At 69.9% G+C, this 115,343-nt stretch carries 99 protein-coding genes and 4 pseudogenes (2 of these 103 only partly in view); 51 read left to right on the top strand and 52 right to left on the bottom strand.

Features of this window, described 5'->3' with window-relative positions; translation table 11 throughout:
• Positions 1-383, top strand: partial view of an alpha/beta hydrolase gene (locus OG943_RS10350; RefSeq protein ID WP_328609502.1) — the 3' portion only. 955 nt of this gene lie to the left of the window's left edge; only the last 383 of its 1,338 coding nucleotides appear in the window; the start codon falls outside the window, past its left edge; it ends in the stop codon at positions 381-383.
• A gap of 416 nt (positions 384-799) precedes the next feature.
• On the opposite strand, the gene OG943_RS10355 is transcribed toward OG943_RS10350, so the two are convergent.
• Entirely contained in the window at positions 800-2,056 is a 1,257-nt protein-coding gene (locus tag OG943_RS10355) for an alpha/beta hydrolase family protein (protein ID WP_328609503.1), read from the bottom strand.
• A gap of 346 nt (positions 2,057-2,402) precedes the next feature.
• On the opposite strand from OG943_RS10355, the gene OG943_RS10360 reads away from it, so the two are divergent.
• The gene (locus OG943_RS10360; protein WP_328609504.1) at positions 2,403-5,039 is read left to right on the top strand and encodes a LuxR C-terminal-related transcriptional regulator; all 2,637 of its coding nucleotides are present in this window, start codon (positions 2,403-2,405) and stop codon (positions 5,037-5,039) included.
• On the opposite strand, the gene OG943_RS10365 is transcribed toward OG943_RS10360, so the two are convergent.
• The 5 genes from OG943_RS10365 to OG943_RS10385 all read right to left on the bottom strand — a co-directional run bounded on the left by OG943_RS10365 (position 4,963) and on the right by OG943_RS10385 (position 8,994).
• Positions 4,963-5,205 (bottom strand): MmyB family transcriptional regulator, encoded by a 243-nt coding sequence (locus OG943_RS10365; protein ID WP_328612041.1) that lies wholly within the window; start codon positions 5,203-5,205, stop codon positions 4,963-4,965. The two genes, OG943_RS10360 and OG943_RS10365, sit on opposite strands and share 77 nt — an antisense overlap.
• Positions 5,206-6,366, bottom strand: coding sequence for a hypothetical protein (locus tag OG943_RS10370; RefSeq protein WP_328609505.1), 1,161 nt, complete (start codon positions 6,364-6,366; stop codon positions 5,206-5,208).
• Positions 6,367-6,375: 9 nt separating this feature from the next.
• A complete protein-coding gene (locus tag OG943_RS10375; protein ID WP_328609506.1) occupies positions 6,376-7,845 on the bottom strand; it encodes an FAD-dependent monooxygenase in 1,470 nt (489 codons plus the stop codon).
• A gap of 6 nt (positions 7,846-7,851) precedes the next feature.
• Positions 7,852-8,340, bottom strand: coding sequence for a hypothetical protein (locus tag OG943_RS10380; RefSeq protein WP_328609507.1), 489 nt, complete (start codon positions 8,338-8,340; stop codon positions 7,852-7,854).
• Positions 8,341-8,508: 168 nt separating this feature from the next.
• The gene (locus tag OG943_RS10385; protein WP_328609508.1) at positions 8,509-8,994 is read right to left on the bottom strand and encodes a hypothetical protein; all 486 of its coding nucleotides are present in this window, start codon (positions 8,992-8,994) and stop codon (positions 8,509-8,511) included.
• Positions 8,995-9,362: 368 nt separating this feature from the next.
• Here OG943_RS10385 and OG943_RS10390 point away from each other — a divergent pair, with 368 nt between their 5' ends.
• The gene (locus OG943_RS10390; RefSeq protein ID WP_328609509.1) at positions 9,363-9,716 is read left to right on the top strand and encodes an antibiotic biosynthesis monooxygenase; all 354 of its coding nucleotides are present in this window, start codon (positions 9,363-9,365) and stop codon (positions 9,714-9,716) included.
• Between the two features lie 42 nt (positions 9,717-9,758).
• Here OG943_RS10390 and OG943_RS10395 read toward each other — a convergent pair whose 3' ends face one another.
• From OG943_RS10395 to OG943_RS10415, 5 genes are all read right to left on the bottom strand, one after another.
• Positions 9,759-12,428 (bottom strand): LuxR C-terminal-related transcriptional regulator, encoded by a 2,670-nt coding sequence (locus tag OG943_RS10395; RefSeq protein ID WP_328609510.1) that lies wholly within the window; start codon positions 12,426-12,428, stop codon positions 9,759-9,761.
• A gap of 89 nt (positions 12,429-12,517) precedes the next feature.
• Positions 12,518-12,733 (bottom strand): hypothetical protein, encoded by a 216-nt coding sequence (locus OG943_RS10400; protein WP_328609511.1) that lies wholly within the window; start codon positions 12,731-12,733, stop codon positions 12,518-12,520.
• 155 nt (positions 12,734-12,888) lie between these two features.
• Positions 12,889-13,701 carry a trimeric intracellular cation channel family protein gene (locus tag OG943_RS10405; RefSeq protein WP_328609512.1) on the bottom strand — a complete coding sequence of 271 codons (813 nt, stop codon included), beginning with the start codon at positions 13,699-13,701 and terminating at the stop codon, positions 12,889-12,891.
• Between the two features lie 101 nt (positions 13,702-13,802).
• Positions 13,803-15,404, bottom strand: a complete 1,602-nt coding sequence (locus OG943_RS10410) for a GMC family oxidoreductase (RefSeq protein WP_328609513.1) — start codon at positions 15,402-15,404, stop codon at positions 13,803-13,805.
• A gap of 160 nt (positions 15,405-15,564) precedes the next feature.
• The gene (locus OG943_RS10415; protein WP_328609514.1) at positions 15,565-17,157 is read right to left on the bottom strand and encodes a GMC family oxidoreductase; all 1,593 of its coding nucleotides are present in this window, start codon (positions 17,155-17,157) and stop codon (positions 15,565-15,567) included.
• Between the two features lie 324 nt (positions 17,158-17,481).
• Here OG943_RS10415 and OG943_RS10420 point away from each other — a divergent pair, with 324 nt between their 5' ends.
• Entirely contained in the window at positions 17,482-17,931 is a 450-nt protein-coding gene (locus OG943_RS10420) for an SRPBCC family protein (RefSeq protein ID WP_328609515.1), read from the top strand.
• Positions 17,932-18,013: 82 nt separating this feature from the next.
• Here the strand turns inward: OG943_RS10420 and OG943_RS10425 are convergent, their stop codons facing one another.
• Entirely contained in the window at positions 18,014-18,991 is a 978-nt protein-coding gene (locus OG943_RS10425; RefSeq protein ID WP_328609516.1) for a M64 family metallopeptidase, read from the bottom strand.
• Between the two features lie 92 nt (positions 18,992-19,083).
• On the opposite strand from OG943_RS10425, the gene OG943_RS10430 reads away from it, so the two are divergent.
• The 3 genes from OG943_RS10430 to OG943_RS10440 all read left to right on the top strand — a co-directional run bounded on the left by OG943_RS10430 (position 19,084) and on the right by OG943_RS10440 (position 21,651).
• A complete protein-coding gene (locus tag OG943_RS10430) occupies positions 19,084-20,043 on the top strand; it encodes a LysR family transcriptional regulator (protein ID WP_328609517.1) in 960 nt (319 codons plus the stop codon).
• A gap of 139 nt (positions 20,044-20,182) precedes the next feature.
• On the top strand, positions 20,183-21,004 hold the full coding sequence (locus tag OG943_RS10435; RefSeq protein ID WP_328609518.1) for a helix-turn-helix domain-containing protein: 822 nt from the start codon (positions 20,183-20,185) through the stop codon (positions 21,002-21,004).
• Positions 21,005-21,069: 65 nt separating this feature from the next.
• Positions 21,070-21,651 (top strand): dihydrofolate reductase family protein, encoded by a 582-nt coding sequence (locus OG943_RS10440; protein ID WP_328609519.1) that lies wholly within the window; start codon positions 21,070-21,072, stop codon positions 21,649-21,651.
• A 579-nt stretch (positions 21,652-22,230) separates the two neighbouring features.
• On the opposite strand, the gene OG943_RS10445 is transcribed toward OG943_RS10440, so the two are convergent.
• Positions 22,231-22,452, bottom strand: coding sequence for a transposase (locus OG943_RS10445; protein ID WP_328609520.1), 222 nt, complete (start codon positions 22,450-22,452; stop codon positions 22,231-22,233).
• 30 nt (positions 22,453-22,482) lie between these two features.
• Positions 22,483-23,115 (bottom strand): TetR/AcrR family transcriptional regulator, encoded by a 633-nt coding sequence (locus OG943_RS10450; protein ID WP_328609521.1) that lies wholly within the window; start codon positions 23,113-23,115, stop codon positions 22,483-22,485.
• A 96-nt stretch (positions 23,116-23,211) separates the two neighbouring features.
• Here OG943_RS10450 and OG943_RS10455 point away from each other — a divergent pair, with 96 nt between their 5' ends.
• The gene (locus tag OG943_RS10455; protein WP_328609522.1) at positions 23,212-24,177 is read left to right on the top strand and encodes an amidohydrolase family protein; all 966 of its coding nucleotides are present in this window, start codon (positions 23,212-23,214) and stop codon (positions 24,175-24,177) included.
• 768 nt (positions 24,178-24,945) lie between these two features.
• Here the strand turns inward: OG943_RS10455 and OG943_RS10460 are convergent.
• Positions 24,946-25,524 carry a TetR/AcrR family transcriptional regulator gene (locus tag OG943_RS10460; protein ID WP_328609523.1) on the bottom strand — a complete coding sequence of 193 codons (579 nt, stop codon included), beginning with the start codon at positions 25,522-25,524 and terminating at the stop codon, positions 24,946-24,948.
• A 139-nt stretch (positions 25,525-25,663) separates the two neighbouring features.
• Here OG943_RS10460 and OG943_RS10465 point away from each other — a divergent pair, with 139 nt between their 5' ends.
• The 4 genes from OG943_RS10465 to OG943_RS10480 all read left to right on the top strand — a co-directional run bounded on the left by OG943_RS10465 (position 25,664) and on the right by OG943_RS10480 (position 28,373).
• Positions 25,664-26,461 (top strand): crotonase/enoyl-CoA hydratase family protein, encoded by a 798-nt coding sequence (locus tag OG943_RS10465; protein WP_328609524.1) that lies wholly within the window; start codon positions 25,664-25,666, stop codon positions 26,459-26,461.
• Positions 26,462-26,489: 28 nt separating this feature from the next.
• Entirely contained in the window at positions 26,490-26,900 is a 411-nt protein-coding gene (locus OG943_RS10470) for a winged helix-turn-helix transcriptional regulator (RefSeq protein ID WP_328609525.1), read from the top strand.
• Positions 26,901-27,000: 100 nt separating this feature from the next.
• Positions 27,001-27,924 (top strand): NADP-dependent oxidoreductase, encoded by a 924-nt coding sequence (locus OG943_RS10475; protein ID WP_328609526.1) that lies wholly within the window; start codon positions 27,001-27,003, stop codon positions 27,922-27,924.
• Entirely contained in the window at positions 27,921-28,373 is a 453-nt protein-coding gene (locus OG943_RS10480; protein ID WP_328609527.1) for an SRPBCC domain-containing protein, read from the top strand. Before OG943_RS10475 ends, OG943_RS10480 begins: the two co-directional genes overlap by 4 nt.
• Before the next feature lie 59 nt (positions 28,374-28,432).
• Here OG943_RS10480 and OG943_RS10485 read toward each other — a convergent pair whose 3' ends face one another.
• Genes OG943_RS10485 through OG943_RS10495 form a run of 3 tightly spaced genes read right to left on the bottom strand, consistent with a single transcriptional unit; the run spans position 28,433 to position 32,297 of the window.
• On the bottom strand, positions 28,433-29,212 hold the full coding sequence (locus OG943_RS10485; protein WP_328612042.1) for an SDR family oxidoreductase: 780 nt from the start codon (positions 29,210-29,212) through the stop codon (positions 28,433-28,435).
• A 44-nt stretch (positions 29,213-29,256) separates the two neighbouring features.
• Positions 29,257-29,916 (bottom strand): GDSL-type esterase/lipase family protein, encoded by a 660-nt coding sequence (locus OG943_RS10490; protein ID WP_328609528.1) that lies wholly within the window; start codon positions 29,914-29,916, stop codon positions 29,257-29,259.
• 44 nt (positions 29,917-29,960) lie between these two features.
• Positions 29,961-32,297: a glycoside hydrolase family 2 TIM barrel-domain containing protein gene (locus OG943_RS10495; RefSeq protein ID WP_328609529.1), complete on the bottom strand. Its 2,337-nt coding sequence runs from the start codon at positions 32,295-32,297 to the stop codon at positions 29,961-29,963.
• Between the two features lie 295 nt (positions 32,298-32,592).
• On the opposite strand from OG943_RS10495, the gene OG943_RS10500 reads away from it, so the two are divergent.
• The 4 genes from OG943_RS10500 to OG943_RS10515 all read left to right on the top strand — a co-directional run bounded on the left by OG943_RS10500 (position 32,593) and on the right by OG943_RS10515 (position 37,348).
• Positions 32,593-33,579, top strand: a complete 987-nt coding sequence (locus OG943_RS10500) for a LacI family DNA-binding transcriptional regulator (RefSeq protein WP_328609530.1) — start codon at positions 32,593-32,595, stop codon at positions 33,577-33,579.
• Between the two features lie 87 nt (positions 33,580-33,666).
• On the top strand, positions 33,667-34,623 hold the full coding sequence (locus OG943_RS10505; RefSeq protein ID WP_328609531.1) for a Gfo/Idh/MocA family protein: 957 nt from the start codon (positions 33,667-33,669) through the stop codon (positions 34,621-34,623).
• 27 nt (positions 34,624-34,650) lie between these two features.
• Positions 34,651-35,334 carry a GDSL-type esterase/lipase family protein gene (locus tag OG943_RS10510; RefSeq protein ID WP_328609532.1) on the top strand — a complete coding sequence of 228 codons (684 nt, stop codon included), beginning with the start codon at positions 34,651-34,653 and terminating at the stop codon, positions 35,332-35,334.
• Positions 35,335-35,344: 10 nt separating this feature from the next.
• Positions 35,345-37,348 (top strand): MDR family MFS transporter, encoded by a 2,004-nt coding sequence (locus OG943_RS10515; protein ID WP_328609533.1) that lies wholly within the window; start codon positions 35,345-35,347, stop codon positions 37,346-37,348.
• Between the two features lie 251 nt (positions 37,349-37,599).
• Here OG943_RS10515 and OG943_RS10520 read toward each other — a convergent pair whose 3' ends face one another.
• The 3 genes from OG943_RS10520 to OG943_RS10530 all read right to left on the bottom strand — a co-directional run bounded on the left by OG943_RS10520 (position 37,600) and on the right by OG943_RS10530 (position 41,750).
• Positions 37,600-38,388: a M15 family metallopeptidase gene (locus tag OG943_RS10520; RefSeq protein ID WP_328609534.1), complete on the bottom strand. Its 789-nt coding sequence runs from the start codon at positions 38,386-38,388 to the stop codon at positions 37,600-37,602.
• A 193-nt stretch (positions 38,389-38,581) separates the two neighbouring features.
• Positions 38,582-39,982: a DHA2 family efflux MFS transporter permease subunit gene (locus OG943_RS10525; RefSeq protein ID WP_328609535.1), complete on the bottom strand. Its 1,401-nt coding sequence runs from the start codon at positions 39,980-39,982 to the stop codon at positions 38,582-38,584.
• Between the two features lie 484 nt (positions 39,983-40,466).
• Positions 40,467-41,750: a glycosyltransferase gene (locus OG943_RS10530; RefSeq protein ID WP_328609536.1), complete on the bottom strand. Its 1,284-nt coding sequence runs from the start codon at positions 41,748-41,750 to the stop codon at positions 40,467-40,469.
• A 518-nt stretch (positions 41,751-42,268) separates the two neighbouring features.
• Between OG943_RS10530 and OG943_RS10535 the strand changes: the two genes are divergently transcribed.
• Positions 42,269-44,944, top strand: coding sequence for an NACHT domain-containing protein (locus OG943_RS10535; protein ID WP_328609537.1), 2,676 nt, complete (start codon positions 42,269-42,271; stop codon positions 44,942-44,944).
• 45 nt (positions 44,945-44,989) lie between these two features.
• On the opposite strand, the gene OG943_RS10540 is transcribed toward OG943_RS10535, so the two are convergent.
• The 3 genes from OG943_RS10540 to OG943_RS10545 form a co-directional block, all read right to left on the bottom strand.
• Positions 44,990-45,256: a hypothetical protein gene (locus OG943_RS10540; protein ID WP_328609538.1), complete on the bottom strand. Its 267-nt coding sequence runs from the start codon at positions 45,254-45,256 to the stop codon at positions 44,990-44,992.
• Positions 45,257-45,422: 166 nt separating this feature from the next.
• Positions 45,423-45,602 carry a LuxR C-terminal-related transcriptional regulator gene (locus OG943_RS48310; RefSeq protein ID WP_442874780.1) on the bottom strand — a complete coding sequence of 60 codons (180 nt, stop codon included), beginning with the start codon at positions 45,600-45,602 and terminating at the stop codon, positions 45,423-45,425.
• Between the two features lie 458 nt (positions 45,603-46,060).
• On the bottom strand, positions 46,061-47,443 hold the full coding sequence (locus OG943_RS10545) for a UDP-glucose dehydrogenase family protein (RefSeq protein WP_328609539.1): 1,383 nt from the start codon (positions 47,441-47,443) through the stop codon (positions 46,061-46,063).
• A gap of 351 nt (positions 47,444-47,794) precedes the next feature.
• Between OG943_RS10545 and OG943_RS10550 the strand changes: the two genes are divergently transcribed.
• The 11 genes from OG943_RS10550 (at position 47,795) to OG943_RS10600 (ending at position 62,475) form a co-directional block, all read left to right on the top strand.
• Entirely contained in the window at positions 47,795-49,399 is a 1,605-nt protein-coding gene (locus tag OG943_RS10550; protein ID WP_328609540.1) for a hypothetical protein, read from the top strand.
• Positions 49,392-50,483, top strand: a complete 1,092-nt coding sequence (locus tag OG943_RS10555) for a Gfo/Idh/MocA family oxidoreductase (protein ID WP_328609541.1) — start codon at positions 49,392-49,394, stop codon at positions 50,481-50,483. The genes OG943_RS10550 and OG943_RS10555 overlap by 8 nt, the downstream gene beginning before the upstream one ends.
• A 31-nt stretch (positions 50,484-50,514) precedes the next feature.
• Complete coding sequence (locus OG943_RS10560) at positions 50,515-51,807, top strand: B12-binding domain-containing radical SAM protein (protein WP_328609542.1); 1,293 nt, start codon at positions 50,515-50,517, stop codon at positions 51,805-51,807.
• A gap of 10 nt (positions 51,808-51,817) precedes the next feature.
• On the top strand, positions 51,818-53,740 hold the full coding sequence (locus OG943_RS10565; protein WP_328609543.1) for a Gfo/Idh/MocA family protein: 1,923 nt from the start codon (positions 51,818-51,820) through the stop codon (positions 53,738-53,740).
• 2 nt (positions 53,741-53,742) lie between these two features.
• Entirely contained in the window at positions 53,743-55,326 is a 1,584-nt protein-coding gene (locus OG943_RS10570) for a serine hydrolase domain-containing protein (RefSeq protein ID WP_328609544.1), read from the top strand.
• 265 nt (positions 55,327-55,591) lie between these two features.
• Positions 55,592-56,872, top strand: a complete 1,281-nt coding sequence (locus tag OG943_RS10575; RefSeq protein ID WP_328609545.1) for an MFS transporter — start codon at positions 55,592-55,594, stop codon at positions 56,870-56,872.
• Complete coding sequence (locus OG943_RS10580) at positions 56,872-58,515, top strand: HAD-IC family P-type ATPase (RefSeq protein WP_328609546.1); 1,644 nt, start codon at positions 56,872-56,874, stop codon at positions 58,513-58,515. Before OG943_RS10575 ends, OG943_RS10580 begins: the two co-directional genes overlap by 1 nt.
• Positions 58,500-59,693, top strand: a complete 1,194-nt coding sequence (locus OG943_RS10585) for a cytochrome P450 (protein WP_328609547.1) — start codon at positions 58,500-58,502, stop codon at positions 59,691-59,693. Before OG943_RS10580 ends, OG943_RS10585 begins: the two co-directional genes overlap by 16 nt.
• A 346-nt stretch (positions 59,694-60,039) precedes the next feature.
• A complete protein-coding gene (locus OG943_RS10590; protein WP_328609548.1) occupies positions 60,040-60,939 on the top strand; it encodes an ABC transporter ATP-binding protein in 900 nt (299 codons plus the stop codon).
• Positions 60,936-61,703 (top strand): ABC transporter permease, encoded by a 768-nt coding sequence (locus tag OG943_RS10595; protein WP_328609549.1) that lies wholly within the window; start codon positions 60,936-60,938, stop codon positions 61,701-61,703. Before OG943_RS10590 ends, OG943_RS10595 begins: the two co-directional genes overlap by 4 nt.
• Entirely contained in the window at positions 61,690-62,475 is a 786-nt protein-coding gene (locus tag OG943_RS10600) for an ABC transporter permease (protein WP_328609550.1), read from the top strand. Before OG943_RS10595 ends, OG943_RS10600 begins: the two co-directional genes overlap by 14 nt.
• A gap of 4 nt (positions 62,476-62,479) precedes the next feature.
• On the opposite strand, the gene OG943_RS10605 is transcribed toward OG943_RS10600, so the two are convergent.
• A complete protein-coding gene (locus OG943_RS10605) occupies positions 62,480-63,829 on the bottom strand; it encodes a hypothetical protein (protein WP_328609551.1) in 1,350 nt (449 codons plus the stop codon).
• A 196-nt stretch (positions 63,830-64,025) separates the two neighbouring features.
• Here OG943_RS10605 and OG943_RS10610 point away from each other — a divergent pair, with 196 nt between their 5' ends.
• From OG943_RS10610 to OG943_RS10625, 4 genes are all read left to right on the top strand, one after another.
• The gene (locus OG943_RS10610; RefSeq protein ID WP_328609552.1) at positions 64,026-65,189 is read left to right on the top strand and encodes a cytochrome P450; all 1,164 of its coding nucleotides are present in this window, start codon (positions 64,026-64,028) and stop codon (positions 65,187-65,189) included.
• A gap of 83 nt (positions 65,190-65,272) precedes the next feature.
• Complete coding sequence (locus OG943_RS10615; RefSeq protein ID WP_328609553.1) at positions 65,273-66,340, top strand: methyltransferase; 1,068 nt, start codon at positions 65,273-65,275, stop codon at positions 66,338-66,340.
• A 2-nt stretch (positions 66,341-66,342) separates the two neighbouring features.
• The gene (locus tag OG943_RS10620; protein ID WP_328609554.1) at positions 66,343-67,107 is read left to right on the top strand and encodes a tyrosine-protein phosphatase; all 765 of its coding nucleotides are present in this window, start codon (positions 66,343-66,345) and stop codon (positions 67,105-67,107) included.
• Complete coding sequence (locus tag OG943_RS10625) at positions 67,091-67,843, top strand: SDR family oxidoreductase (protein WP_328609555.1); 753 nt, start codon at positions 67,091-67,093, stop codon at positions 67,841-67,843. Before OG943_RS10620 ends, OG943_RS10625 begins: the two co-directional genes overlap by 17 nt.
• 125 nt (positions 67,844-67,968) lie before the next feature.
• Here the strand turns inward: OG943_RS10625 and OG943_RS10630 are convergent, their stop codons facing one another.
• The 3 genes from OG943_RS10630 to OG943_RS10640 form a co-directional block, all read right to left on the bottom strand.
• Entirely contained in the window at positions 67,969-68,898 is a 930-nt protein-coding gene (locus OG943_RS10630) for a DMT family transporter (protein ID WP_328609556.1), read from the bottom strand.
• A 662-nt stretch (positions 68,899-69,560) separates the two neighbouring features.
• Entirely contained in the window at positions 69,561-70,901 is a 1,341-nt protein-coding gene (locus OG943_RS10635; protein WP_328609557.1) for a serine hydrolase, read from the bottom strand.
• A gap of 19 nt (positions 70,902-70,920) precedes the next feature.
• Positions 70,921-73,203, bottom strand: a complete 2,283-nt coding sequence (locus OG943_RS10640) for a S9 family peptidase (protein WP_328609558.1) — start codon at positions 73,201-73,203, stop codon at positions 70,921-70,923.
• 88 nt (positions 73,204-73,291) lie between these two features.
• Here OG943_RS10640 and OG943_RS10645 point away from each other — a divergent pair, with 88 nt between their 5' ends.
• Positions 73,292-73,966, top strand: a complete 675-nt coding sequence (locus OG943_RS10645; RefSeq protein WP_328609559.1) for a TetR/AcrR family transcriptional regulator — start codon at positions 73,292-73,294, stop codon at positions 73,964-73,966.
• Between the two features lie 276 nt (positions 73,967-74,242).
• Here OG943_RS10645 and OG943_RS10650 read toward each other — a convergent pair whose 3' ends face one another.
• On the bottom strand, positions 74,243-74,845 hold the full coding sequence (locus tag OG943_RS10650) for a TetR/AcrR family transcriptional regulator (protein WP_328609560.1): 603 nt from the start codon (positions 74,843-74,845) through the stop codon (positions 74,243-74,245).
• Positions 74,846-74,925: 80 nt separating this feature from the next.
• Between OG943_RS10650 and OG943_RS10655 the strand changes: the two genes are divergently transcribed.
• From OG943_RS10655 to OG943_RS10670, 4 genes are all read left to right on the top strand, one after another.
• Positions 74,926-76,152: an alpha/beta fold hydrolase gene (locus tag OG943_RS10655; protein WP_328609561.1), complete on the top strand. Its 1,227-nt coding sequence runs from the start codon at positions 74,926-74,928 to the stop codon at positions 76,150-76,152.
• Positions 76,153-76,392: 240 nt separating this feature from the next.
• On the top strand, positions 76,393-78,012 hold the full coding sequence (locus tag OG943_RS10660; RefSeq protein WP_328609562.1) for a dihydroxy-acid dehydratase domain-containing protein: 1,620 nt from the start codon (positions 76,393-76,395) through the stop codon (positions 78,010-78,012).
• A gap of 726 nt (positions 78,013-78,738) precedes the next feature.
• Positions 78,739-80,085, top strand: a complete 1,347-nt coding sequence (locus OG943_RS10665; RefSeq protein ID WP_328609563.1) for an eCIS core domain-containing protein — start codon at positions 78,739-78,741, stop codon at positions 80,083-80,085.
• The gene (locus OG943_RS10670; protein ID WP_328609564.1) at positions 80,082-80,225 is read left to right on the top strand and encodes a hypothetical protein; all 144 of its coding nucleotides are present in this window, start codon (positions 80,082-80,084) and stop codon (positions 80,223-80,225) included. The genes OG943_RS10665 and OG943_RS10670 overlap by 4 nt, the downstream gene beginning before the upstream one ends.
• Positions 80,226-80,515: 290 nt before the next feature.
• Here the strand turns inward: OG943_RS10670 and OG943_RS10675 are convergent, their stop codons facing one another.
• Entirely contained in the window at positions 80,516-81,418 is a 903-nt protein-coding gene (locus OG943_RS10675; protein WP_328609565.1) for a LysR family transcriptional regulator, read from the bottom strand.
• Positions 81,419-81,548: 130 nt separating this feature from the next.
• Between OG943_RS10675 and OG943_RS10680 the strand changes: the two genes are divergently transcribed.
• From OG943_RS10680 to OG943_RS10700, 5 genes are all read left to right on the top strand, one after another.
• A complete protein-coding gene (locus OG943_RS10680) occupies positions 81,549-83,222 on the top strand; it encodes a bifunctional 3-(3-hydroxy-phenyl)propionate/3-hydroxycinnamic acid hydroxylase (RefSeq protein WP_328609566.1) in 1,674 nt (557 codons plus the stop codon).
• Between the two features lie 69 nt (positions 83,223-83,291).
• Complete coding sequence (locus tag OG943_RS10685; protein ID WP_328609567.1) at positions 83,292-84,269, top strand: amidohydrolase family protein; 978 nt, start codon at positions 83,292-83,294, stop codon at positions 84,267-84,269.
• Positions 84,266-84,856, top strand: coding sequence for a nuclear transport factor 2 family protein (locus OG943_RS10690; RefSeq protein WP_328609568.1), 591 nt, complete (start codon positions 84,266-84,268; stop codon positions 84,854-84,856). The genes OG943_RS10685 and OG943_RS10690 overlap by 4 nt, the downstream gene beginning before the upstream one ends.
• A 35-nt stretch (positions 84,857-84,891) precedes the next feature.
• Positions 84,892-85,779: a cyclase family protein gene (locus OG943_RS10695; RefSeq protein WP_328609569.1), complete on the top strand. Its 888-nt coding sequence runs from the start codon at positions 84,892-84,894 to the stop codon at positions 85,777-85,779.
• Between the two features lie 13 nt (positions 85,780-85,792).
• Positions 85,793-86,731, top strand: a complete 939-nt coding sequence (locus OG943_RS10700; RefSeq protein WP_328609570.1) for an amidohydrolase family protein — start codon at positions 85,793-85,795, stop codon at positions 86,729-86,731.
• Here OG943_RS10700 and OG943_RS10705 read toward each other — a convergent pair.
• The 5 genes and pseudogenes from OG943_RS10705 to OG943_RS10725 form a co-directional block, all read right to left on the bottom strand.
• A pseudogene (locus OG943_RS10705) lies at positions 86,728-87,431 on the bottom strand (integrase core domain-containing protein). The gene OG943_RS10700 and the pseudogene OG943_RS10705 overlap by 4 nt on opposite strands.
• Before the next feature lie 166 nt (positions 87,432-87,597).
• On the bottom strand, positions 87,598-88,959 hold the full coding sequence (locus OG943_RS10710; protein WP_328609571.1) for an MFS transporter: 1,362 nt from the start codon (positions 88,957-88,959) through the stop codon (positions 87,598-87,600).
• Positions 88,960-89,272: 313 nt separating this feature from the next.
• Positions 89,273-89,983 (bottom strand): GntR family transcriptional regulator, encoded by a 711-nt coding sequence (locus tag OG943_RS10715; RefSeq protein WP_328609572.1) that lies wholly within the window; start codon positions 89,981-89,983, stop codon positions 89,273-89,275.
• A gap of 46 nt (positions 89,984-90,029) precedes the next feature.
• Complete coding sequence (locus tag OG943_RS10720; protein ID WP_328609573.1) at positions 90,030-90,410, bottom strand: hypothetical protein; 381 nt, start codon at positions 90,408-90,410, stop codon at positions 90,030-90,032.
• Between the two features lies 1 nt (position 90,411).
• A complete protein-coding gene (locus tag OG943_RS10725) occupies positions 90,412-90,942 on the bottom strand; it encodes a hypothetical protein (protein ID WP_328609574.1) in 531 nt (176 codons plus the stop codon).
• On the opposite strand from OG943_RS10725, the pseudogene OG943_RS48315 reads away from it, so the two are divergent.
• The 6 genes and pseudogenes from OG943_RS48315 to OG943_RS10750 all read left to right on the top strand — a co-directional run.
• Positions 90,935-91,219 (top strand): annotated as a pseudogene (locus OG943_RS48315) (AMP-binding protein); the annotation flags it as partial. The gene OG943_RS10725 and the pseudogene OG943_RS48315 overlap by 8 nt on opposite strands.
• A 115-nt stretch (positions 91,220-91,334) precedes the next feature.
• On the top strand, positions 91,335-91,580 hold the full coding sequence (locus OG943_RS10730) for an AMP-binding enzyme (RefSeq protein ID WP_328609575.1): 246 nt from the start codon (positions 91,335-91,337) through the stop codon (positions 91,578-91,580).
• Between the two features lie 822 nt (positions 91,581-92,402).
• Entirely contained in the window at positions 92,403-93,032 is a 630-nt protein-coding gene (locus tag OG943_RS10735) for a DUF4360 domain-containing protein (RefSeq protein ID WP_328609576.1), read from the top strand.
• Between the two features lie 686 nt (positions 93,033-93,718).
• Positions 93,719-94,012 carry a hypothetical protein gene (locus tag OG943_RS10740; protein WP_328609577.1) on the top strand — a complete coding sequence of 98 codons (294 nt, stop codon included), beginning with the start codon at positions 93,719-93,721 and terminating at the stop codon, positions 94,010-94,012.
• A 284-nt stretch (positions 94,013-94,296) separates the two neighbouring features.
• Positions 94,297-95,337, top strand: a complete 1,041-nt coding sequence (locus tag OG943_RS10745) for an amidohydrolase family protein (protein WP_328609578.1) — start codon at positions 94,297-94,299, stop codon at positions 95,335-95,337.
• Between the two features lie 40 nt (positions 95,338-95,377).
• Positions 95,378-98,626, top strand: coding sequence for an AfsR/SARP family transcriptional regulator (locus OG943_RS10750; RefSeq protein WP_328609579.1), 3,249 nt, complete (start codon positions 95,378-95,380; stop codon positions 98,624-98,626).
• A gap of 3 nt (positions 98,627-98,629) precedes the next feature.
• On the opposite strand, the gene OG943_RS10755 is transcribed toward OG943_RS10750, so the two are convergent.
• The 12 genes and pseudogenes from OG943_RS10755 to OG943_RS10810 form a co-directional block, all read right to left on the bottom strand.
• Positions 98,630-99,772 carry a YcaO-like family protein gene (locus tag OG943_RS10755; RefSeq protein ID WP_328609580.1) on the bottom strand — a complete coding sequence of 381 codons (1,143 nt, stop codon included), beginning with the start codon at positions 99,770-99,772 and terminating at the stop codon, positions 98,630-98,632.
• Positions 99,769-101,085: a TfuA-like protein gene (locus OG943_RS10760; protein WP_328609581.1), complete on the bottom strand. Its 1,317-nt coding sequence runs from the start codon at positions 101,083-101,085 to the stop codon at positions 99,769-99,771. Before OG943_RS10760 ends, OG943_RS10755 begins: the two co-directional genes overlap by 4 nt.
• A gap of 901 nt (positions 101,086-101,986) precedes the next feature.
• Complete coding sequence (locus tag OG943_RS10765) at positions 101,987-102,511, bottom strand: FBP domain-containing protein (protein ID WP_328609582.1); 525 nt, start codon at positions 102,509-102,511, stop codon at positions 101,987-101,989.
• A 46-nt stretch (positions 102,512-102,557) separates the two neighbouring features.
• Complete coding sequence (locus OG943_RS10770; RefSeq protein WP_328609583.1) at positions 102,558-103,952, bottom strand: M1 family metallopeptidase; 1,395 nt, start codon at positions 103,950-103,952, stop codon at positions 102,558-102,560.
• 23 nt (positions 103,953-103,975) lie between these two features.
• Complete coding sequence (locus OG943_RS10775) at positions 103,976-105,364, bottom strand: M1 family metallopeptidase (RefSeq protein WP_328609584.1); 1,389 nt, start codon at positions 105,362-105,364, stop codon at positions 103,976-103,978.
• Positions 105,365-105,715: 351 nt separating this feature from the next.
• Positions 105,716-106,111: pseudogene (locus OG943_RS10780) on the bottom strand (transposase); the annotation flags it as partial.
• Positions 106,112-106,241: 130 nt separating this feature from the next.
• Complete coding sequence (locus OG943_RS10785) at positions 106,242-106,406, bottom strand: hypothetical protein (protein WP_328609585.1); 165 nt, start codon at positions 106,404-106,406, stop codon at positions 106,242-106,244.
• 369 nt (positions 106,407-106,775) lie between these two features.
• The gene (locus tag OG943_RS10790; protein WP_328609586.1) at positions 106,776-107,033 is read right to left on the bottom strand and encodes a hypothetical protein; all 258 of its coding nucleotides are present in this window, start codon (positions 107,031-107,033) and stop codon (positions 106,776-106,778) included.
• A gap of 10 nt (positions 107,034-107,043) precedes the next feature.
• On the bottom strand, positions 107,044-107,856 hold the full coding sequence (locus OG943_RS10795) for a prenyltransferase (protein ID WP_328609587.1): 813 nt from the start codon (positions 107,854-107,856) through the stop codon (positions 107,044-107,046).
• Entirely contained in the window at positions 107,853-108,914 is a 1,062-nt protein-coding gene (locus OG943_RS10800) for a methyltransferase (RefSeq protein WP_328609588.1), read from the bottom strand. Before OG943_RS10800 ends, OG943_RS10795 begins: the two co-directional genes overlap by 4 nt.
• Before the next feature lie 554 nt (positions 108,915-109,468).
• Positions 109,469-109,789: pseudogene (locus tag OG943_RS10805) on the bottom strand (transposase); the annotation flags it as partial.
• A gap of 28 nt (positions 109,790-109,817) precedes the next feature.
• Positions 109,818-111,074, bottom strand: a complete 1,257-nt coding sequence (locus OG943_RS10810) for an IS701 family transposase (protein WP_328609589.1) — start codon at positions 111,072-111,074, stop codon at positions 109,818-109,820.
• A gap of 234 nt (positions 111,075-111,308) precedes the next feature.
• Between OG943_RS10810 and OG943_RS10815 the strand changes: the two genes are divergently transcribed.
• A complete protein-coding gene (locus OG943_RS10815) occupies positions 111,309-111,617 on the top strand; it encodes a hypothetical protein (protein WP_328609590.1) in 309 nt (102 codons plus the stop codon).
• A gap of 136 nt (positions 111,618-111,753) precedes the next feature.
• Here OG943_RS10815 and OG943_RS10820 read toward each other — a convergent pair whose 3' ends face one another.
• The 4 genes from OG943_RS10820 to OG943_RS10835 all read right to left on the bottom strand — a co-directional run bounded on the left by OG943_RS10820 (position 111,754) and on the right by OG943_RS10835 (position 114,236).
• Entirely contained in the window at positions 111,754-113,037 is a 1,284-nt protein-coding gene (locus tag OG943_RS10820) for an IS4 family transposase (RefSeq protein WP_442874781.1), read from the bottom strand.
• Between the two features lie 154 nt (positions 113,038-113,191).
• Positions 113,192-113,491 carry a helix-turn-helix domain-containing protein gene (locus OG943_RS10825; protein ID WP_328609591.1) on the bottom strand — a complete coding sequence of 100 codons (300 nt, stop codon included), beginning with the start codon at positions 113,489-113,491 and terminating at the stop codon, positions 113,192-113,194.
• A gap of 306 nt (positions 113,492-113,797) precedes the next feature.
• Positions 113,798-114,007: a hypothetical protein gene (locus tag OG943_RS10830; protein ID WP_328609592.1), complete on the bottom strand. Its 210-nt coding sequence runs from the start codon at positions 114,005-114,007 to the stop codon at positions 113,798-113,800.
• Positions 113,997-114,236 carry a hypothetical protein gene (locus OG943_RS10835; RefSeq protein WP_328609593.1) on the bottom strand — a complete coding sequence of 80 codons (240 nt, stop codon included), beginning with the start codon at positions 114,234-114,236 and terminating at the stop codon, positions 113,997-113,999. The genes OG943_RS10830 and OG943_RS10835 overlap by 11 nt, the downstream gene beginning before the upstream one ends.
• 407 nt (positions 114,237-114,643) lie before the next feature.
• Here OG943_RS10835 and OG943_RS10840 point away from each other — a divergent pair, with 407 nt between their 5' ends.
• Positions 114,644-114,817, top strand: coding sequence for a hypothetical protein (locus OG943_RS10840; RefSeq protein WP_328612379.1), 174 nt, complete (start codon positions 114,644-114,646; stop codon positions 114,815-114,817).
• Positions 114,818-114,843: 26 nt separating this feature from the next.
• On the top strand, positions 114,844-115,050 hold the full coding sequence (locus OG943_RS10845) for a hypothetical protein (protein ID WP_328612043.1): 207 nt from the start codon (positions 114,844-114,846) through the stop codon (positions 115,048-115,050).
• A 213-nt stretch (positions 115,051-115,263) separates the two neighbouring features.
• Here OG943_RS10845 and OG943_RS10850 read toward each other — a convergent pair whose 3' ends face one another.
• Positions 115,264-115,343 carry the end of a hypothetical protein gene (locus OG943_RS10850; protein ID WP_328609594.1) on the bottom strand. Its footprint extends 247 nt past the window's final position, so 80 of the gene's 327 nt are visible here — the last part of the coding sequence; the start codon falls outside the window, past its right edge — the gene reads right to left on this strand; the stop codon is at positions 115,264-115,266.

Genomic DNA, 115,343 nt, shown 5'->3' on the forward strand with positions numbered 1-115,343 from the left:
GGCAGCAGATCGTCCCGCATCTGGACGACGTCACCCGCTACAACCTCGCCAAGCGCACCGAGCCCTACGGCACGCAGTTCCTGAAGGCCGCCCGGGCCGGGCAGGTCCTGACCGACCTCTACGACCTGGGCACCACCCTGATGGAGTTCACCGTCGCGAAGGTCGTCGACAAGATCACCTCACCGACGCTGGTGACCATCTACGACAACGATGATCTGGTGAAGCCGCCCGCGCTGCAGGGTCAACTGGCCTACCAGCAGTTGCGGTGCGCCAAGCAGACACACACGTTCACCGCCGCGGAAGGAGCGGATCAGCACTGCGCGCCAATGGCACCGCACATCCGCAACCAGGTCGTCTACGACTGGCTGGACGGCGTCCTGTAACCGCGGAACTCCGCGAGCCCGGCAGGCGTGCGCGCTGGCCGGCCGCCCTCGAACGCAACCGCATCTTCGAGGGCGGCCGACGCCGCGGCCGATTTTCCGTTCGCACAAGGCGTTTCCGTGGCCGACTGGATCACCACCGCCATCGAGCCCTGGCTGCTGCGCGGAGCGAGCGACCGGCGATCCCGCCGACGTGGTGTCCGGCAAACTGACCGTGATCCGAAAGGCGTTGTCCCACACCGTCTCCCGCCGGGCCGCCACGGATCCGAACCTCCAGTACCTCGACGGCCGCACCCTTTATGGCGAGTCCGACCACACCGAGCTCACATCGCCCGCGACGCCGTCGGGCCGGGCGCCGCAGGGGAGGGCTCCACCAGGTCATCCAGTGAGGTCTCCATGGCGGGCAGGTGCCCGTGAGATCACTCGTTCTCGGCGAACACCTCGTCGAGGAAGTCGAATTCGATCTGGTTGGCCAGGCTGCGGTTGTTCACCGCACAGTGCGCCTCGCCGCCTTCGGACTCCTGGATGAACCGTTCGGCCTTCCGGCCGCGCAGGCGCTCGTAGAACCGGTGGCCGTCGCCGGACAGGTCGCCCTCTCCGGCGCCGCCGATGTTCAGCAGCGGACAGGTGATCTCGTCCTCCAAGCCCCAGAGATCGAATTCGCCCAGATAGTCGAGGTAGTCCTTGATCGGGCGGTCGAGCATGCCGAATCGCTCTCGCACATCGCCCAGGAGCAGCCGGGCCATGGGCGAGGACGCGTTGACCCGTGACTCGAGATCCGCGATCTCGCTGTACGGCTCATCGCCGTCGAGCCCGATCAGGCTGAGAATCGACGGCAGGAACGACGGTGTGAGCGAGCTGGTCACCGCCGCCTTGATCCGCTTCTCGAAGGCAACGGCTCGGGGGACGAACAGCCCACCCATGCTGTATCCGGTCAGGGAAAGGCGTTCCGGGTCGACATCGGCCCGGTTCAGGACATAGTCGACGACGTAGCGCAACTGAACGTGGGTGTCGGGCCGGAACGTCAGGTCAGGGTCGGAGTAGTACGCCCCGCGTTGCCCTGGGAGCTCGACGAGCAACGCGTTGTAGCCGCGTTGGACAGCCGCGGCGCCGGTGAAGAAGTACAGCTCTTCGGCGGTCATATCGCCGCCGCCGATGATGATCGCCGTGGCTCGCGGCTCCACCGCGGTGCTCGGCCTGAGGAAATAACCCGGGAGGGACTTGTGGTTCTCGTAGGGAACTTCGACGGTCTCGCACAGGATCCCGGACAGCTCCATCCCGCTCCGGAAACAGTGACGGTTCCTGTGCCACGCCGGTATCCGGGTCTCGTCGGCTCGTTCCAGGAAGAAGCCGGCCGAGCGCCAGTACGTCGAAGCGCGCAGGAATGCCTCGCTCGCGCTGACCCGGTGCCCGCCGGCGAGGCACTCCGTGGCGATTCCCTCCACCCGCCGAGCGGTTTCCGCCCACGCGTTGTACCACCCCTGGAGGTCACCGTCTTCGATCTTCGAGATCGTGCTGAAGCACTCGCCTACGGCCGAACCGCCGTTGTCCGCCGATCCCAGGGCCAAGGCCAGCTGGAAGTCGAAGTTCGACCGGAACCGGCCCGGCATTCCTGCCGTCGACATGAACACCGTCGTTTCCTGCTGGAACGTCGGCGTCGGGCTTTCTGTGGTCATCTTGAATCCTTTGGCCGTGAGCTGAAGGGCGGGCGGGTGAGCAGGTCACCGTGGCCGGCTGGGTGCGATGCGGCTCGATTGTCACCGGCGCCGGGGTGGCTCGTGATCACACGATTGGTGTGATCACACAACTCCAGGAGCTGCCGGGCGGTCGGGAATTCGCCGCATTTCGTCCGCGGAAATCCGCTGTCCGACCGGGATGACAGGATGCGAACCCGCGAAGGTGTGAACTCAAGGGCCGGAAGTCTGCACGGGGTGCTCACCCCGGTTGTTCCAGCTCACTGCTGTGTCGCGGCTTGTGGAAGTATTCCGGACTGTGGATCTTGGTGAAAGTGCGGGCGGCGGCGTGAGACGGGCCGCCTCCGGGCCCGGCGCGAGCGGTGTCGTCGTCCGTCCGGGGCTGTTCGCCCGGCTGGGCGGCCCGGCGCAGGTGGTGGTGATTTCCGCGCCGGCCGGCAGCGGCAAGACGGTGCTGCTGCGGTCCTGGATCGACGAAGCCGGCCTGGCCGAGCGCGCCGGGTGTGTGACGGTCGGGCCCGACGAGCGGGATCCGCGGCAGTTCTGGCTCGCCGTCGTGGGCGCGCTGCGGCGGACGGTCCCGGGTGCGGCCCTCCTGCAGCCGGTGACGGCGGCCCCGGACCTGGACGACGGGGCGATCGTGGAGCGGTTGCTGACGGATCTGGCAGCGCTGCGGGAGCCGGTCTGGCTGGTGCTTGACGACGTGCATGAGCTGGGTTCCGAGGCCTTGCCGCAGCTGGAGCTCCTGTTGATGCGCGCGCCGCGGGAGTTGCGGTTCGTGCTGGCCACTCGGCACGACCTGCGGCTGGGTCTGCATCGGCTGCGGTTGGAGGGCGAGCTGGCCGAGGTCCGCCCGGCCGATCTGCGGTTCAGCCCGGCCGAGGCCCGTGAGTTGTTCGACGCGGCCGGGGTGAAGCTGGCGGAGCCGGCCCTGGAGCTGCTCTACCAGCGGACCGAGGGCTGGGCGGCGGGGTTGCGGCTGGCGGCTTTGTCGGTGGTCGGGCACCCGGATCCGGAGCGGTTCGCGGCGGAGTTCTCCGGGAGCGAGCGGACGGTCGCCGAGTACCTGCTGGCCGAGGTGCTGGACCGGCAGGACGAGAAGGTGCGCCGGATGCTGCTGCGCACCAGCGTGTTGCAGCGGGTGAACGGGGCGCTGGCGGATCTGCTGACCGGGGACGGGGCCGGCGAGCGGGTGCTGCAGGACCTGGAGGAGGCCAACGCCTTCGTGGTGTCGATGGACGCGACCCGGTCGTGGTTTCGCTACCACCAGATGTTCGCCGGGCTGCTGGCGCTGGAGCTGCGGCGTACGGCGCCCGGCGAAGTCGCCGGCCTGCACCGGGCCGCCAGCGCCTGGTTCGCCCGGCACGGCCATACGGTGGAAGCGATCCGGCACGCCCAGGCGGCCGGGGACTGGGACCTCGCGGTCAGGTTGCTCGCCGATCACTGGCCCACCCTGCACCTGGACGGGCAGGACAGTGTCATCCACGAACTGCTGGCGGGGTTTCCCAGCGAGGTCAGCGCTGTCGACGCCCGGCTCTCGGTGCTGAACGCAGCGGACGAGCTGGCGCAGGGCTCGCTGGAGACAGCGGAACGATACCTGGGCCTCGCCGACCGGGAATCGATATCGGTGCCGGTCGACCAGGCCGGGCGGAACGAGTTGCTGCTCGGCGTCGTGCGGCTGCAGGCAGCCCATCAGCGCGGAGACCTGCCGGCCGTGGCTGAGCAGGTCCAGCGGCTGGAGGCGGCGGCCGCGGGCGGTGATCCCGCCGAACCGAGGTTCGGGCAGGTGCTGCGATCGCTGGCGCTGATCAGACTCGGCGGCACCGAGGTCTGGGCCGGCCGGCACCGTGAGGCGGTGCGGCATCTGGAGCAGGGCGTCGCACTGGCGCGCCGGATCCAGCGGCCGTTCCTGGAGTTCAGCGGCTTGGCCTCCCAGGCGGCGGCCGAGTCCTTCCAGTCGCTCGCGTTGGCGATCGACCGCGGCAAGCAGGCGATCGAGCTGGCCGAAGGACACGGCTGGAGCGACGAGCCGTCGGCCGGCACCGCCTCCCTGATCCTCGGCGTGGCGCTGACCTACCAGGGCCGCCTCGATGAGGCAGAACCGTGGATCCAGCGCGCCGAACGGACCATCCGGTCCGCGACCGATCCCGTGACCGGGCTGGTGGTCCAGCATGTCCGGGGGCTTCTCGAGCTGGGGCGCGGCCGGACGCGCGAGGCACTGGCCGCCTTCCGGGCCGCCGAGCAACCGGCCGGGCGCCTGGCCGGACCACACCTGCTCACGACCCGGCGCCGGGCGCTGGTGCCGGACGCACTCGTGCGCCTCGGCGAGATCGGGCGCGCCGAGCTGGCGATCGCCGAGTTCAGCGACGAAGAACGCGACAGCGGGGAAATTCGCATCACCACCGCGATGCTGCGGCTCGCGCAGGCGGACCCGAACGGGGCGATCGCGGTCCTTCCTCCGGTCCTGGACGGATCCGCGCCGCTGACCTGGCCGCACTGGTTGATTCAAGCGTTCCTGCTGGAGGCGCTGGCCCGGGATGCGCTCGGTGCCGGGAATGCCGCCGAACAGGCGCTGGAACATGCGCTGGACCTGGCCGAGCCCGACTTCGTGTTGTTGCCGTTCCTGCTGCACCCGGTCTCGGACCTGCTCGAGCGCCACGTCCCGCACCGTACCGCGCATGCGGCCCTGATCGCGGAGATCCAGAGCCTGCTCTCCGGACGCGAGTCCGTACCGGCTTCGGCCGGCCCGAGGCCGCTGCTCGAACCGCTGAGTGACAGCGAACGGCGCGTGCTTCGCTACCTGGCAACCAATCTGACCGCACCGGCGATTGCCGGCGAACTGTCGGTCTCGCACAACACCGTCAAAACCCACATGCGCAACCTCTACGTCAAGCTGGGTGCCCATCGCAGGTCCGAGGCGGTGGCTCAGGCCCGCGGTCTGGGCCTCCTCGCACCCGGACGCTGAACAGACGGCCCACCCTCGGGTGCCGCAGGGTTTCGCGGTCGGCGCGGCGGACCGCGACGTCGTGCTCCGCCCAGAGCCGGCGGAACTCGGCGCTCGCGGTCCGGCGAAGGAACGGCCGAGCGATCTTCGCGGGTGCCTGATGGAGATCGTGGCCTGGCCGGCCGATTCAGCTGTCGAGGTCGAGCAGCACGCGCCCGTATCGCTCACGGCTGGTGTCGGGTGTCAGGAGTTGATGTGTGCACGTGATTTCGACGTCCCGCCAGATGCGTTGCAGCGGGTTGCCCGTGGCGAATGCGCGCATACCGCTGACGTCCAAGGCCAGTCCGACAGCTGTGCGTACGCTGGTCGATATCACCCCGGCGTCCATCGCGATTCTCGACAGGGCGGCGGAGTCCGGGATTCTGCGGGCGCGCATCGCCGCGGTCACATCTCCTACGGCGCGGTCGGCGTGCAACCAGGCGCTGTCGACGAGGCTTGCGGCCGTCGCGATCTTCATCCGCGTCGCCGGCGAGCCTGCCGCCCGCGGGTCACCGGTTCCCGCGATGGCGCCACGTTCTCGGACGGTGTCCACGGCCTGCGCCACCGCGGCCTCGGCCATTCCCAAGAGGGGAGCGAACACTGTCGTGGCGCACAACGCCTCGACCGGTATGGCCGCGAACGGCTCATCCGGGCGCTGGGCGGTGTATCCGCCCACGGCGGCCTTGGCCATCGACACGATCCTGTCCTCGGCGACGAACACGTCGTCGACCTCGACGGTCTCACTTCCGGTTCCCCGCAACCCACTCACGGACCACGTCGGAACGATCCGTACGTCACGGACCGGGATCAAGGCGAGGGCCCGATCCGCTTCGAGCGGCACACCGAGCAGAACCCACTTCGCGTGCCGAATGCCCGACGCGGGCTGCCAGCGCCCGGACACGCGCCAACCGCCCCGGACCCGCCGGCTGGTGCCGTTCGCGCTGATGACGCTCGCGACCGCCGCCTTCGGATCACTGTCCCAGATCTGCGCTCGGACTTCGTCGCCCAGCAGCGACGCGATCGCCCCGCCGACGGACAGGATCATCGCCACCCAGGCGCTCGCACCGCAGCCGCGGCCCAGCGCGGCGAACACCGCGACCGAGGTAGCCAGCCCCCGGTCCGCGCCCGTCAGCCCGCCGGGTGCGAACAGGCTGAACATGCCCGCGTCGACCAGTGCGGCGAGGCTGCGCGGATCGAGGTCTCCGGCGCGTTCGGTGTCCGCGGCGCAGGTCGCGAGCAGCGGCGCCAGCTCCCGCGCGCGCCGGAGAACCGGCGGCACGGCCGGGTCAGGTCCGGCGGCGGACATCATGGACCCCCATCAGAACCTGACCCGTGCGTCCGCGATCGCGGCGGCGGCTTTCGCGTCGAGGCCGGCGCCGCGGTCACCGGCCCACCAGACATGGCCGTCGGGGCGCAGCATGATCGCGCCGACCTCGCTCCACCCATCGGCTGCCGGCGGTGCGGCGTGCTGGAGACGGACACCGGATGCGGCAGCTCGCCGCGCGGTCTCGGCCAGCGGCCGGTCGCCGAAGTTCAGCAACGCCGCGCGGCCGTCGTAGAGGTACTCGGCCATATCCGGAAACCGGGCTCCGGTCAGTGGATGCGCGCCGGGCGAGGCGGGCGGGTAGGCGACGTCCAGCGCGGTCAGCCTGACGGCCAGGGCACGGGAGAACGCGGGTTGCCGCGCGATCGTGTCCGACAGCCAGGCCCGCAGGGCCATGCCCTCGGCCGAGGTGGTGGTGATCAGCTCGGTCTGGGCGAGGGTGAGTTCCGACAGCGCCGTCCCGACCGGATGCCGCTCGAGGTGGTAGCTGTCCAACAGGTCATCCCCGGCGCGGCCCTGGAGGCAGGCCGCGAGCTTCCAGCCCAGGTTCATCGCGTCCTGGATGCCGACGTTCAGTCCCACGCCGCCGGCGGGGAAATGCATGTGCGCCGCGTCGCCGGCCACCAGGACACGGCCGGCGCGATACGTCGAAGCGACCCGCGTGGCGTTGCCGAAACGGGACAGCCACACCGGGTCCCGCATACCGAAATCGGTGCCGGTGACGCGCTCGGTGACCGCGCGCAGCTCCGCCATCGTCAGCTCGGCATCGGGCTCCTGATGAGCCGGGTCGAATCCGGTGACCCGGAACCGCCCGCCCGGTATCGGCGCGACGACCAGGGCGCCCTGCTCGGTGTGGTACGTGGTTCCGGGCTGGGCCGGTGGCCGGTCGAGGGTCACATCGCCGAGGAAGCCGTGATAATGGGCGTCGGAGCCGGGAAAGTCGATGCCCGAAGCCTTGCGCACGGTGCTTCCCGCGCCGTCGCAGCCGACCACGTAGGACGCGGTGTCGAGGTACGTGCCATCCGGTCCGTGGACCTCCAGCGTCACCGCCTCGCTGTTCTGGGACAGCGCCGTCACGGTGTGCCCGCGGTGGATCTCGACACCGAGGCCGGCCGCCCGCTGACTGAGCAGCGCCTCGGTGCGCGTCTGCGGAATGGCCAGCATGAACGGAAACGCGGTGTCCAGAGCCCGGAAGTCCAACCGGTGGGGCAGCATGCCGAAATGCCACGCGGGTACGCGCATGCCCTCGGCGAGGAACGGTTCTTCCGCGCCACGCATGGCCAGCACCTCGACGGTGCGCGGATGGAGGCCCAGCGCCTTGGAATGCCGGGTCGGCGTCCGGTTGCCCTCCAGCACTACTGCCGGGGTTCCGGCCAGCCGCAGCTCGCACGCCAGCCACAACCCCACCGGGCCGGCGCCGACGATGACGACCCGCCCGTTGTCCTGCACATCGTTCATCGGCATGCGAAATCACTCCTGGGGAAACAAGATCCGGCTTCCCGCGGTCATCGGGCCGGCCTCGGCCGGGCTGTCACTGTCTTCGAGCAAGCGGCCGATCTCCACCATCCGCGTAACGCGCCCGTCGTCGCCGGCCCGCCCGACCAGATGCGATTCGCCGGTCAGCAGGGATCCGTCCTTCATCTTCATCCGCACCACGACCCGTGCCGCGAACGCGCCGGCCGGGCCGCGATCGTCCTGGATCTCGTCGACGACCGCGATCGTGCCGCCGCTCATGGTCGAACGCAGCTCGAAAACATGCCGGAGGTAGCCCGGCCCGTCCAGCTCGCTGCCGTTGAGCCGCACCGTCGCCGCCGGATCCAGGAGGGCGTGGACCTCGCGGGCAAGCGTGTCATCGTCGGCGCTGAACGTGAGTTCGCCGAGCCGGACGAGCGGATTGATCCGTACCAAGCCCAAGCCTCGTTCCTTCCGCATATCGCGAGCAGACACCATCGTGACCACCGGTGCGTGCGATCCCAAGCCGGCCGCCGGCCGCAACACCGCGCGGCGGGCCGGCTGGCTCGAAGCGTGGCGATCGCCGGGGTGATCAGGCCATCGCCCAGTTCGGGTGAGGTCCAGGCGATGGCGAAGGTGCGTGGCAGGCGCCGGACGACACCGGACCTGGCTCGATCAGCTGCCCCTCCTCAGGTGAACACCCTGGAAAGGAATCGCCTCATGGATATGGGGGAGGAGAACACTTCCGTGCCCGCGCGGCCACCGCTGTTCCCCGGCTCCGATCGGGCCCGCCACGACCCACCCGAATATCCTCTGCCACGGGCGGCCGGCTGCCCGCTGGCTCCGCTTCCAGGGTTCGCCGCGCTGCAGGCCCCGCACGGCACCCCGGCCGTGCGCAAACGCGCGAGCCGGGTCCACACCTTCCTGAACATGGACGATCCCGAGCACTCCCGACAGCGCCGCATGGTGAACGCGCCTTTCACGTCCCGCCGCGTCGAGGCGATGCGGCCGGCGATCCAGCAGATCGTCGACGACGCGATCGAAGACCTGATCGCCCGCCTGAAGCCGGCTGACCTGGTCGAAGCCCTGGCTCTGCCGGCTCCTGGGCGTTCCCGTCGCCGACCAGGACTTCTTCCAGCGCTGCAGCCGAACGCTGGCCAACGGCGACACCGCCGACGAGACCCACCGGGAGACCCAGGCCGAGTTTCTCAGCTACCTCGACCAGCTGATCGACGAGAAGCTCGCCGTACCCGATGACGGCCTTCTGTCCCACCTCGACCGGCTCGAGGCCCTGCGCGAGAGCGACGATCCGACCTTCGTCGCGGCGACCGCCGAGGAGTTGTTCCGCTACGTCACCATTGTCGAGGGACGCCGCCGCGTCGCGCTGGAAGCCCGGGCCGCCCAGAAATTCACACGAACCACGCGATGTCCGCTCACCCCGGCCATCGCCAGTCTGACCGCGAGGCCGTCCGCCGTGCCGTGGACTCGGTGACGAAGCCTGGGCATTCTCCACCCGAGAGGACGAAGGCATGACGATTTTCCTGCGAGCGCGCGGCAAAGTCCAGGTTGAAAACGAACTGGAGTTCAGGGCACTGGCGTTCGCGTTGCAGGCCCTCGCGGCCGGCGAGAGCGGCACCCGTACCTATCGCTGGTTCTCCGAAGGATCCGGGACCTACGCCGTCCTGGAGGAGTACGCGGACGCCGCGGCCGCGCTCGCGCACAACCAACGGGCCGCCGGCCTCCTCGCCCGCCTGTCGGACACCGTCGACATCACGGAAATCGAGCTGTACGGCGAAATCGGCCCCGACCTGGAGGCGTATGCGGCGGGCCTCCCGCAGGCCAGCGTCTACCGGGAGCTGCTTGCTCCGCCGGCCACTGCCTGACGCCGCTGTTCTCAGCCGGCGGCTTCCCTTGTGCGCACGCGGTCAGTGCCGGCGTCCCGGAGGTGCGAGCAGGCCGAACGCGCGGGCCTGGGTGACGGCCTCGGCCCGGCGGTGCGTGCCGAGCTTGGCGTACAGGTTGCGCATGTGGGTTTTCACGGTGTTGCGCGAGATGGACAGTTGGTCGGCGATTTCCGGCGCGGTCAGGTTGGTCGGCAGGTAGCGCAGGATCCGCATTTCGCTCGCGCTCAGCGGTTCCGGGCCGCTGACCGGCGCGGTGAGTTCCCGCGCGGTCAGCCGAGCCCGGATTTCGGTGATCAGCGCGTAATGGGACGGACAGTGCCGCGAATGGCGGTTCAGGAGGTCCGGGACCGGGTTCAGCATGAACCAGAACAGCGCGCCGTCGCGCTCGGCGCGGTTCAACGCGTGCTCCAGGGCACGGTCGGCGGCGGCACCCTCGTTGAGGCTGTGCCGGGTCATGGCTTCCAGCAGATATGCCTGGGTAAGCAGGCCCGGAGCGATCAGCCGGGTGGCGCCGTGCAGGACCGGGGCGAGCTCGGCCGCGGCGGCGTCCGGGTCGCCTTGGGCGAGCCGCAGTGCCGCGGTGGCGATACGCGGCTCCCCGCGATCGCGGTCATCGCATTCGAGTAGCACTTTCTCTGCCTGCGCGGTATCGCCCAGCCGTAAGCAGGCCTGTAGCCGGAACGCACGGGTGATCGGCGCGATCAGGCTCGGCGTGGCGAGCGAGCCGGCCGGCCGCTCCGCGGCGTGAAGGGCCGTCAACGCGGCCTGGTTTCGACCGCGTCCCAGCTCGAGCAGCGCGCGACCGAACGAGAGCGCTGTCGCGACGATGGGCTGGGCCTCGGCGACGACGGTGCGTTCGGCGCGCTGGATCCAGGACTCCGCCTCGCCCAAGCGCCCCTGCAGCGCTCGTACGCAGCCGAGGACCACATAGGCCACACCGGCGGCCTGCTCGTCGGCCCAGCCGTGCAGCTCGGCCAGCCCGACTGCCTGCGCGCCGTGCTCGGCCGCCTGGTCGAACGAGGTCCAGAGTTCGCTCGCGGCCTGGTAGGCCAGGCTGCCGAACTCCAGGTAGGGACGCCCGACTCGCTGGGCCAGCGGCTGCGCCTGGTCGACGGGCTGCCCGGTCCCCGGCCCGGAGAGGTGAAGAAGGTGGGCCGACCAGTAGTCGGTGCTGTCGACGCAGATCTGCACCAGGGTGCGCAGGTCCGGGCCGAGGCCGGGCCCGAGGGCATCGTGCGCGGCGACTGTCGCCCGCAACCGGTGCGCCTGTTCGGACATGCGCGGCAGGTCGCCATGCTGGCGAGCGAGCACCAGGCCGGCGATTCCCAGTACGAGCCTCGCGTGGTCGCGCCGGCAGTCCGGCACCAGGGGGAGCCGTCGCCCGGCGATGGCCAGGTACTGATCCGCGATCTCGGCCGATCCCCGGACCAGTTCGTCGGCCGCGGCGACGGCGGCGAGTTCGGCGTCGGCCGTGCGTACCGCGGGCGGGAAACCGGTGAGCAGATCTCGCACGACCGTGTGGTGGCCATCCAAGTACAGCGTGGGCCAGTGATCGGCGAGCAGCCGGGCCGCCCGCGTCCAGTCCCGGGCGGCCTGGGCGTGCCGGATCGCCTCGACCGGGTAACCGTGGCCGGCGAACCAGGCACTCGCGGCCCGATGCAGCCCGGTGATCTGATCCGGCGCGGTACGGCGCAGCTCCAGCGCCAGCAGCTCGGCGAACAGCTGATGACAACGAAACCACGACCGGGTCCCGTCCAGCGCCACCACGAACGCGTTGGCGTCCGCCAGATCCTGTAACACCCGCTCCCCACCGGCGTCACCGGTCAGCAGATCCGCCAGCTCCCCGTTGACCCGCTCCACCACGCTCGTGCACAACAGCAATCGCCGAACCTGGTCGCTCTGCCGATCCAGCACCTCGGCCAGCAGGTACTCCGCCACCGTCCGCTCGCTGCCGGAGAACTCCGCCACGAACCGCGCCGGATCGGCATGGCCGGCCAACGACAACGCCGCCAAGCGCAGACCCGCGGCCCACCCCTCGGTCCGCTGGTGCAACAGCACCACCGTCTCCTCCGGCAGGTCCACACCCGCCGCGACCAGCAGCTCCCGCGCCTCGGCCACGCTGAACCGCAGATCGGCCGTGCGCAGCTCCGCCAGCTCACCCTCCAGCCGCAACCGATGCAGGCCCAGCCGCACATCATGTCGGGAAGCCACCACGAACCGCAGCCCCGCCGGCGCCCGCAGCATCAGCAACTCCAACTGCCGCAACGCATCCAGGCCCAGCTCGTGGACGTCGTCGACCACCAGCCACAACGGGCCGTCCAACGGCGCCAGGTCCGCGAGCAACCGCTCCACCACCGCCCACCCGTCCAGCTCCGGTGCCGCGCTCAGCTGCCCCACCAGCACCGAACCAGGACCCGTACGACGCAACGCGTCCAGCACCGACAACCAGAACCGCTGCGGCACCCGCTCATCACGCCGCACCGACACCCACGCCGTACGACCCGCCACACCCGCCTGGCCGGCCCACGACCGCAACAGCACCGACTTCCCGCTACCCGCCGAAGCCGACACCACCGTCACCCGGGCGGCCCCGCCGATGCGCGCCATCAACGCCGTGCGGGCCACCACTCCGCCGCCACGACGAGGAGCTGCCCGCTCGGCAACCGAGTCCCCGCCAGTGTCCGCGCCCATACCGACGATCATTCCACGACTCACGAGCTGCGCACGCCGCGCCCGTTCCCCGCTCGCGGCGCCCGCAGGCCTGGTCGGGTGGTGTTCTGTCAGGGCCGCGGCAGCCGGCGGACCTCGATCAGCTCCAGCCCCAGCGCCTCGACCTGTGCGAGCGCCCCGTACAAGGCCGCCTGGTCGGCGAACACACCCGACAGCACGGTGTGGTGCCCGCGCACCCGGGTCTGCAAGTCCGGGAACGCGCTGCGGATCGTGGCGCCCATATGGCCACCGACACTGATCTCATAGCCGACCATGCTCTCCGTCATTGCCGTCCCTCTCCTCGCACCGATGTCCGGTCAGTTTCGCCGGCAACCGCGTGACTGGTCGTCATCCAGTTGGTGTGATCGCACGCTTCCGCTACGTGACCGGACGTCGAAGTCTCGACGCGGACTCCATCTCCATCCCTGACGCCCTCGTCTGTTCACGGTCTCCTCTGGACACTGTGACGGCCGGCCGTCGGAGAGCGGGCGGGCCAAGGCGGGTTCACGCTGGGGCTGGGTGTTGTCACCCGAGGTACGGGCGCCGGAGCCGGCCGCGCACCGCTGACCGGCACGCGGGGGAGTTCCTGCGTGCGTTCGCCCGACCGGATTTCCGTGTCGTCGAAGGCCGGGTCCCGGGGTTGCCGGAGGACGCGGTGTGGCCGGCCCGCGGCGAGGTTCCAGTTCAGTTTGATGGCCAGCAGCCGTACGCCGAGCACCAGAACCACAACGGTCAGGGTCAACGGGGTTCGGGGCAGGTCCGCCTTCGTGCCCAGCGCCACGATGAGCCCGGCGCCCAACGCGGGCAGCGCGTAGACGCCCTGACGCAGCACCACCGGCGTTCGGCGCAGCAGCACGTCGACGATCATGCCGCCGCCGATTCCGTTGGTCATGCCGATGAGCGCGGCCGCGTAAAAGGGGGCTCCGTGCGCGGTCGCGGCGGACGCGCCGGTGTCGGCGAACATCGCCAGCCCGATCGCGTCGGCGATCTGGACGATGCCGGTCAGCCTTGCCGACCACCGCCGGCAGGAGAAGACCATGATCGCGGTAGCCGCGCAGGCGACGTAGTACCACCAGGTGAGCAGGCCGGCCGGCAAGTGGACACCGAGCAACAGGTCACGCAGGACGCCGCCGCCGATCGCGGTGATGGTGGCGGCCGTGACCACGCCGAAAAAGTCCAGTCCTGATTGGACGGCCTCCGAGGCGCCGGCGAAGGCGAACGCCAGAATGCCGGCTACTTCCAGAACGGTCAGCAATGTCCAGCCCTCCGTGGACGAAGAAGTGGACAACCGATGGCCGCTGTGCCTTTCCCCGTAACCGATCCTTTCGTCGAACAGCTGTGTCCCTTCGCCGCGGCTCACCCGTGGATGAGGCCCGCCGCCCGGTGCCCGATGACCACACAGGGGGCCATCGTGTTTCCGGAGGTGACGCGGGGCAGCACCGACGCGTCGGCGACGCGCAGGCCCTCGACGCCCCTGACCCGCAGCTCCGGATCGACGACAGACCCGGCGTCGACGCCCATCCGGGCCGTTCCGCACTGGTGCCAGAACGTCGAGGCCGCCGCGCGGATGTACGTCGCGATCTCGACGTCGGACACGGCCCCGGAAACCGCGCGCGAGCCCCGGTACGGGCGCATCGCCTCCGTGCCGGCGATCTGTTCGGCGAACCGGTAGGCCTCCACCGCATCGCGAAGGTCGTCAGGATCGTCGAAATAGCCGGTCTCGATCACCGGAGCACTCGCCGGGTCGGCACTGGCCAGGCGCACCGATCCGCGCGACCGCAGGCGCATGCCCAGCAGGAACGTGAACGCCGACTCCGGTACGCCGTACCGCGCCGCCGCCTCCGGGCTCATGAACGCACTCCCACCGGAGTACATGACGAACTTGGGCGAATCGACGCGCCCGTCCGTGCCCCAGAAACACACTGCCTGCGCGCGCGGCGGCGGTGGCAACTCCGCCGCACCGGCCTCCCACACGCACCCGACCAGCAGATGATCATCGAGATTGGCGCCCACCCCGGGCAGATCCGTACGCACGTCGATGCCCACCGACTCCAGGTGCCGGGCGGGACCGATGCCGGACTGCATGAGGATTTTCGGCGTCTGTACCGCGCCGAGGCTGAGCACGACCTCTCGGGTGGCGTGAAACCGGACGAGGCGGCCGTCGCGAACAGCCTCGACGCCCACTGCCCGGTTACCGTCGAACACGACCTTGGTGACCAGTGTGTTCGTGAGCACGGTCAGGTTGCGCTGCCCTCGCCGTGGCGCGACCAGCGCGCGATAGGGCGAAAGCCGGACGCCGTCCTCGATGATCTCGTCTCGGACCGCGCAACCGCTGCCCCTTTCGGCGAGTTCGCCGTTCGGGCTGTCAAACCGGTCGAGTCCGGCCGACTCCGCTCCCGCCAGCATCGCCGCGAAGAACGGGTGCAGCGGCTGGGCCGGCCGGATGTGCAGGGGGCCGCTCGTGCCTCGCCGCTTCGGATCCGGCTCGCCCCGCCAGGTTTCCAGCTCGCGATACACGTCCAGGACCGAGTCGTAGCCCCATCGCGGATCGGCGCAGTCACTGGCGAAGTCGTCCCAGTCGCGCCGATGGCCGCGCGACCAGACGCCGACATTGACACTCGAGCCGCCGCCGAGTCCTTTCCCCATCGAGTACAGCAGGCGCCGATCGGAGACCTGGGCGCTCGGCTCCGTGAGATATCCCCAGTCGCGTTCGCTGCCGAGGTTCTGGAACCACAGGTCCGGGTCGGACACCCGGTCATCGGCGTCGTCGGGGCCGGCCTCCAGCAGCAGCACCCGCAGGCCTTCGTCCGCCGCGAGCAGGCCGGTGAGCGTCGACCCGGCCGAACCCGCACCGCAGACGATCACGTCGAACTCACCGTCGGCGCCCGGCCCGAGCGGATCGGGGGCGTCCGTCGCGCCGGCCCGCTCCGCCGGCTCTGCCATGTTGTTCGCTGCCATGTAGCTGGCTCCTTGTCTGTCCCATACGGCCGGGCACCCTGGTGACCACGGGGCCCGGTCCGGGCCAGAATCCTGACAGTCCCGCGGATGAGCGGACCATCACCCGATCCGGATGATTCAGGTAGCCCGGCAGAACGACCGCTGGGGTGGGCGACCGGTCTTACCGGGCACCGGCTTCGCGTATCAGCTGCGCGGCTCGTTCGGCGATCATGATGGTGGGGGCGTGCGTGTTGGCCCGCGGGATGGCCGGCATCACCGAGGCGTCGGCGATGTGCAGGCCGAGGACACCGTTGACCTCCATGGTGGTGGAGTCGACGACCGCGGCGGAGTCGGTTCCCATCCGGCAGGTGCCGACCGGGTGCCACTCGCTGCCGCCACGGTCGCGGATGAAGGTGCCGAGCGATTCCTCGTCCCAGGCCGGCGGGTCGAGGGCCTGGCCACCGGTCGCGGCTTTGAGGGCGGGGCCCTGGAACAGCCGCCGCGCCAGCCGGAGCCCTTCGAGCAGATCCTCGCGGTCGGCCCGGGCGCGCAGGTATCCAGGGTCGACCAGCGGCGCATCCGTGGGATCCGCCGACGCGAGCCGCACCTCACCCCGGCTCGTGGGAGTCAGCAGGCTCACCGAACACGTCAGGGCCGGCTCGGGGTACGCCCGCCGATTGCTGTCCAGCGCGGTCAGGGCGAGGGTGAGCTGGATGTTCGGACCCGGAAGGTCCTCCCGGGTCCGGAGTTTCGCGGTTGCCTGCGTGAAAGAGGCGAGCGGCCCGCGGCGCAGGAGCTGGTAGGCGCGGGCGTCCGCGTCGCTTGTCGTGCTCCACAGTGGACTGCCGTCGACCACCGGCCACACGGTCGTGGCCAGTGGGTGGTCCTGGAGATCGGCGCCCACCGCCGGCAGGTCGTGGACGACGTCTATGCCGAGCTTCCGCAGGTGACTGGGCATCCCGATGCCGGACAGCATCAGCAGCTGCGGGGTCCGTATGGCGCCGGCGGCCACTACGATGGACCGCCGGGCGACGACTCGGCGCCTGACTCCTTGTGCGTCGACGCACTGCACGGCGGTGGCCCGGCCGCTTTCCACCACGATCGACGTCACCAGAGCCTTGGCGCGGATGGTGAGGTTCGGGCGCCCGGCCGCCGGCAGCAGGTATCCGTCCACGACGCTGTGCCGCGTACCGTCGTTGATGTTGGCTTGGAGCAGGCCGATGCCCTCACGATCGGCGCCGTTGAAGTCCTCCACGACCGGAAGCCCGATTTCGGCCCCGGCGGCGACGAAGCTCAGCGCAAGCGCGCTCGCGTCCCTGACGCGCGAGACCCGCATGGGTCCATCGAAACCGTGCCATTCGGCGTCGCCCAGGTCGTTGTGCTCGATCGCCCGGAAGACCGGTCGCACGTCCTTCCAGGCCCACCCGTGAGCTCCGCCCGCCTGCCAGGCGTCGTAGTCCGCGGGATAGCCGTGGAACCAGGCCATCCCGTTGATGCTGCTGCCACCGCCGAGGCCACGTCCTTGCGGAAGCGTCACGCGGCGGCCACCCAGCGCCGGCTGGGGGACGGACGTGTCACCCCACGAGGTCGGGCCGGTCCACAGCCGCATGGCCGCGCCCGGGGTGCGGGCTTCCGGCTCCAGCCCGGTCGTACTGCCCGCTTCCAGCAGCAGCACCCGGCAGCCGGCCTCCTCGCTGAGGCGCGCGGCCAGCACACATCCGGCCGCGCCCGCACCGACCACCACGACGTCGACCTCGTCCGGGAGATCACCCAAGGTCTGTTCCGGTGACAGAGCTCCCTGATGACGGCTCATGCCGGCCCGGTTCCCTCAGGAGCCGTCCACGTCGGGCTCCCGGTGATTCTCGGTCCGCGCACGCGCCGCACGGCCTTGCCGCTGTCGTTGTAGGACTGCATCACGCTCCTGCGGATTCGTCAGCCGATCGGAGGGCCCAGTCTGCGGACGGCCGGGGTGACCATGCCATCGCACAGTCGGGGTGATTCCGCCCGCCGTCGGCGCTGGGATCACACACATGAGGTGACTGACGGCTCACCCCCTCGGGCGTGATGCTGCGGCGAGTCCATTCGGAACGGAGTAGCCATGACCATTTTGGACATCGACCGCACGGCGCCGGTGATCGTGCGGCAGGAGGTGACCGTCGATGCGTCGATCGAGTTGTTGTGGCGCCTGCACACCGACGTGAACCGGTGGACGAGCTGGCGGTCGGACGTCGGCTCGGCCCGCCTGCCCGGTCCGTTCGCGCCGGGTGCGGTATTCCACTGGGCGACCGGCGGCCTTGAGATCGCCTCGGCCATCCAGGCGGTCGACCCCGGCCGGCGGACGGTGTGGGGCGGACCCGCGGGCGGCATCGTCGGCATTCACGTCTGGAGCTTTTCGGTCGTCGACGACGGCGTCCGGATCGTCACCGAGGAGAGCTGGAGCGGTGAGCCGATCGCGGCCGACCCCGCTCGCGCCCAGTCGATGCTCGACGCGTCCATCGCGGTATGGCTGCGCGACCTTGAACGGGCCGCGGCCGCGCGGCAAGGCTGAAGAACTTCAACACGACCGGGGGCTAGCAGCAGTACCGAGGTCGCAGACGCGCCGTGAGTTAACGGCAAATCGCCGCGGGGTCTCAGCCGGCCCGCCGGTGCGGCGCGCGGCCGGGGGCCTCGCGGTAGAACCCGGCGATCATCGCGTCCGTGCCGGGCGGGTTGAACGGCTGTCCGAGGGTGCGCATGATCGAGTTCTCGCTGGGCCGGTACATCCCGGTCTGGCAGTAGCGGGAGCCCTCGTAAGCGCCGACGGTGCCGCCATCCGGTGACGGCCGGCCGAGGTACTGGTACCACTTGGCCTGCTGGTCGCGCATCTGGTCTTCGGTCAGGGCGGTCGCGTTCGCCTCGCTGGGCTCGCTCGGATCGCAGTCGCCGTAGTCGTATTCGTCCGCCAGCCCGCCGATGGAATGGCCGAGCTCGTGCTGGACGATCCCGCTCGAGGCGGAGTTGCCGCCCGAGGAGGTCGCGACCTCGCCGCCGGAGCCGCCGTACTTGGTGCTGTTCGCCAGCACGAGGACCTGGTCCGCGTCCGGTGCGGCCGCGGCGTACTGCTTCGCCTTGGTCTCGTCGACGCAGAGGAGCCGTTCGGTGCCGCCGCACCAGAAGTACGAGCCCATCGCGGTGTCGCGCTGGATCCCTTGGTCCGGATCGTTGCTCACGCCCGATTCCGCGGACACGACGTCGACCTGCCAGATGTTGAACTGCTTGCGGTAGCTCTTGTACGGCTCGATCGAGAACAGCGCGTCGATGCTGGACCGGACGTGCTGTGAATAGGCGGGCATCTCGTCGGCGGTGTAGCCGTCGCCGACCACGACGAGGTCGAACGTGGTGTCGCTGGGGCCGTTCGTTTCGATGGGGATCACGTCGGCCGGGCGGGCGATCCGGGCGGCGGCGCGGTCCGAGGCGGGCCGGGTCACCATCACCCGGTGAATGCTGCCGCCGGGTTCGAAGACCTCCATCGACGTGGTGAAGCCGGCCGCCGGGATCGCGGGCGCGGCAGGGGCGGAAGCGAGTGCGAGCGCGCCGCTCAGCGCGGCCACGAGGCAGGCTCGTCGCATGGGTACTCCTTGCGGGGAGGTGGGGGAGCCCTCCCACGATCCCGACTTTCGGCGGCTTCCGGGACATCCCAAGTGGCCATAACCTCGGGGTTATGGAGGTCGAGCTACGGCACCTGCGGATCCTTTGCGCGGTAGCCGAAGCAGGCAGCATTTCCCGGGCGGCGGTGAGCATCGGCAGCAGTCAGCCGGCCTTGACCGCCTCGGTGCAGCGGATCGAGCGCGTCTTCGGGGGAAGGCTGTTCGTCCGCAGTTTCAGCGGGGTGGTCCCCACCGAATTCGGCGAATGCGTGCTGTCCCGGGCGCGGGCGGTGCTGTCCGCGGCGGACACGATGCACCGGGACGCGTCACGGTGGCTGGTGGACGGGGCCGAACGGCCGGTCGCGCTCGGCGGGATCGGCTCCTCGCTGGTGATCGAGCTGGCCGACCGGATCGGGCACCCCGTGCGGGGCCCGGCGGTCTCGGTGACCACGGAGTTCTCGCCCCGGCGGCTGCTCGACCGGCTGGCGGCCGGGCAGCTCGACGCCGCGGTGGTGGCCGACTACCCCGGCCACGAGCTGCGCCCGGCGCCGGGAGTGCGCCTGCGGCCACTGGGCGTGCAGCCGGTATTCGTCGCGCTCGCCGCCGGCCACCCGGCGGCCGCAGCCGCGGAGATCGACCTGGCGCGGCTCGGCGGCGAGCGGTGGGTGCTCGGCCCTTCGGACGGCGCCGGCTGGCCGGAATGCTTCGAAGAAGCCTGCGCGCGAGCCGGATTCCGGCCGCAGGTCGCCCACCGGAGCACCGAACTGCGTGCCCTGCAACGCCTGATCGCGGCCGGCCAAGCGCTCTCGCCCTGCCAGGTCACCTTCCCCGCGACGCCGGAGATCGCGATCCGGCCGCTCGCCGGCGATCCACTGTGGATGCGTTACCTCATCGCGTGGCGGCTCGGTGGCGTCTTCGGCGGCGAACCCGCCGCTCTGATCGAGGCGGCCGACGCCGCGTACCGGTTCGACACCGAAAGCAGCCCGGCCCACCGTGAGTGGCTGCGCTCGCGTGAAGAGCACGTGGCGCGGTAGCGCCGCCCCTGGACACCCCGGCCGCGCCCATCTTGTTGCCGATGCCACGAAGCTGTTCACGCGGTGTCGGCGCCGCATCCCCGCGCGCGATGCCTGGCGGGGCGTCGGCGATGCTGTGCGTGTGGAGTACGTGTCCAGAGTGCCGCGACCGCCGCTGGACGGGCTGATCGACGACCTCTACTACCTGGAGGGTGCGCCGCCGTACGCCCGGCTGACGCTGCCGCCGATGCCCGCGGCGTTGCTCATCGTCAACCTCGGGGCGCCGTTCCGCATCCGCGCCGGCACCGACATCGAGACGGCCGAGTACGCCGACGGCTGCGTGGTCACCACGCCCACCCGCGCGCTGGAGTTCGGCTACCCGCTCCGGACCCGGTCCGTCGGCGTGCACTTCAAGCCGTGGGGGCCGGCGCCGTTCCTGCCGATGCCCGCGGCCGAGCTGTGTGACCGGCCGGTGACGGTAGAGCAGGTTTGGGGCCGGCCCGCCATAACCGAGCTGCGAGACCGGCTGGGCACGGCGGACGGACCGCACGAGATGCTGACGCTGCTCGAGGAGGAGCTGATGCGGCGGCTGTGCGAGACCGCCGGCCTGGGGCTGGTCCGCCACACGAGCAGCGTCATCGCTGCGACCAGCGGGGCGGTGGCGATCGGCGACCTGAGCGTGGCAGCCGGTGTCAGCACCACTCATCTGGCACAGCGGTTCAAGGAGCTCATCGGCGTTACGCCGAAGCGGCTGGCCCGCACCCACCGCTTCGCCGCCACCGTGTTCGCGATCAACCCCGCCGGACCGATCGACTGGGGTGCCCTCGCCGGTGGCGCGGGCTACTTCGACCAGGCCCACTTCGGCCACGAGTTCCGGGCGTTCACCGGGCTCACGCCGACCGAGTACGTCGAAGTCCGGCGGCGGTTCCTGCGCGAACATCCCGGCCACACACTGGACAGCTGGCCGCTGCCGGCCGATTGATTTCTTACAAGAGCGACAGCTCACGGCACGCTAACTTGGGGCACCCCCAAGCAAAGGAGAGCCCCGTGGGCAAGGTGGTCATGTACAGCTCGGTGTCCGTGGACGGCTTCGTCGCGGACGAGAATGACCAGCCCGGACCACTGTTCGACTGGTTGTCCAGCGGTGACGTCCCGTTGGACGAGAGCGGCGAGGTAAAGGTGTCGCAGACGTCCTACGACTACACCCGGCCGTACTGGGACCAGATCGGGGCGACCATCGTCGGCCGCCACGTCTTCGACCTGACGGACGGCTGGGACGGGAAGCCTCCGGGCGGGATCGACCACGTGGTCGTCGTGACGCACCGGCCGGAGCCCGAGGGCTGGGACCCCGGGGCGCCGTTTCACTTCGTCGACGGCGTCGAGGCAGCCGTGGCCAAGGCGCAGGAGCTTGCGGGTGACCGCCTGGTCGAGGTCGCCGCCGGCGACGTCGGTGGCCAGGTGCTTGCCGCGGGCCTGGTCGACGAGGTGCGCATGGACGTCGTACCCGTCGTGTTCGGGTCCGGCAAGCGCTACTTCGGGCCGGTCGACGCGCAGCACCTGCTGGAGGATCCTGACGTGGTGATTCAGGGCAACCGGGTGCTTCACCTGCGTTATCAGGTGCGCCGTTGACCGAGCTGCTCGGACCGGAGGCCGTTTCCCGGCCGGTGTGGACCCCGTGCACCGCTACTTCGCCGCGGCGAAGCGGCTGGAGTTCACCGGCGGCGGCGCGACCGAGCACTTGCTGGCACTCGGCACACTGCTCGCCCAGTGACCCGCTCGTGAGTGTTTATGACGGTTAGAACCGTCATAAACACTCACGAGCATTTATGAGTCGGTCGGCGTGATGTGCCGCAGGCGGCGCGGGCCGGTGTCCGGGCGGGTGGGCGGCGGCTCGGCTGGTCAGCCTGGGGTGCAACCGATTCCACGCCTGCGCGGTCGCTGCCGGCGTAGAGGCGCGTGTCGGTGCTGGTCACCGCGTGTTCGGCACCCCAGGTTGCGGGGTCACCGAACACGAACTCGCCGCCGTGCTCGGGTGGCCGACCGTTGGTGCCGGGCACTCGGGGCGGGGCCCGGCGCGTCGTGGCCCGCGTCGAGGACCACCAGGATCTCCGGGTCATCTTCTCGCCACTGGCCCGCGGCAATGAGCCGCTCGACGACGTCACGAATCTGCCCGGTGGTCACTGCGGCGACATCAGCGCCGGGCCGCAGTCACGGGGAGACGTCCACCGCCGGCACCAGCCGCCCGTCGGCGGCTCGGGGCAGCGGAAGCCCGGACAGCGCGGTCCGCAGCCGATCGAATTCGATCCGGCCGTTGTTGATCGCGTCGTCCAGACCGCCGTGGCCACGGCGATGCTCCGGTGCCAGGGACAAGCCGACCAACGACCGGACCGGACCGTCGGTGCGCAGCACCGCGTCCGCCGGCTCGAACAAACCATCCGCCCGGCTACTCGCACGACAGGGTCAGGGTTCGGTCGCATGGGAGCGCAGTAAACGCAGCGCGGTGTCCAGTGCTCGGGCTAGTTTCTCGACTGATCGGGCTGCCTGCATGAGGACGAAACCTCCTTGCACGACAGACAGAATGTCGATCGCGAGCGCCGATACATCGGTGGCCGGCGCCAGGGTGCCGTTGCGGCGCATGGTTTCGAGCCCGCGTTCGAAGGCGCCGGCCCAGGCGTCGAATCCGGCCTGGATCAGCTGGGCGGCGACCGGGTCGCTCTCCGTCATTTGAGCGGTGAGCGAGCCTAGCGGGCACCCGCCGGCCGCGCCCCGAGCGGAGTGCACCTCGAGCAGGCGGTCGCGCCATTGCCGCCAGGACTCCCAGGAGTCCATTGCGTCGAGTTCGGGACGCTGGTCGTCCAGTGCTTGCTTCGCCTGCCGTTCCACCACGGCGTGCAGCACCTCGGCCCGGCCGCCGGGGAAGTAGTGGAAAATCTGCCCGTGGCTGCTCGAACTCGCCTTCCGGACGTCGTTGATCCCGACTGACGCCAGCCCTCGCTGATAGAGCAGCCCCGCGGCCGCGTCGATGATGCGGGACCGGGTCGCGGCTCCCTTCGCCGTCCATCCCTCTGCCACGGACAGCCTCCGTTCTTCCACCGCTGCACCTTACCCAGATTCTGGTGTTGCCTCTCCAGAATATCCGAGGTAACTTTTTTGGAGAGATCGACCCAAAAACTTGTGGAGGAGCGTCCGGTGCCCACGATCGATGTCCACACTCACTTCCTGCCCGAGCCGTATGTTCAGGCACTGATCAGGCACGGCGTCAACTGGACCGGCGGAGTCGACATGACCGCCTGGACCCCGGACGGCCATCTGCGGTTCATGGACGACTGGGGGATCGACGTAGGGGTGCTCTCCTGCCTGGCCGAAGGCGGGGTCTACTTCGGTGACCAGCGGGAAGCCGGCGAGCTGGCGAGGAATGTCAACGACATCGGCGCTGACGTGGTCCGGCGGCACCCACAGCGGTTCGGCGTCTTCGGCGCGCTCCCCTTACCGGGCGTGGACGCCGCCCTGGCCGAAATCGACCACGTCTACGACGACCTCGGCCTGGACGGGGTGTACTTGGTGTCCCAGGTGGACGGCACCTACGTGGGGGATCCGGCGTGGGAGCCGGTGTACGCCGCACTCGACAAGCGGGGAGCCACCGTCCTGCTGCACCCAGTGGAACCGAAGGAGAACCCGGATCTGCCCTGGCAGCACTGGATCGGGGAATACGTGTTCGACACCACGCGGGTCTTCATGACCCTCGTGTTCAACGGAGTGCTGGACCGCTACCCGAACATCACCTGGATCCTTTCGCACGGCGGTGGCGCGGTTCCCTACCTAGGCCACCGGATCGCCGCGGCGCCCCGGGTCGTCGCGGCATACCGCGAACTGGTGCGGCGGCCGATTTCGGAGTACCTGCGCTCGGTCTATTACGACGTGGCGGTCGCCGACTCTTCCGTCCAGGTCAACACCATGGTCGACGCCATCGGCACGGACCGGATGCTCTTCGGCACCGACTGGCCCTACGCCGACGGACTGTTCGATCCGAAGCGCACGGGTGAACACGACCTGACCCGCCTGCTCGGCCCCAACCACATTTCTCAGGTCGCGGGAACCAACGCGCTCCGCCTCCTCCCTCGCCTCGCCGAACGCTGGGACGACGGCGCACACTGACCGCCACCACGACCGCCCGGAGCACGAGACGAGCCACGGCAACGGTTTGACGTCGGACGCATCCTCGCCACCGGGCAGGCATACACCCGACCAGCCCACCGCAAAAGGCACCAACCACGCCGGACTACTTGAACGCCAAGCTGAGCGCCTGTGCCTGAACCCGGTTCCTGCTGCGCTGTAACGGTTTTGCCGGCCGGGGCAGGTTCGGGCTGGTTGCGGACGTGGGTGCGTTCCACGGTGGCTGGATGGAGGCCGGGATGCTCGACGAGTTGCTGACGTCGGCCCGAGGCTTCCGGTGCAGCCCGTGGCCAACCGGCGCCGCGCCGGTTGGCCACCGCCGTCACCGTGAGGAAAAGCCGAGCACGCCGACCCGACCAGGTCGGCCGCCCCGGTGCCGCCGGCGAACCGGATCGCGGCCAGGACCTGCGGGGGTGAACTGCCGCAGGTACCCGTCGGAGCCGTCCGGCGCGGCGAGGTGCCCGTGGTCGCGTGGCAGCCTCGGTTTCGCCGTGGGGGCCGGGGGGAGGAACCGGCCGGGATCGAACGCTGAGCGCGTTTCCGGACGTCGTACGCCTCGTCCGGCGGCGGATGTCCCGCATCGCGCACTCGTAGACGTCGAAGTAATGCCGCTGTGCTTCGGGATTCTTGAACCTGCCGATGCCCTTCCTCACGGGGACGCTACTTCGCGAGGCCCCCGCCGGGATGACCGGGATGCCGGCCCGGAATTCGACCAGCGCTGACAGTTCGGGCTGAGCCCGCACGCCGGCGTCAGTCGGTGTGGCCGCGCAGGCAGTCGATCACGGTGTCGAGGGATGCTTCGAGCGCGACGGTGTCACGGCGGGCCTGGGTGAGCACAAGGCCGCCCTGGACGGCCGCGAGCAGGGCGAGGGCGAAGCGTTCGGGATCGACCCGGGTGGGCAGCTCGCCGCGGTCCCGCATCGCGCGCAGGCCGTCGCGCAGGGCCTGCTCCCATCGGGTGAAGCCGGCCAGCAGGTCGGCTCGCGTCTCCGGGGTGGACCGGGCCAGCTCGCTGGTCAGGCTGCCCATCGGGCAACCCTGCTGGTTGCGCCCGTCCCGGTGGATGCTCACGATGACGTCGCGCCACGCCTCCAGCGCCTCGATGCTGTCGAGGTTGGCGAGCAGCGGCTTCTGCACTCCGAGCACGTTTTCGCACTGGTAGTCGATGACCGCCCGGACGAGGCCGTCCTTGTCGCCGAAGTAGTAGTAGATCTGCGAAGCGCTCACGGTGGCGGCGGCCTGCACCTCTTCGATGCTCGTGCCCGCGACCCCGTGCTGGTACATCAGGGCGGCGGCTAAAAGCTCAAGCGCGACGTCCTGTTCCCGCACCGCCTGGGCACCGCCGACGAGTTCGCCACGCTGGCCCTCGAACTGCTCGGCAACAGCTACCTCAACGGCGAGGTCATCCGCATCGACGGCGGCGCCCGCCTGCAGCCGAAATGACCACCCCGGACCACGGAGGCCGCTCATGCCCCAGGTACTGACCGAACAGGACGGGCACGTCCTCACCGTCACCCTCAACCGCCCCGCCCGGCGCAACTCGCTGACCACGTCCGGCCTGTCCCGGCTGGCCGACGTCTGGCAGGAGGCCGCGCTCGACACCAGCGTCCGGGCGGTCGTCCTGACCGGGGCGGAGGGCTCGTTCTGCACCGGAATGGACCTGCGCGGCCTGGCCGGGGACACCGGCGACGAGGACGGCGCCGCGGCGGCCGACCGGGCGAAGACCGACCCGGGGTTCGCCTACCGCGGCCTGCTCAAGACCGACCGGCCGACCAAGCCGGTCATCGCCGCCGTCGAGGGCCACGCGATCGCCGGCGGCCTGGAACTGCTGCTCGGCACGGACATCCGGGTCGCGGGCGAAGGCGCCCGGTTCGGGCTGTCCGAGGCACGCTGGGCGCTCTACCCGGCGGGCGGCGGCGTGGTCCGGCTCTCCCGCCAGATCCCGTACCCGGTCGCGGCCGACCTCATGCTCACCGGCCGGCACATCGGCGCGGCCGAGGCCAGGCAGCTGGGCCTGATCGGCCATCTGGTCCCGGACGGGATGGCGCTGGAGACCGCGCGGGGGATCGCCGCCTCGGTCGCGGCGAACGGCCCGCTCGCGGTCGAGGCGATCGTGCGCACCCTGCGCCACACCGCGGCGATGTCCGAAGAGGACGCTTTCGCCTTCGAACAGCCGGACGTCGCCAGGATCTTCGCCTCGGACGACGCGAAGGAGGGGCCCCGGGCCTTTGCCGAAAAGCGGCCCGCGGTCTTTCACGGCCGGTGAACCGATCGGCGCCTGGCAGAATGGAAGGATGACGACTACGGCGAAGCAGGCGCGCCAGATCGAGCCCGGCACGTACGAGGCGTATATGCACGACTGCCCCGCGGTGGCGTTGCTCTCGACGATCAGCAACCGCTGGGTCAGCCTGGCGATGTGCACCCTCGGGCAGTTCGGCGAGCCGATGCGCTACAACCACCTCAGCCGGGAGATCCCGGGCGTCAGCCAGAAGATGCTCACCCAGACCCTGCGCCTGCTCGAACGCGAAGGCATGGTGAAACGCACAGCCACGCCGACGGTGCCGGCGCGGGTCGACTACGAGCTGACCAAGCTCGGGCAAGGGCTGTACGGCCTGCTTTCCCAGGTGCGGGACTGGGCGGTGGAGAAAGTCGGCGAGGTCGGCGAGGCGCGGGCCGAGTACGACGCCCGGAAGACCGGCCGGTAGCGGCAACGCACTTTTAAGTGCCTCCTTACGGATCGATCCTTGCTTGCCTAGAGTTCGCGGTGGGCACAGCGTTCGAATAGGTAAAGGAAAGCACGGAATCATGCGCGCAGCGGTCGTGAGAAAAGCCGGTGGACCCGATTCGGTCGAGGTCCTGGACGTCCCGATCCCGGAGCCGGGCCCGCTGGAGGTGCGGGTCAAGGTCGCGGCCGCCGCGCTCAACCCCGCGGACGCCGGGGTGTGGAGCGGATTGTTCAAGCCTTCGCCGGACGTCGAATACACCGGTATCGGCCTGGACGCGGCCGGCACGGTCGACGCGGTCGGCACGGGGGTCTCGCTGGCGGTCGGCACCCCGGTGATCGTGTTCGACGACCCCGTGCTGCGCCCGACGAAGGCCCAGGCCGAATACCTGGTGACCGACCTCAATTCGCTCGCCCTCGCCCCGGCGGGGATGGACCTGACGCTCGCGTCGACGATCCCGCTCAACGCGTCGACCGCCTCGCTGGCCCTGGAGAATTTCCCGCTGCGCCCCCGGGAGACCTTGCTCGTCACGGGCGCGGCCGGGGCCGTCGGCGGCTACGCGGTCGAGCTGGCCCGGACGCGCGGGGTTCGGATCGTCGCGCAGGGGCGGCCGGAGGACGAGGAGTTCCTGCGCGCCCTCGGCATCAGCTGGTTCGTGTCGCGCGAGGAGGACCTCGGCGCGGCGGTGCGGCGGTTCCTGCCGGAGGGCGTGGACGGGGTCTTCGACGCGGCCGCGCTGGGCGCCCCCGCGCTGGCGGCGGTCCGGGACGGCGGCATCTTCGTGAGCGTGCGCAGCGACGTGGTGCCGGAGCGCCGGCGCGGTGTGACGGTGCGGCTCACCATGGCCGGCGCCGAGGGGACCCGGCTCGCGTATCTCGCGGCACTCGCCGAGGTCGGCCTGCTGACGCCGCGGGTCGCCCAGGTCTATCCGCTGGCGCAGGCCGCGGAAGCCCACGCGCGGATGGCCGAGGGCGGGCAGCGCGGGCGGATCGTGCTCGTCCCGTGAACGCCGGGAAACCGGCCGCGGTCGTCACCGCGGTGACCCGGATCCCCGCCCCGGTGCGGGACGTGTGGCGCGTGCTCGTGGCGTTCGACCAGTACACGCAGTGGCACCCGGTGCTGGCCCTGGACGCGAAGCCCGGCCAGGCCGTGGCCGGGGCGGAACTCCCGGCCCGTGTCTCGGACGGCACCGCGGAGCAATCCGTCACGATGCGGATCGTCGAGGTGGCGGCGCCCGCCCGGCTGGTCTGGGAGGGCGGCTCGCTCGACACGGTCCTCGGCCGGCACTCGTTCGTGCTCACCGCTGAGCCGGACGGGACCACGGAGTTCACCGACTCCGAGGAGTTCTTCGGCGCCGGCGCGGCCGGAATCCGGCCGGAAGCCGGCCGCCTCCGGGCCGAGTACGCCCGATACGGCGCGGCCCTGCGGGCCCGCGTGGAGGAACTGTCCGGCTGAGGAAGAACCCCCGGCGGCCGAGCCGGTCACCGTGCCGAGCCGGGCCACCGGGCCCCGGGTCACCAGACGGAGTCGCCCCGTACGACGGCTTCGCCGCCACCGTCCACAAAGATCACTTGACCGCACAGGTGACTGTTCTCCTGGCTGACCAGCCAGGCCAGCAGGCGGGCCGGCACCTGCGCGTCGGCGAACCCGTTGAGCGGCATCGGCACCGAGGCCGCGATCACCTCCCGGCCCAGCGGTGACGAGAGGGCTTCGCTCATCATCGGCGTCGAAACCACGCCGGGGGCGATCGCGTTCAGCGGGATACCGGCCCCGGCCCACCGGTCCGTGGTCGAGGCCCGCCGGACCCACTGAGCGAAGGCGGCTTTGCTGGAGGAGTAGATCAACCCTCCGCCGGCCGCCGGGTCCGCCGCACCGGCCAGCGTCGCCGCGCGGGCCAGCGCGGCGGGCTCGTCGTCGGCGCGGAAGGCGGCGAGGAGGGCCTCGTCGCCGGGTCCGGTGCCGGCGAAGGAGCCGACCCCGACCGCGCGGGGCGAATCGGAGCCGGCCAGGAGCGGGCGCAGACCGTCCAAAGTGGCCACCATGCCGAAGTAGTTGACGGCCGCGGTGGCCGGAATCGGCGCGGCCAGCCCGGCGACCGCGACGATGGTGTCGATCGTGCCGCCGGACCTGATCTTGACCTCGTCGGCCATTCGCTCACGATCGCGGGGCGAGGTCAGGTCGACGACCACGTCAGCGTCGCGGATGTCCACGCCGATGACCGATTCACCCCGGTCCTCCAGCAGTTGTTTCGTGGCCAGGCCGATGCCGGACGCGGCGCCGGTGATCACATTCATTCGAGGCACGTGCTTTCTCCTGTTCTTCCGGCCGGCGGCGCTGGTCAGCGCGACCGGCTCCATTCATCGATGATCGGCCGAATGAGCGTGACCCATTCGCGGTATCCCTGACCGTTGAGGTGAACCTGGTCGGGCGTGAGCTCTTTTCGCAGTGACCCGTCGTCCGCCCCGAGCGCCGGCCAGAGGTCGAGATAGGTCACCCGCTTGGCCGCCTCGGCGACCACCTCCTGGTAGCCGCGGTTGAGTTCGCGGACTTCTCGCGCATAGGACCGGCTACGCGGCAGGACACTCTGCACGACCACCGGGGCATCGGGAGCGAGACGCTCGATTTCGCGCAGGATCGCCCGCAGATTGGCCAGCGTCTCGCCGGGTGCCACCGCGGCCGAGATGTCGTTGGTCCCGATCAGGAGCAGCACTCCGAGCGGATCGTGGACGGCGGAGTCCAGCCGGGCCAGCACCTCCGCCGTGTGGTCTCCGCCGTTGCCCCGGTTGAGCACCGGCCGGCCCGGAAACCATTCGTCCCAGTTGCCGGCCTCGGTGAGGCGATCACCGATCAGCACGATCTGCCGGGGCGGCACTCCGGTGGCCTCGAACTGATCGCGACGCGCGTTTTGCAGGTAGGCCAGCATCGGCCCCAGTACTCGGCGGTTGAGCACGCCCGTGACTTGGCGGGCGAGTGCGCTGCGTGGTCGGGTGCGGTTCATGGCGAACCTCGGATTCTCGCTCGTGCTACGGACTTCGGGTGGTATCAGTCGACGTTGACCACGACGGAGGCTTCGGGAAGACCGGCGGCAGCGGCCTTGATGACGATGCTTCCGGTGCCGGTGGGGCGGACGACGGCCAGGAGTTCACCGGCGTGAGTCGTCCGCGTCGGTCCCGTGATCGGTTCGGCGGGCCGCGGATCGCCCGAACCCAGTCCCTGCAGGACGGCCGGACCGTCCACAGTGACCGTGACGGTCTCGGCCCGCGCGGGATTCACCCGGCCGTCCGCGTCGACGAGCGAGACGCGCACGAACGCCAGCGACTCGTCGGTGCGGTCGAGGTGATCCTGTTCGGGGACAAGGCTCAGCGCTGTCACCGGTCCGGCCGTGCTCAGTTCGCCGCGCCCGGACTCGACGCCGTCCTGGTAGGCGACGGCCGTGAGCGTGCCCGGCTCGTAGGTCCCGGTGAACTCGGCGATGTACCCGGTTTTCGCCCCCGCCGCGATCCGGCCGGCCGAGCGGCCGTTCACGAGCAGCTCGACCTCGTCGGCCGACGAGTACACCTCGATGCGGACCGGGTGGCCCTCGCTGCCGGGCCAGGTCCACCGCCCCTCCAGGCCACGCCACCCGAACGCGTTGACGGCGAGCTCGACGCCGAAGAGCGAGGGCTCCTGCACCGCGATGTACGGCGTGTCGCGGAGGCCGAAGACGGTCTCGCGGAAGTAGGACGAGGGACGCCGGACGCCGGTGATGTCGAGGTCTCCCACCATCGCCGTGAGATAGGGGAACGGCCCGAGGAATCCGGTGAGCCCCGCCTGGGCCGCCGGCCGGACGCGGCCGACGCCGACCTCGCCCAGGTAGTCCCAGCCGGTCCAGCAGAAGTCCCCGATCACCTGCGGGGAGCCGAGGATGGTGGCCCAGTTCCCGGCGATCGACTGCCGGTGGGTCTCACTGCCGACGCTGATCCGATCGGGGAACTCGCCGGGGTCGAGGGCGTAACGGGCGGCGCCGTAGTTGTAGCCGGCGAGGTCGACCTGCGCGTACGCCTCCTCCATCAGCCGCGCGGCGGCCGGGGACTGCCAGAACTTCGCCAGGACGTCCTCCATCGAGGTCAGGACGTCGTTGACCCCGATGTTCTGCTCCGTCATGATCGCGGCGGCCTCCTCGCCCGCGGCCATGAGGACCTGCCCGGCGAAGAGCGTGAACCGCGCCGGGTCGAGCCGCTTGAGCGTGGCGGCGAGGTCGCGGCCGGTCTTCGCGTCGAGCGGGTTCCCGGCCTGGGCGATTTCGTTGCCGATCGAATACAGGATCACGCTGGGGCGGTTGAAGTCCTTCCGGACCATCGACTCGACGTCACGCTCCCACCAGTCCGCGAAATCGTGCGAGTAATCGGAGCGGACCTTGCGCGAGGTCCAGGCGTCGAAGGCCTCGTCCATCACGAGCACCCCGTATTTGTCGCAGGCGCGCAGCAACGCGGTGCTGGCGGGATTGTGCGCGCTCCGGATCGCGTTGAAGCCCGCCTCACGCAGGAGCCGGACGCGCCGCTCCTCGGCCGCGCCGATGGCCGCCGCCCCGATCGGGCCGTTGTCGTGGTGCACACACGCGCCGCGCAGCTTGACCGTGGTCCCGTTGATCCGCAGGCCGTGCACCGGATCGAGCTCGATCTTCCGGATGCCGAAGGTGTCGCTCGCCTGGTCGAGTTCGGCACCGCCGTCGCTGTCCTCGACGACGGTCACGTGGCCTCGGTACAGCGTCGGCGAGTCCGGGCCCCACAGCCCGGGGTCGCGGACGAACACCCGGAGGCTCACCTCGGCGGACTCGCCGGGGAAGACCGTGACCGGGGCCGACGCGGTCGCGACCGTCCGCCCGGTGGCCTCCTCGACGATCTCGATCCGCACGCGTACCGTGCTCCGGACCGGCGATTCGTTGTCGATGCGCGCTTCCACCCGCACTACCGCCAGATCGTCGGCGACCTGGGGAGCGGAGAACCGGGGACCCTCGGGCGCGAGGTGCAGCAGCCCGCTCCGATGCAGGGTGACGGGCCGGATCAGGCCGGCGCCGGGGTACCACCGCGAGTCCTGATCGGACGTCGCCTCGACGCGGATCGTGTTGGCCTCGCCGTAGCGGAGGAAACGGTCGATGGGCACGAAGAAGCGCGAGTAGCCGTACGGGCGGTGGGCCGCGAGCGCCCCGTTCAGGTAGACGCGGGCATCTCGGTACACGCCTTCGAACTCGAGCACGTGCCGCTGGCCGGCCCCGCTTTCCGCGACCTCGAACGTCTTTTCGTACTCGATGTCGGCCGACGGGAAGAAGCCCGTGTTCGCCCCGCCGGCCGCGTTGGCGTCGCGAGGGCTCGAGATCAGGGCGTCGTGCGGCAGCGTCACCGATGTATGGGGGTCGCCTCCCAGCGCGAAGAAGGTCGAGCCGAGCGGGCGCACCGCCCAGCCGTGGTTGAAGGACGCAGGGATCATGATGCCTCTCCGAGCTAACACGCGTTAGTATCCTCTTCCATTGTGCGCAACTATGGCGAAACCGTCAAAGAGCCCAGCAAGACAGCCAAAAATGCCGGGCTTCCGGATCAGTGCGGTACTCGATGGTGTCGTCCTAGTCCGTTCAGTTGACGCGTGTTAGTAGCGCGGGGTAGCGTCCCGGCGGGACAGTGCGAGTGGGGGTCGGAACATGGGAGAGAGCGCCGAAGGCCGGGCGTCGAAGGCGGCGACCAGTGCCGACGTCGCCCACCTGGCCGGAGTCTCCCGGGCCACGGTCAGCTTCGTCCTGAACAACGCGCCGCAGTCGATCGCCCCGAAGACCCGGGAGAACGTCCTGCGCGCGGCCCGGCTGCTGAACTACCGGCCGAACCTCTCGGCCAAGGCCCTGGTGGAAGGGTCGAGCCGGGTCGTCCTGTTCGATCTGAGTTCTTCGTCGTGGAACGGGCAGGCCATGCACGTCCTGGCGGAGCTGACCCGGGTCCTGGCCGAGCACGGGCTCGTGACGGCGGTCCATCTCGACGCGCCCGTCCCGCAGTCCCTGCTCTCGACGGCACTGCGTATCCGGCCCCGGCTGGTCCTGCCGAAGCGGCCGCTGAGCCCGGAGGAACGGGCGGAGTTCGACAACGCGGGCATCCTGGTCGCCGAGGTTTCGGAGACGGAGTTGACCGCCGTGGAGGACCTGGCCGCGCGGATCCGCCTGGAGCACCTTCGTCAGCGCGGGCACAGCCGGATCGCGATCGCCGAGCGCGAAGGGCAGGGGGAGATGTCGGTCGTCGAGGCTCGCCGGCGGGCGGTGGTGACGGCAGCGGCCGAGCTCGGCCTTCCGGAGCCGAGGGTCGCCGCTTTCCACGACGGGCCGAGTGCGGTCAGCCAGGTGCGTCGGATGCCGGATGCCGGAATCACCGCCGTCTGCGCCTTCAACGACGACACCGCCTTGGCCACGATCCGCGCCGCGGCCGACGCCGGCCTGCGGTGTCCTGAGGACCTCGCCGTGATCGGCGCCGACGACACGTTCCCGGGCAGCGTCGCCTTTCCGCCGCTGACCACGGTGAAGGTCGATTTCGAACGGCTCGGCAAGCTGTTCGCCCCCGCTGTGCTCGCCACGCTCGGCATCGAGGCCGAGCCCTTGCCTGACGTGAACGACGTGGTCACGCTCGTCGTCCGCGAATCCACCTGAGGGATTCCCCGTGAATCCGCACGAGAGGGCCCGGTTATGAGCGACCGTAAATTCCGCTGGGGGATCTCCAGTCCCGCTTCGATCGCCGTGGAGTTCGCCCGGTCGATCAGGTCTTCTCCCTCGGCGGAGATCGTCGCGGTCGCCTCGCGTGATCTCGGCCGGGCCAAGGCTTTCGCCGGCGAACACGGCATCGGCACTGCTTTCGGCTCGCTGGAGGAACTCGCCGCCTCACCGGACATCGATGGCGTGTACGTCTGCTCGCCGGTTCATGCGCACGCCGCGGCGGTCGAGGTCATTGCCGCCGCGGGAAAGGCGATTCTCGTCGAGAAGCCGTTCGCGATCGACGCAGCCGGGGCCGAGGCGATGTTCGCGACCGCGAAACGGCACAACGTCTTCATCATGGAAGCGATGTGGACCCGGTTCCTGCCGGCCTGGAAACAGATCCGGGCGCTGGTCGACGGAGGGCGGATCGGCGAGATCCGCGCCGTGTCGGCCAGCTTCGGCTTCTCGTTGCTCGGGGGAGCGCGGGACGAGTTCCTGCTCGACCCGGTGAAGGGCGGCGGAAGCCTGCTGGAGATCGGCGTTTACCCAATCCAGCTGCTTCAGGACTACCTGGGCACGCCGACCCGGACCGAAGCCGTGATCCGGGAATCCGCGCAGGGCGCCGACCTCGACGTCGCGGCCGGCCTGGCCTTCGGTGACAGAATCGCGACCGTGCAGTCGTCCATGACGCAGATGTTGCCCGGCTCGGCCTCGCTCAGCGGCACTTCCGGGATCATCCACGTGCCGGCGTTCTTCCACGCGGCCCGCCGTTTCGAAATCCACACCCTGGACGGCGACGCGGCCCATCCTTTTTCGGTCGAACTGGTCGACGCCGAACCGGAAATCGGCCCGCTCGCCTATCAGGCCATCCACATCGCGGAGCGAATCGCGCAAGGCGAGACCGAAAGTGACATCATGAGCCCGGACGACACCGTCGCGACCCTGCGCATCATCGACGCCATTCGCGAGGCCGGCCGTTCGCGAAACACCTCGGATTCCTGACCTCTTCGACGAAAAGACGGATCGACGATGACGCCCTCTGCTCGCCCTGATCAGCCCGTCCCCTCGTGGCGACGGCGCATCTTCATCCCGCCGTTGCTCGCCATCGTCAACCGCATGCTCGCGCCCGCCCAGCAGCACCGGGCGACCCAGTTCGCCGAGGTCGAGGCCGCGCCCGGCCGGGTCGTCTTCCTCGGCGACAGCATCACCGAGGGCGGCCTGTGGGACGAGTGGTTCCCGGACGTCGCCGTGCTCAACCGCGGCATCGGCGGCGAGCGGACGGCCGGCGTGCTGAGCCGCCTCGACACGGCGATCGACGAGCCCGCCGCGGTGTTCCTGCTCATCGGCACGAACGACCTGATGGGCCTCATTCCGCACGAAGAGATCGCGCGGAATGTGGCGGCGATCCTCGACGGCATCGAAGAGCGGGCACCCGGCACGCCCGTTTTCGTACAGAGCGTCATGCCGCGCGCCAAGTCCTACCGGGAAGAGGTACAAGCGCTCAACCGCCGTTACGTCCAGCTGGTCGACGAGCGGCCCGAGCACATCCGCTACGTCGACCTCTGGCCCGCGCTCGCGACCCCGGAAAGCACGCTCGACCGGAGGTTCACCCGCGACCGGCTGCATCTCAACGGGCGCGGTTACCGAGCCTGGGTGAAGATACTCGAACCGCTCGTCACGCCGTTCGGCTCGCCGAAGCCCGAAATCCACTGAGGACACCTCGATGAACGCTCCGGCCACCCTCACCTCGGGCCGCCGCACCCTGGTCCTCGCCGCGATCCTGCTGGCGATGCTGCTGTCCGCATTGGACCAGACGATCGTCTCCACCGCGCTGCCGACGATCGTCAGCGATCTCGGCGGCGGCACCCACCTGTCCTGGGTGGTGACCGCGTACCTGCTCGCCGAGACCATCATGACCGTGCTGGTCGGCAAGTTCGGCGACCTGTTCGGCCGCAAGATCACCTTCATGATCAGCGTGGTGCTGTTCCTCGCCGGCTCGTTCTTCGCGGGCTGGTCGAACTCGATCGAGATGCTCATCGCGTTCCGCGCCCTGCAGGGGCTCGGCGGCGGTGGCCTGATGGTGACCGCGACCGCGCTGATCGCCGACGTCGTCCCGCTGCGCGAGCGGGGCAAGTTCCAGGGCATCGTCGGCGCCGTCTTCGGCGTGTCCACAGTGGCCGGTCCGCTGCTCGGCGGGCTGTTCGTCGACCATTTCGGCTGGCGCTGGACGTTCTACGTGAACATCCCGCTCGGCATCCTGGTCCTGATCGTCGCCGCGGTGGCGTTGCCGAAGATCGCGGTCTCGGGACGGCCGAAGATCGACTACGCGGGCATCGCGCTGATCGCGCTGGCCGCGACCGGCCTGACGCTGGTCACGAGCTGGGGCGGCAGCCAGTACCCCTGGGGCTCGCCGGTGATCATCGGCATGGCGGTGGGCTCGGTGGTGCTGCTGGTGGCGTTCGTGTTCGTGGAACGGCGGGCCGAAGAGCCCATGCTGCCGATGAGACTGTTCTCCAGCCGGGTGTTCACGGTCTCCGGTGTGCTCAGTTTCGTGGTCGGCTTCGCGATGCTGGGCGGGATCACCTACCTGCCCACCTATCTGCAGTACGTCCGGGGCGTGTCCGCGACCGAGTCCGGGCTGTGGATGCTCCCGCTGGTCTTCGGGCTGATGGGGACCGCGCTGGTGTCCGGCAACGCGATCGGCAAGACCGGCCGCTACCGGGTGTTCCCGATCATCGGCTCGGTGCTCATGACCGTCGGCCTGTTCCTGCTCTCCCGGCTGGGCGTGGACACGAATTTCTTCGTCGTGTGCGTCTACATGCTGGTGCTCGGCGCCGGCATCGGGCTGATCATGCAGGTCCCGACCATCGTCGTGCAGAGCACCTCGGACTACGCCGACCTGGGCGTGGCCACCTCGGGCGTGAGCTTCCTGCGCTCGATGGGCAGCTCGTTCGGCGTCGCCATGTTCGGCACGGTGTACGCGTCGAAGCTGCCCGGCAACATCGCCGCCGCGCTGGCCGCGCATCCGCTGCCGCCCGGCACGGACCCACGGGCGGTGCAGGAGCCGGCGCTGCTGCACACCCTGCCGCCCGAGATCAGCGCCGCGGTCATCGGCGCCTACAGCGACACCGTGCGGTCGGTGTTCCTGATCGCGGCCCCGATCGGGCTGATCGCGCTGGTCGTCGCGCTGCTGATGCCCGAGGTGCCGCTGCGCGACACGTCACGCGCCGCGGTGGCCGGCGGCAACGCGGTCGGCGAGGGCTTCGCCCCGCCCGCGTCCGGGGACTCCGAACGCACGCTGGAAACGCTGATCGCCCGCATCGTCCACGACGTGAAGGGCGACCCGACCCCCGAGATCTTCGCCAAGACGGGCTTGACCATCACGATGGCGCAGGGCTGGCTGATCGGCCAGATCTACCGCCACGCCAGGGAAGACGGCGACGCGACCATGGACGAGCTCGGTCAGGAGCACAAGATCCCGGCCGGCATCTTCGAACCGACCGCGCGCCGGCTGGCCGACCTGGGCTACGTCACCGAGCAGGGCGGCCACTACCGGTTCACCGAGGCCGGCGCCGAGGTGTTCGCCACGCTGATCACCGCCTGGCGCGGCTGGCTGCTCGAGAAGCTCGAAGACTGGAACGAGACCGACCAGCGGCAGTTCGCCTCGGCCATCGACTCGCTCGCCGGGCAGCTGATCTCGGAAGGCCGCTCACTCAGCCGGGCGTGAGCGCGGCAGGCGTCGGCCTCGGTATTCAGCAGGGCGCTCGGTCCACTACCTCGGATCTCTTGCCAGGACGGGGCGCAGGAGCGATCAGCCGCGAATCGGCGATCGCCACCGGGGCCACTGCCGGTCTGTTGCCGGTGTGGGTCGCCGACTGGAACGCTACGGCCTCATCTCACGGCGCGATGATCAGCATGCGTCGACCAGCAGTGCGACCAGCGCGACTTGTCGCGGAGGCGGGAGTGTGGCTGTTCCGGTCAGCAGCGGCCGGTCAGTGATTTTCGGGTGATGGGGAAGTCGAAGTAGGTGGTGGGGAAGGTTTCGGATTGGAGGGTGTAGTGCCACCACTCTTCGGGGAGGTTGGTGAACCCGGCCTGTTCCAGTCCGTTTTTGAGCAGTAGCCGGTTCTTCAGTTGCCGGCCGTGGATTCTGGGGTCGAGGGTGTGGGCGAGGGTGTCGAAGCAGTCGTACCCGGTGCCCATGTCGATCGAGTTGTCCGGGAACCGTGCGGACTGGGGGCCGTAGCACGGTTTCAGTGGTTCACCGGGGTGGTAGGGCCGGGTCGGGATGGCGGGGAGCCGGGTGAGGGTCACGTCCAGGGTGCTGCCTCGGCTGTGCCCGGATTTTGCCGAGATGTAGCCGTCGTCGAAGAGCCGGTTCTTGTCCACCTGTGGGTAGAACTCGGCTTTCATCCGTTGGTCGGAGAGATCCTCGGCCCATCGCACGAAGTGGTCGACGGCGCGTTGTGGCCGGTAGCAGTCGTACACCTTGAGGGTCAGTCCCTTGCGCAGGAAGGACATCTGGGCCTTGTGCAGTGCTTCGGCGGAGTCCCGGGTCAGGATGCACATCGGCCGGCGGTAGCCGTCGATCCGCTCGCCGACGAAGTCGTGCGGGGTGAAGTACCGCATCTCCTGGACGATCGTCGGATCGACGTCACTCAGCGCGACGAATTCCGGCGGTGCTTTCGGGCCCGGTGCGGCCAGCGCCGTCGCTGGAGTCATGGCGATGGCCAGCACCCCGACCGCGACAGCCACGAGCTTTCTCATCAGGATCTCCTCCTGCTACGGCCAGGACAGGGCCCCGGTCACCAGTTCGCACGAGCATCCGCTGGTCGCACTCTGCTCCGGCGTGGTGGGTATCCGCTGCGGAAACGCCGAGCACCACACGATCGGCCCAAACCTGGAAGGCTCCACCGTGGCCGCGCCGGACGACTTCCGGTGCCGCAGTGACTTTCGACTTCTAATTCGCCGATACCGGCTGCGTTCTCGGCACGATGACGTCGCGTTGCAGCAGCAGGCAGATGAGCGCTCCGGTGGCCATCACCGCGATCGGCAGGACCATGGTGGTCCGCACAGCCGTGCTCGCGCTGCCCGTCGCCTCCTGCGTGCTCTGCACCAGCCCGCCGGCGGCCGCGGTGCAGATCAGCCCGCCGAGCTTGCCGATGGTGCCGAAAACGCCGGAAGCGGCTCCCACCAGGGCAGGGTCGACGTCCAGCATCGCGACAGTCGCCAGGGGAGCGACCACGCAGCCGTTGCCGATGCCGACGACCATCATCGGCGCGAGGAACTCCAGCCAGGAGGGCCGGCCGGACATGAGCAGCGCGATCCACGTGATGCCGGCCGTCTGCACGAGCATGCCGGTCAGCAGGATGTACTTCGCCTCGAAGCGGTCGGCCATCCGGCCGGAGAACGGGGCGAGCAGTACGGCCATCACCGAGGCGGGGACCAGGATCAGGCCCGCGCTCAGCGCGCTGACGCCGAGCACGGACTGGCAGTACAGCGAAATCAGCAGGACAAGAACGAAAATCCCGCCGGTCTCCGCGGCGCCCACTCCGTTGACGAGGGTGTAGTTCCGGCTTCGGAACAACGCGAACGGCATCAGCGGGTCGCGGCCCTGAAGACGGCGCTGGTGGAGAAAAAAGACGCCGCCGAGTGCTACGGCTGCCGCGAGCGCCGCCCAGACCAGTGGGTTCCAGTGGAAGTCCTGCCCGTTGGTGAGGGCGAAGGCGAGGCAGACCAGAGCCGCGGACGAGATGAGCACTCCCGGCAGGTCGAGCCGCGGTGCACTTCCTGAGCGCAGGTCCGGGATGATCGCGAAGGCGGCCACGATGACGACCGCGCCGATCGGCAGGTTCATGAAGAAGATCCACCGCCAGCCGAGCGTGCTGATCAGCACGCCGCCGATGGTCGGGCCGATCACCGAGGCGATGCCGGCGATGGCGCCCCAGACGCCGAGTGCGGTACCCCGCCGTGCGGAGGGAAAGGACACGACGATCAAGGCCATGGTCTGCGGTATCAGCAGCGCCGCGCCTGCGCCTTGCAGCGTGCGCGCCGCCACCAGCACGCCGTTGGTGGGCGCGATGCCGCACAGCAGGCTCGCGACGGTGAAGACCGCGACGCCGGCGATGAACATCCGGCGTGGGCCGCGCATGTCCCCGAGCCGGCCCGCGGTGATCAGCAGGGCCGTCAGCGCGATGATGTAACTGTTCATCGTCCACAGCGCTTGCGGCAGGGTGCTGTGCAGCGTCTCGGTGATGCTGGGAATGGCGATGTTGACGATCGTCAGGTCCAGCAAGGTCAGGAAGAAGCCCATGGACAGCACGACCAAAGTGGCCCAGGGGTTCCCGCGGATCCTGCTCACGATGTGCTTCCCGACGGTTCCTTCCAGTCGCCCGCTCTGCGCAGGAGGACGCTTTCGGCGAAGTCGGCAAGGCCGGACGGGATGTTGGCGAGCGCCATGTGGTGGGGCGCACGTAGGTCAGCTTCGGTGTTCCCGTGGTGCCGCGTGTGCCGGCCGCGAGGGCGCGCAACCCGTCCAAGAACTCCGCACGCGTCGAGGCCAGCACGGCTGCCCTGTGCTCGCCGCGCGGTGCACAGCGGATCAGAGCCGCGGCGACATCCACTCCGGTGAGCTCGGTGTCAGCAGCCACATGTCCCAGCAAGGCCGCCGCCCGCGCCCGCAGCTCCTCGCCGTCGACGCCGTCCAGCAGCCAGGGCATGACGACCTCACGATGGTGGTCGCGCTCTGCCATGTTTCCCTTTCTGTATTCGCACCCGGACTGGCATTTCTTGGGCGACCACAGGAAAAAGTCGCTGACTGCCCACCCAGGTCGGAGCTGCTCGGTTCAGCTCACCGATGCGGCGGCCAATGCGGTGACGGCGTCGGCCGCTCGGATGGTCGCGTCCGGCTCCGCGCGGACGTTCTCGCCCAGCTGCCTGGCCCGTGTCACCACGCTCGGCTCCAGCAGCCGCGCCACACCGGCCCGGAGGGTGTCCTCGTCGAGCTCGGCGAACGGCACGTGCACGCCGGAACCCAGGCGTTGCAGCTGTTCTCCCCACATCGCCTGGTCCATCATGATCGAGCAGATCATCGTGGGCAGCCCGGCCCGTACGGCCGCCCCGGTGGTGCCCGCTCCGCCGTGGTGGACGGCGAGACGGCACCGTGGCAGCAGAGCGGTGTGGTCGACGGCGCCGACAACACGGACCCGGGCACCGTCTTCGACAGCAGCCGCCGACAGACCGGCCCAGCCGGCGCTGAGCACGGCCCGCAGCCCGAGGTCACGTGAGACCCGTTCCACCAGGCCGGCAATCGCGGCCGGATCGGGCACCGGCATGCTGCCGAACCCGAAATACGCGGGCGCCTCGCCCTCGTCGAGCCAGCTGGCCAACGGACTGTCCACTCCGGACTCGCCGAACGCCGCCCGGTCGGACTGGCTCGGCTCGATCCACCCGACGACCGGCCGCCGGCGCGGCCAGCCCAGCCCGGGGATCACATGGGCGCTGTAGGACTGCACCTCCACTGCCCCCAGCGCGCGAGCGCGCTCGGGGGTGGGCAGATCCGTCGCGGCGAGACCGAGCGTGGCGCGCAGCCGGTTTATGCCGTCGCGCCGGGCCTTCCAGTTCTCTTGTTCGTACCGGGCATGTGTCTGCAGGTTCTCCTCGGAGAACTGCGACGAGCGCGGTGTGACCAGCGGATTGGCCACCGCCCCGGTCGGCCGCAGCGGGTACGTGTGCACCAGCGCGAGCGGCACCCGAAGCGCCTCGGCGATCACCGTCGCGATGTCCTCGGTGAGCCCGCCGGACACGATGACGTCGGCGCCCTGGCTGAAGCCGCACAGTGTCTTCGCGATCTCGGCCGCGTGCTCGGCCATGATCTCCCGCAGGGTGCCGAGCAGTACCGCATTGTCGCCGGAGAACAGCCACTGCTTGTCCGTTGCCGGCGATTCCAGGAACTGCTGCCAGTCACCCGGCAGCCCGATGGCCCGCAAACCGGCGCGTTCGGCGAGCGCCGCCGAGCCGGCCGGTACCGCGAGCTCGACGGTGTTGCCGCGGCGTGCGAGTTCCGCACCAAGCGCCACCAGCGGCTGCACATCGCCCCGGGTGCCGTGCGTCATGAGCGCGAATCGCACTTACTCTCCTTCGGCCAAAGGCACTGCGCAGGTACGGAGCGGGTCAAATCGGGTTTCGCTGTGTCAGCTGCTCCAGCAGGATCGCGAGCCTGGAGTACCGGACCTCGCCGTCCTGGGGAGCCGGCGCGCCGGCCGCTGCCGCGCTTCCTCGGCCTCGTCCTGGCGTTTGCGCTGTCCATTTTTGCCCCTCTGCCACGTTCCGTACCGGCGGCCGACACGCGCGGGCCGCGGATGCGGCTGCGACACAGTTCATTCCCGACCTCGAAGTTGCAGCAGCGGTCGTTGAACTTGCTGGTCATCCATTCGCCGGCGGGGGATTAACGCCCAGCGCCCGGCCTGGGCGTTCCCGCGGCTCGCGCCTTGGTGGCTGAGCCTTCTTCGAGCCTCTCCGGGACCCTGACCACCGATTGGTCCCGCCGGCAAGATCGCAGTCTGGGCAACGGCTGGTCTTGGTACGTTCAGGTCAATCCGGCGCTCGTTGCGCGTCCGGTTCCGCACTGATGGACTTGGATGGGCCAATGCCCGTCGAAACCGCGTTGATCGCGCTCGGTGCCGTCGCCGTGCGGACGGCGACCAAACTGTGGCTCGGCGAGCACAAGATCGTCGCGGAGGTCGGGGGCGCCGCGGTCGATCAGCTGTCCGGACAGCTGACGAAGGAGCGGGACCGCCGCCGGTTCAAGCGGCTCATGGACGACTTCGCGGAGGCGGTGGTCGACCGGATCGAGCCCATCCTCGACGTGGAATTCCGGTCACTCCCGGAGCACGAGAAGCTCGCTGCGGTCGAGGCTGTGCGCGACACGTTCGACTTGGCCTCCCTTGACGATGCCGACCTGTTCGCGGCCGACCTCGATGCCGGTCACCTCGATCGCTCGATCCGGCGCCGGGTCCCGTCCCGGACCACGTTGCTGGCTGCGGACGGGACTGCGCTGTACGACCTGCTCCTGCGCGAGTGCTGTGGCTACGTCATCGAGATCTCCCGCGGGCTGCCCGCGTTCTCGGCGAACGCCTTGACCGAACTGTTGCAGCGAGACCGCGAAATGCTCGACGGCATCCGCGAAGTGCTGGCCCGCCTGCCGCAGCGTGACCGTGACGCCGGCTTCGACTACGACTACCGCCAGCTGGTGGCCCGCAAGCTTGACCACGTCGAGATGTTCGGCGTGACCCTGGCCGACGCGAGCCGCCGTTATCCGCTTTCGGTCGCCTACATCGGCCTCACTGCCTCCACCGGCGAACATGGTCCGGTGCGACGGGTCGAGGAACTGCTGGCGGGCGCGCAGCGGGTGTTCATCCGCGGCGAGGCCGGTCTGGGCAAGACGACCCTGTTGCAATGGGTCGCCGTGCGCAGCGCGCTGGGCGACTTCCCGGAGCAGTTGGCGAGCTGGAAGGGGACGGTGCCGTTCTTCATCCCGCTGCGCCGGTACGCGGGCCGGGACCTTCCCGGGCCGGCGCAGTTCCTCGACGAGGGCGGCAAGTACATCGCGGACTCGATGCCGCCCGGCTACGTCCTGGAGAAACTGCGGGACGGCAGCGCGGTACTGCTGGTCGACGGGGTGGACGAGCTTGTCGCGGGCCGCCGGGACGAGGCCCGCACGTGGCTGCGCGACCTCGTCAGCGCGTTCCCCCGGGTCAGGGTGATCGTCACGTCCCGACCAGCAGGCGCGCACCCGCGGTGGCTGGCGGACACCGGGTTCGCCGTACTGGACCTGCAGCCGATGAATCGCGACGACGTCCGCCTCTTCGTCGCCCGGTGGCACAACGCCATGCGGTCGACGCGGGCCGACGACGAGTCACGCCAAGCGCTCGACGATTACGAGGCGCGGCTGCTCGAGCTGGTGGAAAGCCGGGGACACCTGCGCAAGCTGGCGGGATACCCGCTGTTGTGCGCCCTGCTGTGCGCGCTGCACCAGGATCGCCGCGCGACCCTGCCGAGCAACCGCATGGAGCTCTACGACGTAGCGCTCCAGATGCTGCTGGAGCGGCGCGACGTCGAACGCCAGATCGTGCCGATCGAAGGTCTGGGGCGCACCGAGAAGAGTTTGTTACTGGCGGACCTCGCGTACTGGCTCATCCGCAACGGCTACACCGACGTCGAAGCGCCGCGGGCGCTCTACCGCGTATCCCAGCGGCTCAACCACATGCCACAGGTCAAAGCGGGCAACCAGGACGTCTTCCGGCACCTGCTGGAACGCTCGGGCCTGCTCCGCGAGCCGGTGCAGGGCAGGGTGGACTTCGTCCACCGGACGTTCCAGGAGTACCTGGCGGCCCAGGACGCGATGAACACCGACGACGTGGGCACGGTCGTGCAGCAGGCACACCTCGATCAGTGGCACGAGGTCGTGGTCATGGCGGTCGGGCACGCGTCTCAGAAGCAACGTGAGGAACTGCTGACCCGCCTGCTGGCACGGGGCGATCTGCACCTGCTCGTGCTGGCCTCATTGGAAACCGCGCCCGAGCTGAGCGGCGACCTGCGCCGGGAAATCCAGGTGAAGACGGCACGGCTGCTTCCACCGGCTTCGATGTACCAGGCGGAGGAAGTGGCGTCGGCGGGCGAGTTCGTCCTCGATCTGCTTGCCGCGTGCCAGCCGCAGAAGATCGAGGAGATCGTTGCGACCATCCACGCACTGGCCGGGACGCGTCTCGAGGAGGCGCTGCCGGTGATCGCGAAATTTGCCTCCGACCCGCGCCCTCGCGTGTTCGATGAGCTCCTCAACTGCATCTCACGGTTCGACGAGCAGGCCTACGGTGAGGCAGTCCTGGCGAAGTCGACCTGGACGAGTCTGTACGTGGACGGCGAGCCCGAGCTGGTTGCCGCTCGGTACATGACCTCGCTGAAGCAGCTCGAGCTCCGCTACTTCCGTCACGACGATTCGCTCACGAGCCGCTACTGTTTCCTGCCGCCGGTGCCGGACTTGAGGCTCAGGGAATGGCCGGAGTACAAGTTGGGGACGATCGGCACGACGTTCCGTCTGGACAGCCTCAGCGTTCTTGACATGCAGCTGACCGACCTCACCTCCCTCGATTTCGTGGAATCGGTCGAGGAAGTAAGGATCGACGGCGGCAAGCTGCTTTCGTTCGCCGGTGTCGAGCGGTGGCAGGCTTCCTTGAAGAAGCTGTCGGTCGTGAACTGCCCCACCGGTCTGGAAGCGTTGGCCGATCTTCGGGTCCGACTGCCACAGGTGGCCGTGCGGCCGTGACACCGGCAGGCCACCTGCGAGCAGTTGCGGAGGTCCCACTGCCCTTCATGCTGTCACCGCCGCCCGGTCGGCGGCCGCGGTGACGCAGGCCGCGGTGAACTCCGGCTGGTGATTGACCGCGGGAGCGCAGTCGAGGCCGCGCGGGAGGTCCGGGAAGACCCGGCCGGGAGCCTCGGCGTTCGCGCGGTAGGGCGTCAGCAGCGCGGGATCGGGCCGCAGGTCCGCGTAGTCCGGCGCCGCCGAAGTGATCGACAGCTCGCACCCGGTGGCCAAAGCCCCGGCCTCGAAGCACCGCCTTACCCGTTCCTTCAACGCGGCCAGCTCGGCATCGCCGCCGTTTCCACGGCCGCCGGGTGCACCATCATGGCGGCGTCCACGCCGTCGAACGCACCACGCTCGAGCATCAGCACCTCGGTTTCGGCGGATCGCCTTCTCGTCGGCGATCGTGGTCTTGTCGGCCAGCTTTTCAACGCGTGTGTCACGTGTGTTTCGGTTTTGCGATATGCATGGCGAGCAGTCGCAGGCGATAATAGTCCAATGAGCCGGACTTCTTTTTGATCCGGCGAATATATTCATCTACCGTATGCAGGCTTATCCGCATTCTGCGCGCTATCGACGCGTAGGTGAGACCGTCGGCGAGGTGACTGAGTACTTCCATTTCACGAGGGCTGTATTTCACAGTTTGAGACTGGTCACAATCGCTCAACTCCGGAACCTCCTAAGCATGACGCATTCGATCATTATTGCACGGGTTACGTCGGGCGTGCCGGGTTGATGGCATAAAAGAGAAGTTCGGGCAATAACCGGGTCTTCGAGGAACTGGGGCGCCATCTCGGCGCGCACCTCGAATGTCATGGATGTGAATCAGACATGTGGTTCGTACGGCCCGAAAATTCCGGCCACGCTGCGGCGGGAAGCTATGAAGTCACCCGTTCGGGGACTGGGTCGGCCTGCTGGTCGATGCTACAGGCGGTTACTTAACGCTGAGCGGTGGCAAGGATCGGCAATAGTCATCGGCAGCCGGAATACCGGAATGGAGTAGAGCGCCACTGGTATAACCCATTCCGAATACGCGCGAGTCCGGTTTCCGCCCATCGGGACATCGGTCCTCGCGCTTCAGCCGAGGGGCCTCGAACCCGACCGGCGGTCATCGAGGTCAAGGCCCTGGTGGCGCCGGGGGCCGGCCTCGGGCCGGCGTGGGGCGGACCCGAGGCTGTGGTAGGAGAAACCCGCGCGGCTGAGTGTGCCGGGGTCGAGCAGATTGCGGGCGTCCACCACGACCCGGTTCGCCACCACCTCGGCCAGGCGCGCCCAGTCCAGGTCGCGGAACTCCGGCCACTCCGTCAGCACCACCAGCACGTCCGCGTCCTTCGCCGCGAGCAGCGGATCATCGGCCAGCGCGATGCCGGCCAGGCCGGGGTGGTCCGGTGCGGTGACGGCCGGGTCGTAGCCCTGCAGGTCCGCGCCGGCCTGGCGCAGCAGTGCCGCCACGACCAGTGCGGGGGAGTCGCGCAGGTCGTCCGTGCCGGCCTTGAACGTCAGGCCGAGCAGGCCGATGCGGAGCTTGCGCAGTGAGCCCTGCCGGCTGCCGGTCGCCGCCAGCCGGATCTTGCCCACGATCCGCTGGAACTGGCGTTCGTTCGTGTCGATGGTGGCGCGAAGCAGGCGGAACTCGAAGTCCGCCTCGTCCGACGCCTGAAGCAGCGCGTGCACGTCCTTGGGCAGGCAGGACCCGCCCCAGCCCGGTCCCGGCGACAGGAACGACCGGCCGATCCGGGGGTCGTAACCCATTCCCTCGGTCACGTCCCGGACGTTCGCGTCCAGTCGCTCGCACAGCTCCGCGATCGCGTTGACGTAGGACACTTTCATCGCCAGGAAGCAGTTCGCCGCGTATTTCATCAGCTCCGCGCTGGCCACGTCGGTCAGCACCGCGGGCGCGCCCAGTCCCGCGTACAGCGCGACCACCCGATCGGCCGAGTCCGGCCGGTCGCTGCCCACCACGATCCGGTCCGGGTTCATGAAGTCCTGTACAGCGCTGCCCTCGCGCAGGAACTCCGGATTGCTGACCACCGCGAGGTCGTCCCGGCCCAGCAGCTGCCTGGTCCGCGTCGCGGTGCCCACCGGCACGGTCGACTTGTTCACGACCACGCACCCCGCCGGCAGCGCGTCCCTGATCCGGGCGAGCACATCCTCCACCTCGGACAGGTCCGCGACCCCGCCCACGCCCATCGGTGTCGGCAGGCACAGGTAGACCACCTCGGCCTCGCGCACCGCGTCCACCGCGTCGACCACGAACCGCAGCCGGCCGGCAGCCAGGCCGTCGGTCACCAGCTCGGGTAGCCGCGGCTCGCGGATCGGCACCTCGCCGCGGCGCAGCTGATCCACCTTGGCCTGATCTCGATCCGCGCAGGTCACCTGGTGGCCGAGGGAAGCAAGGCAGGCGCCGGTGGTCAGGCCGACATAACCGGTCCCGATCACCGCCACAGAGCGAGTGAGCACAGCAGGCCCCATTCCCGATTCGCGCAGAAGTCCCAATTGTGTGGATGCCGGATTAGGTCACGGTAAATGTGTGACAGAGACCGCAATAAGGTCACCTGATTGGTCTATTGCCGACGAATTATCTGCTACCTTCCTGCACGCTACCAGTCGCGTCCCGGCGTCCTCAACCACTTCGCCACTCCTTTACGTCCGACGCCTGTCAGCTCGAATAACGTGGACTCTCGCACCTTGTCAAGTCCCGAACCGCCGTGACTACCGGGCGGGCTTCCGCGCTGGTTAGCATCACTCTCGTATTGACGGGATTATGTGTATTCCCGGGATTTGACAGGTGTCGCCAGAAAGGCAGTCTCAATGACGCTGGACCTACCGATTGCCGAAGCGAACACTTTTGACTCCGCCGCCCCGGTCAGACCGTCGCTGTATTTCCACGACGTCATCACCGGCCCGTTCGACCACGCGGCGGTCGTCGAATGCGCGACCGCGGTGACCGAGATGTCGGGCGGCTCTTTCACCGACCGGCTGTCGACCGACGGATCGCTGGTGATCGCCAGCCGCGGCACGGTCCTCGAGGTGCATGTCGCGGCTTCGCCGGTGGACCCGTCGGCGACGCTCGACCCGGTGTTCCCCTCGGTCACCCGGAACCGGGCCGTGCTGCTGTCCAGCGGGCCGGCCGCGGTGACGGCCCGTGATTTCGCCGAGCGGCTGCGGCACTGCGCGGCGGCCTACACCGAGGCCGAGCTGGACTCCATCACCGCCGCGATGCCGATGCTGGAAAGCGTGATCCGGGACGCCTCGCCGCTGGCCGGGTGGGCATTGATCTTTCGTGACCACTTCGTGGAGAACAGCGTCGGGTTCCTGCGAGCCGTCGAACGGTGCGGAATGCCGCCGGAGTGGATTTTCGCGCTGGCCAAGGGGGACAAGACGGTGCACCGGGACCGGGTGCACGCGACGTTCCTGCGCCGCGGCTACTCGAGCGGCGTCCTGGACAATTCCGTCATCAACCGGACCGCCACGGTCGAGGAGATGGACGAGGCGCGCTCCAGCGGCGCCGCCGTGGACCGCTTCATCCACCGCGCCCACCAGGCCGGACGACGGGTTCTGGTCGTCGACGACGGCGGCCTGCTGGCCCAGGGCCTTGGCAGCAACCACCTGGTGAGAGAAGCGGTGGACGCCGCGCTGGAGCTGACCGTCAGCGGGTTGAAACGCATCGAAGGCCTGCCCGGCGGGGTGACGATCCCGGTGTTCAACATGGCGCGTTCGGCGTTGAAGGCGACCATCGGCTACAACGAGATCGCGGACTCCTGCCTGCGCCGCGTCCGGGTGCTGCTGGCCGGGCAGAAGGTCATCGGCCGGTCCGTGCTCTGTGTCGGCTTCGGCACCCTCGGCCGCAGGCTCGCGCTGGGGCTGAGGGCGCTGGGGTGCTCGGTGACGGTGGTCGACACGGACATCATCACCCTGATCCGGGCGGCCGAGGAGGGCTTCGCGACCTGCCGCAGCGTGGCCGCGGCGCTGGAGCGGGACCGCCCGTTCCTCATCGCCAGCAGCACCGGTGACTGCGTGGTCTCGGCGGACACGCTGCCGCTGCTGCCCGATGGCGTGTTCCTCGCCGGTTTCGCGACCAAGGACTTCAGCCTGTTCACCGACCAGCCGCACGGCCTGCCGCAGGTCGCCTTGCCCGGCATCGGCGTCCGCTACCGGCTGCCGGGCGACCGGGAGGTCACGCTGCTGGGCGACGGCCGCTCGCTCAACCTGTTCGAGTACGAAGGCATCCCCAACCGCGGTTACGACCTCTATCGCGCCGGGACGCTCCTTGCGGCCGAAGAGATGTGCCGGCGCTGCGAGGAGCTGGAGCCGGGCGTGCACACGACGATCGTCGACGAGCTCGTCGGGCGCTCCGGGTTGTACGAGCGCTACTACGCCCGCTACCTGGCCACCGGGGAGCCGATCGATGGCTGACGTGCCGCTGGTGCCCGCCGGGCTCGAAGTCTGCGTGGTCGGCTACGGCGTGGCCGGCCACCTCCACGAGTCGCTGATGCGGGACTGGGGCGCGCGGGTCAGCGTGGTCGAAGCGGGGCCGGTCGCGGATCCGCCGGCGCGGCTGTGGCCTTCCCTGGACCAGGTGCCCCGGCCGCACCAGGTGGACGTCTGGTCGGTGTGCACCCCGACCGACACCCACCTGCCGACGGTCCGGATGATCTTGGGCCGGTGCCCCGATGCCCGGCTGATCGTGGAGAAACCGCTGTGCCGGCCGGGTGAGCTGGACGAGTTCGCCGCGCTGCTGGCCGCTCATCCCTCGGCTCGGCTCGTGCTGGTGGACCACTACCGCTACGCCGTCGCGCCGAAGGTGCTGTCGCGGCTACGGGCGGAGAGCGCCGGTGAGGCCCCGGTGTCCGCGGTCCGGGTGTCCTTCGCGAAGGATCGGCGCGCCGACGCCGCCACGGGCCGCTTCGTGGACCGCGCTTTCGGCGTGTTCGGCTACGAGTGGCTGCACATGATCGCGTGCTTGCGTGGCGTGCTGGCGCCCGGGCAGTTCGCCGAGTACCTCGCGACCCCGGTCGCCCGCTGCGACCTGCGTGTCGGGGCGGAGGAAGACCTGATCCCGAACGCGGCCAGGGAGACGACGCGGCTGGGCGACGGATGCGAGATCGACATGTTCTCCACCGTGGTGGGGGCCGCGCCGGGCGGGCTGACGCCGCCGGCGTGGGTGTCGGACCACGGAGTGGGCCCGGGTGGCCGCCAGCGGCTGCTGCAGGTCGAGGCGGCCGGCACCCTGTTCACCGTCGAGTTCGACCCGGTGGCCGGCTCCGCGGGACAGTCGCTGGGCCGCAACGTGCACCGGTTGTCGGTGCGGCGCGGAGGCCACCAGTCCCGGTGGATCGTCAACGACTCCCCGATGGGCACGGCGCTGGCGAGCGCGCTGGTGACCTTATCGGCCTGCCGCAACGACTTCGACGCCCGACCGATGCGCCGGCTGCAGGCACTCGCCGAACGAGCCGTAGCGGCGGCCGCCGCCGCACACCCCGTCCAGGAGCCTGCCTGATGCCTGGCATGGCCGTTCCCAGGGAGCAACGATGAGCCGGATTTGCCTTCTCGTGCCCACCAACGACTTCGACCGGTATTTCGTCCAGGTCCCGCTCGACGTCGTCTACGCGGCGGGCCAGTTGCGTGCCGAAGGGCACGAAGTGACGGTGTGGGACACGCGGTTCGCCACGGTGCCGCCGGCGGACGCGCAGGACCTCGTGGTCGTGTTCACCGCGATCGCGGACCGGGCCCAGTGCTACCCGCTGGAGCTCGGGCCGGTCCGGGACGCGGTGACGCAGGCCAGGACCAGGTACCCCGGCGCGCGGTTCGTCGCGGTGGGGCCGCACGTCAACCACCTGCCGTGGGCGACGCTGGACGAGCTCGGGGTGGACACGGTGGCCCGGGGCGAGGCCGATTCGGCCGCCGTGTTCGCCGCGCGTGACCTGGCCGTCTCCGGCCGGGTGCTGCCGAGCGGCCGGTCGGCCGACCTGCTCGCGCCGGCGGCGGATCTGCCGTCGTACCCGGTGATTCCGCTGGAGACGATGGCCCATCCGGCGTTCGACCTCTTCCCGATGTCGCAGTACACCTCCGAGGTGATCGACCAGGGCCTGCCGATGCCGGGCCCGTGCGGGATGGTCCTGGCCGCGCGTGGCTGCACCTACGGCTGCACCTTCTGCCACCTGCCGTTCGGCACCCGGATGCGGATGCGCCCGACCGACCGGGTGATGGCCGAGATCGACGCGCAGCAGTCCGCCGGCCTGGACGCGCTGTTCTTCCTCGACTACGTCTTCGGCATCAACCCGTCGTTCTACGGGGAACTGTGCACCCGCCTGACCGGGCGGGGGCTGACCTGGCTGGGGCAGACCCGGGCCGAGGTGGTGCTGCGCTCCGATGTCGGGGCGTGGGCGGCGGCCGGGTGCCGGGGCATGTGGCTGGGTGCCGAGTCGCCCAGCGTGGCCGGCACCGGCGTGCACAAGCGGGTCAGCGCGGAGCAGATCGAGGGCGCGGTGGCCAAGCTCCGCGACGCCGGGATCGTGCCGTTCGCGTTCCTGCTCATGGGCCTGCCCGACGACGAGGCGTCGATCTCCGGGCGCATCGTCGACTGGGCGGCGCAGCTGCCCGCCTGGTTCGGGCTCAACCAGCTGTTCCTGCGGCCGGGAACCAAGCTGTACGACCAGCTCGCCGCCGAGTACGGCGGCGGCAGGCTGCCGACCACGTGGCCGGAGGTCGAGGCCGTGACCAGCACCTACCGCTCGCGCTATCCGGCCGATCTGGACGCGCAGGAGAAGGCATTGCGCGCGTTGCCCAACTTCCTGGGCAACGCGCTGACCGCGGCCAAGTGAGGGGTGGGACATGCTCGGGTTCGGGATCATCGGGTGTGGCTCGGTCGGCGGGTTTCACGCCCGCCTGCTGACCGGGCAGCCGGCGCTGCGCGGCAAGGCCGAGCTGATCACGGTCGCCTCACGGGACCCGTTGCGCGCCAAGGAACTGGCCGGGCAGGCCGGCTGCGAGGCGAACACCGTCGACGAGCTGCTCGATCGGTCCGATGTGGACGCGGTGTGCCTGTGCACGCCGAGCGGGACGCACGCCGAGCTGGGCGAGCGGGTGCTGGCGCGGGGGAAGCACCTGCTGGTGGAGAAGCCGATCGACGTGACGCTCGCCGCTGCCGATCGGCTCATCGCGGCGGCCGGACGTAGCGGCACGGTGCTGGATGTGGTGTCCCAGCACCGTTTCGACCGCGCGGCGACGGTGGCCAAGCAGGCGCTGGCCGCGGGTGAACTGGGCCGGATCACGTCCGTGTCGATGGAGATCCCGTTGTGGCGGGGGGAGCGTTACTACCAGCCTGGCGGCTGGCGCGGCACCCGCGAACTGGACGGTGGCGGCGCCCTGATCAACCAGGGAGTCCACCTGGTCGACCTGGCCCAGTGGCTGCTCGGCCCGGTCGTCGAGGTCAACGCCCACACGGCGACGCGTGCCCACACCATCGAGGTGGAGGACGTGGTGTCGGCGCGGGTGCTGCTCGGCGACGGTGTTCCGGGCACGCTGCTGGCCACGACGGCGGCCTATCCCGGTCGCACCACCCGGCTGGCCGTGCACGGCGACCGGGGCAGCTTGGTGATCGACGACGACCAGCTGGTCTACTTCCACGCGGCGCGGCCCGGAGCCGAGATCGACCCGTACGGCGCCTACGGGGCCGGTAACCAGGCGGCCGACCGGGTCGGCGAGGTCAGCGCCGAGGATCTGGAGCGCGACCGGAGTTTCGTGCCCTACCAGCCGTTTCGCGATCAGCTGCTGGAGTTCTGCGCGGCGGTCGAGTCGGGGGGCCCGGCACCGGTCGGCGGGGCGGGCGGGCGGTCCGCGCTGGCCGCTGTGCTCGCGGTCTACGAGTCGGCGGCCGGCGGCCGGACGGTCACCCTCGGGCCGGGCGCCCCGCCGGCCCCGGCCGCGCCGCCGCTCGCGGAGGTCTTCGACCGGTGCGCGGCCACTTACGACGACGTCGGCGTGGACCATTTCACGCCGATGGGCCAGCGGCTCGTCGACCTGGCCGGCCTGTCCGCCGGGGACAGCGTGCTGGACGCCGGGTGCGGCGCCGGTGCGTGCCTGGTCCCGGCGGCGCAGGCGGTCGGGCCGACCGGGTACGTGCTGGGCATCGACATCTCCGCGGGCATGGTGGAGCGCGCCGAGCGGGCCGCGCGGCGGCACGGCCTGCGTCAGGTCCGCTGCGCGGTCGCCGACGCGGAGACCGTGGTGCTCAACGTCCCGTTCCTGCTCGACGGGACGTTCGACGCCGTGGTGTCCGGGATGGCGCTGTTCCTGATGCCGGATCCCGCCGCCGCGGTGGCCCGGTTCGCCGAACTGCTGCGGGCCGAGGGGCGGCTCGCCGTGTCCTGGTGGGCCGGCAGCGATCCACGCTGGGCGCCGGTGTTCTCGGCGAGCAGCGGTTACGGCCGCAGCCGGTCGGCGCACGAGCTGGCCGCCGGCAGCCCGTTCGGGTCGGTCGACGCGTTGCACGAGCTGCTCACCGCCACCGGTTTCACCGGCGTGGCCACCACGGAGGTCGACCAGACCACCGTGTTCACCGGCCCCGACCAGTGGTGGACGTGGCTGTGGTCGACCGCCGGGCGGCTGTTCTGGGAGACGATCCCGTCCGCCGAGCTGCCCGCGGCCGAGGCCGCGGTGAACGCCGAACTGGCCAAGCTGGCCGAGCGCGACGGCTCGCTGCGCACGACGGGCACCATGCGGGTCACCACCGCGACCCGGTCGGCGGACTGGTGACCATGACCGTCACCGATCCGGCCACCCGGGCCACCGTTCTCGAAGACGCGTGGCTGGCCGCGGCCACCGAGGGGTTCCGCTGCCTCGGCAGCGGTGCCGCCGACCCGGTCAAGGTGCTGCTGGAGATCACGGATCCGGCGCCCGGAGCGCCCGGCCGGGTGCTGATGGCGATGGATCTGGACACCGGCCGCCTCGGCTTCACGCGCGCCGGCCGGCAGGACCGGGCGGCCCTGACCGTGGTGCTCACCCGGGACGACGCGGTGACGTTGCTGCTCGGCGACGGCCGCGCCCGGGTGCGGTTGTTCGAAACCGGCCGGGTGCGCATGCACGGCGTGTTCCTGTTCGTCTTCTTCCTGGACCGCTTGCTGCTCCAGGACCCGTCGGGGACGGTGGCCCGGCTGCGGGCGGCGGCCGGGGTGGTCGCCGAGCCGTCCGCCGGGCTGCCGGTGCACGTGCCGCTGCCACCGGCCGGCGAGCCGGAGCCATCGGCGGGCCTGCCACGGACAGTCGAGCTGCTGCGGGCCGAGACCCTGCGGACCAGTCCAGGGGTGCAGTTGTACGTGTCGCATCGTGGGACGCCGGTGATCGACGCCGGGCTGGGCAGTGCCCGGCCGGCCGTGCCGATGCGGGCGGACGCCCTCCCGATCTGGTACTGCTGCGCCAAGACCGTCTCCGCGGTCGCGGTGGGCCGGCTCTGGGAGCGGGAGCTGCTCGATCCCTACGCGCCGGTCGCGGACGTGCTGCCGTGGTACTCCGGCGGCGGGCGGGAGCGGGTGCGGCTCGTCGACATCCTCACCCACACCTCGCCCGTGCCGATGGGGGCCGATCCGTTGCACGGCTGCATGTCCGCGCCGTGGGACCTGCGGCGCGGCGCGGTGGCCCGGATGCCGGTGCCGGACGGCCCGAACGGCGAGCGGATCAACTACGCCGCCTGGTGGGGCTGGTTCGTGATCGCCGAGATGATCGAGGCGCTGACCGGCCGGACCTACGTCGAATACCTGGAGACCGAGGTGCTCGGGCCGTGCGGCATGGATCGCAGCAAGGTGGTGTTCGACGGCGCCGGGTACGACGCGGCCGGCGCGACGCTGCCCCTGATCTACGTGGCCGGCGGCGCCCTGCCGCCCCAGCCGACGTGGTGGTTCAGCACCGAGGGCGCGGCCACCACCGTGATTCCCGGGCTGAACATCCGCGGGCCGATGCGGGACCTGGGCCGGCTGTTCGAAATGCTGGTGCGACGCGGGCAGGGCCGGTCCGGCCGGGTGCTGCGCCCGGTGACCGTGGCCGCGCTCACCGGACGGCACCGGGTCGGCCTCGAACCCGACCAGCTCGGCAACGCGGACTGGTCGCTCGGCTTCCGGCTCGAGTCCCGGCACCTGGGCGAGCGGTGCTGCGCCTTCGGCCGGTCGGCGTCGCTGCGCACCTTCGGGCACTACGGCCTGTGGACGACGGTCGTGTTCGCCGATCCGGACCACGACCTCGTCGTGGCGCTGCACCTCAACGGCAAGACGATGCAGGACGAGCACCAGCGGCGGGTGCTCGGAATCTGCGACGCGATCTACGCCGACCTCGGGCTGGCCCGAGGATGAGCGCTCAACGCCGCGCGCCGCGGGTACCGGGCGGACCGCCACCGGGCGGGGCCGCGGGAACGAAGGCGGCCGGCGGCCGGGCTCGTGCGGCGGCGATCCGGCCCCCGACACCCACCGAAGCGGCTTCCCCCGAGGTCCGGCCCTCCGCACCCTCCACAGTGGCTTCCGCCGAAGTCCCGGCCTTCGGGCCGCCAAGGCCGCTGCGGCCGAGGCGGCCTCCCGCCCCGGCCGCGCTGAATCCGCCACGCAGAAAGGATTTTCCGGCATGACCGTCGTACCGTCCGCGGGCTCGGTCCGTGGGTCCCGGCTGATCGTCGCGGGTGGCAACTTCCTCCAGTTCTTCGACTGGATCCTGTACTCGCTGCTGGCGCCGGTGTTCGCGACCCAGTTCTTCGGCGGCGACCGGCTGAGCGCGGCCTTCCAGGCGTTCCTGGTCTACGGCGGCAGCCTGCTGCTGCGCCCGCTGGGCGGCGCGCTGGTCGGCCGGTTCGCCGACCGGCACGGCCGGCGGCGGGCGCTGATGATCGGGGTCGGCGCGGCGGGGGTGGCGTCGCTGGCGATCGCGGTGCTGCCGGGCCGGTCGACGATCGGGGTGGCCGCACCGGTGCTGCTCGTGCTGGCGCGGGCGCTCGCGGCGCTCGCGTTCGGCGGTGAATGGCCCACCGCGGTGACCTACCTGATGGAATCGGCCCGGCGGGGCACCCGGCTGGTGCAGGGCAGCTACTTCGTGCTGACGTGCACTGCGGGCGGGTTCGCGGCCTCGGCACTGGGCACGCTGATGTCGGCGACGCTGGGGCCGGCCGCGCTGCAGGACTGGGGCTGGCGGGTGCCGTTCGCGGTCGCCGGGGTCACGTCGCTGGTGCTGTGCGTGCTACGGCGGGGCCTGGCCGAGACACCGGCCTACCTCGGCGCCGGGCCGGTGGAGCCGGCCGAGCGGCGCCCGGGGAGCATCCGGCCGGCGCTCGCGGTGGCGGCGCTGGCCGCGGCGGCCTCGGTCACGACAACCACGTTCTCCGTCACGGTGCCGGCCATCGCCCAGGATCGGCTGGGCGCGTCGCCCACGGTCGTTCTCGGTGCCAACACCGTGGTCACCGGGGCGCTGGTGGTGCTCGTGCTGCCGATCGGGCTGCTGGCTCAGCGATTCGGCCTGCACCGGACGCTGGCGTTCACCAGCATCGGGTTCGTGGTGGCCGTTCCGGCCCTGTACCTGACGATCCGGCCGACCTTCGGCGGGCTGCTGCTGGCGTCCGGCGTCGGGATGCTGCTGTCCACCACACAGGGGGTCACGCTGCCGGAAGCCATGGCGTCGGTGTTCCCCGCCCGGCGGCGCGGGTTCGGAGTCGGGCTGTCACAAGGCATCGCGGACGCCGTGTTCGGCGGGTTCGCTCCCTCCGCGGCCCTGGCGCTGGCGGCCTCCGGCCGTGACGGCTGGTACGTGGCCATCGTGTGCGGGCTGGTGCTCCTCGGCTGGGGCGCGATCGCGGTGGTGCTGCGCAGCACGGCCGGCCACCAGCTGGACCCACTGCCGACGGACGTCACGGTTTGATGGGCCCGCTTCTCGCCGCCGCCGGCGTGGTGCTGGCGCTGTCCGGCGTCACGGTGCTGGCGGCGTCCGGCAAGGCCCGGCGCCGGCTCGGTTCGCGGAATTCGGCCCTGCGCGCGGTGGCCGAGGAGCTGCGCGGCCGGCCCGAGGCCGCGGGCGAGGTCGTGGACGTGGCCGCGGGGGACCTGGTGCCGGGTGACGCCCAGGTCGAGGACGGGCGCGCGGTGGTGCGGGACCTGCCGTTCCCCGGCACGGACCTCGTCCGGGAGCGCGGGGGCGAGCGGTCGGCGGTGACCGGCGGGGCCCGGATCGTCGAGGGGCGGCTGCGGGTGCGGCTGCTGAGTTCCGGGCCCGGATCGATCGTCGCCTGTGCCGCCGCCGTGACGGCTCCGGCGGCGGTTTCGCCCGTCGTCGGGTGCGCGGGGGTGCTGCTGCTCGCCGCCGGCGCCGCGGCCGGGGTGCCGCCGCTCGCCGCCGTGCTGGCGGTGCTCGGTGTGCTGCTGGCCTGGCGGCCGTTGCGGCGTCTCGTCTTCGTGCTCGGGCTCGCGGACCTCGCTGAGGGTGGGTTGCTGGCCAGGAATGCGGACGTCGCGCCGGCCATCGCGGGCGTGGAGGTCCTGCTGATGGACAAGAACGGGACGCTGACCCACGGGCAGCGCCGGGCCCAGTCGCTGGTGGCGGTCCCCGGAGTCGGCGCGACCGACCTCGCGCGCGCCGTCGTGCTCGCCGGCTTCGCCGATGAGACACCGGAAGGCGTGTCCTCGATCGAACTGGTGGCGCGCGAACACGGGGCCGATGCGGCGGCGCCGCCGGACGGCGGGTGGTCGGCGGTGCCGTTCACGCCGCAGACCCGGATCAGCGGGGTGGACCTCGACGACGGGACCCAGCTGCGCAAGGGGGCCAGGGCGGCCATGCGGGAGTGGTCGGCGGCGCGGGGACTGGCCTGGCCGGCCGAACTGGACGACCTGCTCGACGAGTACGAGGCCGCCGCGATGACCGCGCTGGTCGTCGGCGACTCGCGGGCCGGGCTGCTCGGTGCCGTCGCGTTCGGCGCGCCCGTCCGTGCCCGTGTGGCGGCCGGAATCGCCGAGGTGCGGAGCCTCGGCGTCGACGTCGTGCTGCTCACCGGGGACAGCCCGGCCGTGGCCCGGCAGATGGGCCGCCTCGTCGGTGTAAGCGACGTGGTCGCCGAGGCCGACCCCGAGGCCAAGGTGGCGGCCGTCGCGGCATGGCGGTCGCGGCCCGCGGTGGTCGCGATGGTCGGTGACGGTGACAACGACGCGCCGGCGCTCGCCGCGTCGCAGCTCGGCATCGCGCCGCACAGCGGGCTTCCCGGCGCGAAAGCCGTGGCCGACGTCATCGACCTCGATTCCGACCCGGGCAAGCTGGGCTGGGCGATCACGCTGATGCGGGCACGGGCGGCGGAGGCCGGGTCGCTCGTGACGTACGCCCGGACCGCCCTCGTGCTGGCCGTCCTCGGGGCCGTGGGCACCGCGCTGACCGGATCCGCCGTCGTCGTGGCCGCGATCGCGGCGGCCGTGCTCGCGATCGCGGCCGTGCGGGCCGTGAACCGGCCCGGTGTGCCGAGACCACACCCGGCCCGACCACCATCGTCCACAAGGGAGGCATTATGGCCGCTCCGGTGATCCGCGAGCCGGACTTCCCGTTTACCCGCACCGATCCGCTCTCGCCGCCGCCCGAGGTGGCCGCGTTGCGCGCGGCGGCCCCGGTGACGGCCGTGCGGCTGGCCGGCGGCCAGCGGGCGTGGCTGGTGACCCGGCACGCGGACGTGCGCGCCGTGCTCGGGGACCCCCGGTTCAGCTCGGACATCTCGCGCCCGGGTTTCCCGGCGGTCCAGGCGGCCGCGCCGGCCGCGGTGCCCCCGGCCGCGTTCATGGCACTCGACCCACCGCGGCACACCCGCTACCGGTCCGCGCTCATCAACGAATTCGGCACCCGGCGGATCGCGGCGCTGCGACCGGCCATCCGCACGCTCGTGGACGAGCGGATCGCGCGGATGCGGGCCGCCGGCGGGCCGGCCGACCTGGTCGAGCACCTCGCGCTGCCGGTGCCGTCCCTGGTCATCTGCGCGTTGCTCGGTGTGCCCTTCGACCACGTCGACTACTTCCAGCAGCGCTCCCGCGTGGTGCTCAGCCGCTCCGCGACCACCGGCGAGGTGAGCCGCGCCAACCGGGAACTGGCCGAGCTGATCGCGGGGGTGATCGAGGCCAAGCGCGGCGAGCCGGGTGACGACGTGCTCAGCCGGCTGATCCGGCACGAGGCCGCCTTCACCGTCGAGGAGATGACCACGATGGCCGTCGTCCTGCTCACCGCGGGGCACGAGACCACCGCCAGCATGATCTCGTTCGGAGTGCTGAACCTGGTGCGGGAGCCGGGGGTCTGGGCGGCGATGGCCCGGCATCCGGAGCGGGCCGGGCCGGTGGTCGAGGAACTGCTGAGGCTGCTGACGGTCATCCAGTTCGGGGTGCCGCGGATGGCGACCGCGGACCTGGTGCTCGGCGGCGTGCGGATCAGGGCCGGCGACGGCGTCATCGCGTTGCTGGCCGGCGGCAACCTCGATCCGGACGCTTACCCCGACCCCGGCCGGCTGGACCCGCAACGCTCCGGCCCGCGCCATCTCGCCTTCGGCCACGGAATACACCTGTGCCTCGGCCACTCGCTCGCCAGAGCCGAGCTGGCGATCGTTTTCGAGGCTGCGTTCCGGGCATTTCCCGGTCTCAGAATGGCGGACCCCGGACAGCGGGTGGAGTTCGACGAAAACGCGTTCGTATACGGCCCGGAAAAGCTGATAGTCGACTGGTAGGACGCGGTAGAACACGCTGGCGCGCCTGGTGAAAACCACACCGGACGCGCTATTTGGCGTATTCAAAAACAATGATTGAGGCAATCGAGGTAATCTGATTTCGTGTCTTGACACCAGGCGGTCCAGGTTGAATTATTTGGACTGTCCGCATTTCATTAACCGTCGGTAGAGGAGGTGAAATATGTTTGACATGGACAATTTTGCCCGCGAGGTGATCGACCTGGTCGACGACTCCGGCCGGCTCGAGGTCCTGCTGCGCGGCGAGACCAACTGATCCGAGCGGGTGGGGTGCGGCGTCGCGACGGCGCACCCCACCCGTCGCGTCGTCTTGGAGGAAGAGGTTCCGGTGCTCGAAGTGGACGACGTGACGAGGACGTTCCGCGGCAGCCGCGGGCGGACGGTGCACGCGCTGCGCGGTGTCCGGATGAGCGCGGCGGCCGGCGAGGTGGTCGGGCTGCTCGGCCTCAACGGCGCCGGGAAGACGACCCTGGCCAAGGTCATCGCCACGCTGCTGCTGCCCACCACCGGAACCGTGCGCGTGGACGGGCTCGACGTCGTCGCGCAGCCACGCCGGGCCCGGGCGGCCCTGTCGGTCGTGCTCGGCGGCGACCGGGGGCTGTACCAGCGGCTCGACGCCCGCGAGAACATCCGGTTCTTCGCCACGCTCAGCGGGGTGTCCCGGCGTGATCTGGCCGCCCGGTGCGAGGAGGCGCTGGAGGCGGTCCACCTCGGGCACGTCGCGAACCGCGCCGTGCAGACCTACTCGCGCGGGATGCGCCAGCGGCTGCACCTGGCGATCGGGCTGGTCGCCCGGCCGCGGCTGCTGCTGCTCGACGAGCCGACCGTCGGCCTGGACCCCATCGAGGCGCAGAGCATCCGCGACACGGTCGCGGCCATGCGCCGTGACGGCACGTGCATCGTGCTGACCAGCCATTACCTCGCCGACATCGAACAGCTCGCCGACCGCGTGGTCATCCTGGACGAGGGGCGGACGCTGCTCGACCTGCCGCTGCCGGAGCTGATCGCCCGCGCCCGCGCGGTCGCCAGGGTCACCATCAGCGGCACCGACCAGGACCGCCGCTGGACCACCGAACTGCACCTGCCGGAGTGGACGCCGGCGGCGTTGCACGGGCTGGCCGACCAGTGGCCGGCCGGGCGGATCACCGACGTCCAGGTCAGTCACGCGCGGCTGGAGGACGTGTTCCGGGAGTTGACCGCGGCGCGCGCCGAACGGGTCGCCCGATGAGCTCGCCGGCGGTCCGGGCGCTGGGCGCGTCCGCCCGGGTCCAGTTCCGCAACACCCCCGCCGTGCACGTGGTGGTGTCCGGTGTGCTGCAACCGCTCGCGTTCGCCGTGGTGGCCCTGCTGGCGGATCGGGGGACATCGGCGGACCCGGCCACGCTGGTGCTCGGCGCCGGGTTGCTCGGGCTGTGGTCGTCGGTGCTCTGGCAGGCGAGTTTCGCGCTGCGCACCGAGGTCTGGCAGGGCACGCTGGCCGGCATCCTGAGCCGGCCCGCCGGCTTCGCCGGGGTACTGCTGGGCAAGAGCGCCGTGGGGGCGGTGTGCGGCGCGGTGCCGGTCACGCTGACGTGCGCGCTGCTGCTGGTCGTGCTGCGCGTGCCACTGCCCGTCGCGCATCCGGTGGAGTTCGTGGTGGCCGCCGTCTCGGCCGTGGTGGCCGCCGTGCCGTTGAGCGTGCTGCTGGCCTCCTCGTTCCTGCTGACCCGCTCGGCGGCCCGGCTGAGCGAGAACCTGGCGTACCCGGTGTTCATCCTCAGCGGGATGTTCGTGCCGCTCGGGGTTCTGCCCGGCTGGCTGCGGCCGGTGGCCTCGGTGTTCCCCTACCGGTGGAGCGCGGACCTCTTCACCGCGACCCGGCTGGGCGGGCGCACCGGGCCGGACTGGCTGTGGTTCGCGGTGACCGCGGCGGGGTGGTCGGCACTGGCCGCGGCCGCGGTGGCCGCGGTGCTGCACCGGGCGCGAAGGGCGGGCACTCTTGAGCTGGGCTGACTCGCCGGGCCGGGCGCGGGCGCTGGCTCGCGTCGCTTGGCGCGACTACCTCCGGCAGTACCCGCCGAGTGTCATCCTGCTGGCGCTGGCGCCGCGAGTGCTGACACAGGTCGCTTTCTGGACGTTGCTGGCGCGCGCCGCCGGCGGTCCGGACAGCGCGCGTTACGCGATGGCCGGCGCGATCGGGCAGGTCGTGGTGTCCACCATGGTGGGACGCGCGTCCGACGTGGTGCTGGAGGACGCCGTACAGGGGTTGTCCATACCGTTGCGGCTGGGCCGCACGGGCCCGGTGACCGTGGTGTTCGCCCGGTGGCTGGTGTACACCCCCGAGGCGATGCTGGCCGGGCTGCTGGCCGTGGTGGTCGCGCCGCCGCTGCTGGGTGAGCCGGAACTGCTGGGGCCGTTGCTGGGACGGTTGCCCGAACTGCTCGCGCTCGCGCTCGCCTCGGCGTGCTTCGGCGTGTTCGTCGCCTCGGCCGCGGCCTTTTCCGGGCGCGCCCAGACCGGCGTGCTCGCGGCGAACGCGGCCACGTACCTGACGCTGGTCGTGTGCGGCGTGGTGGCTCCGCTGCCCGATCTGCCGGTGCTGCGCGAGATCGCCGCGGTGCTGCCGATGACGCATGGGATCGGCGCGCTTCGCTCGGCAGCGCCGGGCCCGGAGCTCCGCGCGGAGGCGGTGACCGCGCTGGCCTGGCTGGCGCTCGCCGTCGTGGCGATCCGGGCCCGCTCCCGGCGGGCGGCGGGAACGGGCGGCGACGATGACCAGTTCTAGCGCTTCACCCGCGCCGCACGGTGAATCCGGCCACCCGGGCCCGGTCCGGTTCGAGTTCGACGCTGACTTCGCCCGCACCGCCGGCCACGGCCGTGCCGATCTCGGGGCAGCAGCCGAGGACCGCGGCGTGCAACCGGTCCCGCAGCTGCCCGGCCGCGGCGGGGAAGAGGTTCGGGTCGAACGCCGGGACCGCCCGGACGGCGATCCGGACCGGGCCGTCCGCGGTCCATTCGGTGCTCACCAGCGGGGCTCCGCCGTGCAGCGGCGAGGCGATCCGCTGGTGCAGCGGCGGCCGGGCGATCTCGGTGAACCGCTCGAGCGCGTCCCGCAACGCCCTGGGCCGCAGCACCACCCGGGTGCGGCCGCCTTCCCGGGCCACGGGGGTCTCGGCGCGGCGGCCGACGAACGACACGGTGACCTCGTCCGGTTCGCAGCCACCCGCCACCCGCTCGACCAGGTCGCCGTTGTCGTACCTGATCAGCGGTTGCACCTGGGAGAAGGGGTACAGCTCGGTCAGCACCATCCGGCCGATGCCCCCGGCCACCGGCGAGTCGCCGTCCAGCGCCACGACCTGGGGCACCACGACCGGGTCGAAGTGCATCGCGTCGCACGCCGGGCAGACCGTCGCGCCGCCGACGACCTCGGACATGCTGTAGCGCTCCACGATGTCGGTCCCGGGCCCGAACACCGACCGCAGGTAGTCGCGGATGAGCGGGGACAGGTAGTCGCTGACGACCACGACCCGGGTGATGAAGCCGTCCCGGATCAGGCCGCGGCGGGCCAGGCCGGCGCCGAGCAGCATGAGGTCGCCCGGGTTGCCGGTGAGGTCGACGACCGCCCCGTCCAGGCCCGGGAACAGCGGGTCCGCGGCGAGCAGGTCGAGCGCGCGTTCCAGGTCGTTCCCGTCGACCAGCGCGAGGCTGAGCGTCCGGTCCGCGCCGGCGGTGCCCAGCAGGCTGGCGTGCGTCCGGGTGGTCAGCAGGGAGGCGTGCACGGTCGGCGCCGCGGCGCCGGCGCCGCGTTCGGCCGCGGCCTTGCGGATCGCCGTGCCGAAGTCGGCGTAGGCGCGCAGCTCCTCCGGCCCTCGGTAGCGCACGAACGGGCGCCCGGTGGAACCACTGCTGCGGATGACCATCGTCGCTTTCCGGCCGGGATGCAGCACCGCGCCCGCCCCGCCGCCGGGACTCTCCTTCGTGATCACCGGAATGCGGTCCAGGGTCGTGACGTCCCACTCGTGCGAGTCGGCCGGGACGTCCGCCGACGACCACAGCGACGCGTAGAACGGGATTTCCCTGGCCTGCTCGATCGTGGGGGACAGCAGGCTTTCCCTGAGTGCGGTCTTGCTCCTGGCCATCGGCAGCTCCCGGGAGTGGTCTCCATGAGACGGTGAACGGATTCGTCCTCACATTAGCCGGGGAATAACGGCAAGCGCCAGGAAACATAACGAGATCCTGCACCCGGAGTGATTTTGAGGATTGCTCTTTTGGCGTACCCATAAAATGGAGGAAATCGCTGTGCACCCTTTGTTCTCAGACCCCGGATCGCGCGACGTGGCGCAGCTTCTCGGCGAAATGGCCGAGCGGAAGGTCGAATACGACCCGGGCCTTTCGGCTGTGTTCGTGTACGGCTACGACGAGGTTCGCGCGCTGCTGACGAGTCCCTCGCTGCAGAACGCGCGGCTGCGTGATCCGCTGGCGGGCGCCACGGAGGAACAGCGCGCCCTGCACGGTCCGGTCCGGGCCTTCTTCGGCCGGTGGCCGGTGTTCTCCGACGGCGATTACCACACGCGGCTGCGCCGGCTGCTGATGCCACCGCTGAGGGCGGCCGCGGTCGAGGACGTACTGGCGGAGCTTCGTGTCCGCTGCGGTGAACTGCTGCGTGAGCTGGCCACCAGGCCCGGCGTCGACTTCGTCACGGACTTCGCCATCCCGTACGTGCATCACGCCCTCGAACTGCTGCTGGGCGTCACGACGGCTGAGCTGGCCGCGCTGGTCGAACCCGCGGACCGGCTGATGGACTACCTGGCCACGCCGAAGGTCAGCGAGAACGCGGAGGTCGGCCACGCGGCGCGCCGCTCACTGACCACGTTCACCGAGGCCGTCCGGCGGTCGCTGCTGGGCAAGCCACGCTCGCCCCTCGCCCGGGCGCTCACCGAGGTGGACGGCGAACTCGGCCTCGACGCGGCCGTCGCGTCGGCGGCGCAGATCATCACCGGGACGATAGATCCCACCACCACCGCGCTGTCCGACGCCGTGCTGCACTGGGCCGCGCTCGACGCGCCGGAATCGTCCACAGTGGATGCCGACCGGTTCACGGCGGAGTCGCTGCGACTGAGCTGCCCGTTCATCTTCGCCCCGCGCAGCGCCACCGAGGCGATGCGGATCGGCGACGTGACGGCGGAGTGGGACACGAAGGTGATGCTCGTGCTGGCTGCCGCCAACATGGACGCGACCCGCTACGGCGAACCTGGCGCGCTACGGGCCGGCGGCCGCGACACGCCTTCACTGACGTTCGGCCTGGGCGAGCACTACTGCCTGGGCGCGCCACTGGCCCGGGGCATGATCGCGGCACTGGTCGAAACCCTTCGCGACGGCGAAGTGCACCTCGAGGTGGACGCCGGCACGTTGCGCCGGCGCGGCGCGGTTCACGGCACGGCCCGAGCGCTGGCCGCGCGGATCACCACCAGGACCCCGGTTCGCGAAGCCAGCCGGTGAGCCGGATCGGGCCGGCGGAATCACCGGGTCACACAGCACACGGCGGGATACCTCGCCGCCGACCACGAGGAAGAGGAATCACCATGTCTCGTTCGTCAGCACCGTCGCCGCATCCGATCATCGAGATCGGGGTGGCCTTCTGGCAGTCGAAAGCGCTTCTCAGCGCGGTCGAGCTCGGCGTGTTCGGCGCGCTGGCCGACGGGCCGATGACGGCCGGGCAGCTGAGCCGGGAACTCGGCCTGCGCAGCCGCGGGGCCCGGGACTTCTTCGACATCCTGGTCGCGTCCGGCCTGCTCGACCGCGACGAAGCGGGCTACCGGCTGACCCCACTGGCCGCGGAGTACCTCGACCCCGGCCGGCCCGCGACCGACATCAGCGGTTACCTGAGCTTCCTGAACGCCGGTTTCCCCTGGTGGTCCCGGCTGAGCGAGGGCCTGCGCAGCGGCGATCGGCTGGACTTCTCCGAGGCGCTGGCTTCGGAGGGCGCCGGTGCCCCGGGCGGCCGCGGCACGCTCGTGGCGCCGGATCCCGAAGCCGACACGTTCGGTGAGGCGTTCGCCGAACCCGGCCAGGTACGCGGGTTCCTGCGCGCTATGACCGGTTACAGCATGGGGGCCAACCGGGCCCTGGTGCACGCGTTCGACTGGGCGGCCGCGCGGACCGTGGTGGACGTCGGCTGTGCCGAGGGCTCGCTGCTGGGGCACCTGGCCGCCGCGTGGCCGCACCTGAACTGCGTCGGCTTCGACCTGCCCCAGGTGAAGGCCGGATTCGAAGAGCACCTGAAGGACGCCGCCGGTGTCACCTTCCAGCCCGGCGACTTCTTCAACGACCCGTTGCCGGAGGCGGACGTGATCGTGTTCGGCCACGTGCTCCACGACTGGCCGGTGGAAACCCGGAAGATGCTGCTGCGCAAGGCGTACGAGGCGCTGGCGCCGGGTGGCACGGTGCTGGTCTACGAATCGCTGGTCGACGACGACCGGCGGGCCGGGCTGATCGGCCTGATGATCAGCCTCAACGTGTCGCTCGTGTCCAACGGCGGCTCGGGCTACACCGCTGCCGAGTGTCACGAATGGCTGCGGGAAGCGGGATTCACCGGGACCGAGGTGTCGCATCTGGATGGTCCGGAGTATCTCGTGGCCGGTACCCGGTGACCGTGCCGGCCAACTTCCGGGACCTGGGCGGGCTGCCGGTGCGCGGCGGGTGGATCGCGCCGTCCCGGGTGTACCGGGGGGCCGGGATCCACCTGCTCGATCGCGGCGCGGTCACCGCGCTGGACACGGAGCACGGCATCCGCGGGTTCGTCGACCTGAGGTCCCTCCGGGAAGTCGAGCTCGACGGTGTCGCTCCCGTCGGTGCAGGACAGACCCGCTACGCCGTGCCGATCGAGCCGTCGCTGGACGCGCTGCGCTCGGTCGCGCCCCACGACCTGCTGCCCGCCGGCTACCTCGTGATGGTCGTCGAACGCGCGCCCGCGCTCGTGCTGGCGCTGCGCTCGATCGCCGCCGCGCTGGACCTCGGCGCCGTGGTGGTCCACTGTGTCGCGGGCAAGGACCGGACCGGTGTGGCCATCGCCGCGCTCCTCGGGCTGCTCGGCGCCGCCGACGACACGGTGATCGAGGACTACGCCGCGTCCGACCGCGCCCACCCGGACATCCTCGAGGTCTACCGGCACAGCCCGAGCGCGGCCGCGCTGGCCGGGCAGCTGCCCGCCCACCTGCATCGGGCGCCACGGGCCGCGATGGAGAAGCTGATCCGCTACGTCCACCTGCGCTACGACGGCTGGGAGGGCTGGGCCGACTGGGCCGGCGTGCCGCCCGGCTGCGTGGAATCCCTCCGCTCGCTCGTCACGTCGGAGGCCACCGCGTTTTCCTCGTTTTCCCCACCACGACAGGGAGCCGACGATGCAGCTCACGGGTAACACCATCCTGATCACCGGAGCGACCTCCGGGATCGGGCTCGGCCTGGCCACGCGATGGCACGAGGCGGGCAACACGGTGATCGTCACCGGCCGGCGCAAGGACCGGCTGGACGCGATCGCCGGCGAGCACGACGGGATCGAGACGCTGGTGCTCGACGTCGACGACCCGGCGTCGATAGCCGCCTGCGCCGAGACGGTGGCCCACCGGTTCCCCCGGCTCAACGTCCTGGTCAACAACGCGGGCATCATGCGGCCGGAGAGCCTGCGCGGCGCCGGCGACCTGCCGATCGCCGAGGCGACGGTGACCACGAACCTGCTCGGGCCGATCCGGATGTGCGAGGCGTTCGTGCCGCTGCTGACCGGTCAGGACGACCCGGTCGTGCTCAACGTGTCGGCGGCGCTGGCCTTCGTGCCGCTCCCGGCCGCGCCGACGGCCAGCGCGACCAAGGCGGCGCTCCGTTCCTACACCCAGAGCCTGCGGGTGCACCTGCGCAAGCTGGGCATCCAGGTGATCGAGCTGATCCCGCCGGCCGTGCGCACGCGGATGATGGGGCAGGCCGAAAGCGAGGAGGCAGTGCCGGTGGAGGAGTTCGTCACCAGCCTGTTCTCGCTCATCGCGGCCCACCCGGACGCCGAGGAGATCTGCGTCGACGAAGCCCGGTTCCTGCGCTGCGCCGAGGCCGAAGGCCGGTATGACAAAACCTTCGCCTTGCTGAGCCGCTCGGTCCGCGACTGACGCGGGGCGCCTTTCCCTTCGCCCTGCCGATGACAGAACACCGGGAGAGGCCGAGGAAGTGCCCGCTCGCGAATCGTGCGCGCGGGCACTTCCTCGACGCCGGGCTTGAAGGCGCTTGGCCCAAGTCAACCTGCGCGAACGAGTTCCGGCGCTGGTCGCTTGTTCGAATCCGGGACCGAGTGCGGCGGTACGTTCTCGCCGTGATGATCGGTGAACCGGGCCAGTGCCAGTACGCCACCGATGGCGAGGAGCGCGCAGAGCAGCCCGGACACGGCGACCCATCCGCTGATCGAGCTCGCTTCGCCGAGCAGCCCGGCCCCGATCGCCACGGCGACGATCGGGTCCACCACGGTGATACACGCCATTACCGTGTGTGGTGGTGCGCTGGCATAGGCCTGCTGCACCAGCCAGGCGCCGAGGAGCAGTGCGAGCAGGATGGCGATCGCGGAAACGATCAGCGTGGAGGGCGGACCGCCGTGCTGAGCCTGCTGCAGCACCGCCCTGGTCAGCACCGATACCAGCCCGTAGGCCGTGGCCGCGGCGGTGGCGAACGCGAGGCCGCGTGCCCGTCCCCTTGTCATCATGGCGAGCAGGGACATGCCGACCACGCCCGCGGCGACGAGTTCGCCGGCTCGGAGGCCGGCAGAACCGCTCACCTCGGTCGGTGTGGTGTTGTTCGCCGCGATCGCCACGAAACCGACCACACCGGCCGCGATCGCGCCGATCGCCAGCCAGCCCCGTCCGGTGAGCTTCGGCCCGCCGGCCCTGGCGGCGAACAGCGCGGTCACCCCGACCGCGAGCACGCCGACCGGCTGCACCACGATGACCGGTGCGAGGCCGAGCGCCACTGCGTGCAGGATCCCGCCGACGATCATCACGAGCAGGCCGAGCAGCCAGCCTGGCTGGCACAGCAACCGGCTGAACGAACGAAGGCGCAGCGTCGGCCCGTCGTCGGCGTCCCGTAGCGTCGTGTGCACCGCCCGGTGCTGCTTATGCGCGGCCAGCGCGGCGAACACTGCGCCCGCCATGGCAAACGCGATCCCGATGATGTTCATCCGGAACCCTCCGATACGCGCCGCAACCGAGGCACTGGCATGCCACTGTCCCTGGGGCGGGGTTGAAAGTCAGTCATCTGGGCCACGGCACAAGCCTGTCTGACTGCAGCGCCGCACACGATCAAGGTGGCACCCCAACCGGTCCGGGGGACGGCCTCACCGTGCGAGGTGGAGTTTTCCCTACCAGGAGGCACTCGGGACAGGCAGGGCGAGGTTCGTGATTCCTTTGCTGGTCAGCCCATCGTGTGTGTCCGAGGACGATCTTGTCCACTATCGACACGGCTTCCCATGTCGGGCCGGATCGGGTTTACGGTGCGGTGTTTCACAGCCTGGCTGCGGGTCCACGGGACTGGAGTTTCCGCAGCGTTGAGACCAGGCAGTCGATTTCGTCGTGGGTGTTGTAGAGGGAGAAACTCGCCCGGATAGTGGCGGGGACAGCCTGGAAACCGCGCTACGCGGGCTGCTGCCGACCGGCCCGGCGGCGTGCGCGATCAGCCACTCGGGCCGGGAACGGGTGGTGGAGACCATCACCGAGTCGATCGCACCTTTCCGGTGCACTGATGGTTCGTACGTACTCCACAACACCTGCTTCGCCCTGATCGCCACCCTTGCATGAATTCAAGGCACATTTCTGCCCGGACATCCCGAGCGGAAACGAGACACTAGGCGGTGCGGCGCGCGGCGAACGCGCCGTTGTGCAGCAGGCTGGCCTGCCCGTCAGCTCTGATGGTGAAGGCGATGTCCCAGGTGTGGTGGCCGGTGACGGCGTCGTCGGCGGGAAGGAAGCGGTGGTCGGCGATCGGCAGCAGCTCGGTGCGGATCTGCTCGCCGCCGATGCCGTGCGCGTCGAGCAGCAGCGTGTCGCCGGCGGCGGTTATCGCGTAGTGCACGCCGTGCGCGTCGTAGGTTCCGGTGTACGCCGATGCTTCGAACTCCAGGCGTGGATCGGGGACGGGCCGCGGCGGCTTCGCGACGCCGAGCCAGTCCCGGAACACCACGTCGAAGATGGCGTCGGCGAACGGGTAGCCCTTGTGCGGTGTGTTCACGATCGTCGCCACCGCCACGTCATGGGCCGGCACCCAGAGCAGGCAGGACGATCCGTTCGGGGTGGTGCCGCTGTGCCCGAACACCTCCACGCCACCCCATACCTTGCGGTACGGACCGACGCACCAGGAGTCGGCGAAGGTCCGCGCCGGCACGTCTGCCTGCGGCGACTGCATGGTGGCGACGGCGTCGGCGGACAGCATGACGGTGCCGTCCGCGGCCAGGCCCCGGCGCAGGAAGACCTGCCCGAAGCGGGCGAGGTCGCGGGCAGTGGCCGCCAGTGACGAGCCGGCCGGGCCGCACCCGCGGGCGAAGCACCACGGCCGGACCAAGCCGTCGACGTGGCCCACCGCCACGCGATGGTAGGGCAGCTCCTCGAACAGGCTGACCGACTCGACGAGCCCGGCCGGCCGGAGCAGCCGGTCGCGCAGTGCCTCGTCCCAGCACTGACCGGTGAGCGTCTCGACCAGCGCCCCCGACACGTTCGTCGAAGCGTTGCTGTAGCCGTAGGACGATCCCGGCGGAAAGCTGAGCGGAATGCCGGCCAGCAGGCCGAGGTAGCGGGCGACGGCGTCGTCGTCGCGGCCGGTGTCGGCGTACGGCCCGTTGTCCAGGCCGCTCGTCATCGCCATCAACTGGCGAGGGGTGATCTCGCGCCACTGCTCGCCGGCGGCGAGCCGAACGCCCGGCAGGTAGCGCGTGACGGGCGCGTCGAGATCGACCAGGCCGGCGTCGACCAGCTGCATCACCAGCGCGGCCGTGTAGACCTTGGTGGTGGAGCCGATCTGGAAGACGGTGTCGTCGGTGACCGGCGCGCCGAGCTCGGCGTTCGCGGTTCCGGATACCGCCTGCAGGAGCCCGTCGCCGCCGGCGATGGCGACCTGGGCGCCGGTGATGCCGAGCTTCGCACGGCTGTGGTCGCAGAGGTCCTGGAGGGCTTGGGCAGAGAAGGGGGTCATGGACGATGTCCTTTCCAGGTCAGCCGAAGAGGGCTTCGAGCAGTTCCGGGGAGAGCGGGACGTCCGCCAGCCGATAGCCGGCCGGCGGCTCGCGGTGCATGAGGTGGCGCACCAGGTAGTCCCAGCGGCGGCGGGTGACGTAGTTGTTGCGGCCGAGGAAGCTGTGCTCAGCGCCGGGGACGATCAGCAGGTCGAAGTCCTTGTTCGCCTCGATCAGCGCGTCGACCAGACGCAGGGTCAGGTGCGGCGTCACGTTGCCGTCCATGTCGCCGTGCACGAGCAGCAGCTTGCCGGCCAGGTTCCCGGCCAGCTCGGTGTTCGACAGCCGGGCTCCGGCGTCCGGGTCGAACGGCCCGTCGTAGGTCTCAGCCCATTTCGCGTGGTAGTAACGGTTGTCGTGGTTTCCGGCCTCGGCCACGCCGACCTTGTAGAAATCGGGAAACGTGAGCAGGGCGCGGGCCGTGGTGAATCCACCGCCGGAGATCCCGAAGATGCCGACCTGGTCCAGGTCCAGCCACGGACGGGTCTCCGCGAGCTGGCTCAGCGCCGTGACGTGGTCTTCGAGCGCGCCCGCGCAGCCCAGGTTGCGATAGGCGTGGTCGTGGAAACGCTTGTCCCGGCCGGGCGTTCCGCGGCCGTCGATGGCCAGCACCGCGAAGCCCAGCGCCGCCACCGCCTCGGCGTCGTAGCCGTAGGAGCCCGGGTCGAAGGAGGCCGCCACCCGGTGGATCTGCGGGCCCGGGTAGGGGTGGTCGATCACCGGGTAGCGCTGCGCGTCGTCGAAGCCGTAGGGCTTGTAGAGCACACCGTGGATCTCGGTGACGCCGTCGGCGGCCAGAGCCCGGACGCGTTCCGGCGGCGTCCAGCCGGCGGCCAGCAGCGGTGTGATGTCGGCCTGTTCCAGCTCGACCAGCACGGCTCCGCCCCGGTCGCGCACGGCGATCACCGGTGGGGTGTCGAACGCCGACGCGGAGTCGACGAACCAGCGGCCGTGTTCCGGCGCGGTGATCACGTGGTCCAGATCGTCGTCGGTGAGCTTGGTGGTCTCGCCGCCGTCGAGGCCGACCCGGACCAGCGACCGCCGGTACGGGTCGGCGTCGACCAGCCCTGAGACGACGACGTACGCGGCCCGTTCCTCCTCGTCGACGTGCACGATCTCCTGCACCGCGAACGACCCTTCGGTGAGCTGTTCGACCAGCGCCCCGTCTTGGTAGCGGTGCAGGTGCCCCCAGCCGTCGCGCTGCGAGTACCACAGCGTCTCGCGGCCGCCGGCGAGCACGTGCACGATCGGCTTCTGGGTGATCTCCTGCGCCGCCTCTACCCGTGTCTCGCCGTGCTCCTCGATCAGCGTGCGCACCGCGCCGGTCGCCGGGTCGAGCGCGTGCAGCCGCAACGTCCGGAGATCGCGCGGCTGATCCAGGTAGTAGACGGCCGTGCTGTCCTTGGCCCACCACGCCTTCTTGAACGAGACAGGTGACAGGTAGGGCAGCAGGAACGGGTCCGTCTTGGCGGGTGTCGCGGTCCGGGACCCGACGTCGAAGACGATCCACTCGCCGCGGGCCACCGGCTCGCCTGGAATCGGGTAGTGGTAACTACGCAGGCGTGGCCGCCCGCCGTCCGGCGGCACCGCTTCGACCAGGTGCATCAGGGGGACATCGCCCTGGTCGGTGCGGTGGGTGAGGATGCGTGCCGAATCGGGCGACCACAGCAGCGCCGGCGGCATGTCCGGAAGGCCGAGCTTGCCGAGCAGGTGCGTGGGGACTGCCTCGTCGGGCTGGGCCGCGTAGCTCCGTTCCGCGCTGCCGTCGGCGGTGAGCGCGAACTCCTCACCCGTCTCGGCCGAACGCACCCACAGGTCGTGGTCGCGGCGGAACGCCACCCACTTCTTGTCCGGCGAGGCGACCTCGAGCGGCGAGGGCTTGTCGTACCCCTCGTCCCGCACGCACTGGTAGTCGGCCAGCCAGCACGTCCAGCGCGCGCCGTACGCGTCGAACGCGACCGTCCCGTCCGTGAACTCGATCGCCCGGAACGGCAGCGCGTACGGCTCGACCGGCCGGCCGGCGGCGGACGCCAGCGCGGCGGCGAGCCGTTCGGGGTCGAACGCCGGCTCCCGCGTTCCGGCGGCGGGGCCGACCAGCACGAACTCGCCGCCCCGCTCGGTCTCGACCCGGTACCAGAACGTCTCGCCGTCGCCGATCCAGACGGGTTTCGCCTTGGCCCGCAAGGCGAGCCTGGGCCGGTTGTGCAGTAGCAGCCGCTCGGCTCGGTCGTAAGCACTGGCGGGTAGGGCGTCCGCGGACATCCGGCCTCCTGGAATCGGTCTCGACCTAGGAACCGTATGATGTACGGTACGGCTTCAGTTATGTAGTTCCGAACGAATCGGGAACAGAATGTCGTCGCCCAGGCCCAAGACAGCGCGCGCTCGCGCACCTCGCGGCACGCTCAGCCCCGAGGTCATCGTCCACGCGGCGATCGAGCTGATCGACCGCGACGGACTGGACGCGGTGACCACGCGCCGGCTCGCCGACCAGCTGGGCGTTCGCCCGATGTCGCTCTACACGCACTTCCGCGACAAGGACGCGATCCTGCTCGCGGTCACCGCGGAGCTGCTGAGCCGGTTCGAGTGGCCCGACCCCGGCATCGACGACGTCGAATGGCTCCGGCAGGTGATGCACGCCTACTTCCGGCTGTTCGCCACGTACCCGGCCATCCTGCAGATCAACGTTCCCTCCAGCGAAGTCGCCGAAGTCGAGGCGCGCATGTCCGAGCAGATCTACGCCCGGCTGGCCCGATTGAAGGTCGATCACCGGACTGCGATCGGGCTGCTGGCCACGCTGATCCGGTTCGTACTCGGCTGCGCCACGCTCTACCCGGCCCGCCGGGCATGGGACGAAGACCCGGAGCACTGGGAGCGGGTCCGGCAACAGTGGACCCGCCTGCCGGCCGAGATGTACCCGGCGATGCACGCCGCCACCACCGACTTCCCGACCTTCACCCAGTGGGACGTCTTCGAGTTCGGTCTCGATGCCATCCTCGCCCCGTTCGGTGGCGCTCGACCGGTGTGATGGCCGAAGGCGTCCATCTGTCATTGCCGCGAAGCGGTACAGCCAGGCTGCCCAACGAGACCTTGCGACGCTGGAAGTTTCTCTGCGCCAGGCAAGCCGACACGCCGATGGTGAGGACCGGGCACATCCGAGAGGCGTTGCTCGCGACTTCGGCGAGCATCAGAGTCCACAGCTGGTCAGCGGTCGGCACTGTACCGAGAACGCCTCCGCGGCCACCGGTCACCATCCGATAGCCCGGTCCGACAGCGTCGCAACTTTGCCGGTCGCGGCGAAACGTCACTCAGTACCGTCGAGGCCGAGCGTGACCCGGAAGGTGTTCGTCCACCATGTCAGCTGCGGGCCGGGGCGGTCCGCCGTTGCCTCGGAGATCCCGGCGCTGCGGCGGAAAGCGGCGCCGTACACGGAATCGAGGGCCAGCGCCTGGTGCAGTGCGGCCACGGCCAGCCGGGTATCGGCCAACCGCCGGGGCCGCGATCGCATGGTGTGCAGGACCTGGACCACCGGCTCCAGCATGCCGGTCCCGGAATCTCGCCAGCCGGCCGCGTGCAGCGACACGGCCAGCGCCGCGTAGCCCTGACCGTAGACACCGGCGATGGCCCGGATCAGCGCGCCGACGTCAGCCCGGTCGTCGACCCAAGCGCTGACGACCGCGTCGACCGCGTCACGGATCCTGCGGCCGCCGTGACGCAGGAGGGCCACCAGAAGCTGCTGCCGGCTGCGGAAATGGTGGGCGACGCCCGCGTCGGTCATCCCGACCCGCTCGGCCACCGCCCTGACTCCCACCGCGGCCGGGCCGCCGTCGATCAGCAGCTCTTCGGCGGCCTGGAGGATCAGCTGCCGCGCGTGCTCAGCCGGTCTGCGGATGCGAGGGGGTGCCATGAGTCCGGAACTCTACCTCGACACGGCAAGGCAGGTTCGTTACCTTGACCTATCAAGGTAACGCGGAAGCGAGGTGCCCGATGACGGCGATCACCCTGCACCGTCCGGATGTGGAGCTGGCCGGCACCCGGGCCGGCGACGGGCCCGGCGTGCTGCTGCTGCACGCCGGCGGTGAGCGGCGAGAGGTGTGGCGGCCGATCGCGGAAACCTTGGCCCGCAACGGCTATCGCTGCACGGCCTACGACCTGCGCGGCCACGGCGACAGCGGCGCGGACGGCGCCGACGAGCTGGCCGCGCACGCCGGCGATGTCGCCGCGATGATCGCCGCCGAGCCGATCCCGCCGACCGTGGTCGGCGCGTCCCTCGGCGGCCTGGCCACCTTGCTCGCCCTGGGGAACCCGGACCTGGCTCGCCGGGTGTCCGGAGTGGTGCTGGTCGACGTGGTAGCCGAGCTGGCCCCAGTCCGGGTACGCGCGTTCCTCGACGGGGTCCGCGACGGCTACGGCGACCACCCCCTCGTGCGGGACGCGCTGAACCAGGGCCCGCGCCTCGTGGCAGGCGCCGAGCGGCTGGCCGGGCTGCCGACGTTGCTCGTGCTCGCCGAACGGTCCGTCCTCACGGAACAGGACCGGCGGCGGTTCACCGACCGGGTGCCGCACGCCGGCGTCGCGTCGGTGCCCGGAACGAGCCATCTGGTGGCCCGCGACGCGCCGGAGCAGCTGACGCGATTGCTGCTGGACCACCTGAGTTCGCCCCCGGTACGCCGTCGCCGGATCGACTGGCTGCTGGAGGCCGGCGAAGTGAGCGACATCCCGCATCCCGGAGGCACTCTCCGCGCCCACCTCGACCGCACCGCCGACACGCTGGAAGCGTGGGGTGCTCCCGCGTGGCTGGTGGACGCCGGACGGCTCCACGCCGCCCACGGCACCGACGGGTTCCCGGCCGGCATACCGGGTCTCACCTCCGCGGCGATCCTGGCCGCCGCGGGAGCCGAGGCCGAACAGCTCGTCGCCCTCTACGGCCGATGCGATCGCGCCCGCAGTTATCCGACGTTGCACACCGACAGCCCGAAGATCGTCGACCGGCACACCTCCGAAGGCCGGCACGTCCCGCCGGACCAGGTCAGGGCGTTCGCCGAATTGACCGCGGCGAACGAACTCGACGTCGTCCGGCACAGCCGATCGATCGCGACCGGCCACGGCCCGGCGTTGTCGCGGCTGTTCGCCCGATGGGAACCGCTGCTGTCCAGGGGTGCTCGTGAGGAGTGGTCCGCCATGGCGAGAGAGCTGTCGTCGAGCTGGGCCTGATCGGGCGAGAGGCCAAGCTCGTGCGGTGCCGCCGCGCGGACCTGGGTATGTTCGCGGACAACTACGCGAAACGAGGAGATCGGGCGGATGAGCGAATCGAGCGGTCGAGACCTCTGGCGGCCCGGGCAGGACTGTCAGGCCGTAGCCACGGCGCTGGCGTTGGGCCAGGACGTGGATCGGATCCACGGAGCGCCGTGGGGTGTCGTCGGAACCCTGGGTGACAGCATTTGTTATGTCGGGGTGAACGACAAGGTCGACGCCATCCACGCCGCCATGGGGCGCCGGATCGCGGAGCGGGACCTGCCGGTCCGGTTGCTGGCGCCGAACTACTCGGGCGGGATCTCGGACGGGCAGCGCAACGGCACACCGCAGATGCGCTATTCCCTGATCGGCCGGGAGACGACCAACGACGGGCTGTCACTGCACTTCGAGGGCAGCGACATCCGTGGTGTGGTCGCTGTCGTCGCCTGTGACAAGCCGCCCGTCGGTACCACTGCGGCGATCATGGAACGCAACGTTCCCGCCGTGGTGCTCTCGGACGGCTCCATCCGCCCGGGCACGGATCCGCTGACCGGCGAGACGATCGACCTCGTCAGCTGCTTCCAGGTCGCGGGAGACCCGGATACGGCGAAGCGCGAGCGCTGGGCCCGCAACGCCTGCCCCGGGCACGGCAGCTGCGGTGGGATGTTCACCTACAACACCATGCAGACCTTCATCGCGCTGCTGGGGCTCGAACCGCTGCACATGGTGTCGCCCGCGTCCGAGGACCCGCGCCGGACCGAGGTGTTCCCCGAGCAGCTCGTGGACTGCCTGGAGATCATGACCCAGCGGGCCATCACTCCCCGCGACCTCGCCACGCCCGCCGCGTTCCGCAATGCCACGGTCGTGGCCATCGCGATGGGCGGATCGACGAACGTGCTGCTGCACGCACCCGAGATCGCCCGAGCCGCCGGGATCGACTTCTGGGCCGAGGTCATGTCCCAGCACGACTTCAACCAGCTCTCCCGGACCGTGCCGGTGCTGATCAACGCCCGCCCGTTCGGGAAGTACAGCATGGTGGACATCGATGCGGTCGGCGGTCTCCCGGTGATCGTCAAGGAACTCCTCGACCACGGCGTTCTCGACGGCTCGACCCTGACGTGCACCGGCGAGACCCTGGCCGAGCAGGTCACTCGCCTCGACCCGCCGGCACCGGATGGCGAGGTCGTCCTCAGCGTGGCCGCGCCGTTCAAACCGACCGGTGGCCTCCGCCTGCTCTCCGGCAATCTCGCCCCGAACGGCGGTGCGGTGATCAAGCTGGCCGGTGTCGAGACGGGCATCGTGGGCAACCGGTTCGTCGGGCGTGCACGGGTATTCGACAGCGAGCGGGACCTGCTGAGGGCCCTCATCGACACGCCGGACGTATTCGCGGATCAGGACATGGTCGTCATTCGCTACGAGGGGCCGCGCGGCGCGCCCGGAATGCCTGAGATGCTGGATCCGACGTCGCGCATCACTGCTCTGTGCAGGCAGAAGGGGATCTCTGTCGCGCTGATGACGGACGCGCGTTTCTCCGGCGGATCGGTCGGCCTGGTCATCGGGCACGTCGGGCCGGAGGCCGCTCTCGGCGGGCCGATCGCGTTGATCGAGGACGGGGACACGATCACCGTCGACCTCGACCACGACACACTCGACTGCGCCGAATTGGCCGACTCGGCGACGTTCGAGGCGAGGCTCCGGCGTTGGCAGGACGAGGCCGCCTCCCACGGCGGCGAGCATCCGCTTGTCCGGCCGGTCACGACGCGGTTGCTGCGTCGCATGCGTGCCGCTGCCGCCACGGCTCTAGAGGGTGCCGGGATGGCCACGCCTTCCGGTAGCTAGGGAACTTCCTGCGCGTTTCCTGGGCATATCACCAGACGGTTGCTGAATCCATCGACGCGTTGCACGAGATACTCTCCGGAGGGTTGTGAGGCCGTTGTCGGAGAGATGGCCGAGTTCGCGTTGCATGACCTCGTCGATCATCCGGTCCGCCTCTCCGGCTAGGCGGTCTCCGTCGCTCGTGAGCCGGTGCCGGATGGCTCGGCCGCCCGCGGAGTGAGGCCGCGTTCCGTCGGTGCCGGGCTACGTGGTGATCAGCGGGGTATTCACGGCCGGCGTCCTCTTGGGCTTGACCGCGGTGGCGTTTCCTGGCGTCCCATTGCAGGTTGGGGGATGGGCGCCGTGCACGGGAGCTGTGCTTCTCGCCGTGGGATCCTGGTTCTCGCTCGCCGAGCCACGGGCGCGCGGGTCTCGGACGAACGCACCTCACCATGGGGGCGATGGGCCTCCGGCCGAGCGCGCTCCGCGTTTCCTGCAGGCAGTGGAGTTGCGGGCGAGCTTTGAACAGGGGGAGGAGCGCGGAGAGGCATGAGACGAGGGCCGGCCGGATGTCGATCGCGCCCCGGAGCCCGGCACGGTGGATGTCGGTCTCCGCGCTCAGTGCCGGGACCTCGCCGAGCTTGGCCGGCTTGTGCTCCGCGATCGGTCGGTGCGGCGGATCGCGCAAACCCGGCTCGATGCTCACCGACCCGTGACGGCACGGTGACGCCCGTGCCGGAACCTGGCGGCATGGCCGAATTCGCCGTGTCCCAAGGCAAGGCCGCGCCGCCGGAGGTGCACGACGTGCTGCGGTCGCCGGGCGAACCGCTGGCCGAAGACGTGCGGGCGGGCATGCACGCCCGGTTCGGCACCGACTTCAGCCAGGTCCGGGTGCACACCGACGCGGCGGCGGCCGCGTCCGCGGTGGAACTCGGCGCGCAGGCCTACACCGTCGGCCGGCACATCGCCTTCGCGCCCGGCACGGTGGCCGGCCGGCAACTGCTCACCCACGTCGTGCAGCAGGGCCGCGGGGATCCGATCGGAGCGCTCGCGGTCAGCGAGCCGGGCGAGGCCGCCGAACACCACGCCGCACGGATCGCCGGCGGCGCCCCCGCCACCGGGATCGCGGCCGCCCCGAACATGGTGCACCGCGCCATGTTCGGCAAGCCGGTCCAGCACAGCAGGCTGACCGGCGACGCGGCGGTCATCCCGCTGCGCACCTTCCTCGGCTACGTGCAGGAGGTGGAGCGGGCGAATCCCGGCGACGACGCGCGGGCCACGCTGTCGCGGCTGCGGGTGCAGTACTACGGCGGCGGGGGATTCGCGGACTGGATGAAGTTCGGCCAGCTGATCCCGGACGCGCCCGGCTACGACGAGACGCCGCCGTCGTCCCCGATCGGCGAGCCGGTGATCGCCCCGAAGGGCCTCGGTGACATCTCGCGGGACGCCCGCGAACACCTGCTCGCCCGTGCCGACGAGAACGCCGACGTGCGGGGCGCCGGCGACAACCCGTCGCCGTATTCGTCGCTGCCGAACGGACAGCGGGTCGACATCGGCCACCTGCTGCTGGAACTCGACGCCCTGCTGCACCCGCGCACCGCGGCGCCCTACACCACCTTCGGCGTGCCGGACAAGGACGTCAGCGGGTGGGTGGCGGACGTGGGCATCGCCTCGGTGTGGATGACCCTGGCCGAGGCCGGCCACCCGCACCCGGATGACCCGGTGGTGCTGCGGCATCAGGGCAAAGCCGGTCCGCCGGCGGAGTACTTCCAGTCCTCCGCGCCGGATGAGGACCTGCTCGGCGATATCGACGCGGTCCGGCTGCGCGGGCAGTGGGCGGAACAACGGCCCAGCACGCTGTCCTCGGCGATCCGGACCTTCTACTACTCCACCCCTCGCCCGCAGACTCGCCCGCCGACTCGCCAGGCGTCGAGGCCCGGTTCACCGCGTTCTGCGCGGCGGAGGGCATCACCTACCAGCGCTCCGGCAGCGCGATCACCTGGGACAGCTCGGTACGGCCGCAACTCGTGCAGCGGGTCGACCGGTTCAACGACCTGTACGGGGCGAGCGGCCGGGCCGGATCCGCGCTGTCCGTGACCAGCCCGGCCCAGATCCGCCAGTGGCCGCGCACCGACGCGATGGCCGGGCTGTTCCTGACCTGGCTGCAACCCCGGCTGGAGGGCGAACTCGCCAGGAAACCGACGACTGCGGGTCGCTCGGCCGGCCGTGACCGGTAGCGCGCGACGACCAGACGTCCAGCCCGGCGTAGCGCCCAGCGGACCAAGCGCGGACAGATTTCCCGGCGGGTGCCCGGATCGTGAGCGGCATGCCGCCCCTCCGGTCGAGCCCGACCCGAATGTCGTATTCGTCGTTGCCCGCTGTTTCGCCGCGTCGGCGGCCTCAGCGGGCCGTCTCAACGCGGTCTTCACCATCCAGGGCGGTTCAACCGGCCGGACTCGACGAGATGGGTGTGGCGGAGACGGCGAAGTCATGTGCAATGCGGCTTACCGCTTGCGCTGGACAGCGGTCAGCCGTCGAGGTCCAGTTCGCGTGCCAGGGTGGCAAGCGTGTCCAGCAACGGGTCGAACATGGGGTCGTCGTAGTCCTCGCGCACCACCGTGCAGATGGACGTGGTGATGGCCGGCTCCACTTCGCGGAAGTAGACGTTCGGCACTCGGTTGCCGACGGCGATGGTCTCGGGGTGGAGGCCGGCGAAGCGGCTCGTCGCGACCTGCAGGGTGAGCTCGTCGTAGCGGGCGACCTCGCGGATATCGACCTGTTCGGAGGACGTCCGGGCGAACGCCGTGCGGACCTGGCGATCGAGATCGGGATTGTCGTGACGGGGAGTCATCAGGACCGGTCGTCCGGCGAGCTGCTCCAGCCTCACCGTGGACTGACTCGCGAGCGGGTCTTCGCCGGGCAGTACGGCGACGAGTGATACTTCGCGTGCGGCGAAGCATCGCAAGGTTGGTCTCGTCCGCACCGGCCAGCACAACCCGATGTCGAGTGCGCCGGACTCGACCGCCCGCTCCTGCTCCTGAGTGTCCATGAGCTCGGGCTTCCACAGTTTGAGCGCGAATTCCTCGTGGCGGGGCGTTGCCGCGTACAACCCCGGCAGCAGGAGGTGGCCGAGCTCGGCGGTGTGTCCGACGTGCGCCAGGTACCGCTTCTGCCCGCGTTCCCACGCGACCCGATGGGCGCGCTCGAGCTGCTGGTACGGCTCTTCGATGTCGGCCAGGAACGCGAGGCCGTGCTGGGTGAGCTCCACCCGGCGGCTGTTGCGGACGAACAGCGGCCCGCCGACTGCGCGCTCGAGGGCCGAGACGGCCTCGCTCACGCTGGCCGGACTGCGATGCAACCGCTGCGCCGCCTTCGCGAAATGCAGCTCGTGGGCGACCGCTAGGAAGCTCTCCAGCTGTGTCAGGTTCACAACAGGCCTCTCAAGGTTCGGCTCAGCCGAATCTTAAGCTTCGGAAATGCCCGTTGTCGACCGCGTCGGCCACCTCGCACACTGAGCGGTGTACCTACCGGCTCGCGAGCGATGACGGGAACAGAGCGTGATGACCACCAATGATGCTGGGTCTCCTTCCACCCGGACCACGTGCGATGTCGCCGTGGTCGGGTACGGGCCGGTCGGGATGACGCTGGCCGCCCTGCTCGCCCAGCGCGGTGTCGACGTCCTGGTGATCGAGCGGCACGCACAACGCTGGGCGCTGCCGCGCGCCGGCCACCTGGACGGCGAGACCATGCGCACGTTCCAGGGCCTCGGCATCGGCGACGCCGTCGAGCTCGTCGCCCGCCCGATGCTCGAATGGGCGCTCACCCGTGGCGACCACGACGTGCTCACCACGATCGCGCTCGGCGAGAGCGGCTCGGGCTGGAAGGCCGACTACCTCTCCTACCAGCCCGAGTTCGAGGCCATCATCGATGCCAGGGCACGTCACCTGGGCGTTCGGGTGTTCCAGGGGACCACCGCGGTCACGCTGGAGCAGAACGAACACCGAGTGCTTCTCGGCGTCCGCCCGACGGACACTCCGGACGCCGGCCTGCGCACCGTCGAGGCTTCGTTCGTTGTCGGTGCTGACGGAGCCGGCAGTTTCGTGGCCGACGCGCTCGGTGTGCGGCGCCACGACCTCGGGTTTTCGGCCAGGCCGCAGCTCGTCGTCGATTTCGAGCACCACGATCCCGACCGTGACCTGCCTGCGCTGCAAGAGGTGTGCCAGGTTCTCGACATCCGCCGGCCGCATCTGGCGGGCCGGTGGTCGGGCGGCCGGTGGTCCCGCTGGGAGTTCGCCGCACTCGCCCACGAATCCCGCGAAGACCTCGAAGACGAGGCCGCGTGCTGGGGGCTCCTGCGGGCCTGGGGCATCACCCCTGAGGACGGCCGGATCGTCCGGCGCACGGTGTACGAGTTCGACAGCCTGCTCGCTGATCACTGGCGCTCGGGCCGCGTTCTCCTGGCCGGGGACGCCGCCCACACCATGCCGCCGTTTCTGGGGCAGGGTATGTGCTCCGGCGTCCGCGACGCGGTGAACCTCACCTGGAAACTGGCGGCCGTCCTCTCCGGCGACGCCGGCCAGTCGCTGCTCGACACCTACGAGTCCGAGCGGATGCCCCACGTCAAAGCCATGATCGAGATGTCCATGGCCGTCGGTGACATGGTGCTCCTGACCGACCCGGAAGCCGCCGCCCGGCGCGACGAACTGCTGCGCACCGAAGGCGGTCCGCTGCCGCCGTTGTTCCCCCGGCTGGGGCCAGGTCTCGTTCGCAGGGCCGAGCAACCGGCCGCGTCCGATGTGGACGGCCGCCCCGCTCGGCAGGGCCGGGTGGTGTGGCAGGGGAGGCTCGCGCTGTTCGACGACCAGTTCCCCCTGTCCGGCTGGCGGCTTGTTTCACGCCACCGAGTACCGCTGGACATCTTCGACGAAAGACAGCGAGCCGCGCTCACCGCGGTCGGAGTCGAGTTCGCGCATATCTCGCGTGCCGCCGGTGACGACCATTTCGTCGACTTGGATGGGGATTACGACCTGTGGTTCCGCGAGACCGGCCGCAAGGCATTCTTGTGCCGTCCCGACAATTACGTTTTCGGGTCGGCTGCCACGTTCGGCGAACTCCCCGCTCTCATCGACGAGCTGGCCGAAGTCTTGTCACGGTACGGCTGGGACGCCCCTTCGGGTGAATCCGGCCGTCGGAGCGCGGCCGCCCAGGTCGTGGCGAAGGCGCCCGGGCGATAATCCGCGGGCAGGCGCTCGAGTAGAAAGGACAGAATTTCGATGAATCCCCAATCGTCACCTTCCGGCCCGGTGATCGACGTTCATTCCCACGCCACCCTGGATCTCGGCGACGGCCGTGACGCGGGTACGAACATCTCGCTGGACTTCGTGCCGCCATGGTCGCCCGACGCCGGGCTGGACCTGATGGACGACGTCGGCATCGGCATGTCCGTGCTGTCGATGCCGGAGGCGGGCGTGCACTTCGACGACGCCGAGAACACGGTGCGGGCGCGCCGGATCAACGAGTACCTGACCGAGCTCGCCACCCAGCACCCGACGCGCCGGGGCGCGATGGCGGCGTTGCCCGTGACGAAGATCGACGCCGCGCTCGACGAACTGGCCTACGCGCTCGACGTCCTGGACATGGACGCGGTCAGCCTGCCCACCAGCGTCCACGACCGTTACCTCGGCGACCCGTTCTTCGATCCGCTGTTCGACGAGCTGAACCGGCGCGCCGCGACGGTTTTCGTGCATCCCGTCCAGGCCAAAGCCTCGGAGCCGTTGAACCTCGGGCTCAACCAGTCGTTGCTGGAGTTCCCGTTCGACACCACCCGCATGATCGCCAACATGATCTTCAGTGGCGCGGTCCGGCGGTTCCCGGACATCAAGTTCATCGCCAGCCACGGCGGGGGCACGCTGCCGTATCTCCTGAGCCGCCTGCAGATCCTCGAACCGGCGACCGGCGCGGGCCCGGGCCGGGCGACGCTCAGCGCGCAGGAGGTCAAGGAGGGTGCGGCCTCGTTCTATTACGACCTCACGGCGGCCACGTCCACGGCGCACCTGACCGCGCTGACCGAGATGGTCCCCGCGTCCCAGTTGCTCGTCGGCTTCGACATCCCGTTCATGCCCGCGCCCACGATGCGCCCGGCGCTCGAGGCGATCCGCGGCTGGGCCGGGTTCACCGCCGGGGATGTCGAGAAGATCCTCCACCGCAACGCGGCCGGGCTGTTCCCGAAGGTCGCGGCGCGGCTTCAGCGGGCCGTTGCGGCCAGTGGCGGCGGCGCATGAGCGACACCGCGGCGATCAGCCAGGTCGTCCTGAAGGAGCGCCAAGCGCGTGACCGGGGCTGGTTCGACCAGGAGGCGCGGTGCTTCCACGAAGATTCCCGTGTCCGCGTCAGCTGGTTCGACGGGCCTGGTGCCGAGTTCGTTCGCCGGTCCCGTGACCTCTTCGCCGAGGGCGTGCGGCCGACCCACCGGATGTCCCCGCCGGTCGTGCACGTCGGCGGCGACCGGGCGGTCGTCGAAGCACCGGCCGAGATCACCGTGCTGCACGACTTCGCCGGCGTGCGGGCCTACGTCGTCGGGTACGTGCGGCTCCTCTACCGGCTGCTGCAACGCGATGCCTGGAAGATCACCTTCTTCGACTGCATCTACGAACGGGACACCCTGGTACCAGTGGTCCACGGGGAGCAGGTCGACATCGATCCCGCCATCCTGGCCCGTTTCCGGCAGCCCTACCGGTATCTGGGGTACCACCTGTATGACGCGGGCAGCGTCGTCCGGGACGACCTGTTCGGCGACGACCGTCCCCACGAGGTGGAAGCCCTGTACCGGGAGGCGTTCGCGTGGATGCGGCGCACGGACGGCGAGTGATGACGAACAACCGCGGGGAAAGGTGCTTCAAGCCGATGCCGGAGAAGAACGCGGACGTGGAGTCGCTGCCCAGCAACTGGGGCCGCTGGGGACCCGATGACGAGCGGGGCACGCTCAACCACATCACCGGCGAAGCGTGTGCCCGGGGCGCTCGCACTGTCCGCACCGGACATTCGGTCTCCCTGGCCATGCCCGTCGATCCGGTGCTGCTGGCCGGGGGCGGGCCGGTGCCCGCCGGGCCGGTCATGATGCCCACGCCGGTCCAGCAGATGATGAACTACAACCCGGCGCCCCCGGCCTACACCGACATCCTGATCGTGAACACCCACCACGTCGCGATGACCCATATCGACGCGTTCGTGCACATCCCGGTGGACGGCGAGATCTACCCTGGCGTCCCGGTGGCGGAGGCGGTCTCCGGCGGTCGTGCGCACCGGGGCACGACCTCGGCGTTCGCGGGCGGGATCACCACCAGGGGCGTCTTCCTGGACCTGGCGCCCGGTGACCGCGTCGAACCGGGACGGCTGGTGACTGCCGGGGACTTCGACGCCGCCGAACTCCGTGCGGGCGTGCGGGTGGAACCGGGCGACGCGCTGGTCGTGCGTTACGGCTGGGTCCTGCACCGGGACTTCCGGGAACCACTGCCAGGGCCGAGCCTCGACGTGGTCGGGTGGCTGGACGAACGGCAGGTGAGCCTGTACCTCTCCGACGTTGTCGACCGCGCCCCGATCGACGATTCGCCGCTGCCCATGCATGAGGTCGCGCTGGCCCGGCTGGGCATGCCGATCATCGATGTCGCGGAAGTGGAAGGTCTCGCGCGGGCTTGTGCGGAGCAGGATCGCTCGGAGTTCCTGTTCGCCCTCGGCCCGATGCCGGTGCTGGGGGCGACCGGTGTGCCGGTGAACCCACTCGCCATCTTCTGACCGGGGGACGCTGATGACCGAGCTCGGACCGGGCCGCATCGACACCCACACCCACGTGGTGCCGCCGTTCTACGCGGACTGGCTGGGCTCCCTGCCGGGGTATGCCGGCCCCCGGGTCGGCTGGAGTCCGGATGCCGCCCTCGACAGCTTCGATCGCCTGGGCGTCGCAGCGGGCATTCTGTCGATCTCCAGTCCAGGCGTGCGGTTCGGCCTTGCCGAGTCGATCAGTACTACCCGGGCACTCGCCAGGCGGGTCAACGACTACTGCGCCGACGTGGTGCGCGACCACCCGCGGCGGTTCGGCTTCTTCGCCACCCTGGTCCTGCCCGACCTGGACGGAGCGCTGTCCGAAGCTCGATATGCCCTTGACGTCTTGGGGGCCGACGGCGTCGTCCTACCGGCGAACGTCGACGGCGTCTACCTCGGCACACCGGGCTGGGACCCGCTGCTCGAGTTTCTCGATGAGCGCAATGTTGTGGTCTTCGTGCACCCCACCGCGCTGGCCGGCCCGCCGGCTTCGGGGCTTTCCCCCGCGGTGGTCGACTTCCTGGCCGACACCACCAGGGCCGCGGCCACCCTCGTCGCCCACGACTGCCTCGACCGTTACCCGTCGATCCGGTTCATCCTCGCGCACGGCGGCGGCTATCTGCCCTACGCCGCCACCCGCGTCGCCGCGATGCTCTCGCGCGAGCGCGACGAGGACATGGTCCTCGACCGGCTACGCCGGTTCTACCTCGACACCGCACTGGTCGGAGGGCCCTACGCGCTCCCTTCTCTGCTTGCCTTCGCCGATCCGCAGCGGCTGACGTTCGGCTCGGACTGGCCGTACGAGTTCCGCCCTCATCAGTCCCGCGACTTCACCGCGCGATTGGACGCCTTTCCCATGGCCGACGAGCTGCGCGCGGCGATCGATCGGCGCAACGCCGAAGTCCTTCTTCCACGGCTGGCCTAGGTGTGATGTCCGGGGAGGTTGGTCAGCCGGGTGATGGGTGGCTGGCCTCCGATGGCGTTGTGGGCTCGGTGGTGGTTGTAGGCGTGCAGCCAGCCGGGGAGTGTGGCTCGTCGAGCGGTTTCTGATGGGTAGTGGTGGGCGTAGGCCCGGCCATCGGCCAGGGTGCGGTGGAAGCGCTCGATCTTGCCGTTGGTGTGGGGTCGGTGGTGGCGGTCTCGTCGGCGCTGTCCGGTGGGCGGTGACGCGGCGGTTCTGGGTGCCGTTGCGGCGGCCAGCGAACCGGTGTCCTCCGCCATCGGGGATGTTGCCGAACTTGGTGACATCGACGTGGATCAGCGGTCCGGGGGTGGGGGTGTTCGTAGCGGCGTAACGGTTCCCCGGTCACCCGGTCGATGCGGGACAGGCGGTTGATCCGGCACCGGGCCGGGACCGCATGGACTGTGGAGGCGGGTATACCCAGCCGGCCAGCGATCTGGACCGGGCCCAGTCGTAGTCGCCACCGCAACCGCACGATCTGCCGCATCACCGCGGCTGTGGTCTTGGCCGGGCTGTGGTGCGGGCGCGAGGACCGGTCGAGCATCCCGGCCTTGTCCTCGGTGCGGTATCGGCCGGCCCATGTGCGGGCGGTTCGCGGCGACACCATGAACATTGCTGCTGCCGATGCGCAGCTCCAACCACGGTCAACGATCAAACAGGCCAGCCGTAGCCGGGTCCGTGGGGTGAGCGTGGCGTTAGGGTGGGAGACGAAGGCCTCCGGTTGGTGAAGCGGTTCCTCAACAGCTCCACGTCACAACCAGAGGCCTTCACCTGTCTGCACGACAAGCCGTCACATCCTCAACCCGGTACAACCTCCCTGGACATCACACCTAGGCCGTGTGCCGTGGATCTCGGATCACCGACTGCGTGCTCTGCGGTGACGCCCCGGTCTCCTGGGCGGCGAGTTCGGCGAGCTTCTCCGCAGCCGCCAGTTCGTCCTGGGCAGCGGCCGCGTCGAACCCGCTCACCGCGGGATAGCGGTATGGCCCGAGAAACAGTGCGCTCAGGGCGCACAGCACCAGCGCGCTGCCGAGATAGGGCAGTGTGCTCCGGTAATCGCCGGTCGCCTGGTAGCCGAGGCTGACGAGCAGCGGCCCGAAAGCGGTCGACAACAACACGGCGCACTGGATGAGACCGAGCAGCGTTCCGAAACGACGCATTCCGAGGTATCGGCTGATCAAGTAGGACAGCAGATCGATCTCCACGCCGAAGGCCACACCGACCAGCGCGATGGCGGCGGCCGCGGACGGGAAACTGGGGCGTAACAAGAAGATCCCGGCCACCGGGCACAACAGCACCCCCGCGGTGACGAACCGAGCCGGTACACGGTCGAGGAGCACGCCGCCGACGATCCGGCCGGCGAGCGAGGCGACACCGTAGACCGTGAGCAGCAACCCGGCCTGGGCGGCGGGAAGGCCTTCGTCGGTCATCATCGGCACGACGTTGACCTGGATCCCGATCACCGCGATGCCGGCCAGACAGAGGATGCCGCCGATCATCCACAGGTGCCGTCCGGCCAAGGCCTGCCGGACGGTGAGGCCGGGCAGGTCGAGCCGCACCGCCCGTTCCTCGTTGACCGCCGTCGTCACCAGGCGCCCCCGCACGCTTCGCTCAGCTCTGACCCGGACGAGGGCGAGGACCATCGACACCGACACGACGACGGCGATCAACGCCATCCAGCCGTAGGACGCCTGCCACCCCAGGCTCGCGATCAGCGTGCGCACGAGCAGCGGGCTCAAGGTGGCGCCGAGCGCGCCGAGTGCGGCCATCACACCGAGCGCGAGCCCCCGCCGGTTGTCGAACCAGCTGAGCACGGCCTTGGAGAACGGCAGGAACGTGCCTCCGCCGGCCAGCCCGGCAAGCAGGAACGGTAGGTAGAAGACTGGCAGGGCCCGTGGTGTGACGCCGATGAGGGCGACCGCTGCGCAGTACACGAACCAGGACGGGATCATCACGACCTTGAGTGCGTACCGGTCCAGAAGCCAGCCGGCCAGCGGGGTTCCGGCGGCGAAGCCGACCCCGGTGACGGTGAACGCGACCGTAACGGTCGCCCGGCTCCAGCCGGTTTCGGCGGCGATCGGCAGGACGAACAGGCCGAAGGTGCTCAGGATCAGGGGGCCGAGGCCGACAGACTGGGCGAGGCCCGAGCCGACAACGACCGACCAGGGATTTCGGCGGGGATGGAGTGTCATCTGCGCTCCTCATCGAGCACGGAAGGGGCTTAGGGGCAAGTGTGAAATCGAATCAGCGAATCGGCTACTGTCGCTGATTCCGCTGGAGCGGCAACCGGGAGCGCGAAGAAACGGCATCCCGGGCTCGGTGAAAAGGCCCGCGCAGGGCGAAGTCGTGGTCCGTCTTCGTCATGCGCTGGGGGCGGAGAAGGGACCGGCGTTCACGCGACGGTCCACAGTGGTCAGGTAGTCGAGTCAGCGGTGGGTGTGCGCCTGTTCTGTGGGGCTCCGATTGTTGACGGTCAATTCTGCCTCCTGTTCGAGGTGTGCTCGTTTACGGTCGGGGGAGCCAGGCCGGGACGGCGTTGTTCGGTTCGTCGGTGGCGACGCTGATCAGCAGTTGGGCCGTGTGGGCGAGGTGATCGCGCAGCAGTCGCGCCGCACTGTCTGCGTCGCGGGCCACGGCGGCGTCCAACAACGCGCGGTGTTCACCGGCGAGATCGCGGTCAGGTTCGCGGCCGAACGAGACCGACCACTGCAGGTAGAGCTCGGCCTCCTCGCGCAGCCCGACGGCCGAGGCCAGCAGCCGGCGGTTACGGCACCCGCCCAGCAGTGCACCGTGGAACGCGGCGTGCGCGACGGACCACGCGTCCGTCGGATGGCCGGTATCGTCCGGCGCCACGAACGGGGTGCGTTCGAGGATGTGGTGGGCGGCCACCGCTGCGGCTTCCCAGGCCATGTCGCCATCACGCACCGACAATCGCAGCACCAGGGATTCGATCTCCAAACGGGCGTAGGTGAGGTCCGCGAGGTCCTCATGGGACAGTGGTGTGACGCTGAAACCCTGGTGGGACTGGGTCTTTACGAAGCCATCGGCGACCAGTCGGGTCAACGCCTCCCGCGCCGCGCCGACGCTCGTCTCGTAGCGCCGGGAGAGCTCCGGGAACTTCAGCCGCTCCCCGGGAACGAGCCGGCCGCCGAGGATGTCGCGTCGCAGCCGTTGGTACACACCGTCCGCGCGGGTCGAGCCATCGGTCCCAGTCATGGAGGCCATTCTAACAAGGTTCGACTGCCAGAGACAGATTCGAATCTCAATTGACATATCGAATGTATCCGCGTAGGCAGGAGTCACCTCCGACGAAGAGGATGAGATGGACATGCACGTCACCCGGCTGCTCGACGCGGCGCCGAAGGGCTCGGCGGTCTATCAGGCGATCCAGGTCGCGTTGGACGGGACGCCGGAGGAGGAGCGGGAGTTCCTGGACTTCGGGCATGCGCTCGCCGTCGCCCGGGACGAGGAGCTGCTCTCGGTGCGGGCGTTGGCCCAGCAGGCCCAGCAGGCTCAGCAGGCCCAGTGGGCGCGGCGTCAGGCCGCCGAGCAAACGCAGGCGGCCAGGGACGCCTCCGCTCTCGCGGTCAAGCTCGCCGACGCCGCCGCCCGTGTCGCGGATCTGGCAGGCGGGGCCGCGCAAGCTACCCAGCGAGCCGTGGCGTCTTCCCGTGCCGCGGCGGCGGTCTCCTCCCGCGCGGCCGGGCAGGCCGCACGCGCTGCGTCGTTGGCATCGAGGGACGCGGGCAAGGCTCGTCACGGCCACCCAGACGACGGCGCTGCTGGCCAAGGGGCTCGGCGCGTTCGAGCTGGCGTGGATCGCGGCGGACCGCGGGCACGACGCGGCGATCAGGCCCGGCGAACCCGGATGGATCGCGCTGGCAGAGTTCGCGCGCACGCAAGCGCTGTCCGGGCTCGGCGCCCACAACCGCGCCGGGAAACTGGCGGAACGAGCGCTCGAAATTGTCCCGGCCGACGCTATCGACGTGCGCGGTGCGCTGACCCTGACGACCGGCTACACGGAATCCGTGCTCAGCGGCGATTCCAGCGCCGCGCTTGAGGAGGCTGCTGGTCTGGCCCAGTACGTCGAGTTCGGGAACAAGAACTTCCTGGTGTTCGGCCCAGTCAACGTCTTGCTCTGGCAGATCTCGGTGGAGCTTGAGAACGGTGATCACGGCCGAGCTGACGATCGACTCGCGCCGTACGACGTTCCTGACGACCAGGTATGCCGCGTCGCCACGATGGGAATCCGCCGACCTGTCTTCCCTGCGCAGTCTGATGTGCGCCGGTGCACCAGTTCCGCAGGACCTGATTTACACGTATCGGCGACGCGGTCTGGTCTTCTTCCAGGGCTACGGCTTGACGGAGACAGCACCGGGGAGCACCTTTCTCGAGGCGGCCGAAAGCAGCAGCCACGTCGGCTCGGCCGGCGCCCCGGTGTTCTTCACCGACGTCCGGATCGTACCGCTCGACCGCCCCGGTGCGGGCGAGACCTTCGTCAAGGACCCGCCTTCACCCCGGGCTACTGGCCGACGGGTATTTCCGCATCGTTGGGCGGTTCAAGGACATGTTCATTTCCGGTGGAGAGAACGGCTACCCGGCCGAGGTCGAGGACGCGCTCTTCGCGCACCGGGTGGTCGAAGGGGCGGCGATCGATGTCCCGGACAAGAAATGGGGCGAGGTCGGACACGCTTTCGTCGTGCGGTCACCTGGCGACGTAGTGGTCGCCGACGAGCTGCGCGAGTTTCCCCGCCCCGGTTGGCCAAATACAAAATGCCGGCCCGCTTCACTTTCGCCGAAGCGCTACCCCTGACCGGCTCCGGCAAGATCCGCGAAGCCGACCTGCGGTCGTCGGCCGGCGGAGCCCGACGACACGAGCCCGACCGACTGGCGCTCAGCGGCTTCCCGCACCCGAGCAACATGCTCCGCTCGATGAGCCACTCCCTCCCAGCGGGCATCGTGAGCAACCCCGCCTACTTCACCGCGTTCGGGAACATCGCCATGCGGCGTTCCGAATCCGGCGACCTGACCGGAACCGGCGGTTCGCGACCGACATCGACGGCGCCGGCCTGGGCGACATCACCAAGCCGATCCAGTGGGACCGCGCCTACGCCGAGAGCCGGCGCGTGCTGCAGCGCCTGGTCGACCTCGAAAGGCCGATCGTTTCCGCCGTCAACGGACCGGCTTCAGTGCACAGCGAGTACCTACGGTTCGGCGACGTCGTGGCCGCCGCCGAGCGCGGACGACGTCACCGCCCGGCCCACTGCACTCCCGGTCCGGCCGCGGCGGCGCCCGACTCGACCGCGCAATAGCCCCCGCCGACCGAACCGTTGCGCCGGGCTGCCGCGCTCGAGCCGCGGTGGATCGCCGCCGGATCGCCCTGATTACTCTGATTGCCAGGGGCATTTCTGCCGAATGGTCCAGACCAGCCCGGGGGATTGGTTCGAAGTCGCGGTGTTCTGTATCATCTATGTTGAAATATCAATTGTCGAAATCTCTTCATTAAAGATTGCGTAAAATATCGTTGTGATCGTCTAAGTAATGATGTTGCTCCATTCAGTGGGCTTCGGCAGCTAGCGCTTGCGCTATTCTGTCGAGGCCCTGATTCGTATCGGTAGTAAGGGGAAGGAACCCCATGCTTACCACGATGACCGTAGCACTCTTGGCGCTTTCCTCGGTCGCCGCCCCGCATTCGTGGCCGATTAATCCCCCGCCGGACAAGATCATCATCGACGTCGCGACCGTGAACGGGACCGGTTGTCCGCCGAACTCGGCCGCGGTCGCAGTGTCCCCCGACAACACTGCTTTTACTATCACCTACAGTCAATACACCGCGCAGGTCGGCGTGGGCGCACACCCGACAGACTTCCGCAAGAATTGCCAGATCGACCTTCGCGTGCACGTGCCACAGGGTTTCACCTATGGAATCGCTGCTGCGGACTACCGCGGCTTCGCACATGTCGAAGCCGGCGCAAGCGGCCTGGAGCGAGCGAACTACTATTTCCAGGGAAACTCGCCGACCCAGTACGAGAGTCATCCGATCAGCGGGTTCTTCGATGACGACTGGCAGTTCTCGGATTCGACGGACGTCAGCGCGATCGTCTACAAGCCGTGTGGCGAGGAGCGCAACCTCAACGTCAACACGGAATTGCGGGCGTATGCCGGTACCTCCGACCCGGCGAGCACGACGAGTTTCGTGACGATGGACTCGACGGACGGCAGCGTCAAGACCATTTACCACTTCGCCTGGAAGACCTGTCCGTAACAGCGCGCGACCCGGACCCGCGAGTGCTCCGCCCTTCCGGCACTCGCGGGTCCGTCTGTGTGTCCCAGGCCGGACCTCAGCCTTACTGCTGCCCGAGAGGTTGTGCGCGCAGCAGCCGCCGCGCGCAGACTGCCGGCCAACGAGGACGCCATGCTCTGCCACGGCGACGGAGCCGCTTGGTGACCGGCTGCGCGGCAACGTCGGCAGACTTCGTTCGCACGTCGACACGCACGACCACAGCCGCATTCCCTTGGCGGAGGAACCCGGCTGGCCCTTCTGCCGACGAACGCGACCGCATCCGTGCCGCGAGGAACCGTATCCTGAACGACGTCTCGGAGTGTTCCAACGGGGCGTTGACCATCGTCGCCTCGTGCTGGAGGCCGAGGTCCCTCCCATCGCTTTGATCCAGAGTCCGCGAAGACGGCGGAGGAACCAGCGAGCTCGCGTCCCGGCTGCGCGCCGATGTTCCCGCCCTCGTCCGGGTGGTCAATGAGCTCACTCTGGCGATTCATGACCTTCACGAGGCGCTGGGCGGCGCAGGCGCCGCTCGGCGACCTGCTCACCTTCCGGCCGGCGGGTTCGTCGGACGCCGTTGCGAATAGTTCAAGCTCAGTGAATGGAGGGAGCTGCCGCTGCACGGTGGTCTGTCCCGATCCGACGAACGCCTTGTCGATCATGTTGGTGACGTGGGCGATGATCGTGTCGGCGTCGGGGGAGCGGTCGTCGCGAACGGCTATGGCGAGACCTCTGCCGGTGCCGGCAAGGCCTGGCTCGCCGCGATCCCGGCGGCGATGTCCGCGGCGGGCTGCGCGGCCGGCTCGCAGATCATCAGCCAGCGCAGTGATCGGCGGCAGCCCTTCCTGGCGCGCGAAGAAGGCCGAGACCCCGCTGCACCCAGGCCGCAGTTCCCTTGTCGTCGACCACGGGCGGCCTTTTCGAGGCCGATGGGCGCTCGCGCGCGGCCGGACGGCGGCGGGTGACGACGGGAGGCTCCCCGCCGCGTCGTCGCCCGCCGCTGCGCCGCACCACCGGGGCGAGCGGACCGCCTGACCGTGGCCGTCGCGGGTACGGCACGACCCCCAAGACGCGCCGTACCCGCTGAGGCGAATTCCGAGCACCTCGCGAGTGGTACAGACAGGTCTATCCGGAGCCGATGACAGCTCGATGACAGCTGCCTGCCGGTGGGCGAAAGCGGCTCGGGACCGCGGCCTCCTTCGGGTAAGGTCCGGCCAAGCGGAAGTGCACGGACGTGAGGTGGTCGGCTGTGGTTTTCGGAGTCCGGGGGACCACCCTGCCGGACCGCGAGGTGCGGACCTTCGTGGTCGACGGCGACCGGTTGCGGGAGGGGCCCTGCGAGGACCTGCTCTCTGACGGCGGCTGGATCCTGCCCGGCCTCGTGGACATGCACACGCATCCGGGCTCGGACGGGCCGTCGGACCCGTTCGAGGACGAGAAGCTGCGCCGCCACCTCGAACTGCACCGGGACGCGGGTGTGCTGCTGGTGCGGATACCGGGCTCCACGGTCCGGATCCCGGACTGGGCCGGCGCGGACCCCGCGCTGCCGCGGATCCACTCGGCCGGGCGGTGGCTGGCCCCGCCCGGCTGCTTCTACCCGGGTTACGGGCGGGAGATCAGCGAGGACGAGCTGGCCGTCGCCGCGGTCGAGGAGGCCAAGGCGGCCGGGGGCTGGTGCAAGATCATCGGCGACTGGGAGCCCGGCGAGCCCTCGGTCCCGCTCGAGGTGCTCACCGCGGCCGTGGCGGCGGTGCACGACATCGGCGCCCGGGTGGCGGTGCACTGCCAGACCGCGGAGGGCGGCCGCAACGCCGTGTTCGCCGGCGCCGACAGCATCGAGCACGGCATGCACTTCGACGTGACCCTGCTGGACCGGATGGCGGCCCAGGGCACTGCGCTGGTCCCCACCTTCACCACTTTCGCCGACATCGCCGCCCGGGCCCGCGAACGGGAGCCGAGCCCGCTGCGGGACTGGCTGCTCGCGGGCTGGGAGGGTATGCCGGCCGTTGTCCGGGCGGCCCACGAAGCGGGCGTCACGGTGCTCGCCGGGACCGACTGCGCGCCCTACGGCAACATCACCACGGAGATCGGCTGGCTGCTGCGGGCCGGGCTGCCGCCGGAGGCCGCGGTCGGCGCCGCGTCCTGGACCGCGCGCGAGTGGCTGGGCGAGCCGGGCCTCACCGACGGCGCCCCGGCCGACCTCGTGGTCTACGCGGAGGACCCCACCGTGGCCCCGGAGGTCCTGACCGACCCGAAGCGGATCATCCTCTGTGGACGGGTGGTGCGCTGATCACCCGGCACTACCGGCCCGACCAGGGGGGAGTGGGTACTTGACCGAAGGCCAGGCTCCCGAATTCGGCGTCCTCGGGCCGTTGTCCGCGGTCGCCGGGGGCCGTCCTGTCCAGCTCGGCTCGGCCAAGACCCGCATCACGCTCGCGAGCCTGCTGCTGAGGGCGAACCACGTGGTCTCGGTCGAGGAGCTGATCGACCGGCTGTGGAACGGCGAGCCCCCGAAGGGCGCCCGGAACGCGGCGCAGGCCTACGTGATGCGGCTGCGCAACGTGCTGGGCGAGGCCGGTGGCCTGATTCGCACGCAGCCCGCCGGTTACCTCCTCGCGGCCACGCCGGGGATGCTGGACCTCGGCCGGTTCCACACCCGGGTAGCCGCGGCGGCGCGGGCCCGCGCCGCCGCCGACCCCGCCGGGGAGGCCCGCGAGCTGCGAGCCGCGCTGGCGCTCTGGCGGGGCGTCCCGCTGGCCGACGTGCCGTCCGAGGTGATCCAGGCCCAGGAGGTCACGCGGCTGGCCGAGGAACGGCTGAAGTCCTGGGAACGACTGGTCGACGTCGAGCTGGAGCTGGGCCGGCACACCGAGCTGATCGGCGAGCTCTACACGCTCACCGAGGAAAACCCGCTGCGCGAACGCTTCTGGGGCCAGCTGATGCTGGCCCTGTACCGGTCGGGCCGGCCGGGCGACGCACTCGGCGTGTACCGCAAGGTCACCGCGCTGCTGCGGGACGAGCTGGGGATCGATCCCGGCGAGCCGCTGCGGCAGCTGCACCAGCGGATCCTGCTCAGCGACCGGGCCCCGGCCGCCCCCGCGCCGGCCGCCGCCTGGACCGCGCCGTTCCAGCTCCCGGCCGACGTCGCCGACTTCGTCGGCCGGGATGGCCTGCTGGACCGGATCCGTGAGCTGGTCGTCCGGCCGGCCGGGAACCGGCTGGCGGTGCCGATCGTGCTGCTCGCGGGCCCGCCCGGCATCGGCAAGACCGCGCTGGGGGTGCACGCCGGGCACGGGTTGCGGGCCGAGTTCCCCGACGGCGTCCTGCACGTCAACCTGCGGGGTTACGCCACCAGCCCGCCGCTGGCCGCGACCGACGCGCTGGCCCGGTTCCTCCGCGCGCTCGGCGTCGTCCCGGACCGCATCCCGCACGAGGTCGACGAGCAGAGCACCCTGCTGCGTTCCCTGCTGAGCGGCCGGCGCGTGCTGATGGTCCTGGACAACGCGGCGAGCCCGGAGCACGTCCGGCCCCTGCTGCCCTCGGACCCGTCCTGCGCGGTGCTGATCACCAGCCGGGACGAACTCCGGGGGCTCGTCGCGCTCGACGGCGCCCGGCGCCTGCCGGTCGGGGTCGTCTCGGCGGCGGAGGGCCGGGCGATGGTCGCCAACATCGTGGGCGCCGAGCGCGTCGCGGCGGAACCGGTGGCGGCCGACGCGCTCGGCGCGGCCTGCGGCTACCTCCCGCTCGGGCTGCGGATCGCCTCGACGAACCTGGCGGACTCGGCGAGCCGATCCATCGCGGAGTACGTCGAACGCCTGCGCCCGGGCGCCAAGCTCGACGCGATGGAGATCGAGGGCGACGAGCAGGCCGCCGTGCGGCTCGCGTTCGACCTGTCCTACAGCACGGTGAAGCCCGCGCTGTCCCAGTTCTTCCGGATGGTGGGCGGCATCCCCGGCCCGGACTTCGACCATCTGGCCGCGGCCGCGGTGGCGGAGAAGGACCCGGACGAGGCCCAGCGCATGCTCGACCGGCTCGCGACCACGAACCTGATCGGCACCGCCGGCCCCGGGCGGTTCCACTTCCACGACCTGATCAAGGAGTTCGCTGCGGAGCGGGCCCGCGAACAGGACCCGGCCCGGGACCGCGAGGCCGCACTGACCCGGCTGTTCGCCTGGTACCGGCAGCGGACCTACGCCGCGTGCCGGCTGCTCTATCCCGACGCTCACCTGCTCGGGTCCGCGGAGCCGGAGGGCCCGCCGTGGCCGGATTCCGCGACCGCGCTGGAGTGGCTGGAGACCGAGGCGGAGAACCTGGTCGCGCTCGTGTGCGCGCAACCGGCCGGGGCGCCGGTCTGGGAACTCGCCTACGCCCTGCTGTCCTACCTTCAGCGGGGCCGGCAGGATTCGCTCTGGCAGTCCGCCTTCACCGGCGGGCTGGCCGCGGCCGAACGCGCCGGTGACCGGCTCGGGCAGGCCGCCGTCCATCGGGCGATCGGCCGCATGTGGTTCCACCACGCCGATTACGCCGAAGCCGAAGCGCACATGAAGGCGGCCGCCCGGCTGTTCCGGGGGGCCGGCGACCCGGTGGGTGAGGCCCGGGCGCACACCGGGCTCGGCTCGATCTACGGCGAACTGGGCCGGCTCGACGAATCGATGGCCTACATGGAACAGGCGCTGCGGCTGGGCGGGGACACCGCGGGCCGCAGCATCACCCTGTTCAACGTCGGCATGACGCAGATCCACCTCGGCCGCGTCGCCGAGGCGTCGGCGAGCCTGGACCAGGCGCGAGAGCTGGCCCGGCAGCAGGGCCTGAGACACCTGGAGCTCCGCTGCGTCGGCGCGTTCGGCTTCCGCGACCTGTGGGCGGGCCGGTTGGGGGACGCGCTGCTCACCCTGGGCGAGGCGCTCGACGGGTGGACGGAGCTGCAGTTCTCCGCGGGCGTCACCGAGATCGTGCGCAACGTCGGCACGGTCTGCCTGGAGGCCGGGCGCCTGGACCTCGCCCGTGACCTCGGCACCCGCACCCTGACCTGGGCGCTGGCGGCCAACACCACCTGGCTGGCCACCGGTTCGCACGTGCTGCTCGGCCACGTGGCATTGGCCGAAAACGGGATCGATCCGGCCATGCGGCACTTCGCCCAGGCCCGGACGCTGGCGCGGAGCGGCGGGGCGGGCTACTGGGTGGCCGCGATCAACCGCGGCCTGGCCGCCGGCCACCGCCGGTCCGGGGAACTGGACGAGGCCGCCGGGCTGGCGGCCGAGGGCCTGTCCGAAGCGCTGCCCCGCGATCGTGTCCGGGCGCACCTCGAACTGTCCGCCGTCCGGCTGGCGCAAGGCGACCCGCGGGACGCGATCACGCAGGCCCGCCTCGCCGACGCGCTCGCGGAGGACTACGACTACCGGATCGACCGCGTCCGCGCGCAGCAGGCTGCCGCCACGGCCCATCGGGCGGTGGGTGACTCCGCCACGGCGGGGGAGCTGGAGGAGCGGGCCGCCGCGGTCGCCGCCGCGGTCACCGCCGAGACGGAGCCGGTGCTGCCCGGCATCGTGGCCAGGGTCCCGCCGCTGGACCGCGACTGACGCTCACTGCCTCGTGTGGAGGTACTCCGCGTCGAACAGGGTCCGCGGGATCGTCACCTTCACCACGGAGAACTCGCCGGTCGTGCTGATGTCCGTCACGAGCGGCCCGGTGCCGGTGACCTCGTGGATCCGCCTCGACAGCCAGGCCAGCTCCGCGTCGACGTCGTCGAAGGCGCCCGGACCCGGCGGCTCGAACCCGGCCCAGGACCGGGTCGGGCCGCGTTCCGGGGTGAGGTCCTCAGTGGACACCCGCACCCGCTGGTAGACCGCGGGCAGGTCGTCGCGGCTGCCCGCGATCCCGGTCAGCCTGCTCTGCACCGCCTCGGTCAGCGCGCGGGACAGGGCGACGTACGGGTCGAGGTGGGTGCCCCACCCGCCGCAGGCGACCGGGAAGTCCTGGCTCCACACGCGGGCCGCGAAACACGGCACGCCGAACTGGCTGTCCACCGTCGTGATCCGGACCGTGGCGCCGGCCGTCCGCATCCGGTCGATCAGCGGGGCGCACACGTCGTCGGCGAGGGAGCCGGGTTCGAGGTAGTGCCACGGCGCGCCGCGGGGGATCCGGCTGAGCGCGTCGCGTTCGATGACCTCGTAGATCGCGTGCAGGGTCGCTTCGGCGCGGCTGTTTCCGGAAGCCAGGCCGTTGCTGCTCCACAGGAAGCCGGGCGGGGCCCACGGCCGCACCTGATGCGGCAGGCTCACCACCGGCCAGGGCACCGGGACCGGCCGCCCGCTGTGCGTGTCGAGCGCCTCCACCCAGTCGAGCGGGGTCTGTTCGGTCACCAGCGAACCCGCGCCGGTGACGATGCCGGCGATCTCGTACGGCAGCCCGAGTTCGCGGGCCGGCGTGGCCCGGTGGACGGGGGACAGCGGCACGTTCTCCGCGTGCCACAGCTCGAGCGACTCCATCGCCGCGGAGATCCGGGCCAGCAGCGGGGTGTGGCCCTTGCCCTGCGAGACGGTGAGGCTGCGCGCGAGCGGGCGCACCGCCATCATCACCGGGATCCCCAGCACGTCGAGGCCGGTGACGTCGGCGATCCGGGTGATGCCGTAGCGGGGCAGCAACGGCTCGATCGCGGCCCAGGTGTCTTCCGGGCGCCGGACCCGGTGGGTGCCGGTGAAGAAGACCTTGGCCCCGGCGGTCATCGTCCGCTCCGAGGGGCCAGGAACCGGCTGCGCAGGAAAAACGGCCGCACGGCCTCGACCGCTTCGGCCAGGGTGGCGAACCCGCGGTCGCGGGCCGCCGCCAGCAGCGCCGGCCCGTCGCCGGGGCCGACCCGCCACACGGTCGCGAGGTGGTGGCTGAGCAGGGCGGGCTTGAGCTGGCCGACGTGCTGGTCACTGGCCCACGACGCGACCTCGGCGTTGACCACCTCCGCCTCGGCCACGGCCCGCCGGGCCGCGGGGTCGGCGCCGATGCCGGGCTCGGCCCGGGCGAGGTCGCTGGTCGGGCACCGCGGCCGGTAGGAGCGGACGAGGATCCGTACCAGGGCCTCGGCCGGCGCCAGGCCGGCCGCCTCCGCGGGAGTGAGCCAGTGCCCGGTCTGCCCGGCGGTGAGCGATTCGGGGGTCAGCCCATGCGCGGCGGCGGCGCGCACGGCGAGGGCGGGCAGGTCGTGCTCCGGGCCCGGGCCGGCCACGTGGCCCAGCACGTACCGCTGCCAGCGCGCGGGGAAGTCGTCGAGGTGGATCTGCTGGTAGCGGATGGTGGCGCCCAGCGATGCTTCGATGCCCTCGACCGGCTCGACGGAGAACTCCGTCTGCCATTCGGTGACGAACCAGTTGCGCCAGTCTTCGTTCGCCGCCCAGGCGCCGGGATCGGGGGTCGTGGGCAGCTCGCCGCGGGCGAGCTCGGCCAGCACGTCGAGGGCGTCGGCAGCTTTGACGTCCGCCACGCGGGGGTTTTCGTCCAGGAAGGCCCGCAGCCGGGCGATATCGGCGTTGTGCAGGGCTTCCCAGGTGCGTTCCGTGTAGTGGAGGCTCCGCGCGCGGTCGACGACCGACCGCGCCGCCTCGTCGGTCAGCACCCCGGCCCGCCGGGCCGCCTCGGCCGCGTGCCGGATGACAACCAGCGCGACGGTGAGCTTGCGGTACTCGGGCGCGGGGCCGTGCATGACAGCGACCTCGTCGTCGGCGTCGAGCACCCCGTCCCGGTACATCCCGAAGACCGCGCCGCGGCCGGCCATCCCGTAGCGGTGCAGTTCGGCGGCGCGGATCGCGCCCATGCTGGCGCAGCCCACCACCTGGACCCCGGCCTGCAGCAAGACGAGGATCTCCTTGTGCCGCACCGAGGCGCTGTGGTGGTAGAAGCCGTCGACGAGCACCACCACGTCGCCCGGAACGAAGCCCGGGCGCAGCAGGTCACCGTGCGCGGCCGGCGGGTGGAGTACCGCGTCCGGCAGCACCTCCAGTGCTTCCGGCGCCGCCAGCGTGGGGCCGAGGAAAACGTGCACCGGCATCGCTCACCCGTTCCAGGCCGCGACCGTCAGTTCGCGTCCCGGCCGCCCATGAGCACGACGATCTCCGACCACGGGTCGAACAGCCCGGCCGCCGCCACGTCTTCACGGGCGTCGTTGATCTGCCGGATCACCTCGTCCATCAGTACCCCTCCTCGTTCCACGCGAACACGATCATCGAGCAGCAGATTACTACAGCGGGGCAGGGTGCCGAGGGCTTCTCCGGGATTCGGGAGGCAGGTCCGGCGCTGGGGCTCGTCGACGGTGAACCCGGCCTCGCGCAGCCGGCCGGCGGTAGAGCTGGGCGGTCATCGGTCGCCCGTCCCAGTTCCGCCGGCGCCAGGTCCAGCGGCTGCCGGAGGCCGGCCATCTCGACACGGGCCCGGTCGCCGAGCCGCGGCCGGGCGATCGCGGCCGGAAGCCGGCCCACACCGACCCGCTGGGCGTTTTCGCCCGGGGCCGACCCGGTCTGGCGCGGGGGAGGAGAGCTGTGGACGTCGACCTGGGCAGGCTTCGGTACCTCGTCGAGGTACTTCACTTCGGCCGGGCCGCGGAACGGCTGTCCATCGCCCAGCCCGAATCTGCTGGGGACTATGCCCGCGGTGATGTCGGGTTGGGAGCTGTTCGCCGACCTACCGGCGCCTGCCGGTCTGACGCCGCACCAGGCGAAGGAGCACGAAGCGGCAGCCTAGGGCAATCCGCGCGTTCGGCGACGAGATGATCTCGGTGCCGAGTTTCCCGCCTGAAGGTGTAAGGCGGTCCGGATCGCTGCGACCTGTGTGTTGCGATCAAGAAGCGGACTCGTACATCAGCATGGCCTTCCTTGTGGAGGACGGGATGGAGATCAGCTGCCGCGCCGCATGAGGCCGGGGCTCCGCTTCAACGCTGGTGGACGGCGCTGCCATCATCGCGATATGCGCGTCGGGGAAGCGCCTCCTCGACGCTGCGGGCAGCCGGTGCGGCAGCATGCCGTGCGCGGTGTGCTCGAGTTTCCGCGTAGGTAGCGGGAACAGGCGAGGTCGGTGCAGAAGCAGGATCCGACCGAGTTGCCTTGTTGTCCCGCTTTGCCTGCTTTGCTGCGTGGGGTCCCGGCGGGCGGGGTGGCTCGGCGCATCGTGATGCCCACGAGCTCGTCGCCGGACTCGGTGACCAGGTAGGCGCGGTCCGGTACGGCGGGGTCCCGCCGGCCGAGGAAGTCCAGGTCGCCCCACGGCCAGGTGGCGAGATCCCGGGGCACGGCGAGCCGAAGATTGCCTGGTGCGCCTTGGTGTGGTGGGCCAGGGCTGCTTCGGAGGTGCCGCTGGGTGAAGCACTCGGCCTGGGTGCTGGGGTCTGTGTCCGCCTGGTGTTCACGACGATCGTCCCGGCCTCCCGCTGACCGTCCTGATCCCGGCGGTGAACCATCAAAGCCTTGGCCGGCGCATCTCACGAAGCGCCGGCCAAGAATTTGTCCTCAATGGACTATCACCGTCCGGTCAGGGCTTCAGAGGGCCCGGAAAGAGGTACTCGCCGGGGGGAATCGTGGTACTGCGGGTCCAGGCCTGGAAGAAGCCGCTCAGGTCTTTGCCGGAAATGTGCTGCACCAGCGCTTCGAAGTCCGGCCAGGAGGCGTTGCCACCGCCGTGCTGGTGCTGCCATTGGGTGAGTGCGCAGTCGAAGGCGGCGTCGCCGATGGTGCGGCGCAGGGCGTGCAGCATCAGCGGGCCGGTGCGGTACACGGCGGCGAGGTACCTTTCCGCGCCGGGGTCGTAGAGCCGGGTCTCCCAGAACTTCGGGTTGTCCCGGTTGGCCGCGACGATCTCCCGGTACTTCGCGTCGAGGTTCTGCCCCTCTTTCGCCTCGCTCCACAGCCATTGCGCGTAGCTGGCGAAGCATTCGGCGACACAGATGTCGCGCCACTGCTTGAGGGTGACGTTGTCGCCGAACCATTGGTGGGCCTGCTCGTGCACGATGAGCGTGACGACATCGGGGGAGTCGGTACCCGGGAAGATCGGCCTGGTCTGGGTTTCCAGGCCCATCGCGACCTTCTCGTTGAAGTAGATGCCGCCGGCCGCGGAGAACGGGTACTTGCCGAACTTCGTCGACAGGAAGTCGATGATCTCCGGAAGGCGGTCGCCGTACTTCCTCGCCGCGGTGTCCGCGCCCGGGGCGTAGGCGCTGATCACCGGAGTTCCGTCGGAGAGGGCCGCGTGCACCATGGTGAACTTCGCGATGGCCAGCACCGCGGTCCACGTGGCCTGCGGCCGGTCGTCGTCCCAGCGGAAGGTGGTCTTGCCGTCCCGGGTGGTGGTGGGTCCCTGCCTGCCGTTGCCGACCGCCGTCCAGCCGGCCGGCACGGTCGCGGTGAGCCGGAAGGTGGCCTTGTCCGACGGGTGGTCGTTGGCGGGGTACCAGTTGGTGGCCGAGTGTGGCTCGCCGATCACGAGCATGCCGCCGGTGTCCGGCTTGTACCAGGCGCCGGCGTTGGTGCCCGAATACACCACGCGCACGTCGAACCTGGCCCCGGCGGGGATCGGCCGGTCCGGGGTGACGACCAGTTCGTGCTCACCGGTGCGGGAGAAACCCTTGACCGCGATACCGTCGACAGTCACCGAGGAGATGGCGAAGGCCTTGGTGAAGTCCAGGTCGAACCGGTCCAGCCCTTCGGCCGCGGTGGCCGACACCGTGGTGTCGCCGGTGAGCTCGTCCGGTTTTGCCGGGTCGTACCCCACCTTCACGTCATAGTGGGAGACGCGGTACCCCCCATTGCCGTCCTGGGGCCAGTACGGGTCGCCGATGCCGTCACTGCCGGAGGCGACGGACGCGCCGAGCACCGTGCAGGCGAGCAGCGCTCCTCCGGTCAGCGAGCCACGTTTCACTACTGACAACATGTTTTCTCCTTCGTCGGCAGCGGTCAGGCCGGGTCGGGCTTCCAGTCGGGATGGCCGGGCATCGGCGGGGTCTTCTTCCCGTACAGCCAGTCGGTGAGCAGCGCGGTGACGTCGCGGCCGGAGACCTCACGCGCGGTCCTGACGTAGTCGGCCGTGGACGCCACACTGTCCTTGAACCGGGCTGCGACCGCGCGTTCGATCTTCTCGAACACCTGAGGGCCGACGGTCTGGCGGAGCGCGTAGAGGGCCAGCGCGCCACCAGCGCGCTGGGTCTGGCCGGAGATCGGCTTCGGCGTGGCGGGCGGTCCTTCGACGGCACGGATCTTCTGATCCATGCCGTAGAACATCCGCATGCTGTCGGCGAAGGCGTCGGCGGATGTGGGAGGGGATTGCTCGGCGTCGTACCAGGCGCCGTAGAAGTGGGCGTGCCCCTCGGCGATCCAGTTGTCGTCGAGGGTCTGCTGGGTGACCGAGGCACCGAACCACTGGTGGGTCAGCTCGTGGACGCGCACGTAGTCCGCCTTGCCCGCGGCGAGTGTGGCCGCGTCGATGGTGCTCATCGTCTGGCTCTCGTACGGACCCACGGCGCCCGGCGGGGCGAAGAGCCCGTAGGTGCCGAACGGGTAGGGCCCCAGTTTCGCGGTCAGCCACCGCAGGTGATCGTCGGTGCGGGCCAGCGTGTCGCGTAACTGGCCGGCCTGCGCGGTCGGCACGACGTCGCGAATGGTCACCCCGTCCGGGCCACTTCGGGTGATCCGCGAATAGGGTCCCACCGCGATCTGGCCGTCGTCGACGGGCATCGGGCTGGCCACCCGGTACTTGCGGGCCGTGCGGTCCCCAGGGAGCTGGCTGGTCTCGACCAGATCTCCGTTGGCCACGCCGGTGAGGCGGGACGGGGCGGTGATGTCGACGGTGTACGTGGCCTTGTCCGTGACGTCGTTCTTGCACGGGAAGACGCGGTGCATGGTCTCGTGCGTCTGGGGCGCGATGGCGAAGCCGTCATCGATTTCCCGCCACGGCCCGTCCCCCTGGGGCCCGTTGGTCCTGGTGACCAGATAGCCCACGGTGACGGTGAACTCCGCGCCCCGGGCCAGCCGGTGCGGGAAGACGTACAGTTTTTCCTCCCTGGTCTCGAATCTGGCTGGCCGTCCGTCCACGGTGACGTCGTTCACCTTCCCACCGGCGAAATCCAGGGCGAACCCGGACAACGGCTCGGTGGCTCTGGCCTTCAGCGTGGTGGTGCCATCCATGTCCTTGGTGGACGACCGGTATTCCAGGGACACCGTGTAGTCCAGCGCGTCGTAGTCTCCGGTGCCCGCCGCGGGTTCGCCCGCGGCGATCCCCGTACCGGACGCCAGCGCCGCGCAGACGCTGATCATGCCCATCGTGGTCAAGCGGTATCTGGGTTTCACGACGGCGAACGTAGCGACGCGATGTCCCAGTCCCGTCCCGGATTTGTCCAAGGGACGTCGCAGCGAAGCCAGGACACGACCCGGAGGCACGGCCGGGAATCTGGGGTGTGGCCGGCAACCCGCTTCAGGAAGCTGTCGCCGCTCGACCACCGGAGGCAGCGGTCTCGTGACGCCGGCACCTTCCGGCAGGGCGGCTGCTGGGCATCGGCGTCCTGCGCGATCGCCATTCTCGGATGGTCTGGATGCACTTCGGCATCACCGGCCGGCTCACCGCCGGACCGCCCGGCCACCCGCCGGGGGCGATCGGCCGGCTGAACGACCTGTTCGACGTCCGTTGCCGGGAGATCTTCTTCCGTAGACTTCGCCCAGGTGCGCGGAGATCTCCCCGGTCGTGAGACCTTTCGCGGCCAGCGAGATCACCATCTCGTCCACGCCGCCCAGGCGCTTCTGCCGTTTGGCCACGATCTTCGGCTCGAAGCTGGTGTTCCGGTCGCGGGGCACATCAATTTTGACCGGACCCACATCGGTGAGCACGGTCTTGGCGCGGGTGCCGTTGCGCGAGTTGCCGGTCACGCGGCCGTCCGGGTCGTGCTTGTCATAGCCGAGGTGGTCGGTGATCTCGCCCTCGAGCGCGGACTCCAGCAGCCGCTTGGTCAGCTGCACCAGCACGCCGCCTTCACCGGTGAGCTGCAGCCCACCGGCCTTCGGGCTCTCGGTGTTCTCCACGCCGGACATCATGTCGGTCATCAGGTGCACTTCCATGATCGGGAGTTACACCGAACGTTTTACAGTCACACGCGGACGCGACGACCGGTCGACCATCAGTCGTCGCGTCAGTGGCCGTGGCGGTCAGGTGTGATCGCCATCGTCGATGGAGTCATGATTCTGTGCGTTCGGGGTCGATCGTGTTGATCAGCTGGTTGATCGCCTTGGATACCGCCAGAGTCGCATGCACCTGAGCTTCGGAGTTTTTGTTGTGTTCGATGGCATCGAGGGCGGCGTCTTCGTGATGTTCTGATTCGTTGATGGCGTCCCTGTCCATGGCTCCTCCTAGCAGTTACCGGACCCACTGATATGGTATTCCAAGGTGCGCAGTTGATAACGCGTGACGCGGCTGGGGTCATCCGAATCAGCGGGAAGTTCGCGCGTATGGGTTCCACATCGAGAACCGGGCTCCACCAAGCGTGACGATGAGGGCTGGCAGTTGGGCGTTATGAGGTCCGCTGGGTGCTAGGATTCCATTCCGTAGGCGGCCTGGTAGAATTTTTCCGTCTGTGTCGCGTTGCCGACGACCCGCATGAGGCGTCCCGCCCGATTACCGGAAACGGATCGCGCTGGCTGTCATAGCCGATCGACCCCACGGGCTGGCGAAGCTGCGCGACATTCAGGTCCGAGTGTTTCTCCTGGCTGGTCAATGTGATCTCGGTGCCCACCGGTTGTCCCTCCCGAGAGCCTCAGTTCCACGCAGGTTGTGGATCTCCCTGGCCGCCTTGATCAGCCGTATCCCGAAGAGCAGAGCGAATGTCAGCAGGATGGTGAGCAGCATCAGGAATGATGCCGACGTGCCGGGCGCGATACCGCGCCGCGCGGTCTCTCCGATCACGCCGACGGTGGCCATGAACACGATCAGTGCGACATGGTTGGAGGCCAAGAACACTACGGGGGTCATTCGGCGAGGATCACCGGTCCATAACGCGCCGGCGCTGAGCCAGGAAACCAGCCGCCAGACCAGCGGTGCCGTACACAGCATGGCCGCGCACACCAGCCACGGTATCCACCCCAGGACGGCGAATCCGATCAGGCTCGCATATGCCACCACCCGCGCCCGTGATCACCGAGATCACCCGGTCCCGGCCTAGCAGCACAGGCAAGGTGCGCTTACCCACCTGCATGTCGGACTGTATGTCGGCGAGGTTCATCACCATCATCCGCGCCGCCTGCAAGAGGGCGGTCGGAGCCAGGACCAGCAGAATCAGTACAGGCACCTCGCCCGTTTGTACCGCCACGGACAAGATCGGCACTAATCCGTTGAGGATGCTGCCGACGGTGAGTTCACCCAGCCCTCGATAGTTGAATCGCAGCGGCGGTGCCGTGTAAAACCACGCCAGGATAATGATCATCACTGCGAGGATGCGCGTCACCGGCGTGGGCATGGCCGCCGCAAGGATCATGGACAAGGCCAGCAGCACAAAACTGGTCGACAAGCTCGTGGCCGGGCGCACCAAGCCATCGACCAGCACGCGACTGCCACCGGTCCACGGTGTGTAACACTGGTTGACGCGATCGGCTTCGAGGTCGAAGTACTCATTGCAGTAGTGCGTCATCAGGTGTGTGCACCAGCTGAACGCCTGTACGAGGATGTACCAGCCGATGTGCAGAGGATGCCCGGAGAGCACAGCCACCGCGCCGCCGATGGCGACCGGCAGGACGTTGTAAAGCAGGAAGCGAATCCGGGCCAACCGGATTATTCCGACAACCTGCGTCCTGCTCATATTCTGCGAGCAACGGCTTCGATCACGGACAACGGTCCTCGCGTCGGCACGATCCGGGTCAGCTCCAGGCCAGCTTCAGCGAACAGCTGCTCGAATTCAGTGGCTGTCCGCTCCCGCCCGGTGAGCATCATCAGCATGATGATGTCCAGTACCTTGGCGTAGTCTGGATCGTTGCCCACTGGAACAACGGAATCGAATACGGCGATCCGCGCATCCGGCCCCATTGCGCGGCGGCAGTTCCGGAGAATCCGCACACATTCCGCGTCGCTCCAGTCATGGAGGATGTACATGAGCGTATACAGGTCACCACCCGTGGGTGCTGCGGCGAAGAAGTCCCCGGCGGCGAGGTCCCAGCGGTCGTCAGTCAGTTGTCCCAGGCAGTGGTTGGCTAGCACGTGCTCCTGGTCGAACAGGACGCCGCGCAAGCCGGGGTTGCGCCGCAACACATCCGCCAGGAATCCGCCGTGGCCGCCGCCGACGTCGACCACGGTGCCGAACTCCGGGAACTCGTACGCGCGAAGGGCGAACTGGCGTGCAGCGTCCGAGAAGCTCTCCATGCCATTGTGGAATTCGGCACCGCCGTCCGGGTCCTGGGCCAGGTGGTCGAAGAACGGTGCTCCGAAGACCGTCTCGCACACCTGCCGCCCCGTCCGCACGGCGGTCGCCAACTCAAACGCCGTGAGCCAGTGGGTCCGCATCGTCGACATGATGATTCCGCGCCTGGCGGACGAGGGGACATCCGTGCGGAGTGCTTCCGCGCGCGGCGTCAGGTGGAATCGACCGTTCCCGTCTTCCCGGAAAACGTCACGGGTAGCCAGGAGCCGCAGTATCCGATAAAGGAAGTCCGCGTTACTGTTCGTGGGCGACGCCAGTTCGCCCGGAGTACGAGGGCCATCGACGAGATGGTCGGCCACGCCAAGGATTGCAGCTGCCCGCAGTGCTGCTGAAAAGGTGTAGCCCATCGCCTCGGTCAGCAGGTATACGGCGGAGTCCTGAGTGGCGATGACAGAATCGGAGTCGGAATCGGCCGCCAGAGAATCAGGCACAATGCGCTCCACGACAATCCTCCTTGGGGATCAAGGTCTCCTGTTTGCCGCGATTCAGGAAACCACGCTAGGGTGATCAACAGGATGAAATTCACCTGATAGTGGCGTAAAAGCATCCAATCGAGTCCGCTCAATCGGAGGTCTTGCTTTGCGTGCGAGGTGATGCACTGGTAGCGGGCGGCGCGGCGGGGACTTCCACGTGGTGCGGAACCCAACGCTGGATGATCGCGGGCGCGTGAGGTCGCCCGGACGGTGCGGCACAAGCCGGATTTGCGGACATGGCGTTGAGAACGGGCGTGATCTCGTGGACGATTTGCGTTCCAACGGCAGTCAGTGTGATCGGCGGACCGATGGTCGCCACGGTCGGGTCTGTCCCGTGATCGGTGTTTCCGGCGTTGTTGATCAGTAGGTTTCGGCGGTCGGCCGGCGGTCACCGAACGTGATGGCGAATGCGTTGATCACGGCTTTCCCGTGCGTCGTCCACCGTGCCCGGCCAGGTCCAGGCTGCGGGTCACAAGGTACAGGCGGTTTCATCGCGGCCTGCTCGGTCGGGAAATGGCCGCTGGCACGTTCGCCACGACCTCGGGCAGGCCTTTGAGGCCGTCGCAGACAAGGAAGAACACGCCGCGGCTCTTCAGGTCGATCAGCACGCTCATCCAGAACTTCGCGCCCTCGCCGCCGCTGCCCATCCACAGGCCGAGCACGTCCTTGCGACCGTCCACGGTGACGCCGATGGCGGCGTGGACGGGCCGGTTGGCGACCTGCCCGTCGCGGGCCTTGACGTGGATCGCATCGACGAACACCGTGACGTAGATCGGGTCGAGCGGCCGGCTGGACCAGTCCTGCATCTCCGTGACCACTTTGTCAGTGATCCGCGAAACCGTCTCCTAGTACTCCAGTCGTAGTTCGTGATGGTCATGGTTCGTGGGTCGATTGTCGCTGGTAGTGGGCTTGTTGGGCGCGGTATTGGTGGCGTCTGCGCCATGTTGAGCGGCGGATCCGGTGCGCGGCATCGAGAACGGGTCGGCTGATGAGTGTGGTGAACAGGTGGTGGATTTCGTTGCAGGTCAATGAGATCCACCCGGCGGTCGAGGGCTTGGGGGTTCGTTCGGTGGATGCGACAACGGCGAGGAAGGCGTAGGCGAGCATCGCCATGACCGTCCAGCGGTGCCAGGAGGTCCAGCGTCGGACCTGGTGCTGGTCGAGTCCGGTGAGGCCTTTGCTGGTCTGGAAGGATTCCTCGATCGTCCATCTGCGGCCCGCGACGTGAACCAGAACCTGTAGCGGCACGGGTTCGGGTGCGTAGCATCGGTAGAACGCCAGCTCGCCGGTGGTGCGGTGGCGGCGGATCAGCAGCCACCGGTGCCCGTCGGTCTCGTCGGTGTCGATGTCGGCGAAAGCCCAGTCGTAGTAGCGGTGTCCTTTCGCTCCAGTGCCGGCGGAGAGGCGTTGCCAGACGTGCTTGGGCAGCCTGGCGGCGACACCGTCAGCGCGCAGCACGCCTGCGGGGGTGCTGACCCGGCGGTCGCGGCCGATGGCGAGAACGTAGCCAACACCGCGCTTTTCCAGGTTCTTGCGCAGGCTGGGGTCGGCTCCGTAAACCTCGTCCCCGGCGACCCACTGTGCGCGGACGCCGGCGTCGAGGGCGCGCCCGATCATGGTGGTCGCCAGCGCGGGTTTCGTCGCGAACGCGGTGTCGTCGGGGATTCCGGCGTCGGTGCGGCGGCCGGGATCGGCGGTCCAGGATTTCGGGAGGTAGAGGGCCCGGTCGATGAATGCGTGGCCGGTGTCGGTGGCGTAGGTGAGGTAGACCGCGACCTGGGCGTTCTCGATACGGCCCGCGGTGCCGGTGTATTGGCGTTGCACTCCGACGGTGTGGACGCCTTTCTTGAGGTCGCCGGTTTCGTCGACGACCAGCACGGCGCCGGTGTCGCCGAGGTGTTCGGTGACGTAGTCGCGCAGGTCGTCGCGGACCTCGTCGGCGTCCCAGACTGCTTTGCGCAGCAGGTGTTGTATCCCGCCGGGGGTGTCGTCGCCGGCGTGTTCGGAGATGGTCCAGCAGTTCCTGTCCGGCAGGTCCGACAGCAGCCCGAGCAGCAGGGCCCGTGCTCGTCGGCGGGGTTCGACGCGGGTGAACCGGCCGGCGATCCGGCTGATCATCTCCTCGAACATCACCGCCCATCGGTCAGGGTTTACGCTGGGACCCGCGGCCACCAGCCGATCAGGGTTAGTCCACACAACCGACCATGATCAACTGGTGGCCGCACCTGTCTTCAGGCAGCCCACCAGCGACATCACGAAGTCCGACTGGAGTACTAGTTGATCACTATTTTAACGTTGACGTATGCGTCATGCTCACTAACGTAAGCGTCATGTCCGTTAACGCATGCGCCATGCGGACGTCTTGTGCCGACTGCGGACTGTTCCCGCATCGCCCGGCCGGGGGATACGTTCTGCGTCTTTCCGTTGCTAGCCTTCTCGGCGACGGGAGAGAATGCGTCGAAGGGAAACGCCCGGCCCGATGAGCCTCCCATCGATCGGGCCTTCGCCGAGCGCGTCCTGCAGATCCTGCCCAGTGAACTCCACCGCGCTGTGGCGATGGCGCAGTTCGCCGATGACGGTGCCGCAGGCGATGGTGAACGCGGCGAACAGGCTGGTGATGCCGTACCGCGGGTAGCCATCAATACCACTAAGTTAAGCCGCTGGAGGCTGTAGGGTAATGGTCGGCGGGCCGGCGTGTCGGATGCTGTGGTCGGCGGGTTTTTTGACTCTGTAGCGGTTGTATCTGAGTCTCCTGAGGGCGCGTGGGTTTGTTCGGTGTCGCCGCGGCCGGTGGCGACGTTCAAGAATTTCAGTCGTCGTCTCCGCGCGTGCCTTTTTCAGTTTTTGAGGGGGAAAAAGCCGCCTGGCTTGTGACCTGGCGGCGGATGACGCGGAGAGTGCGCATGAACGACAATCGGTCGGGATCGACATCGGCTTCGTCGGCAGCCCGGCACATGAGCGCCCGTATGCTGTAGTGAGTCAGCAGCAACGCCCATATTTCTTGCCTGACCATCTCCGGCGATTGAGACCTCAGCACTCGCCCTGGCCCGCGTTGATGAGTCTTGACCTCATCAAGCAGGCTTTCGTACTCCCAACGCTCACTATAGGCAGTAGCTAACTCGATAGCAGGTATGTCTTCAGGGTCGAGTATTGAGGTGATCAGGCGAATGGTGTCATGTTCCTCGGTTCGCTCACGGTCGGGAATCTCGTATTCGACGACACGCACCACCATGGCCTGAGTCGTGTGCGGCATGGCGCCGTCTCGGATCCGTGTGAGGATTTCCTTCTTGTGGTAGTTGCGTAATTTCGGCGGGAACACGGCCGAGAGGTAGGAACCGTCCGGCAGGACACGCGCGACCGGCAGCAGAAGATTCGACTTCACCCGCCACAGGGCATCGGCGCCGGTCTCGAGCGTCTCCTGCCAGGCAGGGAAGCTGTAGAAGCTGCGGTCGGCGGTGATGAGCATGTCTGCCTCGAATGAGCGGGTCAGCTCCTTGGCCAGGGTAGTCTCTCCGGCAGGCGCACCGCCAAGCGCGGCATCGACGAGGACATGTGAGCCGCATTCGCCAAGCCCGACGACTCGCACGATCGGGTAGGCACTCGCATTCGGACCGTTGTTGGACCGATTAAACTCGGCGACGTTGGCCGCGGTGTCCGGAATATTCAACGTGCACCCGTCAATCGACATCAACCGCCACGATCTCAGCCATGCGCCTTTCGTGCCCGGACCCGCCACCGGAACCGCTATATCCTCGAACAACTCCCGCAACGGCTCGGCGCCCAAACGCCGCCGAGCCTGAGTGATCGCCGAGGTCGAAGGAACATGCCACGAATCCGACCACGATCTCATATCCTTCAAAGATCCCACGAGCTTACGCATCACTTCCTCGTAGTCATCATCGAAGAACAAGCACATCGCCATACAAAAACGAACCATCACATGGGCCGGCAGCAGTCGAGATCGCTGCTCGCGACGCCCAGTTCTATTCAGCACGTCTTCAATGAAATCTCTCGGCACCACATCAGACAAGACCCCCAGTGAAATCCGGTCCGTCAACCGAACGTCCGCTCCACCGTTTCCCAGCAATTTCACATGCCCAGTTCGACTCACCACTCAATACTACTCAATCCCGATACCCAAGGAAAGCAATTGCCAGGCGTGTTGCCCAATCATTTCCACTGCGCAGACACCCTTAACTTAGTGGTATTGGGGTAGCCATAGGCCCGGCGCTCGGGTATGCCCGGCATCAGATGATTTTCGCGCGCAGGGCCAACAACTGCGCGGTCCTGGACCGCCTCGCCCAGCGTGTCAGTCGCGCCCGCTCGGCAGCGTCGAGCACCAGGTCCGGTTTGTGCCGACCTGGCCGTGGCTGATCGTCCAAGCCGGCCAGCCGATCGACGGCAAACCGGGATCGCCACTTGCCCACCGTTATCGTGGTGAGGTTCAACGCGGCCGCCACCGCCATGTTCGATTTCCCTTCGGCACTGGCCGGCACGATCCGGGTTCGTTCAGCAAGACGGGGGCGTGCTCGATCTCCCGCCCACACGCATAGGTGGAGTATCGCCGCGTCAATCCCGGCTTCGTTCCCCGGTGCGTCGCCGCCAGGACGCGAGTTCCGCGTCCCTCGGCGCGTCGGCGAGGCAGGAGACCGGGGCGTCGAACACCAGGACCGGGCGTTTCGCGTCCCAGGCGCGCCATCCGGGGTTTCCTGTTGTCGCGAACCGGATCCGAATCGTCGGTGGCAAGCAGACGAACGATGCCGCTGCGGGAGTTGCTGCGCACGAGGGCATTCGCGCGGCTCCGTTCGGCGAGTTGTTTGATTTCCGACGGTGTGGGTTCGTCCAGCCGCCGATCACCCCCACGCTCTTCTAACCGGCGCCATCACGACGAGTAGGGCCGGGCGGTGGAGGGGGGAGAGTGCCTTCGCGACTTCGGGAATGTACTGCGAGAACGTGGGCAGGACGCGCTTGACCTCGGGTTCGGCGAGGAACTCGTCGGGGTTAATGTCCATCTTTGACAGCAGCAGTTGCGCGGCGTCGCGTTCGGCCTGGCTACTGGTCACTGTTCTCACCCCCGGCGAGCGAGGCGTGGTAGCCGAGGATCAGGGCATCGAGGGCGTGCAGGGGATGGGCGACCAGGACGCCGCGCATGGGGTCGGCGACCATGAGGACGTCTTCGCCGGAGGCCAGTCCGCAGCGGCGGCGGAGCCCGACGGGCAGGATCACCATGCGCCGTCTGCCGAGGGAGAACGCGCCGTGGTGGTCCGGCTGGAGCACGACGGAGGTGTTCACCACGGTCGCGGTGAGGGTCGCCGAGTCGGGCCTGGCCCGGCCGGGCTGATCCGCGCGATCGCGTACAGCAGCTCCGAACGGGTCCGGTCGGCTGGCAGTTCGGGAAGGGGCAAGGGCCCGTTCGTGGGTGAGTGCGGGCTGAGGAGGCCGGCGGAGTTTGTCCCGGGGATCAAGGGTGGGACGGTCGCGCCGACCACCGCCTGGAGCACGGATGGAGGGCGGGGACAGCAAGATGCCGACCACCAAAGACTGTGGTCGGCTCGCTGTGGATGCTTGGTGAAAGTTCACCACTTTATGTGTCCGAGGACGATCTTGCTCGCTAACCACACGCATCAGCTTGGCAGGATGAAATCTGGCTTTTGCGCCAACAATGAGTGGGCAACCGGGCTACATGACCGCGGACGACGGTGCACCGCGAGACTCTCGACGCCGGCCACTCCGCGCGCCGGCTCACCGAGCTGGACGCCGTCCCGGTCGCGCAGACCGAACCCACCGCGCCCGCCGCGGCTCACTGGCCGCCAAACGTCTGGCCGTCCGCTGGCCCGACGCACCCGTCGACGCCGTCCAAGACGTCGACCTGACCATCGGTCCCGGTCGGCGGCTGGCGCTGACCGGCCGCTCCGGCGCGGCAAAAGCGCCGGTGATCGTGGCGCTGATGCGCTACCTGGCGCCACCCTCGGGCCGCGTCCGCCTCGACGGCGCGAACACCCTCGCCTTCAACGGCGACTCTGTGCGCGACCAGATCGCCTGGTGCGGAACCGAAACGCACCTGTTAGACAGCACCCTGCGCGAGAACCTCCGCCTAGCTGGGTGATCCGCACCCGGATCTCCCACACGCCGGTCATCATAAACGACACGTCGTCGGCTCTGTAGTGGCCGGTGCGGTTCGCTTTCGTCGCGATTCCGAATGCGCTGTAACCCATCTGCGGCATGACCCCCTGGACGGTCACACCAGGGGTTCCCGGGTGAGGTCGACCGTCGCCGATAATGGGCGGTGGTACGTCACCGGCGTCTCGGCCGGGCGCGGCTAGGCACGCTGCCGGACGAACTCCCGGTACATCCGCTGCCCGTAGCTTTCAGCCGCCGCTTCGGTGCCGGCGTGACCGG

Origin of the sequence: Amycolatopsis sp. NBC_00345 (genome assembly GCF_036116635.1) — a bacterium.
GTDB lineage: Bacteria > Actinomycetota > Actinomycetes > Mycobacteriales > Pseudonocardiaceae > Amycolatopsis.

What these genes read in the sequence shown, in the direction of transcription:
- OG943_RS10475 (WP_328609526.1), top strand. Translation starts at nt 27,001, where the DNA reads ATGCGCGCAGCGGTCGTGAGAAAAGCCGGTGGACCCGATTCGGTCGAG.
- OG943_RS10555 (WP_328609541.1), top strand. Translation starts at nt 49,392, where the DNA reads ATGGCTGACGTGCCGCTGGTGCCCGCCGGGCTCGAAGTCTGCGTGGTC.
- OG943_RS10695 (WP_328609569.1), top strand. Translation starts at nt 84,892, where the DNA reads ATGCCGGAGAAGAACGCGGACGTGGAGTCGCTGCCCAGCAACTGGGGC.
- OG943_RS10650 (WP_328609560.1), bottom strand. Translation starts at nt 74,845, where the DNA reads ATGGCACCCCCTCGCATCCGCAGACCGGCTGAGCACGCGCGGCAGCTG.
- OG943_RS10570 (WP_328609544.1), top strand. Translation starts at nt 53,743, where the DNA reads ATGACCGTCACCGATCCGGCCACCCGGGCCACCGTTCTCGAAGACGCG.
- OG943_RS10420 (WP_328609515.1), top strand. Translation starts at nt 17,482, where the DNA reads ATGACCATTTTGGACATCGACCGCACGGCGCCGGTGATCGTGCGGCAG.
- OG943_RS10755 (WP_328609580.1), bottom strand. Translation starts at nt 99,772, where the DNA reads ATGACCGCCGGGGCCAAGGTCTTCTTCACCGGCACCCACCGGGTCCGG.
- OG943_RS10810 (WP_328609589.1), bottom strand. Translation starts at nt 111,074, where the DNA reads ATGTTCGAGGAGATGATCAGCCGGATCGCCGGCCGGTTCACCCGCGTC.
- OG943_RS10425 (WP_328609516.1), bottom strand. Translation starts at nt 18,991, where the DNA reads ATGCGACGAGCCTGCCTCGTGGCCGCGCTGAGCGGCGCGCTCGCACTC.
- OG943_RS48310 (WP_442874780.1), bottom strand. Translation starts at nt 45,602, where the DNA reads ATGGAAGTACTCAGTCACCTCGCCGACGGTCTCACCTACGCGTCGATA.
- OG943_RS10355 (WP_328609503.1), bottom strand. Translation starts at nt 2,056, where the DNA reads ATGACCACAGAAAGCCCGACGCCGACGTTCCAGCAGGAAACGACGGTG.
- OG943_RS10510 (WP_328609532.1), top strand. Translation starts at nt 34,651, where the DNA reads ATGACGCCCTCTGCTCGCCCTGATCAGCCCGTCCCCTCGTGGCGACGG.
- OG943_RS10490 (WP_328609528.1), bottom strand. Translation starts at nt 29,916, where the DNA reads ATGAACCGCACCCGACCACGCAGCGCACTCGCCCGCCAAGTCACGGGC.
- OG943_RS10485 (WP_328612042.1), bottom strand. Translation starts at nt 29,212, where the DNA reads ATGAATGTGATCACCGGCGCCGCGTCCGGCATCGGCCTGGCCACGAAA.
- OG943_RS10400 (WP_328609511.1), bottom strand. Translation starts at nt 12,733, where the DNA reads ATGACGGAGAGCATGGTCGGCTATGAGATCAGTGTCGGTGGCCATATG.
- OG943_RS10625 (WP_328609555.1), top strand. Translation starts at nt 67,091, where the DNA reads ATGCAGCTCACGGGTAACACCATCCTGATCACCGGAGCGACCTCCGGG.
- OG943_RS10550 (WP_328609540.1), top strand. Translation starts at nt 47,795, where the DNA reads ATGACGCTGGACCTACCGATTGCCGAAGCGAACACTTTTGACTCCGCC.
- OG943_RS10535 (WP_328609537.1), top strand. Translation starts at nt 42,269, where the DNA reads ATGCCCGTCGAAACCGCGTTGATCGCGCTCGGTGCCGTCGCCGTGCGG.
- OG943_RS10680 (WP_328609566.1), top strand. Translation starts at nt 81,549, where the DNA reads ATGACCACCAATGATGCTGGGTCTCCTTCCACCCGGACCACGTGCGAT.
- OG943_RS10615 (WP_328609553.1), top strand. Translation starts at nt 65,273, where the DNA reads ATGTCTCGTTCGTCAGCACCGTCGCCGCATCCGATCATCGAGATCGGG.
- OG943_RS10565 (WP_328609543.1), top strand. Translation starts at nt 51,818, where the DNA reads ATGCTCGGGTTCGGGATCATCGGGTGTGGCTCGGTCGGCGGGTTTCAC.
- OG943_RS10370 (WP_328609505.1), bottom strand. Translation starts at nt 6,366, where the DNA reads ATGATGTCCGCCGCCGGACCTGACCCGGCCGTGCCGCCGGTTCTCCGG.
- OG943_RS10730 (WP_328609575.1), top strand. Translation starts at nt 91,335, where the DNA reads ATGTTCATTTCCGGTGGAGAGAACGGCTACCCGGCCGAGGTCGAGGAC.
- OG943_RS10375 (WP_328609506.1), bottom strand. Translation starts at nt 7,845, where the DNA reads ATGCCGATGAACGATGTGCAGGACAACGGGCGGGTCGTCATCGTCGGC.
- OG943_RS10715 (WP_328609572.1), bottom strand. Translation starts at nt 89,983, where the DNA reads ATGACTGGGACCGATGGCTCGACCCGCGCGGACGGTGTGTACCAACGG.
- OG943_RS10430 (WP_328609517.1), top strand. Translation starts at nt 19,084, where the DNA reads ATGGAGGTCGAGCTACGGCACCTGCGGATCCTTTGCGCGGTAGCCGAA.
- OG943_RS10470 (WP_328609525.1), top strand. Translation starts at nt 26,490, where the DNA reads ATGACGACTACGGCGAAGCAGGCGCGCCAGATCGAGCCCGGCACGTAC.
- OG943_RS10585 (WP_328609547.1), top strand. Translation starts at nt 58,500, where the DNA reads ATGGCCGCTCCGGTGATCCGCGAGCCGGACTTCCCGTTTACCCGCACC.
- OG943_RS10665 (WP_328609563.1), top strand. Translation starts at nt 78,739, where the DNA reads ATGGCCGAATTCGCCGTGTCCCAAGGCAAGGCCGCGCCGCCGGAGGTG.
- OG943_RS10700 (WP_328609570.1), top strand. Translation starts at nt 85,793, where the DNA reads ATGACCGAGCTCGGACCGGGCCGCATCGACACCCACACCCACGTGGTG.
- OG943_RS10395 (WP_328609510.1), bottom strand. Translation starts at nt 12,428, where the DNA reads ATGGGCGCGGACACTGGCGGGGACTCGGTTGCCGAGCGGGCAGCTCCT.
- OG943_RS10760 (WP_328609581.1), bottom strand. Translation starts at nt 101,085, where the DNA reads ATGCCGGTGCACGTTTTCCTCGGCCCCACGCTGGCGGCGCCGGAAGCA.
- OG943_RS10520 (WP_328609534.1), bottom strand. Translation starts at nt 38,388, where the DNA reads ATGAGAAAGCTCGTGGCTGTCGCGGTCGGGGTGCTGGCCATCGCCATG.
- OG943_RS10785 (WP_328609585.1), bottom strand. Translation starts at nt 106,406, where the DNA reads ATGGACAGGGACGCCATCAACGAATCAGAACATCACGAAGACGCCGCC.
- OG943_RS10595 (WP_328609549.1), top strand. Translation starts at nt 60,936, where the DNA reads ATGAGCTCGCCGGCGGTCCGGGCGCTGGGCGCGTCCGCCCGGGTCCAG.
- OG943_RS10500 (WP_328609530.1), top strand. Translation starts at nt 32,593, where the DNA reads ATGGGAGAGAGCGCCGAAGGCCGGGCGTCGAAGGCGGCGACCAGTGCC.
- OG943_RS10515 (WP_328609533.1), top strand. Translation starts at nt 35,345, where the DNA reads ATGAACGCTCCGGCCACCCTCACCTCGGGCCGCCGCACCCTGGTCCTC.
- OG943_RS10645 (WP_328609559.1), top strand. Translation starts at nt 73,292, where the DNA reads ATGTCGTCGCCCAGGCCCAAGACAGCGCGCGCTCGCGCACCTCGCGGC.
- OG943_RS10410 (WP_328609513.1), bottom strand. Translation starts at nt 15,404, where the DNA reads ATGGCAGCGAACAACATGGCAGAGCCGGCGGAGCGGGCCGGCGCGACG.
- OG943_RS10735 (WP_328609576.1), top strand. Translation starts at nt 92,403, where the DNA reads ATGCTTACCACGATGACCGTAGCACTCTTGGCGCTTTCCTCGGTCGCC.
- OG943_RS10605 (WP_328609551.1), bottom strand. Translation starts at nt 63,829, where the DNA reads ATGGCCAGGAGCAAGACCGCACTCAGGGAAAGCCTGCTGTCCCCCACG.
- OG943_RS10575 (WP_328609545.1), top strand. Translation starts at nt 55,592, where the DNA reads ATGACCGTCGTACCGTCCGCGGGCTCGGTCCGTGGGTCCCGGCTGATC.
- OG943_RS10710 (WP_328609571.1), bottom strand. Translation starts at nt 88,959, where the DNA reads ATGACACTCCATCCCCGCCGAAATCCCTGGTCGGTCGTTGTCGGCTCG.
- OG943_RS10655 (WP_328609561.1), top strand. Translation starts at nt 74,926, where the DNA reads ATGACGGCGATCACCCTGCACCGTCCGGATGTGGAGCTGGCCGGCACC.
- OG943_RS10390 (WP_328609509.1), top strand. Translation starts at nt 9,363, where the DNA reads ATGACGATTTTCCTGCGAGCGCGCGGCAAAGTCCAGGTTGAAAACGAA.
- OG943_RS10580 (WP_328609546.1), top strand. Translation starts at nt 56,872, where the DNA reads ATGGGCCCGCTTCTCGCCGCCGCCGGCGTGGTGCTGGCGCTGTCCGGC.
- OG943_RS10770 (WP_328609583.1), bottom strand. Translation starts at nt 103,952, where the DNA reads ATGTTGTCAGTAGTGAAACGTGGCTCGCTGACCGGAGGAGCGCTGCTC.
- OG943_RS10630 (WP_328609556.1), bottom strand. Translation starts at nt 68,898, where the DNA reads ATGAACATCATCGGGATCGCGTTTGCCATGGCGGGCGCAGTGTTCGCC.
- OG943_RS10635 (WP_328609557.1), bottom strand. Translation starts at nt 70,901, where the DNA reads ATGACCCCCTTCTCTGCCCAAGCCCTCCAGGACCTCTGCGACCACAGC.
- OG943_RS10790 (WP_328609586.1), bottom strand. Translation starts at nt 107,033, where the DNA reads ATGACCCCCGTAGTGTTCTTGGCCTCCAACCATGTCGCACTGATCGTG.
- OG943_RS10560 (WP_328609542.1), top strand. Translation starts at nt 50,515, where the DNA reads ATGAGCCGGATTTGCCTTCTCGTGCCCACCAACGACTTCGACCGGTAT.
- OG943_RS10465 (WP_328609524.1), top strand. Translation starts at nt 25,664, where the DNA reads ATGCCCCAGGTACTGACCGAACAGGACGGGCACGTCCTCACCGTCACC.
- OG943_RS10795 (WP_328609587.1), bottom strand. Translation starts at nt 107,856, where the DNA reads ATGAGCAGGACGCAGGTTGTCGGAATAATCCGGTTGGCCCGGATTCGC.
- OG943_RS10690 (WP_328609568.1), top strand. Translation starts at nt 84,266, where the DNA reads ATGAGCGACACCGCGGCGATCAGCCAGGTCGTCCTGAAGGAGCGCCAA.
- OG943_RS10640 (WP_328609558.1), bottom strand. Translation starts at nt 73,203, where the DNA reads ATGTCCGCGGACGCCCTACCCGCCAGTGCTTACGACCGAGCCGAGCGG.